This is a genomic window from Serinibacter arcticus, assembly GCF_004786095.1.
Lineage (GTDB): Bacteria > Actinomycetota > Actinomycetes > Actinomycetales > Beutenbergiaceae > Litorihabitans > Litorihabitans arcticus.
This window is the reverse complement of sequence record NZ_RHPJ01000002.1, coordinates 517922-633264: the sequence shown is the minus strand read 5'-3', so window position 1 is coordinate 633264 and position 115343 is coordinate 517922. Positions and strand designations below refer to the sequence as shown.

Genomic DNA, 115343 nt, shown 5'->3' with positions numbered 1-115343 from the left:
GCCACTGACCCAGCGCCGCCGCGGCCTCGCGGATCGCGAGCACCTCCGCGTGGGCGGTCGGATCGCCGTCGGCCTCGCGGCGGTTGCGGCCCCGGCCGATGACGGCACCGGAAGAGTCCAGCACGACGGCGCCGACCGGGACGTCCTGCGTCTCCAGGGCCGCCCGCGCCTCGACGAGGGCCAGGCCGATCAGCGCGGCGGGGTCCACGGACGGTCCCACGCTCAGGCGTCGACCTGCCAGCGGGCCTCGATCTCGGCCCGCCACTGCCGCCAGCCCCGGAAGTTGCCCGTCCCCGGCTCGTCCGGCGTCGCCACGTGCTCGAACGGCGACATGTGCGGTGCAGTGCCCGGGCTGGGCTCGATCAGCCGGACGCTCAGGGCGAGGTCGGCCTCGAGCGAGGGACCGGCGCCGACGACCCGGTCGCCGGTCGCGGTGAAGTAGGAGACGCGGGCGCACCGGGCGGCCGCGACGGCGCGGGCGTCCTCGGCCGAGATCAGCTCGCGCTCGGCGTCGGTGACGAACGGGGTGTGCCAGCCGCCCTCGGCCACCTCGCGCGGGGTCGAGGCGGTCAGCGCGTCACGCATGGCGAGCGCGCCGTCGTAGATCGGAAGATAGGCCAGCGGCTGACCCTGCTCGTCCGTGGCGAGGCGCTGCTCGAAGAAGTTCTCCCACGTCGTGCTCGACACGACGATCGTGTGCATCAGGTACGGCTCGAGGATGCGGTTCACGTCCTGCTTGTGCAGCCCGAGCGCGATACCGGCCCGCGCGCTGTCGAGGGCCTGGTTGGCCGAGGCCAGCCACCACTGCAGCACCTCTCCCCAGCGTGGCGAGGTCACGTCGACGAACTCGTGCGCGTTCATGCCCGGCTTGTGCAGCGAGAAGGCCCGCGGCACGTACGGCGTGGTGGAGACGTAGTCGATCATCCGCTGGATCGGCACGGCGCGGGAGGAGGAGGAGTTGCGCGAGAAGACGCGGTGCGTGTTCAGCTCGGCCAGCGCGGAGCGCGGCACCGTCACGACCATCGTGGTCAGGCGGGCGCCGGCGGGAGAGACGGAGTCGGCCACGACCTCGGCCGTGATGGCCGACGGCGCGACATCCGTCGGGGTGATGTCTGACGGGGTGGGCGCGGCGACCAACGTGATCTCCCTGCGTTCGGCTGGATCGTTCTCAGCAGTGACGGGTCCGCCCGATCCTACGGCCAGGCCGGGAGGCTGCGGCGGGCTCGTCCCAACCGGCAGGATGTCCCCGTGACCGTGACTCTCATGTGCGGCCCGTCCGGTTCGGGAAAGACCACCTGGGCGGCCGATCTCGAGGGTGCCGGCGCGGTCCGGCTGTCCTTCGACGTCGAGCTGTGGCGGCGCGGCTCGCGGCCGTTGACGGCGACGCCGGAGCTGATGCAGGAGGTCGACGCCGAGCTCCGCACGAGGCTGGTCTACCTCGTGCGCGCGGGCCGCGACGTCGTCCTCGACCTGACGTTCTCCACGCGCGCGATGCGGCAGGAGTGGCGCGCGCTGGTGCTGCCGCTCGGTGTCGTGCCCGAGACGGTGCACCTGGACGTGCCGCACGACGAGCTGCGACGGCGGCTGACCGCGCGCTCCGACACCGCCGCCGACGACGTCGCGCTCACGCCGGAGCAGATCGAGCGCCACCTCGCGGAGTTCGAACCACCGACGGCCGAGGAGGGTCCGCTGCGGGTGGTCAGGGTCGATCCACTAGCCTGAACGTCATGCGCGTCCACGTGGCCAACCACCCCCTCGTCGCCCACAAGCTCACGGTGCTCCGGGAGACCACCACGCCGTCGCCGACCTTCCGGCAGCTCACCGAGGAGCTCGTGACGCTCCTGGCCTACGAGGCCACACGGGAGATCGCGGTCGAGGAGGTCGAGATCACGACGCCGGTGGCCACCGCGATCGGCACGCACCTCGCGAGCCCGAACGCCCTCGTGGTCCCGATCCTGCGCGCCGGCCTCGGCATGCTCGAGGGCATGACCCGGCTGCTCCCGACGGCCGAGGTCGGCTTCCTGGGGCTGCAGCGCAACGAGGAGACCTTCGAGGCGGTCACCTACGCCAACCGGCTCCCGGACGACCTCTCGGGCCGCCAGTGCTACGTGCTCGACCCGATGCTCGCCACGGGCGGCACGCTCGTCGCGGCCATCGAGTACCTGTTCGAGCGCGGCGCACGCCACGTCACCTGCATCACGCTGCTCTGCGCCCCCGAGGGCCTCAAGGCCGTCGAGGACGCGATCGGCGACCGCGCCGACGTCACCATCGTCACGGCGTCGATCGACGAGCGCCTGAACGAGAAGGGCTACATCGTGCCCGGGCTCGGCGACGCGGGCGACCGGCTGTACGGCGTCGTCTGACGAAACCCTGGCCAAGCCAGGGACGGCGTGCCTTCAATGGAGCATGAGCACACACGAGAACGCTGACGCCCGCCGCACCGTCAAGGAGATCGCCGAGGACGTCGACATCACGATGGTCACCACGCACGCGCCCGACGGGTCGCTGCGCTCCCGCCCCCTGTCGCTGCAGGAGGCCACCGACGAGGGCGACCTCTGGTACGTCGCCTCGGGCGACGCCGACATCGTCTCCGAGCTCGAGGCCGACCCCCGGGTCAACGCCTCGTTCTCCGGCAAGGGCTCCTGGCTCTCGGTGACCGGGGCCGCCACGGTCTCGCGCGAGCGCGCCGACCTCGAGCGCGTCTGGACGCCGTCGGCCGAGGCGTGGTTCCCGGAGGGCATCGACACCCCCGGGGTCGTCGCGATCTCGATCACGGGCGAGAGCGCCGAGTTCTGGGACTCCCCCGGCAAGGTCGCCACGCTGCTGCAGCTCGCCACCGCGCGCCTGCGCCACCAGGAGCCGCACCCCGGCACGAACGAGACCGTCGAGCTGTAGGTCTCGCTCTCCCGCGGCGCTACCGCCGCTCGACCCCGGCGCTCGTCCGGCCCCTCGCGGGCCGGACGAGCGCCGTCGTCGTCCCGGCCAGCAGCAGGCTCACGATGACGACGGCGAGCCACGGTCCGAGCGGATCGGTCAGCACGTGGGCCGCGACGAAGCAGACGGCACCGACCAGGAGCACCAGCACGATGCGCCACCACGCCGTGCGCCGACGCTCGCGCAGCACGCACCACACGGCTCCGGCGACGACGACGGCGGCGGCGCCCGCCCAGCGCAGCCCCGTCACCTGGGCGGCGGTGAAGCCGAGCAGGAGCGAGCCGCCCGCGATCGCGGCGGTGACGAGCGTGGGACGGTCGAGGGTGAGGCGGTCGAGGGCCATCCCGCCAACGTACCCGGGGCCCTCCCGGCGCCGCCCACGCGCGAGGATGGAGCCATGCGCGGTCTTCTCCGGTTCGTCCTCAACGTCATCTGGCTGGTTCTCGCCGGCCTCCCCCTCGCCCTGGCGTACGCCGTGGCAGGGGTGATCTGCTGCATCCTCGTCATCACGATCCCGTGGGGGATCGCCTCGTTCCGGATCGCGAACTACGTGCTCTGGCCCTTCGGCCGCACCGTGGTGGACCGCCCGACGGCGGGGGCAGCCTCGGCCGTCGGGAACGTGATCTGGATCCTGGTGGCCGGGATCTGGCTCGTGATCGGGCACGTGGCCAGCGCCGTCGCGCTCGCCGTGACGATCGTGGGGATCCCGCTCGCGATCGCCGAGCTCAAGATCATCCCCGTGACCCTGACTCCGCTGGGCAAGCAGATCGTGCCGAGCGAGCGGATGTTCGCGTCCTACGGGAGCGCCGTCCAGCTCTGAGGCCGGCGCACCCGCAGGACGCGGTCGGACGCGGTCGGACGAGCGACTCAGCCCACGTGGGCGACGACGGGCTCGTCCGAGCCCGGCAGCAGCTGCTCCTTCGACCCGCGCACCAGCACGGCTGCCACGACGGAGGCGAGCACCATGCCGACGGCGGCGGCCACGAACACCGCGGAGTAGCCGTTGACCAGCGCGACGAGGCCGTCGGCCTCGGACGCCACGGGGGTGCCGCGCACCGCCGTCGCGTAGAACGACGTGAACAGCGCGAGGCCGATCGAGCCGCCGATCTGCATGGCGGCGTTGACGGTCGCGCTGGCGGCACCGGCGTCGTGCGGCGCGACGCCGACGAGCGCGAGGTTCTGCATCGTGACGAACAGCAGCGCCATCCCGACCCCGAGCACGATCAGGCCGGGCAGCACCTGGACGGCGTAGCTCCCGTCCGCCGTGATGCGGCTCAGCCAGACGAGCGCGAGCGCACCGACCAGCGGGCCGGTGATCAGGAGCGGGCGAGGCCCCACGCGGGGCAGCAGAACCTTGGTCGCGAACGGCACCGTGACCATGATCGTGGCGGTCATCGGCAGCGACGCGAGTCCGGCCTCGAGCGGTCCGAAGCCGAGCACGATCTGCAGGTGCAGCGTGAGGTAGAGCATCGCGCCGATCATCACGGTGCCGACGAGCGCCTGGATGAGGAAGACCCCGCCCCGCACGCGATCGGTCACGATGCGCAGGGGCAGCAGCGGCTGCGCGACGCGCGACTCGATCCGCACGAACAGCACCAGCAGCACCACGCCGGCGACGAGGAAGGCCCACGTCGGCACGGAGGCCCACCCCTCCTCGGCGAGCGTGAAGCCGTAGACCAGCGCGCCGAGACCGGCCACGACGGTGACGGCGCCGAGCACGTCGTAGCGGTTCTCGCCGTCGGCGCGGCTCTCGGTCATCAGCCGGGCCCCGGCGACCAGGGCCACGACGGCGACGGGCACGTTCACCCACAGGCACCAGCGCCAGTCGGCGAACTCGGTCAGCACGCCGCCGAGCAGGAGGCCCACCGCGGCGCCGACGCCCGCGACGGTGCCGAAGATCGCGAACGCGGTGTTGCGCTCGCGGCCGCTCGGGAACGTGACGGTCAGCAGCGCGAGCGCGGCCGGGGCCATCAGCGCGGCGAACACGCCCTGGAGACCGCGGGCCGCGATGAGGACCTCGGCGGAGCCGGCGAAACCGCCCAGCGCCGAGGCGACGCCGAAGCCGACCATCCCGAGCAGGAACGTCCGCTTGCGGCCCCAGTAGTCGGCGATGCGCCCGCCGAGCAGCAGGAGCGCGCCGAACGCGAGCGCGTACGCGGTCACGACCCACTGCCGCTGCACGTCGCTCAGCCCGAGCTCGGTCTGCGCCTGCGGGAGTGCGATGTTGACGATGGTTCCGTCCAGGACGATCACCAGCTGCGTCAGGGCCAGGATGATCAGGACCCACCAGCGGCGGGAGGACGCGACCTCGCCGGGGGCGGGGGCGGGGGCGGGGGCCGGCACCGCGTCGGGGGCGGGGGCATGGGTCGAGGAAAGAGGGGCGGCGGGGCCGTCGGGGCGCGCGGTGGTCATGGGTGTGCCTTCGTGAAGGTGAGGTCCCAGGGGTTTCCAGCCCGGATCGCCGGTGCCGCGCTTCGCGGACCCTCGGCGACCTCCCCGACGACGCGTCGGACAAGTGGCTCGAGTCTAGGGCCGCGGGGTCGGCGAGGGTGGTGCAGCGGGCTCGGAACAAGCCTGCGATCGACGCGTGGTGACGTCACCATCTATGCTCGTGCCTATGAGCACCGCCGCTGACGTGAGTCCCGCCACCCGCCCGACCACGACGCCGTCGGCCCCGCACTGGCCCCTCGGGCTCGACGCCCTCGGCTACGGCGGTGACTACAACCCCGAGCAGTGGCCCGACGAGATCCGCCTCGAGGACATCGCCCTGATGCGCGAGGCCGGGGTCAACCTCATCAGCCTCGCGATCTTCTCCTGGGCCCGCATCGAGCCGACCGAGGGCACGTTCGACTGGGAGTGGCTCGACGTCACGATGGACCGCCTGCACGAGGCAGGCATCCGCGTCGACCTCGCGACGGCGACCGCCAGCCCGCCGCCGTGGCTCACGCACCGGTACCCCGAGATCCTCCCCGTGACGTTCGACGGCACGGTGCTGGCGCCCGGCTCACGCCAGCACTACCGGATCTCCTCCCCGATCTTCCGGCGCTACGCCGTCGCCATGACGCGCCGCATCGCGGAGCGCTACGCCGACCACCCGGGCCTCGCGATGTGGCACATCGACAACGAGATCGGCTGCCACGCGCCGCACGAGTTCTCCGACGACGGCGCCGCCGCCTTCCGCACCTGGCTCGAGGCGCGCTACGGCACGATCGCGGCGCTCAACGACGCCTGGGGCACGGCGTTCTGGTCGCAGCTGTACAGCTCGTTCGACGAGATCCAGCCGCCGCGTGCCGCGACCGCGCAGATCAACCCGACGCAGCAGCTCGACTTCGCGCGGTACTCCTCCGACGAGCTGCTGTCCTACTACCGCGACCTGCGCGCGGTGCTCGCCGAGGTCACACCCGGCATCCCGTGCACGACCAACTTCATGGTCATGCGCGGCCCCAACCCGATGGACTACTACTCCTGGGCGCCGGAGATGGACATCGTCTCCAACGACCACTACCTGTGGGGGTCCGACCCCCACCCCGAGCGCGAGATCGCGTTCTCGGCGGACATGGTGCGCTCGATGTCCGGCGGTGCGCCGTGGATCCTCATGGAGCACTCCACCTCTGCGGTGAACTGGCAGCCCGTCAACCGCTCGCGTGCACCGCACGAGTCGCTGCGCAACTCCCTCAGCCACCTCGCGCACGGCGCCGACGCGCTGCTGTTCTTCCAGTGGCGCGCGTCCCGGGCGGGTGCCGAGAAGTACCACTCCGCGATGTACCCGCACGCGGGCCGCGACTCCGACGTCTGGCGCACCACCGTGGCGCTCGGTGACGTGCTGCGGCGCGTGGGCGAGATCCGCGGGTCGCGCGTTCGCGCCAGGGCAGCCGTGCTGTACGACTACGCCTCGCGCTGGGCGACCGTGACGGGGTCGCAGCCGAACCAGGGGCTCGACGTGCGCCAGCTCGCCGTCGACGTCCACGCGGGCCTCGCACGGCGCGGCGTCGAGACCGACGTCGTGGAGCCGTCGGCCGACCTGTCCGGCTACGACCTGATCGTCGTCCCGGCGCTCTACCTGATCAGCGACGCCGACGCCGCCGCGGTCGTCGCGGCGGCCGAGCGCGGGGCGACCGTGCTGGTGACGTTCTACTCCGGCATCGTGGACGAGCACGACCACGTCCGGCTCGGCGGCTACCCGGGCGCGTTCCGCGACCTGCTCGGCGTGCACTCCGAGGAGTTCTGGGCGCTGCAGCCCGGCCAGACCCTGGCGCTCGACGACGGTTCGCTCGCCCACACCTGGGCCGAGAAGCTGCGGGCGCTGGCGGGAACCGACGTCGTGCGCACGATCGCGGGCGGCGACCTCGACGGCGTCCCCGCCCTCACGCGGCGCGAGGTCGGCGACGGCGGCTCCGCCTGGTACCTGCCGGTGCTGCCCGACGCCGACGGCCTGCAGCAGGTCCTCGACGCCGTGGTGGCGCGCTCCGGCGTCGCCCCGGTCGTGGCCGACCTGCCCGACGGCGTCGAGGTGACCCGCCGGCACGCCGACGACGGCCGCACCTGGCTGTTCGCTCTCAACCACACGCGAGAGGCGGCCACGCTGGCGGTGACCGGGCACGACCTGGTCGGTGAGATCGACGTCGACGGCTCGCTCGAGCTCGCGCCCGGCGCCTGCGCGGTGGTGCGCGAGCGCTGAGGCGCCCGGGCGGTACGTCGGAGGCCGGTGACAGACTGGCCGCATGACCGACCGCGTCCACGCCGGGGCGACCACGCAGACCTCTGCTCCGTGGCCCCGGCGCGACGGCGCCGAGGCGCCGGAGCCAGCGCTCGACACCTACCGCGCGCTGCGCGTCGGCCTCGTCGCCGCCGGGCTGCTGCTGCTGGTCGCCGTGGGAATCGAGATCGCGCGGGTGGGCGTCATCCCCGGGTCGATCAGCGCCACGTTCTACTCCCCCGTCCGGAACGTGCTGGTCGGATCGCTGATCGCCGTCGGGCTCGCACTGCTGGCCATCAAGGGGCGCCCGGGGTGGGAGAACGGGCTGCTGGACCTGGCCGGGATGCTCGTGCCGCTGGTCGGCCTGGTCCCGACCCCGGTCGTCCTGGCGACGGTGGCCGGCAGCGACGAGCTGCCCTACCGGTGCCCCGACGTCGAGGTGTCGTGCGTGCCGGAGCAGGTGGCTCCCGACGTCGGCAACAACGTCGCCGCCTACCTCCTCGTCGGGCTCGCCGCCCTGCTGTTCGTCGGTCTCCGCGCCCTCCGCGCGCGTGTCCGACGACGGCCGTGGCCGGCCGCGTCGGAGCGCGCCGTCGTCGTCGCCCTCGCGCTGTGGGTGGCGACGGGAGCGTGGTTCGCGCTCGGACGCGCCAGCTTCCTCGGGTACGCGCACTACGCGAGCGCGATCGCGTTCTTCGCGCTGCTGGTGGCGGTGGTGTGGATCAACGCGCGGCACACCTCTCCCCCGCCGCGGCCCCGGCGCATGACGCAGCGCGGGTACCGCCGGTGCTACGTCGCCGTGGGCGTGGCGATGGGGGCAGCGGTCGCGGCCGGTGCGGTCGTGTGGCTGGTCGCGCCGGAGGACCACGCCTTCCCACTCGTGTTCTGGATCGAGGTCGTCCTGCTCCTGCTGTACACGGTGTTCTGGGTGCTCCAGACGGTCGAGCACTGGGAGGACGGGATCGCGCCGGAGGCCGTGCGGCCGGAGGCGCTGCCGGGAGCATGACCGCTCTGTGGACGACGGATGCCGTGTCCACAGATGTCACTCGAACCCTTCTCCTACCATGTCCACGCTGGTAAGGTGAACACATGTTCGAACGTGATGCGGCCGCGTGGGACCTCGGGGTGGAGGTCGAGGATCCCGCACTGGTGCGCAGGCGGCTCGGACTCGTCGACGCCGAGGGCGGTGGAGTGTCTGACGCGCTCCTGCGGTGCCTGCTGCAGCTCTCGGAGTACGCACGCCTGCGGTCCCTCGACGACCACGAGCTCGTCGAGACGGTTGCGGCGCTGGCTGCCGTCCAAGGATGGGCCGCAGCGGCCCAACGGGACGCAGCCGCGGCTCTGGACGCCCGGCAGAGCCGGCTCGGTCCGCGCTCGCGCCGTCCGGGCAGCGTCGAGGTCACGGGTTCGGCGGCCGACTCCCTCGCGATGCGGCTCGGCATCTCGCGGCGGCGCGCGAGCCGCCTGGTCGGTGAGGGGCAGCTCTACCAGGACGTGCTGCACCCCGTCGGGACGGCGCTGGCCGAGGGCCGGATCGACGCGGGCAAGGCCACCGTGTTCGCCGATCTGCTCGTGGAGCAGCCGCCCGAGGTGTGCTTCGCCGTGTGCGAGCAGGTCCTGCCCGACGCCCCGGGTCTCGCGCACCAGGCACTGCGCGCGAGGGTCCAGGCCGTCATCGTGCAGGTCGACCCGCGTCAGGCGAGCGAGCGAGCGGAGGCCGCTGCGCGGACGAGGCGCCTGGAGCCGGTTCGACTGCTGCCCGACGGCCTGGCCTCGTTGAGGCTGGTCGCGCCGCTGATGGACGTGGTGACGGTGCACTCGATGGCCGAGGCCGCAGCGCGTGCGGCCCGAGCATCCGGGGACGCTCGCACGCTCGACCAGCTCCGCGCCGACGCCGTCGTATCGGTGGCGGCCGGGGCGCTCGTCGCCGGTCGCATCGACGTCGGGGGTGACGCGCCGGCACGGCGCACCGAGGTCACGGCACCGAGTCCGGTACCGAAGCCGCCGACGGTCGTCGCCGGGTCTCCTGCGACGGTGTCGCCGCTGACGGTGGTCCGGCGAGAGATGAACGACCTGCTCCGCCGACGTCGTCGGGGACCACGCTCGTCCGTCGCACCACCCGGCGGCCCGTCGCTGGCGCGAACGGTGCTCGACCCGACAGCCGGCCCGCCACCACGGTTTGCCCCGTTCTCCGGCACCACCGCCCGGCTCACGCTCGCGATCCGCCCCGACGACGTCCCGACCGACGACGATCAGCCGTGCGCCGCCGACGTCTACGCGTGGGAGTTCTCCGCCTCGGTGCTGCGCGACGGGTTCGAGAACCCCTACGCAGCGTTCGAACCCCCGGACCGGTGCCGCCTCGGCGTCGACGTGCCCGCCCTCCTCGGATTCGGCCCCCTCGCCCCTGGGACGGCCCGCGTGCTCGCCGCCGCTCCGCCGCCGTACCTGAGCGTGGTCGTCGGGGAGGTCGAGCGAGCCACCGAGCGCGGATCACGATCAGCTCCGGGAGCAGCGGGGACGGCGAACGCGGGACCGTCTCACGCCCACCCGGCGGGTGCGCACCGGGAACGCATCAGCGGGTACGTTCCCGGTGCGCGACTGGCTCGCGAGGTGCGCCGGGCGCACCCGACGTGCGTGGCGCCGTCGTGCAGCGTGCCCGCATCGGCGTGCGACCTCGACCACGTCGTCCCCTGGCCGGCCGGACCGACGAGCGCCGACAACCTCCGCCCGCTCTGCCGTCACCACCACCTGATCAAGACCCACCTCGACCACGACCTGTGGCTCGCGCCCGACGGGACGGCGGTGTGGCGCACCCCGGAGGGGCACGTGTACCGCCGTCCGGTCGGTGGTGAGAGCCGGCTCGACCAGCAGGTGCACGTCCGCTCGGGAGCCGCCTGACGCGGGTCGAGCAGATGCCATGACCCGCCCCGCGTCAGGTCGATGAGACAGGAGCGGGTGGCGGAGGCCGTGCAGGTCCGCGCGGGACGGGCGACAGAGTCAGAAGCCCGCGCCGAAGCCCCGTCGGAGATCGTCGAGCAGGTCGAGCGGATCCTCGAGCCCGATGGACAACCGGATGGTCGTCTCCGAGATCCCCACCCGCTGACGCCCCTCGTAGCCGGTCTTCATGTGGGTCGTGGTCGCCGGGTGGGTGACCAGGGACTTGGCGTCGCCGAGGTTGTTGGAGATGTCGATGACCTGGAGCGCGTCGAGGAACGCGAACGACCGGTGCTTGCCGCCCTCGGGGTCCGCGGGCCCGTCGAGCGTGAACGCGACGACCGTGCCACCGGCGGTCTGCTGGGACTTCGCGAGCTCGTGCTGGGGGTGCGACGGCAGGTACGGGTAGCGCACCTGCGTCACCTGCGGCTGGTCCTCGAGCCATTGCGCGATGCGCAAGGCCGTCTCGCACTGGCGGCCGACGCGCAGATCCATCGTCTCGAGGCTCTTCAGCAGGGTCCATGCGTTGAACGGACTCATCGACGGACCCGTGTTGCGGATGAACGTCTGCAGCGGACCCGTCACGTAGTCGCGCGGCCCGAGCACCGCCCCGCCCATCACACGCCCCTGGCCGTCGATGTGCTTCGTCGCGGAGTAGACGACCACATCGGCACCGAGCTCGAGCGGGCGCTGGAGCACCGGCGTCGCGAACACGTTGTCGACGATCACGACGGCGCCCGCGGCGTGAGCCAGGCGGCTCACCTCGGGCACATCCACGATGTCCTGCATGGGATTCGAAGGCGTCTCGAAGAAGACCACGTCCGCCGGGGTCGCCAGCGCTGCGGCCCACTGGGCGTTGTCGTGCGCGTCGACGTAGACCGTCTCGATGCCCCAGCCGGTGAACAGCTCGTCGAGCACCAGCAGGGTGGAGCCGAACATCGCTCGGCCGGCGACGATCCGCGACCCCTGCTGCACGAGGCACGCCATGGAGGCGAAGACGGCGGCCATGCCGGTCGCCGTCGCGAAGCACGCCTCGGCGCCCTCGATCAGCCGGAGCCGTTCCTCGAAGGCCGAGGTGGTCGGGTTGGAGTAGCGCGTGTAGGTGAACCGGTCGAGCTCGCCGAGGAAGGCGGCCTCGGCGTCGGCCGCACGGGGGTAGGAGTAGCCCTGCGTGAGGAAGATCGGCTCGGCGATCTCCATGAACCCGGTGCGCTCGTGCCCGCCGCGGACGGCGAGCGTCGCGGGCCGCAGCCCCTCGGGCAGGGACGAACGGGGCTGCGGATCGGTCACCGCTCCCCCTCGTACGCCGTGACGGGCAGTCCCTGCGCGGCCCATCCGGGTCCGGCGTGGCCCTCGACGCCCTCGAGCACGTTGTAGGCGGGACCGAAGCCCGCCGAGGTGGCGAGCTGTGCCGCGGCGATCGAGCGGCCGCCGGACTTGCAGACGAAGACCACCGTGCGGCCGTCACCGGGGGCGAGCCCGGCTTCGGTCAACGCGGTCAGGAAGTCGGGGTTGGGTCCGAGGAAGCCCTGGAGCGGGTCCAGCACGACGTCGCGGTTGAGCGAGGTCAGGTCGGGTACGCCGGTGTGCTGCCACTCCTGGGGGGTGCGGACGTCGACCAGGACAGCCTCGGCGTCGCCCTCCAGCACCTCCCACGCCTGATCGGCGGTCAGATCTCCGGCATAGCCGTGGACGTCGTCGACCGGGGTCGTCATCGCGGGTCACCGCCGAACGGGCAACAGTCGGACAGGGTGGAACCAGTCATGCTCACTCCTCCATCGGGCCTGGCGGTAGCACCCGCACCCGAGGAGGGGGGTTGCTGCAGCGTCGTCGAGCCAGGTCTCTCAGCTGCTCTGGATGGTCCTGGCGATCGTAGCGAACGACGACCGCGTGGCCCACACCCGTCCGCATGGCGACGCCCCACCCAGGCAGCACGACGTCTCCCGGGACGGGATCCGTCGCGGGAGACGTCGTGCTGTGGTTCAGGTGTCAGGCGGTCCGACGGGAGAGTCGGACGGCCGCGATGCCCAGGAGCAGCATCAGCACGGCGAGGGCGCCCGCGAACGGGCTGGCGCCGGTGCTGGCGAGCGTGCTGTCCTGAGCGACCTGCTGGGTGGACGCCTGGTCGACGGAACCGCCGGCCGGGGTGATGACGCGACCGTCGTCACCGATGAAGCCGCCCGTGCTCGTGGTCGGCGTCGTGGTGTCGACCGGGGTGACCGGGGTGACCGGGGTGGTCGGGTCCGTCGGGTCGACGGGGTTCGTCGGGTCCGTCGGGTCGAGCGGGTCGGTCGGGTCCGTCGGGTCGACCGGGTCGGTCGGGTCCGTCGGGTCGACCGGGTCGGTCGGGTCCGTCGGGTCGACCGGGTCGGTCGGGTCCGTCGGGTCGACCGGGTCGACCGGGTCGGTCGGGTCCGTCGGGTCCGTCGGGTCGGTCGGCACGATGACGGTGGTCGTGGTGCAGCTGACCGAGGTGTCGCCGATCAGACCGAGACCGATGCAGCCGACGTCGACCGGGACGGTGATCGGCAGGTCGAGGCCGATGTCACCGATCAGGCCGGTGGAGCCACCGCCGGGGTTGGTGCCGCCGGTGCCGGCAGCCGGCACCGTGGTGGAGGAGCTGCAGGTGACGGAGGTGTCACCGATCAGACCGAGACCGATGCAGCTGACGTCGATGGGCACGGTGATCGGAGCCGTCACGTCGACGTCACCGATCAGACCCTCGTCCGAGCCACCAGTGACGGGGTTCGTGCCGGTGCCCGTGCCGGGAGCCGGAACTGTCGTGGAGGAGTTGCAGGTGACCGAGGCGTCGCCGATCAGACCGAGACCGATGCAACCCACGTTGACCGGAACGGAGATCGGCAGGTCGAGCCCGATGTCACCGATCAGGTCGGTGGAGCCGACGCCGGGGTTGGCGCCTCCGGTGCCGGTACCGGCGCCGGGAGTCGACCCCGTGGTGGTGGAGCTGCAGGTGACGGAGGTGTCACCGATCAGACCGAGACCGATGCAGCTGACGTCGACGGGAACGGTGATCGGAGCCGTCACGTCGACGTCACCGATCAGACCCTCGTCCGAGCCACCGGCGCCCTGGCCGCCACCGTTGTTGCCGGCAGCCGGCGCCGGAGCCGGGGTGGTCCCGGTCGTGGTCTCCTCCGAGACCACCGTGGTGTCACCGATCAGACCCACCCCGATGTTGGAGACATCCACCGGGATCGTCACGGGCGCCTCGATCGAGACGTCACCGATCAGACCCTCGTCCGAGCCACCGTTGTTACCGGCAGCCGGAGCCGGTGCGGGAGCCGGGGCGGTCCCCGTCGTGGTCTCCTCCGAGACCACCGTGGTGTCACCGATCAGACCCACCCCGAGGTTGGAGACATCCACCGGGATCGTCACGGGCGCCTCGATCGAGACGTCACCGATCAGACCCTCGTCCGAGCCACCATTGCTGCCTGCAGCCGGCGCCGGAGCCGGGGTGGTCGCCGTCGTGGCCTCCTCCGAAACGACCGTGGTGTCACCGATCAGACCCACCCCGATGGTGGACACATCCACCGGGATCGTCACCGGAGCCGTCACATCGACGTCCCCGACCAGACCCTCGTCCGAGCTGTGCTGCTCCGGAGCGGGCGCCGCCGGCTGGGCCGGTGCGGGCGCCGGCGTCGTCGTGGTCTCCTCGGAGACCACCGTGGTGTCACCCATCAGACCGACACCGATGGTGGACACATCCACCGGAATCGTCACGGGCGCCTCGATCGAGACGTCACCGACCAGGTTCTCGGTCGTGCCCGAACCCTGCGGCTCGACGACCGGGCGCCCGACCTCGGACCCTCCTGTGTGCTGCACCTGCGGTACGGCGGGCGCCGGCGGTTGAGCCTGCCCCGCGACCGTCGCGTCTCCCACGAGGCCGGCGGCGACGTCACTGACCTCGATCGGGACGTCGACCGGCAGGTCGATCCCGACCTGTCCGAGCAGACCGTCCGAGGCGAATGCCGCCCCGGTTCCTGCGGCCACGAGGCCGCCTGTCACGAGCACTGTCTGGAGCGCTCGACGCATGATGACGTGCATGACAACTTCTCCTTGACTGAGGGGTGGTGCGCCCCGCGGGGCGCGATGTCGTGTGCCGGCACGTGGCCGGCGGCGACACCCTCAGGCGGGAGAGACGGGGATGCGGAGAACGGGACCGGTCGGGAGCCGGTCGTTGCTCAGGCGCGCGAGTCCGAGGAGGACCGCGGCCGCCAGCGCGACGCCGCCGAGGAGGGCGGCATCACGGGCGAGGAGAGGGGAGATCGTGGAGGCGACGGCGGTGCCCGAGCCGGAGGAGACGACGCCGAGGCCGGCGACTCCCGCGAACGCGTCCGTCGCGTCAGCGGCGGGTACCGGGCTCGTCACGCCGGCAGGGTCAGCCAGGGCCGGCGCAACGTCAGGCAGGGCGACGGCGAGCGGCGGCACCGCCTGCGCGACACCGACCTGGCGGTCACGGAAGGCCGCAGCGCCGTCGGAGTCGAACGGCTCGGACGCCCGCAGCTCAGGAGCTCCCGGCGAGAGAGGAAGGCCCGCAACAGCAGCGTCGTCGTCCGCGACACCGGGACGTTGCGGCATCGACGCGACGGGCCGGTCCGTGGCGGGGTCTGCTCCGGGCACCGGGGACGCGGGCACCGGCGTCGGGATTCCGGGCACCGGCTCCACCACACCGCCGACCACGGGGATCAGCGGATCGATCACGCCGCCCACGACACCCGGGATCTGCTCGATGACGGGCTGGAACGGCGTGAAGATCGGCGTCAGAGGCGCGAGCACCGGTGCCACGGGCTCGAGCAGGCCCCCGAGGGAGTCCGTCACCGGAGCGGCGGCGCCGGTGATCGGAACGATCAGGGGGTCCGTCACCGGAGCGAGAGCGCCGAGAACCGGAGCCGTCACCGGCTCGACGGCGTCGAGCACCTCCCCCACCACCGGGGCAACGGTCTCGGTGACAGGCGCTGCGATCTCGGCGACCGGCGCGAGCACGGGATCGGTCACCGGAGCGACGACCTCGGCCACGACGGGGGTGACGACCGCGCTCACGACCGGAGCGACGACGTCGTCGACCACGCCCGTGACGAGGCCGGTGACAGGACCGGCCGGAGGGGCGGGAACGGGAGCAGGTGCGGGAGCCGGAGCCGGCGCAGGAGCGAGAGCCGGCGCAGGAGCGGGAGCGGGAGCAGGAGCGGGAGCCGGCGCAGGAGCGGGAGCCGGCGCAGGAGCGGGAGCCGGCGCAGGAGCGGGAGCCGGCGCAGGAGCGGGAGCCGGCGCAGGAGCAGGTGCGGGAGCCGGAGCCAGCACGACCTCGACCACGTCGACGACCGGCGTCACGACCTCGGACACGAGGCCACCGAGCCCCCCGAGCACCTCGACCCGACCTTCACCACCCGCGGGAGCGACGGCCTCGACGGACGACCCGGTCAGCGCCGAGAGATCCACGGCCGACGCGGCAGCGGTGGAGAGCCCGAGCCCGACGGCGGCACCGGCGCCGGCGAGAACGCCGCGCAGGAGCCAGCGTCGGACGGTCGTCGACCGCCTCGCTGTCTCGCGCTCGTTCTCCATGACCGGCTCCGCCTGCAGATGTCGGTTCGGCCTGCGCCTCACCCTTGCTGCCCCCGAGGTACGCGGGACATCTCGCTCTACTACCGTATCCGTGACTCAGGTCACACGCAAGGATCGAGTTCGGATCGTGCGAGGTCCGGGTGCCTCGGCGGTACGCGCGTCGGCACGTGACCGGAGCCACCCGGGCCGCGACCCCGCCGGGACCACCGCCGAACTAGGCTGGCCGCATGGCTTCCCACTTTGATGTCGTCGTCCTCGGTGCGGGCCCTGGTGGCTACGTCGCCGCCATCCGCGCCGCCCAGCTCGGCAAGTCCGTCGCCGTCGTCGAGAAGAAGTACTGGGGCGGTGTCTGCCTGAACGTCGGCTGCATCCCGTCCAAGGCTCTCCTCCGCAACGCGGAGCTCGCCCACACCCTCACGCACGACAAGGCCCTGTTCGGCATCGAGGGTGACGCCACGATGTCCTACGGCCCGACGCACAGCCGCAGCCGCAAGGTCTCGGCCGGCATCGTCAAGGGTGTCCACTTCCTGATGAAGAAGAACAAGATCACCGAGATCGACGGCTGGGGCACCCTCACCGGCGCGACCTCGATGGACGTCGCCAAGGACGGCGGCGAGAGCGAGCAGCTCACGTTCGACAACCTGATCCTCGCGACCGGTTCGGTCACGCGCATGCTCCCGGGCGTCAAGGTCAGCAAGAACGTCGTCACCTACGAGGAGCAGATCCTCGACCCCGAGCTCCCCGGCTCGCTCATCATCGCGGGCTCGGGCGCCATCGGCGTCGAGTTCGCCTACGTCATGACGAACTTCGGCGTGGACGTCACGATCGTCGAGTTCCTCGACCGCATGGTCCCCACCGAGGACGCCGACGTCTCCAAGGAGATCGCCAAGGCCTACAAGAAGCTCGGCGTGAAGGTCCTCACGAGCACCAAGGTCGAGTCGGTCGAGGACACCGGCAGCGGCGTCCGCGTCACCGTCTCGAGCAACGGCGAGGAGCGCGTGCTCGAGGCCGACCGCCTGCTGTCTGCCATCGGCTTCGCACCGCGCACCGAGGGCTTCGGCCTCGAGGCCGCCGGCGTCCAGCTCACCGACCGCGGCGCCATCGCGATCGACGACTACATGCGCACCAACGTCCCCAACGTCTACGCGATCGGGGACGTCACGGCGAAGCTCATGCTGGCGCACGTCGCCGAGGCGCAGGGCATCGTCGCGGCCGAGACGCTCGCGGGCGCCGAGACGCAGTCGATCGACTACGGCTTCATCCCGCGCGCCACCTACTGCCACCCGCAGATCGCCTCGATGGGTCAGAGCGAGCAGCAGGCCAAGGACGCCGGCCACGACATCAAGGTCGCGACCTTCCCGTTCAGCGCGAACGGCAAGGCGCAGGGCCTCGGCGAGACCGTCGGCTTCGTCAAGATCGTCGCCGACGCCGAGCGCAACGAGATCCTCGGCGCACACATGGTCGGCCCGAACGTCACCGAGCTCCTCCCGATCCTGAACGCCGCTCAGACCTGGGACCTCACGTCGGACGAGCTCTCCCGCGTCGTGTTCGCCCACCCGACGCTGGGCGAGGCCGTCAAGGAGGCCCTGCACGGCATCTCGGGTCACATGATCAACTTCTGATCCACCCGGCGCCCACGCCCACGCTGCACGACGACGGCGCCGCTCCCTCCCGGGGGCGGCGCCGTTCGCGTCGCCCACGGGGCGCCCGTCTAGCATCGCTCCTGTGAACCCACCGCGACGGAGCAAGCCGCCCGTCATCGCCGACGTCGCGCAGCTCGCGGGCGTGTCGGTGCCGACCGTCTCGCGCGTGCTCACCGGCGCCGTCCCCGTCAGCCCCGAGCGGCGCGCCCGGGTCCTCGCCGCGATCGCCGAGCTCGGCTTCCGGCCCAACGGCGCGGCGAGGGCGCTCGCGAGCGGACGCCAGCCGATGGTCGCCGTGATCGCGGGCAACACGACGCGCTACGGGTACGCCACCACGATCCAGGGCATCGAGGAGGCCGCACGCGCGGCCGGTCACATGGTGACGATCACCGTGGTCGAGTCCGACGACCCGCACACGGTCGCGGCCGCCGTCGACCACGTGCTCGGACAGCCCCTCGCGGGCGCCGTCGTGCTGGAGTACGACCCGCCGGGACAGGCCGCGACACGCGCCATCCCGGCGTGGCTCCCGTGCGTCGCGACGGCCGCCGGCCGCCAGACCGGGCCGGCGAACCTTGCGCACGCGTACATGGACGACCGGGCCGCCGCCGAGCAGGCCACGCGCTACCTCCTCGACCTCGGGCACCGCACCGTGCACCACATCGCCATCCCGTCCGCCGGCGGCGAGAGCTCGCGCCTGCAGGGGTGGCGCGACGCGCTGGTCAAGAGCGGCGCGGAGGTCCCCGAGGTCGAGCACGCCGACTGGGCACCCATGACGGCCTACGCCGCCGGGCAGCGCCTCGTCGAGGACGAGAGCGTCACCGCGGTGCTGTGCGGGAACGACGAGCTGGCGATGGCCGTGGCCCGCGCCGTGGTCGACGCCGGCAAGCGGGTCCCGCAGGACATCAGCGTCGTCGGGTTCGACGACCAGCCGCTCACCCAGCTGTGGTCCCCCGCGCTGACCACGGTCCGCCAGGACTTCGTGCAGCTCGGGCACGCCGTCTTCGGACTGCTGCAGCGGCAGCTCGAGCACGGGACGGTCCCCGCGTCGATCCGCATCGTGCCGGAGCTCATCGTGCGTGGATCCACCGGCCCCGCGCCGGCGCTGACACGCTGACGCGCCGCCGCCACCGACCGCCCGTTCGACACCGGTCCGCATCGGCTCCGCGCCGCTTCGACCGCACCCTCAAGGGTGAGAGCGCTCTCCCACGCTGGCCCTTCTGAAAGCGATTGCACCAATCACGGCAACCCTCTTGCGTTCTCGAATGATTCACGCTTTCATAGCGGAGTCGAACGAAGGAGTTCCCGTGACGTCACCACTCGTCGCCACCCGCAGCCTCACCCTGTGGGCGGGTCGCGACCTCGAGCTGCACCTCGGCTGGACCGATTCCGCACCGGTCTCGGCCACCCTGCGTCGCCGTGGCGAGACCGCCGACGGCGCACCCTCCGCCTCTCCCGAGCTCCGCACGCAGCCCCTCGTGGAGCTCCTCGTGGTCGGTCACGGTCGGCGCAGCGCCAACCTGCGCAACACCGCCACCACGGTGGGGGCGCGCCTGCGGTACCGCTCGCACGTCGAGCGGACCGACGGCGAGTGGCGCGTCGTAGAGGTCGAGCAGATCGACGAGGTCACCGGCCTGGCCACGACGTCCCTCCTGCGCACCGTGGAGTCCTCCGGGATCCTGGAGTCGTGGACCACCGTGCGCAACGAGGGCGGCGCCGTCCAGCAGCTGCACGCGATCTCCTCGCTGATGCTCGCGCGGCCGGTCGGGGACACCCCGATCAGCCGGACCGACTCGATCGAGGGCACCAGCGAGTGGCTCGGTGAGTGCCGGTGGGAGACGCGTCCCGTCCGCGACCAGGCCGGCCTGCCCCGTCTGGACCTCGCGGCGCACCAGCGCCAGGACTCGCGCGGCGCGATCGCCATCACGAGCCAGGGCGCGTGGTCCTCGGGCCGCCGCGTCCCGGCCGGCGTCCTCGCCACGCGCGACGGCGGGCCCGCCCTCGCGTGGCAGGTGCGGCACAACGGCGCCTGGCGGGTGGAGCTCGACGAACGACTCGGCGACGCCGACACCGGCTTCCTCGTGCTCGGCATGTTCGGTCCGACCGACGCCGACCACGCCTGGTCCCTCGCTCTCGCACCCGGCACCGAGTTCACGACGATCCCGGTCGGGATCGCCGTGAGCGAGCACGGGTGGGCCGACGCGCTCGCCGGCATGACGGCGCTGCGCCGTCGTCTGGCCCCGCGGGGCAAGCGACCCACGGTCGTCTTCAACGACTACATGAACACCCTCATGGGCGACCCCACCACCGCCAAGCTCCTCCCCCTCATCGACGCCGCCGCCACCACCGGCGCGGAGATCTTCGCCGTCGACGCAGGGTGGTACGACGACGGCGGCGACTGGTGGGACTCGGTCGGCCTGTGGGAGCCGAGCACCACGCGCTTCCCGAACGGGCTGGGCGAGGTCCTGACCCGGATCGTCGAGCGCGGCATGGTCCCCGGGCTCTGGCTCGAGCCGGAGGTCATCGGAGTGAACAGCCCGGTCGCCGATCAGCTGCCGGACGAGGCCTTCATGCAGCGCGGGGGCGTCCGCATCGTCGAGCACGACCGGTACCTGCTGGACCTGCGCCACCCGGCGGCGCGAGCCCACCTGGACGGCGTCGTCGACCGCCTCGTCCTCGATCTCGGGGTCGGCTTCTTCAAGCTGGACTACAACGTCACGCCCGGTACGGGCACCGACCTGGACGCCGACAGCCCCGGTGACGGGCTCCTGCAGCACAACCGGGCGCTCCTGGACTGGATCGACGGGGTCGTCACCCGACACCCGCAGCTGGTCATCGAGAACTGCGCCTCGGGCGGGATGCGCGCCGACTACGCGATGCTCTCGCGACTGCACGTGCAGTCGACGTCGGACCAGCAGAACCCGCTGCTCTACCCACCGGTGGCCGCAGGCTCGCTGGTCTCGATCCTGCCCGAGCAGGCGGGCAACTGGGCCTACCCCCAGCCGTCGATGACACCGGAGGAGATCGTCTTCACGATGTGCACCGGTCTGGCAGGACGGATGATCCTGTCGGGCAAGGTCGACGAGATGGACACCGACCAGCTCGCGCTCGTCCGCGAGGGCGTCACGCTCGCCCGCCGGTTCGAGAGCCACCTCACCAGCTCCGTCCCCACCTGGCCCCTCGGTCTCGTCCAGTGGGAGCAGCCGTGGGTCGCCGTCGGCCACCGCACACCCCAGGAGTCCTACGTCGTGATCTGGTCCCGCGGGGACGGTCGCGACGGCGTCGAGCTCGACATCCCCGCCGGGGACGTCGAGGTCATCTACCCGAGCGGTGACGCCTTCACCTCGTGGGAGGTGAACCGGCCCTCACCCGACCGCCTCGCGGTCAGCACCACCTCCCCGCAGCCGCAGGCACGCGTCCTGCGGATCGTCCACCAGGCCTAGCGCCACCCCGGGGCACCGTCGCCCCCAGCACCAAGGAGTCGATATGAAGAGGTATCTGGCTATCACGGCCACCGCGCTGTCCGTGGGTCTGCTCGCCACGGCGTGCAGCGACCCCGGCGCCGGAGGCGGCACGCAGCCGTCCGGCGGCAGCGGCACCGAGGCCGCCTGGCCCGCCCAGGACGCCGACCTGGACGGCACCACCCTGACGATCTGGGCCGCCCAGAACTCGGCCACCGTGCCGGACTCGGTCATCGCCGCGTTCGAGGAGTCCACCGGTGCGACCGTCGAGGTCGTGACCATCCCGGACCCCTACGAGCAGGGGGTGCAGACCAAGGTCGCCACGGGCGACAAGCCCGACCTGGCGTTCTGGCAGCCGACGGAGTCCTCCCTCAGCGCGCTCAACGCCACGACGAACCTGCAGCCGCTCGAGGACGCCCCCTGGATCGAGGGCACCACCCCCGCGCTCCAGGACATCACGGGTCTCCTCGACGACACGCGCTACGCGGCGCTGGTCTCGAGCCCCGCCGTCGAGGGCGTCTACTACAACAAGGAGGTGTTCGAGGCGAACGGGATCACCGACCTCCCCACCGACTGGGACTCCTTCCTCGCCACGGCGCGGGAGCTCGACTCCGCCGGCGTGACCCCGTTCTACGAGATGGGCGGAGACCGCTGGGCCACGCAGTGGTGGATCCACGTCCAGCTCGCCGACGCGGCCGAGGACGGCCTGTGGGACCGCATCAACACCGGTGAGGAGAAGTTCACCGACGAGACCGTGCTCGGGACGATCGAGACCTACCAGGGCCTCATCGACGAGGGGCTCTTCAACGACGACATCGCCACGGCGACGTTCGAGGACCAGGGCGATGCGCTCCTGGCCGGCGACGCCGCGATGGTGGTCCAGGTGAACTCCTTCTTCGGCCAGCTCCAGGCCAAGGCCGACACCGCCGAGCTCGACGAGAAGATCGGGTTCTTCCCGATCTCGCCCACGGGCAACGTCGGCACCTTCATCCCCGACCAGTCCAACGCGCTGGTGGCCTTCAAGACCGGTGACGCCGGCCGCGAGGCCGCGTCGCGCCAGCTGCTCTCCTTCTGGCTCGGCGACGGATACCCGGCGTTCCTCGAGGAGCAGAACACGGTCTCCCTCCAGGACGGCGTCGACTCCCCGAGCACCGTTCCGCAGGCGCTGCTGTCCGTGCACGACTCCCTCGGCGACTCGGTGGGCTCGATGCAGGTCTCGGCGGTCGCCAATCCTGACCTGTACATCTTCCTCGCGGACATGATCCAGGGCACCACCACCCCGGAGCAGGTCGCGCAGCAGACCCAGGACCAGTTCGTCCAGCTCGCCCGAGCCCAGGGCGTCGAGGGCTTCTGACCACCAGGGTGCCGGGACCACCTCCGGTCCCGGCACCCGCCAGCACCCGCCAGAAGGAGCAGCGATGAGTGCGAGCGTCCAGGAACGACCCGTGATCCCTCCGTCCGCGACGGCGCGGCCGACGCGGCGACCCGGAGCGGGAGGATCCCGCCGCGCCCGGGGCAACCACCCCCTGTGGTTCCTCGTCCCGGCGTTCGCGGTGCTCGCCGTCTTCTTCTTCCTCCCGACGCTGTTCAACTTCATCTACGCGCTCACGGACTGGTCGAGCTTCAAGAGCGAGATCGCCTTCGTCGGCACGCAGAACTTCGCCGACCTGATCTCCTCGGGAACGCTGCTCGCCTCGCTCCGCATCACGATCGTCTACGCCGTTCTCGTGGCCGTGTTCCAGAACGTCTTCGGGCTCCTGCTCGCGCTCCTCCTCGAGCGCGACACCCGCGTCAACCGGTTCGCCCGCGTGATGTTCTTCGTCCCGGTCGTCATGTCCGCACTCGCCGTGGGTTACATCTTCCAGGCGTTCCTCAAGCCCGACGGCGCCCTCAACGGCGTCCTGTCCGCCGTGTTCGGCACGACGATCTCGATCCCGTGGCTCGGTTCGACGACCTGGACGCTCGTCGTCGTCGCCGTCATCCACGCGTGGAAGTGGATGGGCCTGTCGATGCTGATCTACCTGGCCGGTCTGAAGACGATCAGCGAGGACGTGCTCGAGGCGGCCCGGCTCGACGGCTCCTCCGCCTGGCGCACCTTCCGGGACATCCGGTTCCCGCTCCTGGCTCCGGCCGTGACGTTCAACGTCGCGACGGCGCTCCTCGGCTCGATGAACGGTTTCGACATCGTCCAGGCCACCACCGGCGGCGGCCCCGCCCGCACCACCGAGCTCCTCAACATCTTCATCTTCCGGACCTTCGGGCAGGGCCTCTTCGCCCAGGCCACGACCATGAGCCTGGTGCTCTTCCTGGTCGTCATGGTCCTGGCCTTCCCCGTCATCCGGACCCTGCGCAAGAGGGAGGACGTGCTGTGACCACGACCGCTCGCACCCCCGCCCCGACCGGTGGCACGCCGACCACGCGCCGCGGGCTCAACGACCACCACGGACCGTGGCGCCGGCTGCAGCCGTTCGTGGCGATCCTCGCCGTCGTGCTCGTCATCGCGCCGCCGCTGTGGATCGCCGTCGTCACGGCAGGCAAGACCCAGGCCGAGGCGCTGAACCCCGACCTCACGCTGCCGTCGCGATGGCAGCTGTGGGAGAACGTCGCAGCCGTGTGGGAGCAGGGCCGCCTGCCCTCGGCGTTCCTCGGCAGCCTCCTGATCATGGTCCCGGCGGTCCTGGCCGTCCTGACCCTGGGGTCCCTGGCGTCCTGGGTCCTGGCCCGTCGCTCCGGGCGCGCGGTCGCCGTGCTGTACGCGCTCGCGATCTCGGGGATCGTGCTCCCGCCCGCGGTCGTCACCATCGTGCTGCTCCTGCGGCAGCTCGGCCTGGCCGGTACCGCGATCGGCATGATCGGCGTCTACACCGGGATGTACCTCTCGACCGTCATCTTCTTCGTGACCGGCTTCGTGCGGACGATCCCCCACGAGCTGGAGGAGGCGGCGCGGGTCGACGGCGCCTCGCCCGTCCGCGTCTTCGGGACGATCATCCTGCCGCTGCTCGTCCCGACCATCGCGACCGCGACCATCCTCATCTGCCTGTACATCTGGAACGACGTGTTCTACGCGTTCTTCGTGGTCGGCGGTCGGTTGGACACGCTGCCGCTCAACCTCTTCCAGGTCGCCAGCGCCGGTCTCTACCTCAACAACTGGCACCTGATCTTCACCTACGTCGTGCTGATGAGCCTGCCGCTGCTGGTCGTCTTCATCGTGGCCCAGCGCAAGATCATCTCCGGCATCACCTCGGGCGCCGTGAAGTAGTCGCGTCCGCACCCACCCGTCAAGCCCGAGGAGGCTCGCCGACCCCTGCCCCGTTGTGCCCTCGCCCCATCGACACCACCTCAACGGAGAGACACCGATGACCGCACGACCAGCACCCGTCCGACGATCACTGACGCTCCTCCTGGCGTCCCTCACCGCCGCACCTCTCGCCCTCACCGCGACCGCGGCCTCGGCCGCGCCCGCCGTCGAGCCCGTCCCCGCGCCGGCGATCCTCTACACGTTCGACGACGCCCCCGGCGCCGCCACCGTCGCCAACGAGGGCACGCTCGGCAACGCGTTCGACGCCAGGGTGCGCGGCGGCTCGACGCTGCCGCGCGGCACCAGCCCGTTCGGCGACGACGGCGCGACCGGCCTCTTCCCCGGCGGCCCCCAGGGCCAGTCGGTCAGCACCACACCCCACCTGGACATCCCGCCCGGCCTCTTCGAGGACGTCGACGCGATGACGGTCTCGACCTGGGTGAAGTGGGACGGCCGGAACGCGGGCCAGCTGCCGTGGACCTACATCGTCGGCAGCGATGCGCTGCCGGCCGACAACTGGGGCCTCTACCACGTGCCCGACGAGGGCGGTCAGTCCAAGGCTGCCGCGAACTCCGGCAGCGAGGTGAAGGCCGTCAACCAGGCCCCGCTCTCGGCGAACACCTGGACGCACATCGCCTCCGTCGCCGACGGCGACTCGCTCTGGTACTACATCAACGGCGAGCTCGTCAGCCGGCAGTCGGTGGACCTCGACTTCGAGAAGCTCGCCGCCTCCGGCAGCACCCGGTCCGGTCTCATCGGTCGCGTGCCGTGGGCCAGCCAGTGGGCCGCGCTCTTCGGCGGCGAGCTCGACGACTTCGCGATCCACACCTCCGCGCTCAGCGGTGAGCAGGTCGGCCAGCTCTTCCTCGACGAGGTCGGTCCGATCGTCTCGGTCGCACGGACGCAGTGGGACGTCTCGACGCCGGCGGGGGTCGCCCCTGCGCTGCCCGCGACGGTCGAGGTCACCCGCGAGAGCGGGCTGACCAGCGAGGTCGCCATCACCTGGGAGTTCGTGCCGCCGAGCAACTACGCCACCGGCGGACGGACGTTCACCGCGACCGGCAGCATCGCCGGTCGCGACGAGGCCCTCACCACCACCGTCACGGTCACCGACCGCGCTACCGAGGAGGTCGTCGCCGACTTCGGTCAGGTCACCGGGGACTTCCGCGGCGGCGCCACGGGCACCCTGTACGGCCTGGGCGACGAGGCCTCACCGACGCAGGCGCTCGTCAACGGCTCCGGCATGACCAACGTGTCGCAGAAGCCGCCGTTCGGCACGCAGCACCCGGGCGGCGACGCCTTCCAGATCGAGGACACCTTCTTCGACAAGTACGGCGAGGACCTGTACGTCTACACGCAGGACTACTACCCCGACTGGCCGTACAACCGCGGCATCCGCCCCGGTGACGACTGGACCTACGAGCGCGACGGCGACGGCCTCCTCACGGGTGAGCGCGCCGCCGGCGGCAACGGCGTCTGGGACTACCTCGAGGTCCTCGAGATCGTGACCGAGGAGATCGCCTCCACCTCCGAGCGCGCCGAGGACTACGTCTACATCCCGTTCAACGAGGTCGACCTGCAGTGGCTCAGCCGCGGCAACGACTACGACCTGTTCATGCACCAGGGCGGCCAGCCCGGCAGCTTCACGCCCGACGGCGCGACGGACTGGGTCGCTGCGTGGAACGTCATCACCGACGTCTACGCCCGGAACGGTCTCGAGCGGCCGCGCATCGCGGGACCCGGTGACGCCGGGTGGCGGGGCGAGGGCAACATCAAGGCGTTCCTCGAGATGGCCATCGAGACCGACACGGTGCCCGACGTCTACGTCTGGCACGAGCTCGGCGGCTACCAGTGGATGCCCACGAGGGTCGGGCTCTTCCAGCAGTACGCCCGCGACCTCGGCCTCACCCAGGAGGAGATCCCGGAGATCAACATCACCGAGTGGGGCGCGAGCACCGACATGAGCTCGCCCGCGAACCTCCTGCGCTGGTTCGCCAGCATGGAGGCCGCCAAGATCGACGCCCAGACCGCCTACTGGACCGCGTCCGGCACCATGTCGGACAACCAGGCCAAGGTGAACGCCGCGAACGGTGGCTGGTGGCTCTTCAAGTGGTACGCCGACCTCACCGGTTCGCAGACGGTCCGCGTGACGACGAACCAGGAGAAGGCGATCGCCGCCGTCGACACCGACAACGCCCGCGCCCAGGTCGTCGTCGCCGGGATCGCCGCCGACCGCGACGGCTCGCTCGTGCTGCGCAACCTGCCCGCCGACGTGTTCGGCACGGCGGTCGACGTCGAGATCCGCGAGAACCTCGTCAACGGGACCGACGGCGTGGCGGACACCCCGCCGCTCGTCGCGGCCTACGACGCCCTCGCGGTCACCGGCGGTTCCGCCACGGTCCGCATCCCGTCCACCAACGCCTCGAGCGCGTACCAGGTCATCGTCACCCCGGCGACCGACCGGGTCGTCGGCGACGAGCTCCCGGCGCACCCGCGCGTGGTGGCCGAGGTCGAGAACCTCGACCTCACCGACGCCCGCGTCCGTCAGCCGGGTGGCTACCGCGCCTCGGGCGAACGTGACGTCGAGGGCTTCGACGCAGCGACCTCGCGTGCCGACTGGGACGTCACGGTCGAGGAGGCCGGGCTGTACCGGTTCACGATCCTGGGTGCCACCCCGGGCCGCCAGGCGCAGCACGCCGTGTTCGTGGACGACGCGTTCGCCGACGTCGTGCAGTACGGCGCCAACGCCGTCCGACCGAGCAACGTCCGCTCGGTCGCCCGGGGCACCACCTCGGTCGAGCTGTCGCTGGCGGCCGGTGAGCACACCCTCAGCCTCCGCACGAGCCAGGACGGGACGACGGCACTGCCCGGGGCCGCCCTCGAGGGCGGGGTCACCCTCGACCGGTTCGAGCTCGTCCGCCTCGGCGACGACGTGAACGGTCAGACCGCGCTCCACCCGGCCACGACGTTCCGCCTGTTCGACGGGGCCGCCCTGACGGGCGCGGCGGCGACGCTGGTCGCCGGCGAGCGCGCCGACCTCTACGTCTCCGCGTTCGAGTCGGGCTACCACGACCTCGACCTCGGGTGGACGGGGACGGACGTCGAGATCACCGTGGACGGGCGCGTCGCCACGACGCTGACCGGCGAGGAGACCCGCGTGCGAGTTCACCTGCCGGAGGGCATCTCGGAGATCGAGCTGCGCAGCACCGGTGGCGCGACCGTCTCCTCGGTCCGCAGCACGCGGGCCGTCGAGGGTGACGCAGCGATCGTCCGGGTCCAGGCCGAGGACCTCGCGCTGGACGGGACGGCCGCGGTCACCGGGTTCGGTGACCAGCTCACCAACGGCAGCGGCTCCGGCTACGTCACCGGTCTCGGCATCACCGACGCGGTCGCCGCGAACGAGGGCACCATGACCCTGCCGCGCGGCGACGGCTTCGACCGTGCGGGCTCCTACAACGTCGTCGTGCACTTCTCCAACGACGACATCGAGGGCACGCACGACTACAACCCGCAGGTCGTCGACCTCGGGCTGCAGGCCACCGAGGAGGGCAGCGACGGGCTGGCGGGGCGTTCGACGTTCCGCTACACCTACACCGCCACGAACTTCTGGGAGGCCGTGATGCCGCTCGACCTGGCCACCGACGCCGGTGCGGTCACGTTCGGCAACACGCGCGAGACGCTCGTCATCGACGAGCGCACGGGACAGCAGGACCAGATCGTCCTCGAGGGCTACGCCGTGGCCCCCGACGTCGACTGGATCGGCATCGCCCCGTTCGTGCTCGACGTCACCGACACCCCCGGCCCGGAGCCGATCTCGTTCGTGGACGTGACGGTGGGAGACCTGTTCTACGACGAGATCAGCTGGCTCGCGAGCGCCGGGATCTCCACGGGCTGGGTGAATGCCGACGGGACCCGCGAGTTCCGGCCGGTGCAGCCGATCGCGCGCGATGCGATGGCGGCGTTCCTCTATCGTCAGCAGGGTTCCCCGGACTTCCAGGCGCCCGCGGTCTCGCCGTTCACCGACGTCGACCCGAGCAACCAGTTCTACAAGGAGATCACCTGGCTCGCCGAGCAGAAGGTCACCACCGGCTGGGTGCAGGCCGACGGCACGGCGCAGTTCCGTCCGCTCGAGCCGATCGCGCGTGACGCCATGGCGGCGTTCCTCTACCGCCTCGACGGCTCACCGACGCACACGGCGCCCACCACCTCCCCGTTCAGCGACCTGACCCCCGCCACCCAGTTCTACGCGGAGATCACCTGGTTGTTCGAGGAGGGCATCACGACCGGCTGGACCGGGAACGACGGCACGTCCCTCTACCGTCCGCTGAATCCGGTCAACCGCGACGCGATGGCCGCGTTCCTCTTCCGGTACCACCACGGGGAGGCCTGAGCAGCCTGACCACCTGACGCGCTGATCGACGGCGACGTCCAGCACCCACGTGACGCCGAACCGGTCCACGGCCATGCCGTACAGCGGTGACCACGGCGACGGCGCGAGGTCCACCAGCACCGTCCCGCCCTCGACCAGCGTCGACCACGCGGTGGTGAGCTCGTCGGCGTCGTCGGCCCGGACCGAGACGAAGAACGACTGCTCGCCGCGAGCGAACGGGCGTGCCGCGGGCACGTCGAAGGCCATGACCCGGAAACCGCTCGGCGCGGTGACCTGGCCCCAGATCACGAGGTCGGCGTCGCCCGGGTCGGCGACGGGGCCGGCCTCACCGTGGGTCGAGACGACGAGGTCGCCGCCGAACGCGTCGCGGTAGTGCTCGAGCGCAGCGCGGGCGTCGCCGCGGAAGTTCAGGTGGGGGGTGACGTTCAGGCTCATGGGATCTCCTCGTGGTGCGCCCCGGGAGGGGCGGTGCGGTGCGGTGCTGACGTGACTACCGTGTCGGCAGTAGCGGTCAGTTCCTGTCCTGCACCCCGAGCACTGTGAGCCTCATGTCGGCACCCTCCTCCCGCACGCTCCTGCTGCTGTCGCTGCTCCAGACCCGACGCGACTGGGCGGGGCCGGAGCTGGCCCGGCGGCTCGCGGTCAGCGACCGGACGGTGCGCCGCGACGTCGACCGGCTCCGCACCCTGGGCTACCGCGTCACACCGCTCATGGGGCCCGACGGCGGCTACCGCCTCGAGGCCGGGGCCGACCTCCCACCCCTGCTGTTCGACGACGAGCAGGCGGTCGCCGTCGCCGTCGCGCTGCGGATGGCCGCGGTGAGCGGTGTCGAGATCGGCGACGACGCCGCGCGCGCCATGCGCGCCGTCCGCCAGTTGATGCCGGCCCGGCTGCGCCACCGGATCGACGCCGTCGAGGTGACGCCGCTCCCCCGCCGCGACGGCGCCCCCGCCGTCGACCCCGACGCGCTGACCGCGGTGAGCGCCGCCGTGCGGGCGCGCGAAGTGCTGCGGCTGGACTACGACTCGCCCGAAGGCGACCGGGCCGGCAGCGGCGACCCGGGCGCCGCGCCACCACCGCCCCGGCGGGTGGAGCCCCACCACGTCGTCACCCACGAGGGCCGCTGGTACCTGGTGGCGTGGGACCTGGACCGCCGGGACTGGCACACGCTCCGTCTCGACCGTCTCACCCCGAGGTCCCCGACCGGACCACGCTTCGGCCCTCGCGAGATCCCCGGCGGTGACGTCGGCGCGTGGGTCGGCGCCCGGTTCCGGGGCGCACCGAGCGAGGGCGGGCAGGTGACGGACTCGTGGCCGTGCTGGGGCGAGGTGGTCCTGGACCTTCCGCTGCGGCGCGTGCTGCCGTTCGTCGCGGACGGCGCAGCGCGCGAGATGACCCCGGAGCGGACGCACCTGCGCTCCGGCTCGTGGTCCTGGATCGCGCTCGCCGCGGAGCTGGGGCGTTTCGACGCCGCCCTGGAGGTGCTCGGTCCGCCCGAGCTCGCCGACGCGCTCGTCACCCTCTCCGAGCGGTTCGCGCGCGCCGCACCGCGCCGCCCCTGACGGGACGGGAGAAGGACCGGAGAGGCGACGCGCGCGATCGGCCCCCTCGGAGCAGGGCGTGCATGCGCCCCCGGCTCGATCGCGCGCCGTCCACCTCTCCGGCCTCACTCGTACCCGAGCGGCCCCCGCGGCCGTCGAATATGGTCAGAAACATAAAAGGGGCTGACGCGGTCGGGCAATCTCGCGCTTGATCGCGATGGACCCGCGCTGAGCAGAACTTAACCCAGGTTAACTCTTCATCAAGGCGCTCCTGCGGCGTCGCCCGCGCGCCGGTGCGATGCTGGAGCCCCGCTCACCCGTCACCACCCGGAGGTCGTCATGGTCCAGATCGCCGTCACCGGGGACGCCTCAGCGCGCGTCCCCGCCGAGCGGGGCACCGCCGCCGTCCGCGTCGAGGCCAGCGGAGCCGAGCGGACCGACGTCGTCGGCCGCGCTGTCGCACGCCACGCCGAGCTCGTGGCCGAGGCCAAGGAGGCGGTCGCCTCGGGCGCCGCGACCGCGTGGGAGGCGGCCGACGTCACCACCGGCACCTACGACGAGTGGGTCGACGGCGGTCGCTCGGGCGGCCAGAAGCGGATCCGTCGGTTCCGCGCCCAGGCCAGGGTGCAGGTGCGGTTCCGCGACTTCGCCGCGCTGGGCGCGTGGTGCCTGGACGTCGCCGGGCGCGAGGACGTCACCCTCGACCGCATCTCCTGGAGCCTGACCGAGGCGACGCGGGCCACGGTCGTCGACGACCTGCGGGCCCGTGCGGCGCGCGACGCCGTCGCACGTGCCGCGGCCTACACCGCCGCGCTCGGACTGCCGACCCCGCGCCTGACCTCCCTCTGGGAGGACGGGCTGCGACCCGGACCCGGCGCACCGATCGGGGGCGGCGAACCGCGCCTCCGGGCGATGCGGGCCAGCGCGTTCGACGACGGCGGCGCCACCCTCGAGCTGCAGCCGCAGGACATCGAGCTCGCCGTCGCGCTGTCGGCCGACTTCGAGGCGTGAGGCGCCTCGCTCAGGTGCCGAAGCCGGTGGGCGTCCCGGTCGCCACGGCCCTGCCGGGGCCGAACCGGAACGGGAGGGCGGCCCGGGCGGAGGCGACGCCGTCGCCCGTCGCGAGAGCCGCGAGCGCCTCCCCCACGGCGGGCGCGAACTTGTAGCCGTGCCCCGAGAACCCGGCCCCGACCACGACGTCGCCGTGCCGGTCGAGGACGAAGTCGGTGCTCGCCGTGGAGGTGTAGGTGCAGCTGATCGGGACCGCGGCGTCGGCGTCGACGCCGGGCAGCCACTCCCGCGCGTACCGGCGCAGGTCGGCGAGCTGGTCCGGTTCGGGCCGGTAGGTCCGCGCATCGGGGTCGGCCACCGGGCCGACGCCGTGCCACCCCGCCTTGATGCCCTCGCCGGGCGTGGCCATGCCGTAGACGTCCGACCTGAAGTAGCGGTCCAGCGGGCGCTCGGGGTCGGGCGCGTGGTTGAAGCCGGGCATCGCGTCGACGCGCGCGACGTCGCCCGCGCCCGTCGTGGCCAGGGCGAAGTGGGCGGGCTGCTCCTGCGTCACCACGAGCTCGGGCAGCGGCACGACGGCGCCGACCAGCGAGGTCGTCCACGCGCCGGCCGTGACGACCACGGTGCGGGCGAGGATCGTGGCGTCCGTGCCGCCGTCGGACGTCTCGCCGTCGAGCTCCAGCCGGACACCCCCGCCGTCGAGCGGGACGACGGCGCGCACCCGCACGCCGTGCCGCACCCGCCCGCCGTGGCGCTCGACGCCGTCGAGCATCGCGCGCCAGGCGACGGCGGCCCGGACGCGTGCGCCGGAGGGCACCCACAGGACGTCGCGTCCGGTGGACGTGCCGCCGGCGAACCGCAGCGCCGGCCACCGGTCGTGCGCCGCCCGCGCGCTCAGCCACTCGGCCGCGAGCCCGCGGGCACGGAGCGCGTCGTGCGTGGCGCCCCAGCGGCGCTCGCCGCCACCGTGGTTGACGAGGCCGACGTCGTCGAGCAGCACCTGACCGCTCTCGCGCGCGAGCTCGTCCCACAGCGCGCGGGCGCGCTGCACGAGGTCGAGGTAGTGCGTCGAGGCGTAGGCGGTGTTGAAGTTGCGGGTCTCGCCGTGCGAGGCCCCCTCGTGGTGACCGGGTGCGAACCGCTCCAGGAGCAGCACGTCGTGCCCGTCGCGGGCGAGCCGCCACGCCGTCGCCGCGCCCATCACGCCGCCGCCGACGACGACCGCCACCGCGTCCTGACCCACCCGTGCCCGTGTCACCGGGCCAGACTAGGGTGACGAGCATGCCAGCGTCGGATGCGCTCCAGCTCGATGTCCGCGGGCGCCAGGTGCGCCTGAGCTCCCCCACCAGGGAGGTCTTCGCCTCCGGGATCACGAAGCTCGAGGTGGCGGAGTACGTGATCGCGGTCGGGGACGGGATCCTCGGCGCACTCGCGGAGCGCCCGACCGCGCTCGAACGGTGGCCCGGCGGCTTCCGCGAGGGCATGGCGCTGACGACGCGGACCGGCGTCCAGGGCGACGGCTTCTACTCCAAGCGCGTGCCGAAGGGTGCGCCCGCGTGGGTCGAGAGCGTGCGCATCGCGTTCCCGAGCGGCCGCTGGGCGGACGAGGTCTGCCCCACGGAGCTCGCGGTGGTCGTGTGGGCGGTGCAGCAGAACACGCTGACGTTCCACCCGTGGCCGGTGCGGCGTGGTGAGGAGACGGTGGACGGCGCGGGCGGACCGGTGACTCGCGGTGGGGTGGACCGCCCCGACCAGCTGCGCGTCGACCTCGATCCCCAGCCCGGGACCGACTACTCCGACGCCGCCGCGATCGCACCGCTCGTGCGCGAGGTCGCGGCCGAGGCCGGGCTGACGCTCTTCCCCAAGACGTCGGGCGGCCGCGGCCTGCACCTGTTCGCGCCGATCCGGGCGGAGTGGGAGTTCATCCCCGCACGCCGGGCGACGATCGCGCTCGCCCGCGAGATCGAGCGGCGGGCACCCGGCGCTGTCACCACGAAGTGGTGGAAGGAGGAGCGCGGGGAGAAGGTCTTCATCGACTACAACCAGATGGCGCGCGACCGCACCATCGCATCGGCATACTCGATCCGGGCGAACGCCCGCGCGACGGTCTCGGCACCGCTGCGCTGGGAGGAGGTCGCCGAGGTGACCCCCGACGACTTCACCGTGCGGACCATGCCGGCCAGGTTCGCCGAGGTCGGTGACCTGTTCGCCGGTGCCAACACCTCGGCCGCGGGCATCGCGGACGGCACCGTGGGCGGTCTGGAGACGCTGCTGGAGTGGGCCGACCGCGACGAGCGCGACCACGGTCTGGGCGAGGCGCCCTACCCGCCCGAGTACCCGAAGATGCCGGGCGAGCCGCTGCGGGTGCAGCCGAGCCGCGCGAAGAAGGACTGACCGGCCGGGCCCGGCGGCCGGCGGTTCGCGGTTGGCCGGCAGGGCCCGGCGCCCGGCAGCCGACGCCCGCTGTGCAGCGATGGCCACGGCCCCGCCGCCGAGGCGACCACCGGTGCACAGCGAAGGATGATCTCGACCATCCGTGCACACCGAGGGTGGCGGGCGACCCGGCGGTCGTCCGCGCCAACCCCCTCCAGGGGCCATCCCCTTCTGCGGACGTCTGGGCGCACGTTCCGTCGCTTCGGCCGCAAGGAGGCGACAGAACGCGCGCACAACCGGACGACCCCGGGCACCACCGGGGACCTCCCGGAGCGTCACGGGGGCGTTCCCGCCCGCGTCACCCTCCGGGTGGACCCCGACCCCGGAAGACCAGGGTCGGGTCGGGGGGAATCCGGATACCCACGGCCGGACCCGCGGGCGCAGGATGGAACCCAGATCGGCGCGGGGGTCGCGTCGAGGAGACGGAGATCAGAGATGACGCACGAGTACGGCACCGACCACCACACGTCCGAGCCCCACGCCGAGCAGCCTGCCCAGCCGAACGCCGAGCAGCCCGCCGCCGAGGGCCGCACCCGGACCGAGGAGTTCAAGGTCTCGGGCGAGAACCTCCTCGCCAAGGTCCGCGAGCTCATCAACGAGGGCAACGTCCGCCGCATCACCATCACCAACGACGACGGCCGCACCCTCCTCGAGCTCCCTCTGAACGCCGGCCTGGCCGTCACGGCCGTCGCCGCCGTGTTCGCGCCCGTGCTCGTCGCCGTCGGCGCGATCGCCGCGCTCGTCACCTCGGTGACGGTCGGCGTCGTCCGCGGCCCCGAGAAGCCGACCGAGGCTGCTGCCACGTCGGCCGAGCCCGTCGTGGCCGTCGACCCGATCGACCCCGCCGCCACGGACAGCAACCACGGCACCAGCCAGAGCGGCTACAGCATCTGACGCACCGCGTCAGCCGCATGCACCACCGACGGCGCCCGGCCCGAGCCCCGCTCGGACGGGCGCCGTCGCGCTGCCCGCTCGCGCTCGATCAGCCGCGCTCGGTCAGCCGCGCTCGATCAGCCGCGACAGCACGATGGTCGACTCCGTCCGCTCGATCGCGGCCGACTCGCGAATCCGCTCCAGCGTCTCCTCCAGGTGGGCGACGTCGCGCGCCCGCACCCGCAGCACCGCGTCGGCGCCCCCCGCCACGGTGCTCGCCTGCACCACCTCGGGGATCGGCTCCCACGCGGCGCGCAGGTCCCCCGGCGCGATCCGGCCCTGGCAGTAGACGTCGATCAGCGCCTCGATCCCCCACCCGAGGGCCGTCGGATCCACGACGGCGGTGAAGTGGCCGATCACGCCGTCGTCGAGCAGACGGTCCACGCGCCGCTTCACGGCCGGGGCCGACAGCCCGACGACGCCGCCGATCGTCGCATAGGTCGCGCGCCCGTCGACGGTCAGCTCGGCGAGGATCTGCTGGTCGAGGGAGTCCATCCCGCCACCCTAGCCGGGACCGCACAACGGATCACCGTCGACAACCGCTCGCGCGTCGATCCGTTGCGCCGACACGCAAGCCACGACGATTGCCGCACCGACCACGAGGTGCGACCGTAGAGGCGAACCAGCGACCGCCCCGAGGAGACACATGACCACCGACGTCGCAGCCACGCCCGCACGCCCGCAGGCGCCCGCACGCACCGCCGTGAAGCGCCGCTACCTGATGTGCCGGCCGACCTACTTCGACGTCGTCTACACGATCAACCCCTGGATGCACCCCGAGGTCCCGGTGGACCACGCGCTCGTGACCTCGCAGTGGGAGAACCTGCGGGCCACCTACCTCGGTCTCGGGCACGACGTCGAGGTCATCGAGGGCGCCCCCGGCCTGCCCGACATGGTGTTCGCCGCCAACGGCGCCACGGTCGTGGACGGCAAGGCCCTCGCGGTCAGCTTCCACTACGAGCAGCGCCGCGCCGAGGCCCAGCTGTACGCCGACTGGCTGCGGGCCGACGGGATCGCCGTGACCGACGCCGTCGCGATCAACGAGGGCGAGGGCGACTTCCTGACCGTGGGACGCCGGATGATCGCCGGCACGGGCTTCCGGTCCGACCTCGCCTCCCACGCCGAGCTCGCCGAGGTCACGGGCCTCGAGGTCGTCACGGTCGAGCTGGTGGACCCGCGGTTCTACCACATCGACACCGCCCTGGCCGTGCTCGACGACGACAACGTCGCCTACCTGCCGCAGGCCTTCTCGCCCGCGAGCCAGGCCCGCCTGCAGGAGCTCTACCCCGGTGCGATCCACGTCAGCCTCGAGGACGCCAAGGTGTTCGGGCTGAACGCCGTGTCCGACGGCCACAACGTCGTCGTCGCCTCGCAGGCGAGCGACTTCATCGCGGCGCTCGAGGCGGCCGGCTACCACCCGGTGCCGGTCGACCTGTCCGAGCTCCTCAAGGGCGGCGGCGGCATCAAGTGCTGCACGCTCGAGCTGCGCCCCGCACCCACCACGAGCTAGGAGGACGACGATGACCGTCGACACCCCGACCGACACGCCCACCGAGACCCCCGCCGTCTCCGCCGGCTCCCCCGCGGCCGAGCAGATCGCCGCGATCGACGCCCACGCCGCGCACAACTACCACCCGCTCGACGTCGTCATCGCGCGCGGCGACGGCGCCTGGGTCACGGACGTCGACGGCCGCCGCTACCTCGACTGTCTCGCCGCCTACTCCGCCGTGAACTTCGGGCACGGCCACCCCGACCTCCTCGAGGCCGCGCACGCGCAGCTCGACCGGCTCACGCTCACCTCCCGGGCCTTCCACCACGACCGGATGGCCGAGTTCGTCACGGAGCTCGCTGCGCTCGCCGGCAAGGACATGGTCGTGCCGATGAACACCGGCGCCGAGGCCGTCGAGACCGCGATCAAGGTGGCGCGCAAGCACGCGCACGAGGTGCGGGGCATCTCCACGCCGGAGATCGTCGTCGCGAGCGGCAACTTCCACGGCCGCACGACGACGATCGTCAGCTTCTCCGACGACCCCGTCGCCCGCGACGGCTACGGCCCCTTCACCCCCGGCTTCGTCACGGTCCCCTACGGCGATGCCGACGCCCTCGCCGCGGCGCTCACCGACTCCACGGCCGCGGTGCTGCTGGAGTCGATCCAGGGCGAGGCCGGCGTCGTCGTGCCGCCGCCGGACTACTTCACGCGCGTCCGCGCCCTCACCGCCGAGCGCGGCGTGCTGCTGATCGCCGACGAGATCCAGTCCGGCCTCGGCCGCACGGGCGACACCTTCGCGATCGATCACGACGGCGTCGAACCCGACCTCTACCTGCTCGGCAAGGCGCTCGGCGGCGGGATCGTGCCCGTCTCGGCCGTGGTCGGCAACGCCGACGTCCTGGGCGTGCTGACACCCGGCACGCACGGGTCGACGTTCGGGGGGAACCCGCTGGCCGCGGCGGTCGCGACGGCGGTCGTCCGCCTCCTGCGCACGGGCGAGTACCAGGAGCGCTCGCGCGTGCTCGGCGCGCGGCTGCACGCGGGCCTGCGCGGGCTCGTAGGCTCGGGCGTGACGGCGGTGCGCGGCCGCGGGCTGTGGGCCGGCGTCGACATCGATCCGGCGGTCGGCACGGCGCGCGACGTCGCGCTGCGCCTGATGGAGCGGGGCGTGCTGGCCAAGGACACGCACACCCGGACGCTCCGGCTAGCGCCGCCGCTGGTCATCACGCACGACGAGGTGGAGTGGCTGCTGACGCAGCTCAAGGCGTCGCTGCACGCCTGAGCGCGGTCGCCCGAGCGACCTCGGGCGACCTCAGGCAGGCGCGCCCCCGCCGTCGAGCCGATGCTGCTCGCGCGCGTTGTTCGTCACCAGGTTGTCGAAGAACCGCAGACCACGCGGCGACAGCACGGGCACGAGCGCGCGGACGTCCTGCGGCACCGTGACGGTGGCGATGCGCAGGCCGTCCGGGTAGGCGTTCTCACCCGTGAGGCCGTACGTGGCGTTCATCAGCGCGCCCGGCACGATCACCACCTCCGCCTCACGCAGCTCGGGCTTCTCCAGCATCCCGGCGAGCGCGCCGAGGAACGAGGCCTCCTCGCCCTCCGGCAGTCCCTCCCAGCAGAGCGCGAGACCCGACTCGTCGAGCTCCGCCAGCTCGGCGGCCGACGTCGCGACCCGCGTCACGAGTCCAACGATCCGGTGAACGACTCCGGCGCGGCGGGCGCCCCCGGCAGCAGCTCCGACAGGTCGTAGCCGACCGGCTCCTCGAGCTGCTCGTAGGTGCACGAGAGCGGTTCGCGGTCCGGGCGCCACCGCTTGAGCTGCGTGGTGTGCCTGAACCGGCTGCCCTCCATGTGGTCGTACCCGACCTCGAGCACGCGCTCGGGGCGCAGCGGCGTGAAGCTCAGGTCCTTGCCGGCCGACCAGCGCGACTGCGCCCCCGGCTGCCGCTTGCCGGCGTCGGCGGGGTCGGACCACGTCGCCCACGGATGAGTCTCGGCGGCCTCCCGGTCGGCGGTGTCGACGACGAGCGGGGCCAGCTCCGCGACGAGCTCGGCGCGGCGGGCCATCGGGAACGACGCCGAGACGCCGACGAACTGGAGCGCCCCGCCGTCGTCGTACAGACCAAGCAGGAGCGAGCCGACCAGTGGCTCCTCGGGCGTGGAGGCCTTGTGCTCGCGGTAGCCGGCGAGCACGACGTCGGCCGTGCGGGCGTGCTTGATCTTCAGCATCGTGCGCTTGCCGGGGGCGTACGGGGCGCCCAGCGGCTTCGCCATCACGCCGTCGAGCCCCGCGCCCTCGAACACCCCGAGCCACTCGCGGGCGAGGGCGGCGTCCAGCGTGCGCGGCGTGGCGTGGACGCGCGGGCCGACGAGGCCGAGGCCGTCGAGCACCTCGATCCGCTCGGCGAGCGAACGGTCCATCACGACGTCGTCGCCCAGCGCCAGCACGTCGAACACCACGAGGTTGGCGGGGGCGTGCTCGGCCAGCATCCGGACGCGGGAGTCCGCGGGGTGGATGCGCTGCCCGAGCAGCTCGAAGTCGAGGCGCGATCCGCGCGCGAGGACGATCTCGCCGTCGACCACCACGCGGGCGGGCAGCTCGGCGCGGGCGGCCTCGACGACGTCGGGGAAGTAGCGCGTCATCGACTTGCCGCTGCGCGAGAGGATCTCCACCTCGCCGTCGTCCACCAGGACGATCGCTCGGAAACCGTCCCACTTCGGCTCGTACGCGAACGGGCCGCCGGCGACGTCCGGGCCCGGCACGGTCGGGACGCTCTTCGCGAGCATCGGGGCCAGCGGTGCGGCCAGGGGCAGGGTCATCGGTGGGCCTTCGTGAGCGGGTCGATCGGGTCGACCGGCTCGTCGCGGAGCGCGACGCCGAGCTGGTCGGCCGCGTCCTGCAGCACGCGCTGCACCACCAGCGTGTCCGCCAGCGACATCACGGCGGACTCGGTCCGGTTCCCCTCGATGCAGTCCGCCACCTCGTCGAACTCGTGCGCGTAGCCGGCGCCGCGGGGCGGGTGGACCTCCGTGACGGGGTCGTGGCCGGCGCGGTGCAGCACGAAGCGGTCGGGGTGGTGAAAGCGCGGCGGGACGTCGATCCAGCCGTCGGTGCCGTAGATGCGGGCGTTGCCGGGCGACGGCGAGCGGAACGAGGTCTGCAGCGTGGCGGTCCGGCCGTGGCCGAAGTCGACGAGCAGCCCCGCCTCCGCATCGACCCCGCTCGGCGCGAGCGACCCGAGCGCCGAGACCGACCGGGGGTGGCCGAGGACCATCTGCGCGAACGAGACGACGTAGACGCCGAGGTCGAGCAGCGCCCCACCGCCCAGCGCCAGGTCGAACAGCCGGTCGGCTGGGTCGTACGGGCGGCGCACGCCCAGGTCGGCGGTGACGGCCCTGACCTCGCCGATCGCGCCGTCGGCGATCACCTCGCGCAGGCGGACGACGGCGGGCTGGAACCTCGTCCACATGGCCTCCATCGCGAACGTGCCGGCCTCGCGCGCGGCGTTCACGACCAGCTCGGCCGCGTCGTAGGTGGCGGTGAAGGACTTCTCCACCAGCACCGCCTTGCCGGCGGCGATCGCCGCGCTCGCGTGCCGGGCGTGCTGCGCGTGCGGGGTGGCGATGTAGACGGCGTCGACGCCGTCGTCGGCCAGGAGCTCGGCGTAGGAGCCGTGGGCGCGGGCGGCGGGCGCGTGCTCGGCGGCGAACGCGGCGGCCCGATCCAGATCGCGCGATCCGACGGCGACGATCTCGCCCCGCGCGACGTTCCCGAAGTCTTTGGCCACGTTCGCCGCGATGCGGCCGGGGCCGAGGACGCCCCACCGGAGGCTGCGCTGCTCGCTCATGCCCCCATGATGCCGCTCCCCGACTCCTCCGTGGCCCCCGAGCATGCAGGTGACTGCTCCCTTCGCGGGGTAGGCAGTCGCCCGCATCCTCGGCGCACCGGTAGGGGTTCTCGGCGCACCGATGGCGTGCGGGGGCGAGGGCGGTCAGGCGGCGGCTGTCCGCAGGGCAGCTCGCTCGTCGGTGACGATCACGACGCCGTCGGCGTGCGGCCAGGCGGCGAGCCGCTGCCCGGCGGGGACCGCGACGTGCACGGCGACCTCCGGCCACCCCTCCCCCGCGGCGCGGGCGCGCCGGACGAGCACGTGCGCGTCGACGCCGGCGGGTGCGACCACCCGCACGGTGCGCGCCACGGGCAGCGCGTCGACCAGGTCGCCCTGGTGCGTGACGACGGCCGTCACCCTGACCTCCTGGTGGCCCGACGGCGGAAGGACGGCCGCGAACGCGTCGCCGCCGAAGCGGGTGACCCGGGCGCGCGGACGGAGACCGAGCTCGCGGGCGAGCTCGCGCAGGTGCCTGGCCTGCCGGACGAGGACGTGGGCGCGGTCGCCGCCGATCTGGGCCAGCGCGACGGCGTCGAGCGCCGCACCGTGCGCGCCCTGGGCGAGGTCGAGCTCGGCGCCGATCGCCAGCGCGCGGGTCAGGCGCAGCAGGCGCGAGGCGACGGCGGCCGCGTCCGGGCCCGTGAGCCACAGCACGGCGCGGCCCGCCCGCTCGGCGCGCTGCGCCTGCGTCACGAGGACGTGCAGGGGAAGGTCGGCGGACAGCTCGAGGTCCGGCGCGGTACCGGGAACGGGATCGGCGGCGGCGGTCGCTGAAGGGCGATGCAGCGCGACGGGGGCGGGCGCCGCGTCGCCGCGCCGGGCGTCATCGCTGGGCGACAGGCGGACGGTGCCGACCGGACGGGCGGGGCGAGCGAGGAGGGTGGTGGTCACGGGGAGCTCCGGTCGAGAGTCTGCAGGGGCGGGGAAGCCCGACTCTCGCGACGCTCGTCAGTCAGCGACGGCGGAGTCGGGCCTGTGCATACAGGTCGACCGACACCCGCGAGCGGGGAGGAGGTGCGGCTGGTGCGACGTGATCGTCATCGCCTGCTCCTCTCCGCTGACCGGCGGCGACGGGGTGTCGCCGCTCGGGTGTGACCACCGTAGGACCCGCGCAGCGGCCGGTCCCGGGCCCTCGCAATCGTCTCACCCGTCGAGACGCATCCCTCGGGGGATCTGGGCGGGACCCGTCCGAAGACGCAGCAGCGCCCGCCGGCGATACCGGCGGGCGCTGGGTGCTGCAGGGTGCCGCTGCGCGCTCAGGCCTCGACGAAGGTGAGGCAGTTCGCCGTGCCGTCGCCACCCGGGCCGATGCGGACGGCCGTGGCGGTGCACTCGAGGTTGGCGTTGAACTGGCACGTGCTGCGCTGGCAGGCGCCGACCTGGGCGACGACGCGATCGAGGCCGCCCCGCGTGCCGATGTCGATGAAGGTGGCGCAGTCGGCGTCGTTGTCGACGGTGACGGCGAAGGCGTGGCAGCCGTCGTGGTTGTAGGAGCAGCCGGCGACGGCGCACTCCACGACCTGGGGCATCTCGGCGAGAGTCGACATGGTTCCTCCTGGGGACGAATTGATGTCTCCACAATATCGTCGACAACGTGAATGCGCCACTTTCCAGGACAATTCAGGGAATGCTTACCAAGGCACGCCTTGCCTGTATTCAGGCCCGCCTCACCTTGCATTCTTTTACGCACGTGCGCGTACCGTAAACCGCGCAGCCGCAGCGGTGAGCGGCTACGGTGCACCCGTGATCAGGTGTGGGCGAACGGGCGAGGCGCGCCTCGCCGTCGCGACCCCCGCGGACCTCGACGGAATTCGGCGCGACGCCGCCCGCGATCTGTCGGACGAAGAGCGCGAGCGGTGGCGGGGACTCCCGGACCTCGCCGCCGACGAGCTGCTCCTCGGCCGCCACCTGCTCCGCACGCTGGTCCGCCGGGAGCGGGGGCTCCCGGCCCGGGAGCCGGTCGTCGTCCTCGCGCGGTGCGGCACCTGCGGCGGGCCGCACGGCCGACCCGAGCTGCCGCCGGGCGATCTGCACGCGAGCATCGCGCACGCGGGCGGGCTGGTGATCGCGGCGGTCCTGCCGTCGTCGGCGGGCTGCGGGGTCGGGGTCGACGTCGAGCCGCTCGGGCCCACGGACCCCGCGGCGACCCGAGCCTGGACCCGCTACGAGGCCGCGCTGAAGGCCGACGGCACCGGCGTCGGCGCCAACCGTGGGGAGACCTCCCCCGCTGCGCTGGCGGCCCTGGTCGACGCCCTGCCCCGCCAGGTCGACGTCACGGACGTCGATCTCACCGAGCTCGACCCCGCCGAGCCCGACGTCACCGGCCACGCCGTCGCGCTGGCCGTCCTGCGTGCGATCGCCGGCTAGAGCGACGCGGGCGGCAGCAGCGGCAGCGCCGTGGCCACCAGCCAGTCGTCGAACAGCGCCCCCAGGTCGCGCTCGGTGCAGGCCTCGAGGTGCGCGAGAAGGTGCTCCGTCGTCGCGACGCCGTGCCGCTTCGACGCCGTCCACGCCCGCAGTGCGCGAAAGAACGTCTCGTCCCCCAGCGTGAGGCGCAGCGCGTGCACGAGCAGCGCGCCGCGCTTGTAGACCCGGTCGTCGAACATGTCGGCGGGACCGGGGTCACCGAGCTCGAGGTCCTGCGGCAGCGCGAGCAGCGCCGCGTGGTGGTAGCGCGCCATCGCGTCGGCGGTCTCGTGCCCCGACGCCTCCGACCACAGCCACTCGGAGTAGCAGGCGAAGCCCTCGTTCAGCCAGATGTGCTGCCACGAGGCGACGCCCACGCTGTTGCCGAACCACTGGTGCGCGAGCTCGTGCGCGATGAGCCGCTCGGATCCGCCCACGCCGTCGACGTGGTTGCTCCCGAAGGTCGCCATGCCCTGCGCCTCGATCGGGATCTCCAGCACGTCGGGGGTCACGACGACGTCGTAGCGCTCGAGCGGGTACGGGCCGAAGGACTCGTTGAACAGCGTCAGCATCGCCTCGAGACCGGCGAAGTCGTGCTGGACGCGGCGGTGCAGCGCACGCGGGTGGTGCAGCGCGACCGGGACGCCCGCCAGGGTCCGCTCGTGCGCGGAGTAGCGCCCCACCTGCACCGCGGCGAGGTAGGTCGCGGTCGGCGTCTCCTGCAGGAACCGCCACGTGCGCAGCGCACCGCGCGTGGTCTGGCCCGCCGGCGAACCGGTGGCCACGACGTGGTAGTCCTTCTCGGTCGTGACGGCGATGCGCATCCGCGCCTTGCGACCGGGGTGGTCGTTGCACGGGAACCACGTGGGCGCGCCGGTGGGCTGCGAGGCGACGATCGCGCCGTCGGCCAGCTCCTCCCAGCCGATCCGGCCCCAGCGGGAGCGGCGCGGGACCGGTGAGCCCGCGTACTCCACCTCGACCGTGACGTGCGTGCCGGCGGGCACCGGGTGCGGGAGCGTGACGCGCAGCTTGGGGTCGCGCTGCGCGAAGACGGCGCGGTGACCGTCCACGCGCACCGCCGAGACCCGGAGGTGGACGAGGTCGAACGCGAGCACGGACACGTCGTGCGCGGTCACGAGCGCGATGGTCGCGACGCCGGAGAGCCGGTTCGTGCGCACGCGGTAGTCGAGCTCGAGGTCGTAGAGCTCGACGTCGTAGCCGTCGTCGCCGCTCGTGGGCGCGTAGGCGTCACCGACACCGGGCGTGGCTCGCAGTCTCAACCGTGCTCCCTCACATCCACCGGAATCCTTCTCGGACGCTGCCGGGAACTCGTCGCTCGTGGGGCCGCCTCCGGTGCGCTCAGTGCTCGGCGCGGGCGTCCCTGGTATCAGCGTAGGCACGGACGCGGACGGATCGCCACGGTCCGATCGGGTTGCCGCTCCAGCGGCTGCCGACGGGGACGGTCTCGCCGCGCATCACGAGCGACGCCGGTCCCACCGTGGCGTTGTCGCCGATGGTCGCTGCGGGCAGGATCACGCTGTGCGGCCCGAGGGTCGCCCCCTCCCCGAGCGTGACCGTGTCGATGCTCATCACGCGGTCGTGGAACAGGTGCGTCTGCACCACGCAGCCGCGGTTGACCACGGCGCCGTCCCCCAGCCGGACGAGGTCCGGCTCCGGCAGCCAGTAGGAGTCGCACCACACGCCCCGGCCGATGCGCGCGCCGAGCGAGCGCAGCCACAGCGCGAGCGCCGGCGTGCCGGCGGCGGCCTGCGCGAACCACGGCGCCGCGAGCATCTCCACGAACGTGTCCGACACCTCGGTGCGCCACACGAACGAGGACCACAGCGGGTGCTCCCCCGCGCGGATCGGGCCGACGATGAGCCACTTCGCGACGGTGCTGACCACGGCGGCGACCACGGCCGCCGTCACGAGCACGACGCCGGACAGCAGCAGGGCCGCGCCCAGGCCGATCTCGGTGGTGAGCCACGCGAGCACGAGCATGACCGTCACGCCGAGCCCGTAGGTCAGGATCACGGGCACGATCCGGCACAGCTCCCAGAACGCGCGCGCCACGCGCAGGCGCGTGTCCGGGTGGTAGGTCAGCCGGTCGTCGCCCGTGTTCGGGACGCGGCGCAGCCGCACCGGCGGCGACCCCAGCCACGAGCTGCCCGCCTTGGCCTTGGCGGGCGCGATCGAGAGCACAGCGACGAGCGAGTCCTTCGGCACCTTGTGACCGGCGCTCGCCATGCCGGAGTTGCCGAGGAACGCGCGCGCACCGATGCGGGCGCGCGCGATCCGCATCCAGCCCTGCCGCAGCTCGTAGGACGCGACCATCGTGTCGTCGGCAAGGAACGCGCCGTCGTCAATCGTCGTCATGGACGGCAGGAGCAGGACGGTGGAGGCCTCGACGTCGCGACCCACGCGCGCCCCCAGCAGCCGCAGCCAGACCGGCGTGATCAGGCTCGCGTAGAGCGGGAACAGCAGCGTGCGAGCGGTGTCGAGCATCCGCTCGACCGTCCACGCCTGCCACGCGACGCGCGAGAGCACGGGGTGGTCGCCCTCCGTCAGCCCGATCGACAGCAGCCGCACCGCGACGACCACGCCGACGGCGTACGTCACGAAGGTCAGCAGGCTCACGGGTGCGATCCACGCCAGCGCCGCGAGCGCCGCCTCGCCGTAGGTGGAGGCGTCGCGCAGCCCGACGGCGAGGAGCAGCCCCCCGACGACGAACGCCAGCACGGGCAGCAGGGACAGCCCGGTCGAGGCCAGGCCGTAGGCCAGGAGCCAGCGGCGGTCGGAGGCCGGCGGGTCCTGCGGCCAGTCGCCGGTCGCGTTCGGCACGCGCACGGCGGGCGATCCGCTCCAGGTGCGTCCCGCGCCGACCTTGCCGAACACCGCACTGCCGGGCGTCACCGTGGCCCCCGCCCCGATGCGGGTGCCGGGCGCCAGGGTGCTGCGGGCACCGACGGTCGCGTGCTCCCCGATCTCGATGCCACCGATGCGCACGAGGTCGCCGTCGAGCCAGTACCCGGCGAGGTCGACCTCCGGCTCGATCGCGGCGCCGTCGCCGATCACGAGCATCCCGGTGACGGGCGGCAGCGTGTGGAGGTCGACGTCGCGCCCGATCCGCGCGCCGAGCGCCCGCGCGTAGACGACGATCCACGGGGCGCCGGCGAGGCTGACGGCGTCGATCTGGTGCGCGATCGCCTCCGCGAGCCAGAGCCGCAGGTGGACGGCGCCGCCGCGCCGGTAGTCACCGGGACGGACGCCCGCGAGCAGGATCCGCGCCGCGAGCGCCGCGATCGCCATCCGCCCCCAGGGCGCCACCAGCAGCGCGAGCCCGACGGCGATCGCCCACCAGGACGTCCGCGGCAGGAACGCGAACGCGTCGCTCGGGAACGCGCCGGTCCCGGCCGCCAGGTGCAGCAGGTTGCCCGCCGTGAGCACGTACACGAGCCAGCGCGCGCCGGTGAGGATGTAGAGCGGGACCGCCGTCAGCGTCTGCCACACCTGCGTGCTGCGGGGCGTGGGCGAGGGGCGCGAGAACGTCGCGTCGGCGTCGGGATCGACGCCGCTGCCGTCGCCGAGGTCGCCGAGCAGGTCGGCCATCGCCGCGAGCCGGGGCCGGTCGTAGAGGTCGGCGACCGTGACCTCCGGGCGGCGCACGCGGATGCGGGAGACGAGCTGGGCGGCCGCGAGCGAGCCCCCGCCGAGGTCGAAGAAGTCGTCGTCGGCACCCGTGACGGCGATGCCCAGGACCGCGCGCCACTGCTCGGCGAGCCACGCCTGGGCGGGCGGGAGATCGAGAGGTGCACCGCCGTCGCCCGCACCACCGACGCCACCGACGCCGCCCGCACCCGGGAGCGGCCAGGGCAGCGCGTCGCGGTCGACCTTGCCGGACGTGCGCGTGGGGAGGTCGTCCACGACGGCGAGCAGCGGGACGAGCGCGGCGGGCAGGCTCTCGGCCAGGGCCGCGCGCGCCTCCTGCCGCTGGAACTCGGGCGTCACCGTCAGGTAGCCGACGAGCAGGGGCGTGCCGGCCTCCGTGCGGCGCACGGCCGCGGCCGCGGCCGTCACCCCCGCGAGCGCCTGGAGCGCGGTGTCGACCTCGCCGAGCTCGATGCGGCGGCCGCCGACCTTGACCTGGTCGTCGGCGCGCCCGAGGAAGATCAGGCCCTCGCGCTCGAACCGCACGAGGTCGCCCGAGCGGTAGGCGCGGTCCCAGCCGAGCGTCGGCATCGGGGCGTACTTCTCGGCGTCCTTGGCCGCGTCGAGGTAGCGCGCGAGCCCGACGCCGCCGATCACCAGCTCGCCCTGGCCGCCCTCCGGCACGAGCCGGCCCTCGGCGTCCACGACGGCGAGCGCCCAGCCGGCCAGCGGCAGTCCGATCCGCACCGGACCGTCCCCACCGAGCGGGGCGCCGCACGCCACGACGGTCGCCTCGGTGGGCCCGTAGGTGTTCCAGACCTCGCGGTCGGGACCGGCGAGCCGGCGGCCAAGCTCCGGCGGACAGGCCTCGCCGCCGAAGATCAGCAGGCGGACGGACTCCAGCGCCTGCGCCGGCCAGAGCGACGCGAGCGTCGGCACGGTGGAGACGGCGGTGACGCCGCGGCGCTGCAGCCACGGTCCGAGGTCCTCACCGGAGCGGACCAGGGCCCGCGGCGCCGGCACCAGGCAGGCGCCGTGGCGCCAGGCGAGCCACATCTCCTCGCAGCTCGCGTCGAACGCGACCGAGAGCCCCGCCAGCACGCGGTCGCCCGGCGCGAGCGGGGCGCCCCGGAGGAAGAGGTCCGCCTCGGCGTCGACGAACGCGGCGGCGCTGCGGTGGGTGACGGCCACGCCCTTGGGGGTGCCGGTCGAACCTGACGTGAAGATGATCCAGGCGTCGTGGTCGGGGGTGGGGCGGTCCCGGGCGGGTCCGGGTGCACCGCCGTCGCGGTCGTCGTCGCGGTCGCCGTCGCGGTCGCCGTCGCCCAGCAGGCCCGCGAGCTCGACCACCTCCTCGCCGCCGCGCAGCCGCCGGTAGGTGCCGACGCCGTCGAGCACGCCGTGGACGTCCGCCTCACCCAGCACGAGCGTCGCGCGCTCGGGCGGGTCGTCCGCGTCGACCGGGACGTAGGCGGCCCCCGCAGCGAGGATCGCCAGGATCGCGACGTACAGCTCCCGGCCGCCCGACGGCAGCCGGACCCCGACCCTGTCGCCCGTCACCACGCCGGCCGAGCGCAGGGCCGACGCGAGATCGTCCACGGTGGCCAGGAGCTCGGTGTAGGTGAGGTGACCCGACTCGTCCTCGATCGCCGGGGCGTCGGGGTGCGCGGCAGCCGTGGCGTCCAGCACGTCCAGGAGGGTGCGGGGGGCGGGCGCCTCGGCGGTGCGGTCGAGCAGGCCGAGCTCGCCGAGCGCGCCGAGCGGGTCCGGTGCGCCGGTCGGGTCGGGCGCGTCGGGGAGGGGGGCGGTCACGCCCGCATTGTGCCGCAGCGTGGTGAACGGGAGTCGACCGGCCGATGGCCGCCGGGCGCCGACGACCCCGCCCGGCCCCGTCCCGTGCCGCACGGACGCGCGGGTTACGCTTCGCGGCATGCATGAGGTGACGACGGCGTGGGGGCCGGACGTGCTGGGCGGCGACTTCGTCTCCCGGACCATCGAGCTCGACGACGACGGCGACGGCGCCGTCGCCACCCTGGTCCGGCTCGGCGAGCCGACCCGCCAGCGCGCGATCCTGTACCTCCACGGGTTCTCCGACTACTTCTTCCAGGCCGAGCACGCCCGCACGCTCGCGGCCGGCGGCGTCGACCTCTACGCGCTCGACCTGCGCCGCTACGGGCGCTCCCTGCGCGAGGGTCAGGTCCCCGGCCTCGTGCGCGACCTCGCCGAGTACGACGAGGAGATCCTCGCGGCGCTCGCGATCGTGCGCGCGGAGGGTCACCGCGAGGTCGTGCTGCTGGGCCACTCCACCGGCGGCCTCGTCGCCACCCTGTTCGCGCACCACCACCCCCGCGCGCTGCAGGCCGTGGTGCTCAACAGCCCCTGGTACGACATCAACGACACCCCGCTGCGCCGCACGTTCAGCGGCACGGTCGCCGCGGTCGCCGCGTGGCGCGACCCCGGGGCCGTGATCTCCCGCCTCTCGGGCGCCTACGGCACCTCGATCCACGCCAGCACCGGTGGGTCGTGGGACTTCGATCTCGGGTGGAAGCCGATCGAGGGGTTCCCCGTGCGGGCGTCCTGGCTCAGCGCCATCCGGCGCGCGCAGCGCCGCGTGGCCACCGGCCTCGACGTGCGGGTGCCCGTGCTGATGTGCACCTCGAGCCGGTCCGGCGGCGCGGGGGGCACCGCCGTCGCACCCTCCCAGGTCCGCACGAGCGACATCCTGCTCGACGTGCGGCACATGTGGGACGCCGTCGCGCGGATCGGCGACGACGTCACGCTCCACACCGTGCCCGGCGGTCTGCACGACCTGGCGCTGTCCGCCGACCGGCCGCGGGCCGACTACGAGGCGGCCGTCACCGACTGGATCCAGCGACGGCTCGGACCTCCCGCGTGATCGTCCCGCCGCGGCCGGAGGCACCCGTCGCCGCACCCGCGCCCCCGATCACGGCGGCCGTGGCCGTCCGCGCGATCGGGCGCGAGGCGCGCGACCTCCTCGTGCTCACGGCCCGCCTCCTGGGCCGGTACTGGCTCGTGCTCATCGGGATCGCCTCGGTCGGGGCCGCGGCCGCGTACTGGATCCAGTCGCTGGCCGTGATCGTCTCCCGCACGAGCGCGATCGGCGGGGTGCTCGTCTTCGCCCTCATCCCGGGCGCGGCGTTCGTGACCGCGGTGGGGATGCTCGTGCTGATGGGTCGCCTGACCGACTCCACGCGCCGCAGCGCCGCCGCGGCCCTGTCCACGTTCGCAAGCGCCCTGCTGCTGTTCCTGGTGCTCTACGAGCAGAACGGGCAGCTCACGGAGGACACGCGCAGCTACTACTACGAGACGACCATGGAGGCGATCTTCGCCGAGGAGGACTCGAGCGCCCGCATCCCGCTGACGATCTCGTTCTCCATCGCCGCGATCATCGTCACGGCGCTCATCGTGCGCAGCATCGGCGCGAGCGTGCTGGAGCGGCGCGAGCGGCGCGAGGATGAGGGCACCCACGCCCCCGGACGCGGCCGCGGGCTCGGCATCGGCGTGCTGCGCGTCCTGGTCTCCTACTCCGAGCTCGTGTGGGTGGCGCTGTCCATCACGCTCGTCGTGGCCGTCGGGAACGCGCTGGGCGACTGGTGGGACAGCAGACTCGCGGTGCACGCCGTGAGCGACGCCTGGGCCTCGCTCCGCTGGCCCGACGTGACCGGACTCGTCGGGGCGGGCGGCCGCTTCCTCGGCGTCGCCGGCAGCATCGTGATCGCCGGCATCGTGGTCCCGACGGCGTGGCTCGCCCTCGGCACCATCCTCTACGGCACGCGCCGCGGCGCGTCCTCCGTCGTGGCGCTGCGCGCCGCGGAGACCACCGCGTCGCTCGGGAGCCGCGTGAAGATCGCGCGCGCCTCCGACCAGCTCACCGACGTCGCGCGGCTGCAGCGGTCGTGGTCCTCGCTCGTGCGCCCGACGAGCCGGTGGGGTCCGCTCGGCGGCGCCGTCGGCCTGGTGCTCGTGCGCGGCTGGCTGCCCATCGGGGTGTTCTGCGTGCTGTTCACGATCCTGGCACAGGCCGACTACGCCGTCTGGTGGCTGGCGGACCTCGTGCTGCCCACCGTCGCCGCGACCGACTGGACGGCGATCTACCCGCTGGTCGCCGCCGTCGGGCTCATCGCGGTGCAGGTGCTCACCCTGGCGCTGGTCGCGGCGGGGACCGAGGTGACCATGCGGCGACTCGGCATGCCGAGCGTGCTCCGCCCGACTCAGGCGTCGAAGGACCAGTAGTCCCGCTGGACGTCGGTGGGGACGACGCGGACGCGCTCGGGCTCGACGCCCTCGGGCAGGAGGACGGCGTCGATCCGCGGGCCGCTCTCGTCCAGGAACAGGCCGCCCAACCAGCCGGCCTCGGGTTCGCCGTCGTAGCCGATGACGTCCGAGCGGGTGTAGATCGCGCCGTCGGAGGCGACGACGCTCGTCTCCACGCCGAACATCGTGTCCTCGTCGGCGCCCGTGACGTCGAAGGACGCCACCCAGATCGTCCAGCCCTCCGGCGCGATCGCGGGGTCGCCGTAGCTGCCCGTCAGCCGCTCGACCGGCTCGATGCCTCGATAGGTGAGCGTGACGCCCCGGACGGTGGCGGCGCCGTCGTCCCGGACGGGGGCGGCGTCGACGGGATGGGTGCTGGCCCAGGTGTCCGCCGAGCGCCAGCCGACGGACACGAACATGCCGGCGATCGCCAGCACCGAGACGGCTCCGGCGGCCACAGCGCGGGTGGTCGGGATGCGGGCGAACGGGGTGCGTGCGGGCACGGTCAGCCCCTCCCGGGTTCGGTCGGCAGGAGCACGACCTCGTCGACGGCGACGACGTCGGGCACCGTGATCTCGCCGACCTCCATCGGCAGGGCCCAGTCGCGCCCCTCGGGCAGCAGCCGCAGCGTGCCGGCCGTGGCCGCGGCGACCGGCACCTCGAACAGGACGTCCTCGTGCCACCACTCGCCCGGCTGGGCCTCCTGGTAGCGGAAGCCGTAGCGGTCGCTCGGGGAGTACTCCACGCCGTCGGCGTCGCGCCACGCGTACTGCGGGACGGCCGAGGGCTCGCGCTGCCCCGACCACGAGACCCGCACGACGAGCCAGCTGACGGGGGTCTCCGCGCGCTCGACCTCGTCGGTGATGTCGTCGGTCTGCTCCACGACCGTGGTCGACCACGCCTCGCCCACCTCCACGACCGTGCCGCCCGCGGTCACCTCCTCGCCCGCGGTGCCGCGGATCGTCGTCGCCACGGTCGGGATCACCTCGCGGTTCGCCTCCTGCACCCCGGCGAGGAGAACCACCCCGAGCAGCGCGACGCCGGTCCCGACGGCGCCGGGCGTGTAGCGGCGGCGGCTCACGCGTCGTCCTCGACGGCGGGCACGACGGTGTCGTCGCGCGGCACCTGGACCGTGGCGCGCGCCTGCGGGCGCAGCCAGGTCTCCTCGCCGGACAGGACGTGCCGCGTGTAGGTGTACGACGTCAGCAGCGCCGGGAGCGTGGTCAGGGCGTCGAGCGTGGCGGCGTCGGCCTTGGCGACCGGGAGCAGGATCAGGACCGAGGTGGTGACGCCCGGGTGGAGGTAGCCGACGTAGTCGCCGCTCACCGGATCGACGATCCGGGGGTAGGCCGTCGTCTCCAGGCTGCTCACCGTCACGGAGTCGGACTTGTACGTGGTGGACCGGGGCGGGGCGCCCGTGAGGTCCGCCGCGACGACGACCCACGCGTCCGCGTCGACGATCTCCAGCATGTCGGCGTCGTACTCGCGGGAGATCGACCAGCCCTGGATGGCGACGTCGTAGGGGCCGAGCGCGATCCGGGCGTCCGCCGGGACCTGCGGCAACCCCTCCTCGGGGACCTCCTCGAGACCGCCCCCGGCCCAGGTGCCCAGCACGATCGCGAGCAGCGCCGCCACCACCCCCCAGGTCCACCAGGAGCGCGCCGCGCGGGCGAGCAGCACCGCGAGGTCGGGGCCGACCTCGTCGCTCCCCGACGCGGGTGTCCTGGGGAGATCCGGGACGGCTCCGGGCGCGGCCGGATCGCGGCCGGGGGCGAGTGGTGGCTGGGACATGGTGCCCTGATGGTAACGATTCGATGCGCGGTGTGGGACCGGTCACACGGGCGGGGCTCGACCTGCCGATCCCTCCGCCCTGGCGGTAGGCTCGAACTCAGCTGGCCCGTCGACCGCCCCCTGCCGACGGGCCAGCCCTTTTCTCCCCGGAGAGGCCGGACGCCGCCGTCCGCAGGCCAGGGACCGTCGCTCCACCATCGTCACCGGCAGTCCGCGGTCACCCCGCGCCGAACCGCGTGCGCGCGGCTACCGTGACCGGTGTGACCCCTCGCCCCACCCCTGCCCCGGTGCCCTCGCGCACGGCGCTCGCCCTCCCCGCCGTGCTGGTGCTGCTCGCGGCGCTCGCCGCGTGCTCACCCGGCTCCGACACGGAGACCCCTCCCGCCTCCTCGCCGGCCGCCACCGACGCAGCGCCGAGCACCACGAGCACCCCGGCACCGGCCCCGACCGGCGAGCCGCTCGTGCTGCTCGCCGTCGGCGACTCCCTCACGACCGGCTTCGCGTCCTGCGCCACGGTCGTCGGCTGCCAGGCCGTCTCGTGGGCCGTGGGCACCGACCCCGAGGTCGACTCGATCGGCACCAGGCTCGGCGGGGCCGGCTACGCCGTCACGACGGTCGAGGCGGCCGTCGAGGGTGCCCGGATGGCCGAGGGCGTCGAGCTCGTCGACGCGGCGTTCGCCGAGCCGGGCGCCCCGGGGGCGGCCGACGTCGACGTCGTCACCGTGCTGCTGGGGGCCAACGACGTCTGCGAGGACAGCCCCGCGAGCATGACGACCGCGGCCGACTACGGCGTCGCGCTCGGGGCGCTGCTGGACCACGTCGCCTCGATCGCGCCCGACGCCGGCGTCGTCGTCGCGAGCATCCCGCACGTCACGTCCGTCTGGGACGTCGCGAGCGGCGACCCCGAGGCCGCGCAGGTCTGGGGCACGGGCCTGTGCAGCACCGTGCTGGGCGGGGACGCGGCCGCCCGGGCGGCCGCCGACGAACGACTCACCGAGCTCCAGGCCGTCGCGGTCGCCACGTGCGCCGAGCACCCCGGCTGCCGGACCGACGACGGCGCCGTCGCGGCCGTCCCCGTGACCACCGCCTGGCTGTCGACGTTCGACCACTTCCACCCCTCGGTGCTGGGTCAGGCCGCGCTCGCCGAGGCCGTGTGGCCCGCCGTCGAGTCCGCGCTGCCCGCCGGCACCGCCGGTTGAGGGGCGGGGGCGTGGGCTGGCTGCGACGCGGGTCGCGCACCGTCGAGGTCGCCGAGGGCTTCGTCGCGCTCGAGGCGCTCGCGCACCAGGCCGCGCTCGAGACGTCCGCCGGGACGGGACGGGCTCCCGGCGCGGCGCAGCGGCTGCCCGCTGAGCTGACGGTGCACGCCGAGGGCAGCGGCGTCGTCGTCCTCGCGTGGCACAACCGCAACGTCGGGATCGTCCCGCCCGGCCCGGCGGTGTCGCTGGCGGCGCAGGCGGCCGCCGCCGGCCGGGCGCGGCTCCTGGTGAACGGGGAGGTCTTCCGGGACGACGGCGTGTGGCGCGTCTGGGTGGGGCCGCTCCCCCGCCCGCGGGACGTCGACGTCCCGCGCGACACGGTGGCGGCCAAACCGCCGACGATCGTCGGCATCCCGCTCCAGCGCCCCGACGGCGCACGCGACTGACATCGTGCTCTCGGGTCGGGCCGGTCTGTTCCTGGACGGACGATCCTGGTCTTTCCTCGCGCGTCGTGCCTACCGTGGGAGGACCCGATCGAAGGAGGACCACCATGGGACTCGACGACAAGTTCGACGCCAAGACCACCGAGGCCGGCGGCAAGATCAAGAAGGCCACCGGCGAGGCCACCGGCAACGACCGCCTCGAGGCCGAGGGTCGCGCGGACGAGACGAAGGGGGGCGCCCAGGGCGCCGCCGAGAAGCTCAAGGACGCGGCCGGCAACGCCAAGGACAGCGTCAAGGACGCGTTCAAGTAGTCCGCCAGCCCCCCGCACCGCGGGGTCGGGCACCGCTCGACCCCGTGGCTGCGCACCGCCTCGGCCAACGCCATCGCGTCACCACCACGACGGGCGCGAGCAGCGCCACGGAGGACACCATGTCCCAGGACCCCCAGCAGCCGACCACGACCGACACGTCCGGCACCACCGGTCGCCCCGAGCACGTGCCGGGACAGACGCAGGACTGGCCGGGTTCGTTCCTCGACCTGACGCCCGCTCCCGACCACGGCGAGCTCGGCTGGACGGGCCGCGACCGCCTGACCGGCAAGCGCGCGCTGATCACCGGCGGCGACTCCGGCATCGGCCGCGCCGTCGCGCTGGTGTTCGCCCACGAGGGCGCCGACGTCGCCATCGCCTACCTGCCGCAGGAGCAGGGCGACGCCGAGGCGACGCGTGCCGCCGTGGAGAAGATCGGTCGCACGTGCGTCCTGGTCCCCACCGACCAGCGCACGGAGCAGGCGAACGTCGACCTCGTCGCCGCGACCGTCGAGGCCCTCGGCGGGATCGACGTCCTCGTCTCCAACGCGGCCTACCAGATGGCGCAGCCCGGAGGCATCGAGGAGTTCGCCGACGAGCAGCTGCGCCAGGTCTTCGAGACCAACGTCTTCGCGACGTTCTGGCTCATCAAGGCGGCCTCACCACACCTGGCCCCGGGCTCGAACGTCATCGTGACGACCTCGATCCAGGCCTATCAGCCGTCCGGTCCGCTCCTGGACTACGCCGCCACCAAGGCGGCGCTGAACAACCTCGTGGTGAACCTGGCGGCCGAGCTCGGCCCGCGCGGCATCCGCGTCAACGCCGTGGCTCCCGGCCCCATCTGGACGCCGCTCATCGCGGCGACGTTCGACGAGGACAAGGTCGACGGCTTCGGCTCCGACACCCCGCTCGGCCGCCCGGGTCAGCCCGTCGAGGTCGCCTCCGCCTTCGTCTACCTCGCCAGCGACGAGGCCTCCTACGTCAGCGGCACCGTGCTCGGTGTCACCGGGGGCAAGGCCGTCTTCTAGACCCCGCCCTCCCCTGCCACCCCTCGCATCCGAAGGAGAACCACCATGTCCCACCTCACCGGCAAGCGCGTCGCCTTCGTCGCCACGAACGGCTTCGAGGACTCGGAGCTGTTCGAGCCCTGGAAGGCCGTCACCGACCACGGCGCGACCGCCGTCCTCGTCTCGACCGAGTCCGGCACGATCACGGGCAAGAACGGCGGCGAGGCCACCGTCGACCTCACGACGGCCGAGGCGAGGGCCGACGACTACGACGCCCTGGTGCTCCCGGGCGGTGTCGTCAACGGCGACAAGATCCGCATGGACACCTCCGCCGTCGACCTGGTGCGCGCGCTGGTCACGGCGGCCAAGCCGGTCGGCGTCATCTGCCACGGCGGCTGGATCCTCACGGACGCCGACGTGGTGAAGGGCCGCACGATGACCTCGTACCCCAGCCTGCGCACCGACCTCGTCAACGCGGGCGCGACCTGGGTGGACGAGGAGGTCGTGTGCGACCAGGGCCTCGTGTCCAGCCGGACGCCGAAGGACCTTCCCGCGTTCAACGACAAGCTCGTGGAGGAGATCGGCGAGGGCCTCCACCCGCAGCGCGAGTCCTGACGCCCCCGGCTCCGGCCGGGTGGGACGGACGAGCCGGGCGGCCGTGGCGCGGTCATCCAGGACCGCCGCCGTCGATTTCGCCTTTGGGTCGGCTGCGGGTTATGCTCTTTCCCGGCCTCAGGGCCACGCGCCCGTAGCTCAATGGATAGAGCATCTGACTACGGATCAGAAGGTTGGGGGTTCGAGTCCCTCCGGGCGCGCTCGTTGAGACAGCGACGCGGAAGCCCCGTCGGCCCCAGGCCGGCGGGGCTTCTGCGTTCCCGGACGCGCACCGGAACCGTGCGGCGCCACCGGGTGACCCGAGGACCGGGTGTCACGGCGCCGTCGTGCCGGCACGTCCGTAGGAGTCGGCCAGCCGGGTGATGTCCTCGCGCCACCCGGGTGCCGCCGTCGAGGTCTCCACGAGCACGAGCGGGGTGACGGCCGTGCAGCGGTGGACCGTACCGGGAGCGAGGTGCACGGTGTCGCCCGGAGCGAGCAGGAGCACGGCGAGGTGGTCGGCGTCCGGTCCGTGCTCGAGCCTGCCGCTGCCGTGCAGGACGTGCATGGTCTCGTCCTTGGCCGCGTGCACCTGGAGGCTCAGCGACTGCCCACCGTCCACGGTGATGATCTTGCCGACGTAACCGTGGGCGCCGTCGGCGAAGATGCGCTCGTTCCCCCAGGGCTTGAGCTGCACCTCGTCCGCGGTGACGTCGGCCCCGCCGTCGGCAGCGGTGGCGTCGCCGGTCATCGGGTCTCACCGCCGATGGGCGACGGGTGCCCCGCGAGCGCGTCGAGCAGGGAGTCGAGGTCGACCGTGGCGATCCTCGTGCTGGTGTCGCTGCAGCCGTAGGGCAGCACGAGCGTGCGTCCGTGCAGCAGGGAGCCGCACGAGTAGACGACGTTGGGCACGTAGCCGGAGCGCTCGGACGCGGCCGGCGTCAGGAGCGGGTACGGCAGGCTTCCGAGGACTCGGGTCGGATCGTCCCGATCCAGCAGCAGGGCCCCGATCCCGTACGTCCGCATCGGGCCCACCCCGTGGGTGAGCACCAGCCAGCCACGCTCGGTCTCCAGCGGCGAGCCGCAGTTGCCGAGCTGCACGAGGTCCCAGCGCCGACCGGGGTGCTGCAGCGCGATCGGTTCGGTCCAGTGGATGAGGTCGGTGGACCAGGTGAGCGAGTTCGTCTCCCGGTCCGCTCGCGAGAGCGCGGCGTACCGACCGCCGATCGGTCGCGGGAAGAGCGCGAGCCCCTTGTCGCGCGCCCCCGGCCCCACGAGCGGGGCGGAGCTGAAGGTGCGGAAGTCCTTCGTGCGCAGGAGCTGTCCGCGCGCGCTCCGTCCGTCGAACGCCGTGTACGTGCCGGCGAAGGTCCGCTCACCGGCGAGCGTGCGGAGCGGGGTCAGCCGCAGGTCCTCGAGCCCCTGCCGCTCGAAGTCGTGCTCCGCGACCAGGACCCGCTGGTCCAGGGTGCTCGCAGCCGCGAACGAGGAGGTGTAGCAGCGCGCGGCCACGTCCTCCAGGATCGCGATCTCCCGCACCGACTCGCCCCGGGTCAGCAGCTGACGGCGCAGCCGGACCAGCGCGGCGTCGAGGTCGGCCCTGGAGAAGGTGAGGCCCAGCTGGGAGAGCACGAAGTCGGCGCTCGCGCGCGCTCCTCCGACGTCGGCGAGGTGGTGCTCGAACGCGGTGCGCTCGTAGGGCCCGTGGCGGGTGAGGGCCCGCACGGGAGCGCCCTCCACCGGGTCGATGACGAGGTCGTCGGCCGCGTCGATCGTGGCCGTGCGCAGCTCGATGCTCGAGCGGTGCCCCTCCCCCACGGCGCGCAGCGAGAGCACCAGCCGCAGCGAACCGGGCGGAAGGCCGCCCTGGTCGGGGTGCGCCACGATCGAGGGGTTGCACAGCGCCGCCCCCTCGAGGGAGACCTCCTGGGTGAAGGTGGCCCCGATCAGGAGCCGACGCTGCTCGTCGCTCACGCGCGACCGCGGCAGGCGGTGCTCGACGAGCGCGAAGCTCGCCAGCCAGATCCGCTCGAGATCGGCGTGCCGATGGGCGAACCTCTCCCTCAGGTCGACCAGGGCCGCGTCGACCTCGGCGGGCTCCAGCGCGCACACCCGCTCGAGCACCCCGGACGACCGCGAGGCCCCCGACCTCAGCTCCTGTCCCGGGAGGAAGACCGCGGTGGTCACCCGCGCGGGGTCGGGCACCAGGTGGTGGGCGGTCCGTCTCACCCACGGGGGGTCGGCGGTGGTCACGGCGAGGGTGCCTGCACCGTGCCGGACGCGTCGAGCCACAGCTGGACCGTGGCGAGCCAGGCCAGGGTGGACTCGGCTCCCTGGTTCTCGTTCGCGCCGTGCCGTTCCAGGCCGTCCCGGCCACCGCCGGTACCGACCTCGCGCAGCGGGGTCGCGCTGTCGTTCTCCCCCTCGAACCAGGCGACGGCGATCTCCAGCACGCCGAGCCACTCGCGCCCGTGCGTGGCGCGCCACGCCGTGGCGGCCGCCTCGGCCAGGGCCGCGACCTCGATGGGCTGCTGGTCGAACGCGGGCAGGGTCTCGCCGGGTCCGTGACCGCCGACGGGAACCACGGAGAGGTGGCCGCGCGCCGTCTGCAGATCCACGAGCCACCGGAGCAGGACGAGCCCGCGTCCCACCAGCTCGGGATCACCGAGCACGCGACCGAGCGCGATCATCGCCTCGGGCACGACGGGGTTGGCGTAGGAGAGCCGGGGCTCCGGCCACGGCCACGAGCCCGTCGAGCGGGCCGGGAGCACGGGGCGGGAGGCGGTGAGGAACACCCGCGCCGCGACGTCCCCCTCGTCCGCGCTCAGCACCGCCGCCGCGCCCAGCACGGCGTAGGCCGTGGCCCGCAGGTGCACCGAACGGGCCGCGAGCGCCACCGTGGCGCCGCGCAGGGCCGCGCCGGCGACGGCGGGATCGGTGACGTGCGTGGCCGCGGTCGCGAGCGCCCACAGCGAGCGGCCCCAGTGGTCCTGCGTGCCGGGCTCGTCCAGCCACGCCCCCGCGGGGTCGCGTCGGTTGTGCGAGCGGCCGTCGGGCACCTGGGCGCCCAGCAGGAAGTCGAGGTAGACCGCGGTCAGCTCGCTCGTGCGGGCGTCGGGCGCCACGATGCGCGAGGTCACCACGAGGGCCCGCGCGACGTCGTCCACGCACATCCCGTGCTCGATCCGCGGGCTGGTGAGCAGGGCGTGCTCGTAGAGTCCGATCGGCGTGCTGAGCGCGGCGAGGTGGTCGAGCACCACCGCCCGGCTCACGGCACCCACTCCAGCCGGGGGTCGCGGGCGGACACGGGGCCGCCACGGCTCGACCCGGCCGCCACGGATCGTGCGAGCGCCAGGTGCTGGGTGGCCACCACCGGCCACAGCAGCGAGGCGGACAGCTCGCGCGCGCTCGCCGCCATCGAACCCGCGACCTCGTGCTCGGACAGGACGCGCTGCAGTGCGTCGGCCGCCGCGGCCGGGTTCCGCCGCGGGACGAGACCACCGACCCCGCCCTCGAGCAGCTCCACCGCGTGCGGGAAGCGCGTGGCGACCACCGGCTTGCCCGCGGCGACCGCCTCCACGAGCACCCCGGAGGTGACCTGCTCCAGGGAGTCGTAGGGCAGCAGCACGACGTCGGCCGCCGCCACGACGGCGCCCAGCTCCTCGGCGTCCAGGTAGCGCGGATCGAACTCGACCACGTCGGGGAGGCCGAGGTCGTGCACCAGCTGCTCGAGCGAGTGCCGGTAGACGTCGCCGTGGTGCTCCAGGACCCGCGGGTGGGTCTGACCCACGACGCGGTAGCGCGCCCGGACACCCCGCTCCCGCAGGTCGGCCATCGCCATGATGGCCCACTCGATGCCCTTGCCCGGCGACAGCAGGCCCCAGGTCAGGATCGTCGGCTCACCGCCCGCGGGCTCCGACCTCGGGGCGGCGAAGCTCGCCGGGGCGCCGTGGGCGATCACGTGCACCTTCTCGGGCGGCACGCCCCAGTCCCGCACGAGACGGTCGTGCGCCGTGCGAGTCATCGTCACCACCGCGTCGGAGGCGGCCACGACGGCGTCGAGCACCTTGCGCTGGTGGGGCGTCGGTGCGGACAGCACGGTGTGGGCCACGGTCACCAGCGGCAGGCGCAGCCGCCGGACGAGCTGGAGCACGTCCTCGCCGTCGTCCCCGCCGAAGATGCCGTACTCGTGCTGCAGCAGCACGACGTCGTAGGGGTCCAGCGCCCGGGCCGCGCGCTCGGCCTGCCGCGCGACGTCGGAGGGGGGCCCCTCGGTCTCCCAGGCGTGGATCACGGGCCGCTCGAGACGGGTGGGGCGCTCGACGAGGCGCACGACCCCGACCTCGACCCCGAGCGCCTCGAGGTGCTCGCTCAGCGAGCGGGAGTACGTGGCGATCCCGCACGGGGTGTCGGGGTAGGTGGAGACGAAGCCGAAGCTGGTGCTCACGCGGGCCGCTCTCGTCGTGACGTGACGCAGCTGACGTGCTGCCGTTCACGGTGGGGGCCGCATCCCGAGTCACCCGACCGGAGGGGCGTAGCTGGCGTGGGCGGTGGAGCTGCCCGAAGTCGCAACATAGCACCCGCGCCGCGGCGGGGGCGTAGGGTCGGGCCGACCGAGGAGGTCGCCGTGAGGATCGCCGTCATCGCCTCGATCGCGCACCGGGTGCCACCGCGCGGCTACGGCCCGTGGGAGCAGGTGGCCGCCACGTTGACCGAGGGTCTGGTGGCGCGGGGGCACGAGGTGACCCTGTTCGCCACGGCCGACTCGCTGACGACCGCCCGGCTGCACGCGACCGCCGCCGCAGGGTACGAGGAGGACCCGAGCCGGGACGCGAAGGTGGACGAGGCGCTGCACCTCGCCTCCGTGTTCGAGCGCGCCGACCGGTTCGACGTCATCTCCAACCAGTTCGACTTCCTGCCGCTCGCCTTCAGCCGCCTCGTCGCGACGCCGGTGGTCACCACGGTGCACGGCTTCTCCTCCGAGAAGATCCTGCCGGTCTACCGCGCCTACGACGACGTCACGCACTACGTCTCGATCAGCGACGCCTCGCGCCACCCCGACCTCACCTACGCCGCGACCATCCACCACGGGATCGATCCCGGGACGATCTCGCTCGGCGGGGGCGACGGCGGCCACCTGCTGTTCCTCGGCCGGATCCATCCGGACAAGGGGACGGCGCTGGCCGTCGAGGTGGCGCGGCGGGCCGGACGTCCGCTGGTGATCGCCGGCGTGATCCACGACCGGGACTACTTCCGCTCGAGCGTGGAGCCCCACCTCGACGGGGAGCACGTCACCTACGTCGGGCCGGTCGGGCCGGCCGAGCGTGACCACCTGCTGGGAGGCGCCGTCGCCATGCTGCACCTGATCGACTTCGAGGAGCCGTTCGGGCTCTCCGTGGCCGAGTCGATGATGGCGGGCACACCCGTCGTGGCTCACCCGCGCGGGTCGATGCCCGAGCTCGTCCGGCCGGGGGTCAACGGCTTCCTGGTCGACGACGTCGACCAGGCGGTCGCCGCCGTGGAGCAGGCGGCGCTGCTGGACCGCGCCCGGTGCCGGGCCGACGCCGTCGACCGGTTCTCCCACGACCGGATGGTCGAGGCGTACGAGGCGCTGTTCGAGCGCGTCGTCGGCTCAGCGGACGCCGGCCCCGGCCGCGCCCGCTGACACGGCGAGCCCGCCGACCTGCTCCTCGAGCGTCGCGGGCCGGCAGGCGATCCAGCCGGCCACCAGCATCACCGCGAGGCTCGCGAACAGGACGATGAACGAGCCGGTCCAGGCGCCGGTGGCGGCGTACAGGGCGCCCGTGCCGAACGGACCGAGGCACGCGATCGCGTAGCCCACGCCCTGCATCGCTCCCGAGAGGACGGTGGACCCCGCCGTCGTGCTGGTGCGTGCGTTGACCAGGGTGAGGCACAGCGGGAAGGTGCTCACGCCGAGCCCCAGCAGCACCACCCACACCACCGCGCCCGCCCCGGGCGAGAGCAGCAGGCCGGCGTAGCCACCGACCATCAGCACGGTGCAGACCGCGACGATCACGAACGGGTTCCGCAGCCGGATCGCGAGCGGGGGCACCACGAACGCCGCCGGCAGGCCGAGCACCGAGAACAGCGCGAGCAGCGCGCCGCCGGAGGCGGGGTCGGCGCCTGCGTCGACCAGGATCGCGGGGAGCCACGTGAACACGGCGTGCACGTTCAGGCTCGTGATCCCCATCATCAGGACGAGCGACCACAGCAGCGGGGTGCGCCAGGCGCCGACGAGTCGGGCGGGGGCGGGCGGGGGTGCGAACGGCGACGTGAACGGGCTGCCGTCCACCGGGGCGTCCAGGGTGGCGGAAGCGTCGGCGACGAGGGAGCGGCGCTCGGCCCTTCGTGCCCGGGCGGCGAGCGCGATCCACAGCACGACGGCGACGGCGGTCAGCACCGCCCACATCCCGATCGCCCACCGCCAGCCCACCGCGAGCGCGACCGGCAGGGCCAGCAGGGGTGCCACGAACTGGCCGACCTGCAGCAGCGCGATGTAGAGCGAGCTGACCGCCTTGAGGTGCGCGGAGAAGTACTTCTTCACCAGCGGGATCACCAGGACGTTCGAAGCCCCGACCCCGGTGAAGGCGATGACCGTGGAGATCACGAGCATCGCCGTCGACGGGGAGAGCGCCCGGAGCACGATGCCGGCGGTCGTGAGGGCGACGGCGATCGCGATCGTCCGCTCGAGACCGACTCGTCGCGCGACGGACGCCGCAAGCAGCCCGAACACGGCGAAGCTGGCCGTCACGATCGTGCCCAGGACGCCGTACAGCGACGGGCCGAAGCCGAGATCGGCGCCGATCAGCTCCAGCAACGGGGTGAAGCCCGTCACCGCGGTGCGGAGGTTGAGAGCCGTCAGGACGACGGCGAGGAGGGGAAGCGCTCCGGCGCGCACTCGCACGTTCACATGAGATCCAAGAGATAGGATGATGGGATGAATCGCGCCGAGCCTAACCCCCCGGGCGCCGTCGTGCCCAGGGGACGGAACGTGACGGACGCGGTCACGGCACGCTTCCACGAGGCCATCGCCGACGGCGCGTGGCCGGTCGGCGCGCGGATCCCCGTCGAGGCCGACCTCATGGCGTGGGTCGGCGCGGGGCGCAACACCGTCCGCGAGGCCATCCAGTCCCTGGTCCAGGCCGGTCTCGTCCGCCGCGAGCAGGGCCGCGGCACGTTCGTCATCGCCAGGTCCGAGCTGGCGACGTCGCTCGCCCGGCGGGCGACCAGGGTCGACCGACGCGACGGCCTCGAGCTGCGCAACGCGATCGACGGCGCCGCCTCCGCGATCGCGGCGCGTCGCCGGGACGAGGACGACGTCGCCGCGCTGCGCGCCGCGCTCGAGGTGCGGACGCACACGTGGGACGCCCCCGACCGGGCCGCGCGGATCGCCGCGGACGTCGCGCTGCACCGTGCCGTCGTCGCGGCGACGCACAACGCGCTGCTGGTCGACCTGTACGACGGCCTCGTCCCGCTCTACGAGGACGTGCTGGTGGACGACGTCGACGCCGACGCCGATCCGCACGCGGCGGACCACGCCGAGCTGGTCGCCGCGATCGCCGACGGGAGTCCCGAGCGAGCCGCGGCGGCCATCGCCACGATGCTGGCACCACTCATCGACGCCCAGGTGGAATCGCTTCCACTGCGCTCTCCCAGATCCGTCGACTAAACTTCGGTCTGCTCGACGATCCGTTCGTTCCCCCGCGACGAGACCGATCGGGAACTCGGGAGCACCCCGGGCACCTCGCACGCGGATCCTCGACCGCCGGCGGGGCTCCCTACCATCTGAGGCCCGGAGACCAACGTGGCGCAGAAGACCGTGACCGACCTGGTGGACGACATCAGCGGCAGCACCGAGAACGTGACGACGGTGCAGTTCAACTACCGCGGCGTGGCCTACACCGTGGACCTGGACGACACGAACGCCGAGGCGTTCGACGAAGCCATGACGCCGTTCATCGAGGCGGCCCGCCGGGTCGGCGGCATCCGCCAGGAGGTGGCGCGCAGCAGCCAGCCCTCCGACACGCAGGCGATCCGCGCGTGGGCGGCGGAGAACGGCATCGAGGTGCAGCCGCGGGGCCGGATCTCGGCCGAGGTGCGGCGCCGGTACGAGGCGGCGCAGCGCCGCAGCCGCCGGTAGCCCGGGCCGGGTCCCGCCACGCCGTCCTGGACTTCGGCCCCGGCCGACCCGAGGCTGGAGGGAAGCACCCCAGCGACGAAGGAGCCGACGATGTCCGCACGGATCGGATACACCCTCATGACCGAGCAGAGCGGCCCGCGCGAGCTGGTCCGCTACGCGGCCGCGGCCGAGCAGGTCGGCTTCGACTTCGAGGTGTCCAGCGACCACTACTCCCCGTGGCTCACGAGCCAGGGCCACGCGCCGTACGCCTGGAGCGTCCTCGGGGCCGTGTCGCAGGTGACCTCGCGCGTCGAGCTCATGACCTACGTGACGTGCCCGACCATCCGGTACCACCCCGCCGTCGTCGCCCAGAAGGCCGCGACGCTGCAGCTCCTGAGCGACGGGCGCTTCACCCTCGGGCTCGGTTCGGGCGAGAGCCTCAACGAGCACGTCGTCGGCGAGGGCTGGCCCTCGGTCCACGTCCGGCAGGACATGCTCGAGGAGGCCGTCGAGATCATCCGCGAGCTCCACACGGGTGAGCTCGTCACCTACGAGGGCGAGTACTTCCGGGTCGACTCGGCCCGCATCTGGGACGCGCCCGAGGGCGGGGTGCCGATCGCCCTGGCGGTGTCGGGGGACGCGTCGATCGAACGGTTCGCCCCGCTCGGCGACCACCTGGTGGCCACCGACCCGGACGCCGACCTCCTCGCGAGCTGGGACGCCCACCACACCGACGGCACCTCGCGAAAGATCGGCCAGGTGCCGATCAGCTGGGACCCCGACCGCACCGTCGCGATCGAGCGCGCCCACGAGCAGTTCCGGTGGTTCGCGGGCGGGTGGAGCGTCAACGCCGATCTCCCCACACCGGCGGGCTTCGCCGGGGCGACGCAGTTCGTCCGCCCGGAGGACGTCGCGGGGACGATCGCGTGCGGCCCCGACCTCGACGAGCTCGCCGAGAGCGTGCGCCCGTTCCTCGAGGCAGGGTTCACCGACGTCGCGCTCGTCCAGATCGGTGACGCCGCGCAGCAGCGCTTCCTCGACGAGGCCGCCGGTCCGCTCCTCGAGAAGGTTCGCGCGCTCGCGTGAGCGGCGGTGCGACCAGCCGGTGAGACGTCCGCGCGGCGCGCGATACCCAGGCTGTACCGCTACCCTACGGTGGCGTAGGTTCGGGGTTGACCCGAGCCTCACGGTCGCCGCACGGTGACCGTCCCTAACCGCCGAAGGAGGGTGCATGTCCACGCACCACGACGCCGAGCCCCCTCTGACACCGGCGACCCCCGCCCCTGCGGGCTCTCCCACGCGTGCGCCGGCTCCCGGCTCCGCACCCTCCTCACCTGCGGCGACGTCCCGCCCCACGAGCGCTCCGCCGTCGCCCGCGACGAAGGGCCGCCCGCCCGGCGGATCGGCGACGACGGCCACCAAGCCTCCGCAGACGCCGGCGCAGACGCGTGAGCAGCAGTCGATCCGCACCCGCACGGCGTCGCTGTGGGTCGGGATCGGCGTCAGCTTCCTCCTCCTGATCGCCCTGGTGATCTTCCTCATCCAGAACACCGAGATGGTCGAGGTCACCTTCCTGGGTGCGACCGGCTCGGCCCCGCTCGCGGTCGTCTGCCTGATCTCGGGTCTCGGCGTCGGGATCGTGGTCCTCCTGGTCGGCGCCCTGCGCATCGGCCAGCTCCGCCGTCGCGTCAAGCGCGACCGCCGCCCGTAGCCCGTCCGCACCACCGCCCGGTCCGGTACGACCCCCCGAAGGAAAGCTCCCCGATGACGACTGTTCAGCCGCCCGTCGGCACCACCACCGCGCTCGACGACTCCGCAACGCCGCGATCACCGCGGCAGCGTCAGGTGAACGACTTCACCGACCTCAGCCGGAGCGTGCAGGAGACCGGTCTGCTGGAGCGGCGCTACGGGTACTACTGGACCCGGTTCGGGGTCCTGACGGTGCTGCTGGCCGGCACCGTCGCGGCCATGGTCGCGATCGGCGACTCGTGGTGGCAGCTCGCGATCGCCGCGGTGCTCGCCGTCATCCTCGGTCAGGTGATGTTCCTGGGCCACGACGCGGCGCACCGCCAGATCTTCAAGTCCGGCAAGTGGAACGACTGGGCGAGCCTGGTGGTCGCCAACCTGTACGCCGGCATGAGCTACGGCTGGTGGCAGCACAAGCACTCGCGCCACCACGCCAAGCCCAACCAGGTGGCCGCCGACCCCGACATCAAGACCGGCGTGCTGGTCTTCCACACCGAGGACCTCCCCGCGCCCCGCACGGGCCTGCAGGGCTGGTTCGCCCAGCGTCAGGGCTGGCTGTTCTTCCCGCTCCTGCTGCTCGAGGGCATCAACCTGCACATCTCGGGCATCAAGACGATCTTCGGGCGCGCGCCCGTGAAGCGTCGCCCGGTCGAGATCGCCTTCGTCGTGGTGCGTCTGGGCGCCTATCTCGGCTTCGTGTTCTGGCTGCTCCCGGTGGGGATGGCTTTCGCGTTCCTGGGCGTGCAGCTCGGGCTGTTCGGCCTGTACATGGGCGCGGTGTTCGCCCCCAACCACAAGGGCATGCCGATCGTCCCGCCGGACTCCCGCATCGACTTCCTGCGCCGCCAGGTCCTGATGAGCCGCAACGTCACCGGCGGCCGACTCGTCAACTTCTTCATGGGCGGTCTGAACTACCAGGTCGAGCACCACCTCTTCCCGAGCATGCCGCGCCCCAACCTCCGCAAGATCCAGCCGATGGTCAAGGAGTTCTGCGAGTCGCGGAAGGTCCCGTACACCGAGGCCACGCTGCTGGGGTCCTACGGCATCGTCATCCGGTACCTCAACCAGATGGGCCTCGCCGCGCGCGACCCGTTCCAGTGCCCGCTGACGGCGGAGTTCCGCTCCGCCCGCTAGGGACTGCCGGTCACCCTCCTCCTCCCGCCGTCTCGCGGCGAACAAGCCTCAGGGGTCGTTATCGCTTCGATAACGACCCCTGAGGCTTGCTCGGCGCAGCGCTCGGCACGGCCGCTCGGCGCAGCGCTCGGCGCCGGGCGGAGGGGCTACTTGATGCCGCTGCGGGCGAAGCCAGCGATGAAGTACCGCTGGAACAGCAGGAAGACCACCGCGATCGGCACGATGTTGATGAGTGCGAAGGCCATCGTGGCGCCGTAGTCGCTGCCCGACTGGCCCTGCAGGTACAGCAGCCCGATCGGCAGCGTGAACAGCCGGTTCTCCTTCAGCGCGATGAGCGGCCACGCGAAGTCGTTCCAGGACGACAGCAGGCTCATGAACGCCAGGACCGCGATGAGCGGCCTCGACAGCGGGAGCACGATCCGCAGGAACGTCGCGAGGTGCCCGGCGCCGTCCAGGCGGGCGGCCTCGATCAGCTCGCGCGGGATGCCGAGCATGAACTGCCGTGCGAGGAAGAGCCCGAAGGCGGAGGCCGTTGTCGGCAGGATCACGGCCCAGTAGGTGCCGTACAGACCCATTCCCGTCACGATCCGGAACAGCGCCACCATAATGACCTGCACGGGCAGCACGAGCGTGGCCAGCGCCACGAAGAACAGCGCCGTCGATCCGGGGAAGCGCAGCTGCGAGAAGGCGTAGCCCGCGAGCAGGCTCGTGGTGACGGACACGATCATCACCACGAGCGAGATCGCCACCGAGTTGCTGAACCAGGTCGCCACGGGGAACGAGGCGAAGACCCGGTCGAAGTTCCCCAGCGTCACCTCGCGCGGCCACAGCCGCAGCTCGCGCCCGCCGAGCAGCTCGGCGCGCGTGGAGAACGCGACCGCCACCATCCAGTACAGCGGCGAGATGGTCACCAGGCCCACGACCGCGATGACGGCGGCGCGCGCGAGGATCCCGCGTCGCGCCCTCACTCGACCACGTCCCTGGTCCGGCTCGCGCGCCACTGCGCGGCGGCGAAGAGGAGGGCGAACAGGAACAGGATCATCCCGATCGCGGCGGCGTAGCCCTGGTCGCGCGTCACGAAGCCCGTCTCGTAGGCGTAGGTCACGAGGACCGAGGTCGCGCCCGCGGGACCTCCCCCGGTCAGCACGAACACGATGTCGAACACCTGGAAGGAGTAGATGACGTTGAGGACGGTCAGGAAGAACGTCGTGGGACCGAGCAGCGGCACGGTCACGTGACGGAACCGCTGCAGCGTGTTCGCCCCGTCCAGCCGCGCCGCCTCGTGCAGGTCGGGACCGATGCCCTGCAGCCCCGCCAGGTAGATGAGCATGTTGAACCCGGTGCGCCACCAGACCGTCACGAGCACGATCGAGAGGAACGCCGGGCCGGCGTCGGACTGCCACGTGACGGCCGGCAGGCCGAACGCTCCGAGCAGCTTGTTGAGCACGCCGGAGTTCTGGTCGAAGACCAGGACGCCGATCAACGCCGTCGCGACGCCGGAGACGGCCATCGGGAGGATGAGGATCGAGCGGAAGAGCGGCCGGGCCGGGAGGGCCGTGTTCAGGAGCGTGGCCGCGACGAGCCCGAACGCCATCGACACCGGCGTCACGATGAGCGTGAACAGCACGGTGTTGCCGAGCGCCCGCCAGAACAGCGGGTCCGACCACAGGCGCGCGTAGTTCTGCAGCCCCGCGAACTCCCCCGCCCCGAAGCCGTCGGTCCGCTGCAGGCTCACCACGAGGGCGCCTGCCAGCGGGATCAGCACGAAGACCAGCAGCAGCACGTAGTTCGGGGCGATGAAGCCGTAGGCCGCGAGGGCCTCGCGGCGGCTGCCGGGCCGCCGGGGACGGGCGCCGGCGCGACCGCGCGCGGCACCCGATCGCCCGTCCTCGCGCCGCACGTCGCCCGCGGGCCGCGACGCGAACTCCGGCGTCGGGCTAGGCACCGGTGGCGGCCGCGATGCCGCTCTGCAGGTTCGCGACGGTGGTGGCCGCGTCCTGGCTGCCGGCGAAGGCGAGGTCGAGCTGCTCCTTGAGCACCGGGATGATCGCCGACATGGAGGGGCTGGCGACCTGCGCCACGTCCTGCGGCTGCACGACACCCGCCTGCGCGGCGAAGATCGGAGCGAGCTCGCTGCGCACGTCGAACTCGAGGTCGTCGTTGAGCAGGTCCGCCCGCGTGGGCAGCAGGGAGGCGCCGCGGCAGAAGTCGCGCATCGGATCGGCGTCCGTGACGAACTCCAGGAACGCCGCGGCCAGCTCCGGCTGCTGCGTCTGCGCCGTCGCCACGAGCGCGTTGCCGCCGAAGTCGCCGCCCCCGCGCACGTTGCGGGGTGCGTAGGTGGCGGTCCAGTCGAAGCTCGCGGTGGTCTCGGCGTCGGGGATCTGGAACGCGCCGGACCACACCATCGCCACCGACTGGGAGAACCACGACTCGGCCGCGTAGCTCGCCGAGGCGATGGTGTTGTTGGCCGGCACGTAGCCCTGCGAGAAGAACGACGCAGCGAACTCGACGGCCTCGCGTCCGGCGTCGGAGTCGATCAGCGGCGTGACCTGGTCGGTGTCGAGGAACGCGCCGTCGGACTGGAACAGCAGGCTGAGCCACCGCGTGACGCCGTTGCCCTGCCAGTTGTAGGCCCACGGGCTCGTGCCGGCGGGCAGACCCGCCTTGAGCCGGTCGCCGATCTCGGCGAGCTCCTCCCACGTCCAGGCGTCCTCGATCGACTCGGGGATCTCGGTGATGCCCGCCGCCGCGAACAGGTCGCGGTTGATCAGGATCGCCGAGGTGTCGGTGTGGTGCGGGAGGCCGTAGGTGCTCCCGGCGCTCTGCACGGCAGCCCACGCCTGCGGCGTGAACTGCTCCTGGCGCTCGGCCGACAGGAGCGGGCCGAGGTCGAGCAGCTGCTCCCGGCCGGCGTAGGCACCGAACGTGTAGTACGGCACGCGGAAGACGTCGGGCGGGTTGCCCGCCTGGAGCTGGGCGTCGATGTTCGTGAACATCTGCTCGTAGGGCACCGCGTTCAGCTCGATCGTGCTGCCCTCGTTGGCGGCCTCGAACGCGGTGATGGCCGAGCGGAACCCGGCGAGCTCGGCGTCGGTGCCCCACGTGGTGAACGTCAGGGTGCCCTGCCGCCCCTCGGGGCTGGACTGCTGCGTGAACCCGCAGCCGGCCAGCACCACCGGCACGGCCACGACACCGGTGCCGATGAGGAAGCTGCGGCGCGAGAAGGACGGGAAGGACATGGGGCGCTCCGTTCGACGTGCGGGCGAGGCACTCTGCGCAAGAGCGGGACGCCAGGGGTGCGTCGGGTCTCTCCTCACGAAGCCTAGGACGGGAGCGGCGCGATGTGAATGATCTTGTCAGGGACCGATGCCGCACGTCACGACCGTTGCTGCGACTCCCGTTCGACGGCGGTGGCTGCGGTCCTGCGACGACGGGGCGCCCGTGGCCCGCCCTCCGCCGTCCTCACCCTGGTGCCGGGGCCTCGCGAGGTCCATCATTCGGACATGGACCCCGACGAGGAGGCCGCGCTGGAGCGGGCCCGCGCGTGGGTGTCGTCCGTGTCGCACGACGGCGACCGGTACTCCCCCGGCGCCGCGTCCCGTCTGTTCACACCCGAGCAGCTCACCCACCTGCGCGACACGGGCGACCTCGCCATCCTCCTCGACGCGGCTCGCGCGTCGGAGTCCGACGCGCGGCTTGTCCGGCGCTGGTTGCAGGAGCTCAGCGAGGCCGCGGTCCCGGGCGGTCGGACGTGTCCTGTGTGCGGGTGCGCGGTGGCGGGTCGTCGCGATCGTGTCTACTGCTCCACGAACTGCCGCGTGAAGGCGCACCGCGCCCACGGCCCGCGTGGGGGCGAGCACGGGGGCTGAGCCCGTGCGACGGACGTCCGGAGTCCCGCTGCAGGAGGTAGGCCGCCACCAGCGCCGCGACGGCGAGCGCCGCCGTCGCCGCGACCGTGACGGTCAGCAGGACGCTGCCGCTCACGGGAGGGAGGGGTGGTCGGGGCCGACGATGGTCACTCCCCGGATGTGTCGACGGCGGGGGCCACCTTGCACGGCGGCGCGTCAGGTCGCGCGACGAGCCGACCCGGTCTCGTCCGTCGCGTCCGTGGGGGCCACCGCGTCGGTGACGTCCTCGTCGGCGACAGGCTCGGCGGCGTCGTCGCCGTCGTGCTCGTCCTCGTCGTCGTGGTGACCCACGTGGACGCGCTCCTCACGCTTCTGCCGCGCGAACCTGGCAGGGGTCGAGGGCCCGTCCCACACCGTGACGGCGCCCCAGATCGCCGCGGCGATCGGCACCGCGAGCACGGCGCCGGTGATGCCCGCGGTCACGGTGCCCGCCGTCAGCGCCACGAGGATGACCAGCGGGTGCAGACGCAGCGAGCGCGCCATGATGACGGGCTGGAGCAGGTTGCCCTCGAGCTGGTTCACGCCGACCACGATGATGATCACGATGACCGCCGAGCCGAGGCCGTCGGTCACCAGCGCGACGAGGGCCGCGAGCGTGCCGGCCAGCGTGGCGCCGACCAGCGGGATGAACGCCAGCAGGAACGTCAGCACCGCGAGCGGGAGGGCGAGCGGCACGCCGAGGATCGCGAGACCGATGCCGATGCCGATCGCGTCGACCGCGGCCACGATCGCCGTCCCGCGCACGTAGCCGCCGAGCGTCTGGACCGTCTTGCCGCCGACGCGGCGTCCGCGCTCGTACGACTCGCCCTCGAACGGGCGCAGCAGGAACTCCCAGATGCGGGGGCCGTCCTTCAGGAAGAAGAACAGCACCACGATCACGAGCACGAGGCCGGTGACGAAGTTCGCGGTGGCGGAGACGCCCGCCACGACGCCCGAGGAGAACCCGTCGGAGGACAGCAGGCCCGTCAGCGTGGACTGGACCTCGTCGATCTGCGCGTCCGAGATCTCGAACGGCAGCCCCGCGAGCTGGTCCTGCAGCGCCTGGACCCCGTCGACGGCGGAGTCCACGAGGTCGCCCCACTGGCGCGCGACGGTCTCCACGACGCCCCACACGATCGCGGACAGCAGCGCGAGCAGACCCAGCAGCGAGGTCCAGGTGGCCAGTATCGAGGGCCAGCCCTTGTCGCGCAGCCACCGCACGAGCGGGGAGATCGCCGAGGCGAGCACCAGCGCGATGAGCACCGGGATGACCACCAGGGTCAGCTGCGTCACCAGCAGACCGAACCCGGCCACCAGCGCGAGGATCGCGAGCCACTGCACGGCGCGCGTGCCGACCGTGCCCACGCCGTCGGACCACAGACGGCCGACGCCGGAGCGCGGCCCGTCCGCGGAGGTGGGGCGGCGGCGGCGAGCAGGCGTGGTCACGATCAGTTCCTCCGTCGGGGCGCCGCCCGGACGGCGACGGTGCGGGACGCGCGCGATCGCGCGACGTCCCGGGCCTCCATTGAACGTCATGCGGCGACTGACGTGGCACTCGGGCGTCGCCCCGGCGGGGTGACCCCACCCCGGCGATCCTCCCGGTCGGGGCCGGGGAGGATCGCTCTGGCCGGTCCTACTCGGAGATCGTGACCGACGCCCGGTCGAACGCCACGTAGCCGCTGTAGTCGGTACCCACGCGCTCGAACGAGGACGGGATCGGCTGCGGGTAGGACCAGCCGCCGTCCTTGACGACGTCGTCCCCCACCCCGACGTCGAAGTACTGCGCGTCGCCCTTCCACGGGCAGTGGTAGGCCGTGGGGCTCTCGTGGAACGCGCCCTCGGTGAGGCTGGCGGGCGGGAAGTACCAGTTGCCCTCGATCTTCACGAGGTCCTCGGTCGCCGCCTCGGCGACGACGGTGCCTGCGATGACTGCCTTCATGCGGATGACTCCTTGTCCCGGCGCGGTGCGCCGCGGGTGCGGACCCCCATCGTCACCCCTGACGACCGCCGGGGCCAGGGTCCGCCCGCGGCCGGACCCCGTCACACCTGTCGAGCAAGCCTCACGGGTCGTTCCGGGCCTCAGAACGACCCGTGAGGCTTGCTCGGCGGTCGCGGGGTGGCTCCGGCTACCGCCCGACCAGGCCCATGCCGGCCGCGTCGTAGCGGTTGCCCGCCACCCCGACCTCCGTCGCCAGCGCGTCCAGCGCCGCGAGGTCGTCGGCGCTCAGCGCGACGGCGGTCGCGCCCGCGTTCTCGCGGACGCGCTCGAGGCGCCGGGTCCCCGGGATGGGCACGACCCACGGCTGCTGCGCCAGCAACCAGGCGAGCGCGATCTGTCCGGGGCTCGCTCGGCGAGCGTCGGCGAGCTCGCGCACCCGTGTCAGCAGCGCCTCGTTCGCGGCGAGGTTCTCCGCCTCGAACCGCGGGACGCGACGGCGGATGTCGCCCTCGGCGAACTCCGTCGCCGTCGAGACGGTCCCGGTGAGGAACCCCTTCCCGAGCGGACTGAACGGGACGAACCCGATCCCCAGCTCGGCGCACACGGGCAGCACCTCGGCCTCGGGGTCCCGCGTCCACAGCGAGTACTCCGACTGCACGGCGGTGACGGGGTGCACGGCGTGCGCCCGGCGGATCGTCGCGGCGCCCGCCTCCGAGAGCCCGAACGCTCGCACCTTGCCCGCGGCGACCAGCTCGCCCACGGTCCCCGCGACGTCCTCGATCGGCACGTCGGGGTCGACCCGGTGCTGGTAGAAGAGGTCGATGACGTCGGTGCGCAGGCGCGTGAGGGAGGCGTCGGCGACGCGACGGATCTGGTCGGGCCTGCTGTTCGTGCCGGGGAAGCTGCCGTCGGGCTGGATGTCCCAGCCGAACTTGGTCGCGATGACGACCCGGTCGCGCACGGGCGCGAGCGCCTCGCCCACGAGCTCCTCGTTCAGGTACGGGCCGTAGACCTCCGCCGTGTCGACGAGCGTGACGCCGAGGTCGATGGCGCCGCGGAGCACCCCGATCATCTCCTCGCGGGAGCCGGGGTTGGGGCCGTAGCTCATGGACATGCCCATGGCGCCGAGACCGACGGCGCCGACCTCCAGCGAAGCGGTGCCGGTACCGAGGATGCGGGTGTGCACGGGACTCTCCTTGTGACGGGGACGGGGACTGGCCGAGGACGTGGACCCCAGTCTGACCACGCCCGCCCGTCCGCGGGAGTGCCCCCTCGTCCCTGGTACCGCCAGTACCTCCCTCGCCGTCGGCCGCGGTCGTAGGTTGGGAGCATGGCCGCCGACAACCGCTCCGAGGTGCGGGACTTCCTCGCCACGCGCCGCGCGCGGATCACGCCGGAGCAGGCGGGCCTGACCCTCTACGGCGGGAACCGCCGGGTCGCGGGCCTGCGGCGCGAGGAGGTCGCGATGCTGGCCGGCGTCAGCAACGACTACTACGTCCGCATGGAGCGGGGGAACCTCGCGGGCGTCTCCGAGCAGGTGCTCGACGCCGTCGCCGTCGCCCTCCAGCTCGACGACGCCGAGCGCGGACACCTGCGCGACCTCGCCCGGACGGCCACGGGTCGACCGATGCGACGACGTCGACCCCGGGCCGTCGCCGTCCCCGCGAGCGTCCAGCTGGTGCTCGACGCGATGACGGGGGCGCCGGCGATCGTGCGCGACGACCGGTTCGACGTCCTCGCCGCCAACGCGCTCGGCCGCGCGCTCTACGCCCCGGCGTACGAGGCCGGCGACGGGCGCGTCAACAACGCCAGGTTCACCTTCCTCGATCCGGCCGCGCGGAAGTTCTGGGCCGACTGGGAGCGGATCGCGGACGACACGGTCGGTGTGCTGCGCTCGCTCGCGGGTCGCAACCCCTACGACGCGGCGCTGACCGCCCTCGTCGGGGAGCTCGCGACGCGCAGCGTCGAGTTCCGCACGCGGTGGGCGCACCACGACGTCCACCTGCACACCGGCGGGACCAAGCGCATCAACCACCCCGAGGTCGGCCTGCTCGAGCTGTCCTACGACACCATCACCGTCGCCCAGGCCCCCGACCTCACCATGGCGGTCTACACCGCCGCCCCCGGTACCGCGACCGCGGAGAAGCTGCGGATGCTCGCCTCGCTCGTGGCGACGGCGGAGTCCTCGTCGGAGGCGTCGACGACGACGAACGCGCCGTCCGAGGGGTAGAGCCCCCGCCCCGCGACTCAGGCGGTCTGATCCACCAGCTCGGCCAGCAGATCCCGCACGCGGGCGTCGATGTCGTCGCGAATCAGGACGAGGCGGTCAAGACCCTCGATGCCGCGCTCGGACGGCTCGTCCACGTCCCACTGCGCGACGGCGCCGCTCGCGGCGGCCGCGGCGAGCAGGTCGTCCGCCATCGCCTCCGATCCGAGCACCACGACGCGGTCGGCCTCGGCGAGGTCGGCGCCCAGCAGCGCCTTGGGGTACTCCCCGCGGAAGGTCGCGCCGACCTGCTCGACGACGGCGGCGGCCTGCGCGTTGACGTCGGCGCCCGGATCGGTCCCGGCCGAGCGGACCTCGACGCGGTCGCCCGCGTGCTGCCGCATCAGAGCGGCCGCCATCTGGGACTTGCCGGCGTTGCGCACGCAGACGAAAAGGACGGTGGGGACAGGGCGGTCCCGGGTCAGCTCGGTCATGACACTCCTGGGTCAGGCGATGGTCGTCACGTCGATCATGCCTGCTCGCGACCGTGGAGCGCGGCGCGGGACGCCATCCTTCCCCGACGACCCGAGATCGCGCAGACTCGAGGGACGGTTCGATCGGGCAGCAGCGCGTCGGTCACCCCCGACGTCGGCAGGAGCCCGCCCCGTGAGCAGACCAGCACCCCCTCGCGTGCACCTCGGACCGTCGTGGTCCGGCCCGGTGGAGCGCCCGACTCTCGCCCTTCCGCCCCTGGACGTGGCGGGTGCGCTCGAGGCAACCCGGACCTGGACGGGTCCGGAGCACCGGGTCGGCGGGGGCGCGACGCTCGCGCTGTGGGAGCTGCTGGCGACCGTCGCGGCGGCCGATCTCGCCGTCGCGCGCGCCCTCGAACCGGTGCTGGACGCCCGCTCGATCCTCGCGCAGGCCGGAGCCGGCAGCGCCGCCGCTCGGCCGGCCCTCCCCGGCGACCTCACGCCGTCGAGCACCTGGGGCGTGTTCGCCGCCGAGGCGCCGGACGTCACACTTCTCGCCGCGCCGTCGGACGCCGACGGCGCGTGGCACCTGACGGGCACCAAGCCCTGGTGCTCGCTCGCGGCCGTCCTCGAGGGCGCGCTCGTCACCGCGCACCTGCCCGACGGCGAGCGGGGCCTGTTCGCCGTCGACCTCCGCGGGCCGGGCGTGGCCGTCGAGGCCGGCGGCTGGGTCTCGCGCGGCCTCGCCGAGATCCCCTCCACGCCCGTGACGTTCTCGGGTGCGCGGGCCGTCGCCGTCGGCGCACCCGGCTGGTACTTGGCGCGTCCCGGCTTCTGGTGGGGCGGCATCGGCGTCGCGGCCTGCTGGTACGGCGGCGCCGTCGGCCTGGCGCGGCGGCTGCACGAGGCCGCGCGCTCCGCCCCCGACCCGAGCACGCACCGCGACCGGCTCGCCGAGGCCCTCGGCACGCTCGACGTGCGGCTGGCCGAGGCGAGGCGCACGCTGCGCGAGGGCGCCGAGGCCGTCGACCACGACGCCGCCGGTTCCCCCGCCCTCGCCCCCGGTGCGGGTCGGCTGCTCGCCAAGCGTGTGCGCGCCGGCGTGGCCGCCGTCGCCGAGGACGCGCTGCGACTGACCGCGCACGCGCTCGGACCCGCGCCGCTGACCCGGGAGGAGTCCCACGCCAAGCGCGTGGCCGACCTCGGCGTCTACCTGCGCCAGCACCACCCCGTGCGCGAGGCGGCCTCGCTGGGCTCGGCCCTCGTCGCCGCGGAGGTGGACCCGTGGTGACGTTCGACGCCCGTGAACCCGGCACACCGGCCGGCACCTGGCTGGCGAACCCCCGTCTCGCCGCCCTCCCGACCCTCGGCCTGCCGGGTCGCGGCGTGCTCGTGCTCGCGGCCCACCCCGACGACGAGACGCTGGGCGCCGGTGGCCTGCTCGCCGAGCTCGACCTGCGCGGGCGGGCGGCCACGGTCCTGGTCGCGACCGACGGCGGCGCCGGTGCCGCCTCGGTGGCGGCGCGGGCGGCGGAGCTGCGCGGCGCGCTCGGCGAGCTCACCCCGGCGGCCGAGCTGCACACCCTGGACGTGGCCGACGGCGGGCTGCGCGAGGCGCGCGCCGAGGTCGCGGCGCGGCTGGCGGACCTCGTGCGCGAACGGGCCGACGGCGATGATCCCGTGCGGCTGGTCGTCGCGCCGTGGCGCGGTGACGGCCACCGCGACCACCGCGTGCTCGGCGAGATCGCCGCCGACCTCGCCCGCAGCCACGGCCTGCCGCTCTGGGAGTACCCGATCTGGCTGTGGCACTGGGCGGACCCGACGACGCCGGAGGTCCCGTGGCCGTCGATGCGTCGACTCACCGTGAGCGGTGAGTCGGCCGCGCGACGGGCCCGCGCGCTGGACGCCTACCCGTCGCAGGTCGCCGGCCCGTCCGCCGTCGTGCCGCACGACCTGCGACGCGTGACCGGGCGGGGCGCGGACACCTACGTGGTGACGGAGCCCGAGCGGGGCGGCGACGAGAGCGCCGACCCCACCGACGTCACGGCCGAGTTCTTCGACGCCACCTACGAGCGGCGCGAGGACCCGTGGGGCTTCACCAGCCGCTGGTACGAGGAGCGCAAGCGCGCGCTCACCCTCGCCGTCCTGCCCGAGCGGCGGTTCGCCCGCGCGTTCGAGGTCGGGTGCTCGATCGGGGTGCTGACGGCCGACCTGTCGGAGCGCTGCGACGACCTGCTCGCCGTCGACGTCGCCGCCGAGGCGATCGCCCGCGCCCGCACCCGGGTGGGCGAGCGGCCGGGGCTGCGGCTCGAGGTCGCCGACGTCACGCGCGACGTGCCGCCCGGCCCGTTCGACCTCGTGGTGCTGTCGGAGGTGCTGTACTACTTCTCCGCGCCGACCCTGCGGACGTTCCTCGCGCGGATCGCCCCGACGCTGGCCGAGGGCGCCGTCGTCGTCGGCTGCCACTGGCGGCACCCGGTCGACGGCTACGCGGCGAGCGGTGACGACGTCCAGCGCGAGCTGGTCTCCGCGCTGGTGGCGTCGCGCGGCGCCGTGGAGATCGCGACCTACCGCGACGAGGACGTCTCGCTCGTCGTGCTCTCGCTCGACGGCCGGTCGGTGGCCGGCCGGACGGGGCTGCTGTGAGCACGGCTGCCGCTCTCGGGTCCGATCAGGCGGATCGCGTCACGTTCGTCGCCGTCGTCGTCCCGGCCCGGGACGAGGAACGCCTGCTCCCCGCCTGCCTCGACGCGCTGGATGCGGCACGCTCCGCCCTGGCCGCCGCGCGGCCCGACGTGCGCTGCGTCGTCGTGCTGGTGCTCGACGACTGCCGGGACGACTCGTCGTCGGTGGTCGACGGCCGCGCGGACGCCGTGCTCGTCACCGGTGTCGGCAACGTCGGGGCGGCGCGCGCCAGGGGCGTGGTCCGCGCCGCGACCCTCGCGGGGCCGGAGTGGGGCGCGGACGCGTGGATCGCGCACACCGACGCCGACAGCCAGGTGCCGCCCGACTGGCTCCTCGAGCACGTGCGCGCCGCGGAGGCGGGTGCCGACGTCGTCGTCGGGACCGTGCGTCCCGACCCCGGCGACCTCGATCCCGGGCGCCTGCTCGCCTGGCGACGCACCCGGACGGCCGTCCCGAACGGGCACGTGCACGGCGCCAACCTCGGCCTCCGGGCCAGCATCGACGCCGCCGTCGGCGGCGTGGCCCCCCTCGGTCTCCACGAGGACGTCGATCTGGTGGAGCGGGCGCGGCGGGCCGGCGCTCGCGTCGTCGCCTCCGCCCTGTGCGACGTCCTCACCTCCGGTCGGCTCGTGGGTCGAACCACCGGCGGGTACGCGGAGTACCTCCGCGAGGACCTGCTCGCGACGGGACCCGCTCCCGTCGAGACCGGATCGTGACTTTTCGTCGGGCGAGGGTCACACTGGACAGACGTCCGGCTCGAGACCGAGGCCGCCGCGGACAGCAGGACCGGTAGGGAACGAGCCGAGATGACCAGCACGGAGAAGGACGACGACGTCACTCCGGTCCCGGTCGGGACCCAGCCCGCCGAGCCCACCGTTCGACTGAAGGGTGCACCGGCCGAGGAGTCCCCGGCGTCCGACGCCACGACGGACGAGGACAGGAACCCGCCGCCGCCGCCCGGCACCTAGCGACGACGGCACCCACCAGCTCCCAGGTCGGCATCGCTGCCCGCACCTGGCGGAGGGCCGGGAGGATGGTCGACCGCGGGGCGAGAGCCCCCGGCGAACGACGGAACGAGACGCCCTGTGCGGGCGAGTCGGACGTTCGACCATCGTCTCGGCATCATGAGCCCCACCTCCCGCTCCGATCCGAGGAGGCCAACGCCCCATGACGATCGCCCCCCGCGCCGTCATGCCCCCGCCCGCGTCCGCCGAGGTCAGCGCCGCACGCCAGGGCGAGCTCGACACGGTCCACCACGCCGGCGATGCGCTGTGCCACCTGATCGGGATGACGAGCACCTGGGGTGCAACTCGGTGGGAGGCCGGTTCGACCGGCGAGACGCCCGTACCGACCTACCGGATCGCCGTGACGGGACACGTCCCGGACGAGGCGACGATCGATCTGCTGGTCCAGCGGCTGACGCGTCAGGGGTGGTGCGGAGCCGTGCTGTCGCACGAACCGATCCTGCGCCTCGACGCCCATCGCACCGTGTTCGCCATGCGCCTGACGGCCGAGGCGAGCACGATCCGCCTGACCGTGACGTCGCTGCCCGTCGCACTCGCGACGGCCTTCCGGAGCTGACCGCCGCTCCGGGGTCGAGTCAGGCGGGCGGTCCGTCCAGGAGCGACCTGACGCTCGCGGCGAACGGCGCGACCTCGCCGGCCTCCGCTCCGTCGGCCAGCAGGTCCATGGCCGTTCTCGCGTCGTCGGAGGCGGCGTCGTACCCGAACGTGCCGGCCGAACCCGCGATCTGGTGAGCGAGCGTCACGGCCTCGTCGCGGGCGGTCGCACGGGTGGCGGGCGTCGGTGCGCCGGTGTCCGGCGCGGCGGCGTCGAGATCCTCCTCGAGCAGCACCAGCAGTCGGGCGGCGCGCTCACGGTTCCGGTCGAGCGCGCGGGCGGCAATCATCGCCATCACGGCATCGCCTTCGGGCCCGAGCGCGCTCACCCGACCACGGTAGTGCAGCTCACGCCTGCGCGGCCTGCCCGTCGAGCAGCTCGCGCACGCGGGTGGTCAACGACATCGGGTCGAAGGGCTTCGCGATCACGCCGGCGATGTCGAGCCCCTGCCACTCCGGCTCCTCGCCGGTCGCGGCCTTCGCCGTCATGAGGATGACCGGGATCGCGGCGGTCGCCGGGTCCTCGCGCAGGTGCGCCAGGGTGGTGAGACCGTCCATCCCGGGCATCATGACGTCCAGCAGGACGGCGTCGGGCTGCGCTTCCCTGGCGACGGCGAGGGCCTCCTTCCCGCTGCCGGCCGAGGAGACCTTCCAGCCACCGACCAACTCGAGCGCGAGCGTCGCGACCTCGCGGATCGAGTCGTCGTCGTCGACGACGAGGACGTGTCCCTGGGGGACGGTCATGGCTTCCTCCACGAAGCTGCGCGCGCGGGTGCCCGGGGAGACCCCCACGCGCTCTGGTGTGAAGCCCCACGCTAGTGCGTCCCCCCTGTCAAGACGAGGATGCGGGCGGGGGTCCGGAACGGCAGCGGGGACACTACGCTCAATCGGGTGAGAACCACACAGACTCTGAAGGGTCCGCTGACAGTCGCGACCACGATCACCGTCGTGTGGGTGCTCGCGCTCGCCCTGCTCTTCGCCTTCGGTTCCGACGCCGACTTCAACGCGCTCGCATCGCCCGTCGCGATCATGGTCACAGCGCTGACGACGGCGGTGCTGTGCTTCCGGCGGTCGAGCCGGAGCAGGGGTCGTCGCCGTCGCGCCTGGCTGCTGCTCGGAGTCGCCGGGCTCATCGGACTGAGCGCGAACGTCCTCTCCGCCCTCATCGGAAACGACAGCCTGTCGGAGATCGGTCTCCTGCTCGCCCTCGTCGTCGGCGTTGCCGCCATGGTGTCGTTCCCCAACCAGGCGCTCGACCGCCCGCAGCTGGTGCGAACCCTGCTCGACGGCATCGTGGTGGGCGGCTCCGTCCTCTTCGTGTCGGCCCTCATCGTCTTCCCCGACATCACGAACGAGGAGTCCGCCTGGGACGTGGCCCGGCTCGTCTCGATCGCGCTCCCCGTCATGGACGCCGTTCTCGCGACGTTCGCGGTGCTCCTCATCATGAGGAGCGTCGGGCCCGATCGCATCCCCCTCGTACTCGTGGGGATGAGCTTCGTCATCTACGCCGTCGCCGACATCTCCTACGCCGTCGGCGAGTCGTCCGGCGGCTTTCAGTTCGGCTCCGTCGTCGACCTCGGTTGGGTGCTCGGATACGCGCTCATCGGCGTTGCGGCCTGCCACCCCGCCGGATCGGGCACAGCGGTCACCGGGCGGGGAGACGCGACGGAGGAGCGCGAGGGGTCGCCGGTGGCGGGGACGGTCGTGACCTTCTGCCTCTTCATCGCCGCCGCCGTCGTGCAGATCCAGGGCAGCCTCGCCGTCATCTCGGGCCTGGCCATCGCGCTGTGGTTCATGGTGATCACGGCCGTCGCCGTCCGACAGATCTCCCTCGTCGTGGCCAACGAGCGGCTTCGTCGGGACCTGGAGGTGCGCGTCGAGGAGCGCACCGAGGAGCTGGCCGACCTCACCCGGACCACGCAGCTCACGCTGACCTCGGTCGGTGAGGGCATCTACGGCGTGGATCGCGAGGGCGTCATCACGTTCGTCAACCCCGCGGGCGCGCGCTCGCTCGGACTTCGCCCGGAGAACCTCGTCGGGCTCCACGCGCACGACCAGCTGCACGCCGTGCAGGACGACGGCACGCCCTTCCCCTACGCGGGCTGCTACATCCACGAGGCGATCGACCAGGGCGTCACGGTGAACTCCGAGGAGGACCTCTACCGCCGGGCCGACGGGGCACTCATCCCCGTCGAGGTGACGGCGAGCCCCGTGGTGGACGACGGGCGCGTGACCGGCGCCGTGGTCGTCTTCCGCGACGTCACGCAGCGCCGCGAGATCGACCGCATGAAGAGCGAGTTCATCTCCGTGATCAGCCACGAGCTCCGCACCCCGCTCACGTCCATCAAGGGCGCGATCGGCCTCGTCGCGGGCGGCGCCACCGGGGACATCGCCCCCGAGGCCCGGCGTCTGCTCGGCATCGCGGGCGACAGCGTGGACCGCCTCACCCGGCTGATCAACGACATCCTCGAGGTCGAGCGGCTCGGATCGGGCGCCGACCCGCTGGAGCTGATCGACGTGCCGCTGGAGAAGGTGGTGCGCTCCGCCGTCGAGCAGACCGAGGCCCTGGCCACCCAGGCCGACATCACCATCGAGGTCGAGGACGTCCCCGGGATCGTCACGGCCGACGTCGACCGCATCGTGCAGACGCTGGTCAACCTCATCGGCAACGCGGTGAAGTTCACCGAGCGCGGCGGCCGCGTCACGGTCGGCGCCCGCCCGACGGGGGTCTTCCTCGAGGTCGCGGTCCGCGACACGGGCCGCGGCATCCCGCTCGACCGGCTCGAGTCGATCTTCGGTCGGTTCGAGCAGGTGGACTCCTCCGACGCCCGCGAGAAGGGCGGCACCGGCCTCGGGCTGGCGATCTCCCGCAACATCGTCTCGCGGCACGGTGGCCGCATCTGGGCGGAGTCGACCCCCGGCGTGGGGTCGACGTTCCTGTTCACGCTCCCGAGCGCCGAGATCCCGGTGTCACCACAGCTCGATTGACGCTGCTGCGCCCGATATGTGGGTTTCTTGTGCGTTTGGGGTGAAAAAAGTCACGACTTACCCCTAAAATCGTTGCGTGACGAACCACCTGCCCTCATCTGGCTCGCCCACCCCCCACATCCGTGTCAGCGCCGGTGCGGGATCCGGCCGAACGCCGCTGTCCGCGTTCGACGCTGCCCTGCGTGGCGCAGGGGTGGCCGACTTCAACCTGGTCCGCCTGAGCTCGGTCATCCCGCCGGGCGCGAAGGTCCAGACCGTGACGGGTGACGAGCAGCTCGTCGGCGGGCACGGGGACCTCCTGTACTGCGTCTACGCCGAGGCGCACGCCGAGCTCCCGCTGCACGAGGCGTGGGCCGGGGTCGCCTGGGCCCTGGCCGACGACGGGTCCGGAGCAGGCCTCTTCGTCGAGCACGAGGGTCCGGCCCGCGAGCAGGTCGAGCGTGATCTGCACGCCAGCCTGGACGACCTGATCGCCGGGCGCGGGGGCGGCTACCACCCGGCCGGCCGCCTCGTGACGAGCGCCGTGTGCGAGACCGAGCCCGTCTGCGCCCTCGTGGTGGCGACCTACACGTCGCAGGGTTGGGCGTGACCGCCCCGACCCGCGTGACGATCGAGCGCGAGCTCGACGACGTCGGCGTCGCCGCGTGGTGGCCCGTCTACGAGGCGGCGTTCACTCCTCTGGCGACGCGTGCAGCCGCAAGGCACCTGCTCTCTCCCGACGAGTTCGCCGAGGAGATGACCGACCCCCGGATCATGAAGCTCCTCGCGTGGGACGCCGATGGGAACGCGGTGGCGATGACGACCATCGCGACCGACCTCGACGCCGTCGCCTGGATCAGTCCCGACTTCTATCGCAGTCGCTACACGGACGCTCACGATCGCGGTGCGCTCTGGTACGTGGGCTACACCCTCGCCCATCCGACGGTGCGTGGGACGAGCGCCTTCGCGGACATGATCGACGTGATGTTCGATCTCCTCACCAGCAACGGCGTCACGGTCGGCTACGACGTCTCGCGTTTCAACGACCTGTCGCTCAAGTTCGCCGAGCACATGGTCGGGCGAGCCCGCCTCGTCGCCGAGGTCGACTCGGCCGAGGTCGACGTCCAGACCTACTACACCGCGACCTTCGCCGCGAAGGGCTGACGCGACCTCGACTCGCGCCGATCAGGCGTCGGTGCCGGGGTCCGGCTTGCGGCGCAGGTGCTCGAACACGTCGTCGTGCGCCGGGTCGTTGATCCTGCTGACGACGTCGACCTCCGCCTCGATCTCCTCGGCGGCCGAGGCCCGCGCGCCGTCGTCGGGGATGGCAGGCGGGGGAACGGGGGGTGTGCTGGACACGGTGGACCTCCTCGATGGGGTCGGACGTCTGAAACTTCCACGGTACGCACCCCCTGCACCGGCGTGAAGGTTCGACTCCGTCCCACCCCGGGATGACCCGGCCGCCCCACCGCGGGTCCACGTGTGGGCTCCCGGGGGCGTCCGCGGCCCGACGCGCCGCCGACCGGGGCGGACGAGGCTCGAACCATGACCCCCTCCCGCACCCTCGAAGCCGTCGCGCTGACCAAGACCTACGGCAGCCCGACCACCGCCACGCACGCCCTCGCCGGCGTCGACCTGACCGTCGGTCCCGGCGAGTCCGTCGCCATCATGGGCCCGTCCGGCTCCGGCAAGACCACGCTCCTGCACCTCCTCGCGGGCGTGCTCGCCCCGACGGCGGGCGTCGTCCGGTGGGACGGCCGCTCGCTGACCGACCTGAGCGATCGCGAGCGCACCGCGCTGCGCCGCCGCGACTTCGGATTCGTCTTCCAGTCCGGCCAGCTCCTCCCCGAGCTTCCCGCGCAGGAGAACGCCGCCCTCCCGCTCCTGCTCGACGGCGTCGGCCGCGCCGAGGCGACGGCTCGCGCCCGGCAGTGGCTGGGGCACCTGGGCCTGGCCGGCACGGAGGAGCGCCGCCCCGGCGAGCTCTCCGGCGGTCAGGCGCAGCGCGTCGCCATCGCCCGGGCCCTGGTCGGCAGCCCCGGCGTCATCTTCGCCGACGAGCCCACCGGCGCCCTGGACCGCACCACCGGCTGGGAGGTCATGAAGGCGCTGACCACGGCGGCGCGCGCCCAGGGCGCCGCGCTCGTCGTCGTCACGCACGACACGGAGGTCGCCCGCTGGTGCGGTCGCATCGTCGAGATGCGCGACGGCCGCATCGTGCGCGAGCTCCAGCAGGCGGGGGCGACGTCGTGACCACGCTGCGCCTGTGGTTCCTGCTCCGCCGCCGCAGCAGCGGACGCTCCGACCCGGCCGGCCTGACCGGCGTGCTGGCCGTGATCGCGTTCGCCGTGACGACGGCGATCGCGCTCGTCGTCGTCGGCGGCCTCGCGGCGTTCGTGCAGCGCGCGCTCGCCCCCGGCGCGAGCGACGACGACGGCACGTACGTCTTCCTCGCCGGCTTCGCGACGCTGCTCCTGCTCGTGCCCCTCTCCACGCTCGGCGGCGCGGCCGCCCGGCTCGCCGTCGCGCGCCGCGACGCCAGGCTCGCCGCGCTCCGCCTCGCCGGCGCCACCACCGGTCAGGTCGCCGCGCTGACCGTGCTCGACGCCGGCGTGCAGGCCGTGCTGGGCGCCGTCGTCGGCGTCGCGGGCTACGGCGCGCTGCTGCCGCTGGTGGCTCGGCTGTCCTTCCAGGACCGGACCTTCGACGTGGCCGAGCTGTGGGTCGGCCTGCCGGGCCTGCTCGCGGCGATCGGCGCCGTCGTCGTCATCGCGCTCGCCTCCGCCGTCTCGAGCCTGGGCCGCGTGGCCATCACCCCGCTCGGAGTGGCTGCACGCACCACCCCGCCCGGGCTGCGGGTGATCCGGCTGGCGGCGCTCGTGGTCGCGGTCGTCGGCGTCGTCGTCGCGAACGCCGCGCTCAGCGGCGGCGCGGGGACGATCATGCTGGTCGTCCTCATGGCGATGGTGGCGGCGGGAATGGCGACGCTCAACGTCGTCGGACCGTTCGTGCTCGGCCTGGTCGGACGACTCACCGCGCGCGGTGCCAGGCGACCCGCCACGCTGCTCGCCGGCCGGCGCATCGTCGATGATCCGCGCGGAGCGTGGCGCAGCGTCGGCGGCGTCGCCCTGGCGACGTTCATCGCCGGGATCACGGCCGTCGCCAGCCTGTTCGGCGCCGACGGCGGGGGCGGCGAGCAGGAGGTCCTCGTGCGCGACATCGGCACGGGCGGGCTGCTGACCCTGGCGATCGCCGGCATCGTGGCCGGCGTCTCCACGGGCGTGATGCAGGCGGGTCGGGTGATCGACCAGCGGCAGGCGTACCGCAACCTCGTGCTGGCCGGCACCGACACCCGTGTGCTCGACGCCGCGCGGTTCCGCGAGACGCTCATCCCCCTGCTCGCCGCGGCCGGGACGGCGGCCGTCTCCATGCTCGTCATCATCGCCCCGCTCCTCGGGCTGAGCACGTTCGCCCAGCCCCAGGTCCTCGTGCAGTACGTGCTCAGCGTGCTGGCCGCGGGCGGGCTCGTGCTGCTCGGCGCGGCCGCGAGCACACCGGTCGCGCGCCGGATGGTCGCGCAGGAGGCGTGACCCTCCGACGGGCCGGGTCGATCCCCCGCCGGGCGGGTGGCGACCGATAACCTCGGAGCCACACTTCTGACCAGGGACGAGACATGAGCAACGACGGCACGACGCCGAACGGCAAGAACCCCGACGGCGACCCGTGGGGCGGCCCCAGCGCCTCGCAGCAGCCGCCCGCCCCGCAGGGGCAGCCCCAGCAGCCCCAGCAGCCCGGTGCCGCCTACGACGGCTGGGGCGCGACGTCCGCCGGCCAGGGTCAGCAGGCCGGCCAGCAGGGTGAGCAGGGCCAGCAGTGGGGCGGTGAGCACGCCGGTGAGCAGTGGGCGGGTCAGCAGGGCCAGCCGGCCCAGCAGGGCCAGCCCTGGGGCGGTCAGCAGAATCCGCAGGCCACGCAGCAGTACGCCGCCCAGCCAGGCTACGGCGGTCAGCAGCACGGCGGCCAGCAGTACGGCGGCCCGACGGGTCAGCCCCCCTACGGCCCCGGTGGCCCCACCCCGCCGAAGAAGAAGACGCCCGTCGGCCTGATCATCGGCATCGTCGTCGCCGCCGTCGCCGTCATCGTCCTGGTCGTCTTCCTCGCCACGCGCGGCGGCGGTGACTCCGCCGAGGACCCGACCACGGGCACCGACGGCTCGGGCACCGAGTCCGCCACCGCCGACGCTCTCGCACCGGAGGCCGTCGTCGAGGGCTTCCTCACGGCGATCGCCGAGGGCGACGCCGCGGCCGCGCTCGCCTTCGTCGACCCGGTCGAGCCCATCGACGAGACCCTGCTGACCGACGAGGTGCTCGCCGCGTCGAACGCGATCGCCCCGATCACCGACATCGTCGTGACCGCGCCCACCGAGGACATGGCCTACGGCGGCGACGTCGAGGCCAGCTACTCGATCGGCGGTACGCCCGTCTCGGAGTCCTTCAGCGTCTCCGGTGACGGCGACGGCAACTACGCGATGTACGCCCCCGGCGGCAGCGTCTACGTGCCGAGCACCGTCTCCGGGCTCGACGTCACGGTCAACGGGGTCGCGGTCGAGCCCGACGGCAGCTACGACGCCTTCATCGGGAGCTACCAGCTCGCGACGACGACGCCGAACTTCGTCGTCGCGGGCACCGTCGACACCGTCGTGACCGCGCCGTACGAGTCCGGTTCGTTCTCGGGCCTGGAGGTCGACCTGACCGACGAGGCCAAGCAGGTCTTCCACGACACGGTGCGCGCCGCCGTCGACGCCTGCCTGGCGACCACCACGCTCGACGCCGGGTGCGGCCTCGCCATCCCCGGCACGCTGAGCGACGGCTCGGTCGTGGTCGACGGGTCGGTCACCCGCACCCTCACGGGCGACGCGGAGCTCCGCATCGGCGGCCTCAACCCCGAGCCGAACTACGACAACCCGTTCTTCGTCCGCGGCGACTTCATCGGTGGGGTCACCATGTCCGCCGACTTCTCCGTGGACGGCCAGACCGCGCGCGGCGACGTGCTGTTCGGCCCGAGCCTCGGCGCTCCGACGGTCGACTTCTCGGTCGAGCCGAAGACGGTCGTCTGGAACTGATCGACCGCCTCACCGAACGCCCCGTCGCGCACCAGCGCGGCGGGGCGTTCGTCTGCCCGCCGGAGCGGAATCGACTCGATCGGGTGGACAATGGGATCCCGTGACCTCCCTCGTGACCACCCTGGACGCCGCCGCGCGGCGCAACCCGTGGGTGGTCTGGCTGACCGGCTGCCTGGTCTACTTCCTCGCCGTGCTGCACCGCTCCTCGCTCGGCGTCGCCGGACCCGACGCCGTCGCTCGTCTCGGGATCTCCTCGGCCCAGCTCGGCGCCTTCGTCATGGTCCAGCTCGCGATCTACGCCGCGATGCAGGTCCCCGCCGGGCTCGCGATCGACCGGCTCGGCCCGCGTCGCGTGCTGCTCGTGGCCACGCTGATCATGGGGACGGCGCAGGTCACCTTCGCGTTCGCGACCAGCTACCCGGTCGCGCTCGGGGCGCGAGCCCTGCTGGGGCTGGGCGACTCCGCCGTCTACCTCTCGTGCCTGCGGCTCGCGGCCGAGTGGTTCCCGCGCCGGCGCTACGCCGTCCTGACGATGTTCTCCGGGCTGTTCGGGATGGCCGGCAACCTCGCCGCGACCGTGCCGCTGGTCTGGGCGCTCGGCGAGTTCGGCTGGACCCGCACGTTCCTCGTCACGGGAGCGACCTCGCTCGTCTACGCAGTGCTGCTGCTGCGTCCGGCCGTGGCCGCGCCGTACAAGAGCGCCGCCGCGCACGAGGCCGAGGTCGCCGACCGCGAGGAGGTCCAGCCGCGGCGGGGCTGGGGCGGGGTCCTGGACGACGTGCGTGCGTCCTGGCGCGGCACGGCGCTGGGCAAGGGCACGCAGGTGGGCTTCTGGACGCACCAGGCCACGATGGCCAGCGGCACCGTCCTGGCCATGGTGTGGGGCTTCCCGTTCCTCACCGAGGGTCTCGGCTACACGCCCGACCGGGCCGCGGCGATGCTGTCGCTGTTCGTGATCGGGACGCTCGGCTTCAGCTTCCTCGTCGGACCGCTGGCCGGCCGCCGACCCGGGTGGCGGATGCCGCTGGCGATCGTCATCTGCCTGCTCGGACTGCTCGCGCTGACGTCGCTCGCCGTCTGGCCGGGCGAGGGGCCGCCGACGTGGGCCGTGACCCTCGCGTTCCTCGTGCTCTCGGCCGGTGGACCAGCGTCCCAGGTCGGCTTCCACCTCGCCCGCGACTACAACCCGCCGCACCGCATCTCGACGGCGACCGGACTGGTCAACATCGGCGGTTTCGCCGCGGCCATGGTCGGCGCCGTGGTGTTCGGTGTCATTCTCGACACGCTCTCCCACCACGGCACCCCCGTGCTGGCCGACTATCGCTGGGCACTGGGGTCGCTCGTGCTGATATCGACGTTCTCCACGTGCGCCATGCTGCTGTCGCTGCTCGGCCTGCGTCGGCTCGCCCTCGGTCGCATCGCCGCAGGTCAGGACGTCGCACTGCCGGTCGTGGCGCACTGGTGGGACGGGACGACGGCGCGGCCGCGGCGCCGTCGTCGACCCTCGTCCCGCGCACCGCAGGACGATCCGGAGTAAGGCCAGGCTCCCTTTCCTGAGGAATTCCTGCCTCGGGGGAAGGGCATTCTTGCCTTGCTGGCGAAATGTCCGGAACGGGTGTGTCGTTGGCCCATGGCCACGCTCCCGCTCCCCTCCCCGCGCCTCACGCGCCCCTCCCCCACGACCCCGGCCGCGCCGACCACCCCGGCGGCGCCCACCGCCGCGCACCTGAACTGGCTGCGGGCCGGTGTGCTCGGCGCCAACGACGGGATCGTCTCGGTCGCCGCCGTCGTCGTCGGTGTCGCCGGAGCCACGACGTCGACGGTGGCCGTCGTGACCGCCGGTCTCGCCGCCCTGGTGGGCGGGACGCTGTCGATGGCGCTCGGCGAGTACGTCTCGGTCTCCTCGGCGCGCGACTCCCAGCTGGCCAGCCGGGCCGAGCTGCAGGACGACGAGATCGTCAACCCCTGGCACGCCGGCGGCGCCTCGGCCGTGGCGTTCGTGATCGGTGCGCTGCTGCCGTTCCTCACCGTCGCGCTGGTGGCCGGACCCGCCCGCGTCCCGGCGACGGTTGCCGCCACGCTGCTCGCGCTCGCGCTGACCGGTGGGATCGGCGCGCGGCTCGGTCGCGCGCCGGTCCGTCGCGCCGTCGTGCGCGTGGTGCTCGGCGGCGGGCTGGCCCTGGGGCTGACGTTCGCCGTCGGGACCCTGCTCGGGACGCAGCTCCTCTAGGAGGCGGGTCCCGTTCCCCCGGTCGCGGTCCCGGTCGCGGACCCGGTCGGATGGCGCGGGGTGGCGGCGGGCGCCGTCGCGCCGGAGCCCGAGGCCGCCGAGCCCGCCGACGAGGCCTCCTCGGTGCGCTGCTCGACGAGCCGCCGCGCGATCTCGATGACCTTGACGTTCGTCGTCTGCGACATCCTCCGCAGCACCGCGAACGCCGCGGACGGGTCCATCGAGAACCGCTCCATCAGCAGTCCCTGCGCCTGACCGACCAGGCGTGCGCTCGGGATCGCCTCGGCGAGGTCGTGCTCGAGCAGCGCGGTGCGCACGGCGATGCCCGCGTGCACGCCGAGGGCCGCGGCGATCTCGACGGCGCGGCGGTCGAACGCGTGCGGCGCCGTCGCATACAGGTTGAGCGCGCCGCGGACGTTGCGGGTGCTCAGCAGCGGCACGCTGAGCACGGAGGCGACGCCGATCTCCGCCCGCACCCTCGGGACCCACCGCGGCCAGCGGGTCTCCTCGGCGAGGTCGGGCACCTCGAGGATCGTGACGGCGCCACCCTCGGCGAGGTCGACGGACGGACCCTGCTCGAGCTCGTGCTGCAGCCGATCAGCCCCGGCGGCCAGGTCCGACGAGGCCGCGAACGACTCCTGCCGACCGGACGGACGGAGCACAGTGATGCTCGCGGCGTCGCAGCCGGGGAGCAGCTCGACGGCGGCCCGCACCACGAGGGTGACGGTCTCGTCGAGCGTGGCGAGGTCGTCCAGCTGCGCGGCGAGCTGGGCCATCGGGTCGCCGAACCGGCCCGGACGCACGGGAGCGGGGGATGGCGTCGCCATCAGGTCTTCCTCCATGACTGAACTCGACGGTGTCGTCGGGTGCACGTCGCGCTACGCCGCGCGCGGTCCGGTGGGCGGGGCCGGGAGGGCGACCGAGCGGGGCTCGGCAGGGAGGAGGCGGGGGTGCCGGGCGCAGCCGCGGCCGACGTCGGGGATCGCGGGGGATGCCTGGGGGGAGAGACGGGACACGAGAGCCCTCTTCCGTTGAGGGCGACCGAGGTGCCCTGACGTGCCGACGCCACAGGTCACGAGCGCGGAAGTAGAGACAACTCTGCCCCACGGGAGACAGAAGTGACAACTTCGGATCGCTCCCACCTCGTGCATCCGCCACACCGCCACGATCGTCGTGACACCGCAGGTCGCGACGGCGTTCTCCCGGTCGGTCGTCGGCGCCTCGACGGCCCGCTAGCGTCGGTAGGCGAGCCGTCGGAGAGCTCGCTCGGCGGGACCTCGTCGACCCGCGGACTCGAGCCAGCAGGCGAGGCCGACGGTCAGCAGCCACACGCCGACCGCCACCAGCGCCGCGGTGGCCGAGGACAGCTCGGCCCCGAGTCCGAACCCCCACGCGGCCAGCAGCGGTGCCATCAGCACCGACTGGGCGAGGTAGCTCGTGAGCGATCGCTTCCCGACCGCCTGGAGCGCCCACGCCACGCGGCCCGGACCGCGCTCCCGGCGCCGCAGCCGCGCGGCGAGCAGTCCGAACAGCGCGACGTAGCCGAGCCCGCCGAGCAGGCCCGTCGAGGTCTGGAGGAACAGGAAGCCCCAGTCCAGCGCGGCGGGGATCCCCCACAGATCGAGGTGCTGCGCGGCCGTGACGGCGCCCCCGAGCCAGCCGACGGCGATGCCGACGACCGCCGTGCGGCGCAGCAGCGGCAGGTGTCGCTCGGGCTCCTCGAGCAGGCGATGGCGCGCAGCGAGGATGCCGACGAGCACCGCCGTCGGGATCGTGCCCGTGAGGAACGCCTGCGCCGGCGCACCGACCGCCCAGGTCACGACCCGATCGAGCACCGAGGCGAGGTAGCTCGGCTCTGCGACCCCGGTGTCGACGCCCACCTGGCCCGACGCTCCGAGGTCAGCGCCGGCAGCGGCCAGGAGGGCCGCGCTGATCAGCGCCAGGACGCCCGCGGCGAGCAGCACGGAGGTCAGCACGATCGCCCACGTCCGCAGCGTCCGGTCGGCCCGGTCGATGAACAGCGCCACGAGGACCAGCCCGACGAGTCCGTACGCGCCGACGATGTCGCCCGCCCACAGCAGCAGCGCGTGCACACCGCCGAACGCCACCATCCACCAGTGCCGACGGCGCAGCAGCGCCCGCGCCTCCCGGTGCGGCGTCCCAGCGGCGGCCTGGCGCGAGTACAGCTGCCAGATGCCGTACCCGAACAGGGCCGCGAACATCGGGTAGGAGCGCGCGTCGACGGCGATCAGCATCACCGTCTGCACCGCGCGGTCGAGCGTCGAGCCGTCGACCGGGTGCTGCGACAGGTCGCGCTGCTCGGCGCCCCAGAGGTACCAGGGGATGTTCGCGAGGGCGATGAGCAGCAGCATCGCGCCGCGGGCGAGGTCGGGCGCGAGGCTGCGGGTGGTCAGGCTCGTCGGTTCGGCGGTGGTCCGGGGCGAGATCTGCGCGCTGGTCACGCGAACCACCCTAGGGAGGTCCGACGGCGCGCGGTGGACCGCTTCTTCACCACCGTGAGCGACCTGGCAGGCTCGTGCGCATGGCCAACCGCAGCTACCTGTACGTCGTCGACGAGGTTCCCGGCGAGGGCACGACCGTGCGACCCCGCGCCCTGGCGGAGTGGAAGTGGGCGGTCCCCGACGCCTACCGGGTGCTGCTGTCGCCGGCGCCGCGCGCGGTCCCCTCGACCATCTGGGACCCGCCGGTCCAGGCCGTCCTCGGCGACTACGACGCCGGCGTCGCAGCCCTCGAGCGCTACCTCGACGCGCTGCCGCAGACCGAGGAGGTGCGCGAGTGGTCGCGCGCGGCGCTGGTCGCGCTGCACGACCCGCAGCGCCGCGGTCGCCACCTGCTGCTCGAGGTCGGCGAGATCCTCGAGATCGCCGCGCTGCCCGGCGCCGACGGCGAGGTCGGCGACGCCGAGCTCGCGCAGGCGTTCGAGCGCGAGCTCGCGGAGGTCGCCCGCACCGAGTGGTGGATCGAGACGGCGCCCGGCACCACGTCCAAGGACCTCGCCCAGGCGACCGGCGCCGGCGCCTGGCCGTCGGTGCTGTACTTCCAGCCCGGCCCCGTCGACGCCGCGCCCGCACCTGCGGCCGCGCCTCCTGCACCTCCCGCACCTCCCGCACCGACGCCGGCCCCGCAGCCGGCCCCGATGCCGCCGACGCCGCAGCCCTCCGGCGCCCACCCCCAGCCCTACCCCGCTCTCCCCCAGACCTACGGCGCTCTCCCCCAGACCTACGGCGCTCCCCCGCAGCCCGGGTACGCCGTGCCGCCACCCGCGCCGACGGGCACCCCGTGGCTGATCGGTCTGCTCGCGCTCGTCCCTATCCCGTTCCTCTCGGCGCTGGTCTCGGGCATCGTGATGGCGTCGGTGGGTCGCGGACAGCGCCGTCGCGGTGGACCGAACGCCGAGAACGGGCGGAACGCGGCGAACTGGGGTCTGACCTACGCGCTGCTGACCGTCCTGCTGGTCGTGGGGCACTTCGTGCTGCTGTTCACGCTCGCGCGCGACTCCGGGGTCCAGGGCTTCTTCCCGCTCGGCACGGTCATCACGCTCTGGTTCGCGCTCAGCCTGGTCCACGTCGTGGTCAGCATCGTGGGCGGACTGCGGGCGGGCGCGGGGCGGGTGTTCCGGGTCCCCGCGATCCCGTTCTTCCGGGACTGAGCCTCCCCGACTGGCGGGTGTCAGCGGTCACTGGTCCTCGCTAGCATCGTGACCGCTCCGTTACCGTCGGCAGGTTGCCCGTGGAATCGAGGACCCCCATGACCGTGCCGTCCAGACCCCGCCGCGCCGTCAAGGCCGTCGCCGGCGTCGGCGTGCTCGCCGTCCTCGTGACCGCCACCGGGGCCGTCGTGGTGCACGAGCTGACCGGCAGCGAGGCGGTCGCGGCCGACGCCGACGTCGCGCGCGTCCGGAGCGCCGACATCCCGCTCCTGAACGCCGCGCTCGAACCCGGCGACCTCGTCCACGTCACCCCCGCGTCCCGCGGCGACGCCCGTGCGGCGCTGAGCGACACGCTCGGGGTGAGCTTCGCCGTCGTCGTGGACGGGAAGAGCCTCGAGGTCCCGACGACGGCGAGCACCCTGGCCGACGCACTGGCCGAGGCCGGGATCGTGCTGGGGTGGGACGACGTCGTCTCGGCCGATCTGGCGGCCGCGCCGCAGGCCGACGCCGAGGTCACGATCGGTCGCGGGGCGATCGAGTACCGCACCGAGGACGTCACCTCGCCCTACCCGACCGAGCGGCGCGAGACCGACGAGCTGCCGCTCGGCGAGACCCGCGTGGTGCAGGAGGGCGCCGAGGGCACGGCCCGCACCACGAGCGAGGTCACGCTGCTGGACGGGGCCGAGGTGGCCCGCACGACCGTGCTGACCACGGAGCTCACCGCGGCCGTGACGGAGATCGTCGAGGTCGGCACGAGCGAGGCCCCGACGTCGGCCAGGCTGTTCACGCTGCGCGAGCTCATGAGTGCCGGCGCCGTGAGCTGGGGCGGCTACCGCTTCACCTACTACTCGCAGAGCGTGCTGCCGGGCGGCGGCCTCGCGATCCCCGGCCGGCACATCAACGCCGACGGCTACGTCGCCGACGCTGACGGCTACATCGTTCTCGCCAACAGCTCCCCGAAGGGCACGATCATCGACACGCCCTTCGGCTTCCAGGGCAAGGTCTACGACCGCGGCACCGTCGGCAACCACTACGACGTCTACACGCAGTAGCCGGCCGGGCCGCCGTCGTCCTGGCCGCGTCCGCCCCGACCGCCCTCACCGCAGGGTGTCGAGCAGCAGCTCGCCGGCGAGCGCGCGCCAGCGCGGTCGCAGCGCGTAGACGCCCGCCAGGCGCAGGCGCGCGACGGTGAGGTGCGCGGGGGTGCGCGCGAGCGTCCTCGGCCCCGGCGCGGCGCCCGCCAGCAGGGCCTCCTCCGCGCGACGGCGCCGCTCGGGCGTCAGCAGACCCTGGCGCTGGCGCAGGTCCAGGTGCGCGAGCAGGTTCGCCAGGTCCAGCGCGCTCTCGCCCCGGGCGACCGTGTCGAGGTCGAGCAGACCCAGCGAGCCGTCCGGCGCCACGAGCACCTGCTGGTCGTGCAGATCGCGGTGCAGCAGCGTGCCAGGTTCGGCCGCCCCGTCGCGGGCCCCCTCCACGAGCGGCGCGAGCGCGTCGCGCACCTCCCCGGGGTCGACGGCGGGCAGCAGCCCCCAGGCCAGGGCCGGGTCCAGCCACGCGAGCGTCGTGGCGGCCTCGGCCTCGGCGTCGTGGGTCGCGACGGCCGCGAGGTCGGCGCTCTCCTCGACGTCGCGCGCGCGCAGGGTCCGCAGCACGCGCCCGACGCCGGACCACGCCGCCGCGAGCGCCGCCGTCGGGACGTCCGCGTCCTGCCCGAGGTCCAGGAGCGTGACCCCGGGCAGCGGCGCGGTCGCCAGCGCGTCCTCGCTCGACCACAGCACCTCGGCCGTGCGAGCGCTCTCCCCGAGGACCCCGGCGAGGGCGCGGTGGCGTCGGGCGGCGACGGCGGCCCGCCCGCGCCGCGTGACCTTGACGTAGGGCGCCCCGGGACCCTCGGCGCGCAGCACCGCGCGCCGACCCGGCCGGTGCACGACGACGCTCTCGCCGCGCGCCAGGCGGTCCGCGAACGCGGGCAGTCGCGGATCGGCGCCGCGCGGGTGCACGAGCACCCGAGCGTCCCCGCCGTCGGCGCCGCCGAGGGCGGCCTCGGCGCCGCGCCGGGACCCGTCGGGGGCACCGAGCTCGAGCAGCGCACGGTCCAGCCCGCGCGGCCAGCCGCGCAGCACCGTGTGCTCGACGCCGTCGACGACCACCCGGTCGGGCGGGGCCGACGGGCGTCGCGCGACGGGGGCCGAGCCGCTCCGCCCGGACCTGCGGGGCGCGGCGAGGAGGGTCGGGAGCAACCGCGCGAGGTCTCGACGGCGTCGCACCTGGCCCGCGGCGTCGTGCTCGCGGCGGCGCCACGGCTCGGCCGCACGGCCGCGCAGCGAGAGGGCACCGGCCGCGACGACGTCCTCGTCCGCCACCACGCCGCCCGCGGCGCGGTACCCCTCCAGCACCGGGAGCAGGAGGGTCCACGCGCGGTGCGCGACGGCGTCGGCCTCGGTGCCGGGGGCGGCGACGGTGCTCAGCCGGGCCAGCACGTCGCCGAGCACGCTGCCGAGGTCGGCCGCGGGCGGTGCGCACGTGACGCGGTCGAGGTCGAGGAGGGCGAGGGCGCCGTCGGGCTGAAGCAGCACCTGGTCGGGCGAGAGGTCGCCGTGCGACGTCACCCGGTCGGGCCCCGCGGCCGTCGGCGACGGCACCGCGTGCAGGGCCGCGACGAGGTGACCGAACGCGACCAGGACGTCCGAGGACGGTGCACCCCCGCCGTCGATCGTCGTCTCCAGCGTGCGACCGGCCCGGTACTCCAGCCGCAGCAGCCCGTCCCCGTGCTGGAGCACGCGCGGTGTGGGGACGCCGTGCTCGGCCAGCAGCGCGGCGGCGCGCACCGCCGTCGCCTCGCGCCCCGGCGCGCTGACCTTCAGCAGCTCGCCCGAGGCGGCCCGGCCGACCCAGCGCCGGCCGGGGTTGTGCCGCAGCGTCGTGGCGCCCTCGCGCAGCAGCGGTGCGAGGGCGAGGAGCGGCCGGTCGGCGGCGTGCCCGACCGCGACGGTCCCCGCGGTGCCGCTCCCGTCCCCGACCGACCAGGTGTCGCGACGCGACGCCGTGCGGGCGAGCTTGGCCCGCTTGGGCTCGCCGTGCGCGGCGGTGCCGAGGACGACGGCGTGGCTCATCTCGCGAGCACCTGCGCCGTCGTCGCCCCTCGCGATCTCGACCCACGCCTGGACCGACGTGCCCGGCTTGTGTCGCAGGTACCGGACACGCGCCGTCGCGCCGCTCATCGCGGCCCCGCCGTGCTCGCGGAGCCACTGCGTGGTGGCCGCGTCGTCGAGCAGCATCGCCAGGGTCGGGACCCGCGCATCATCCGTCGGGAGACCGAGGGCGATCATGCTCCACCCCCGCCCGCCGGCGCGGCGTGCCGCGCCAGGATCTCCTCGGGCGTGCCGCGGTCGGCGATCCGCCCGTCCTCGATCCACAGCACGAGGTCGCACGTGCGCACGTCGTCGGGGTCGTGCGTGATGACGAACGTGGTCCGCCCGGCGGTGAGGCGCAGCAGCGCCTCGCGCACACCGTCGGCGGTGGCGCGGTCCAGGCCGGTGGTCGCCTCGTCGAGCACGACCACGGGGGCGTCGCGCAGCATGGCGCGGGCGACGGCGATGCGCTGCCGCTGCCCGCCGGACAGCGTGCCGCCGCGCTCGCCCACGACCGTCTCGTAGCCCTGCGGCATCGCGACGACGAAGTCGTGCGCGCCGGCGTCGCGTGCCGCCCGCTCGATCTCCTCGCGCGTGGCGTCCGGGCGCCCGTAGGAGATGTTCTCGGCGACGGTCGTGGCGAACAGGACGGAGTCCTGCAGCACGATGGCGACCTGCTCGCGCACGCCGTCCAGAGTGAGGTCGCGCAGGTCGATGCCGTCCAGCCGCACGCAGCCCGACACGGGGTCCTGCAGCCGGGGCAGGAGCGAGACGAGCGTGGACTTGCCGGCACCGGACGGCCCGAGCAGCCCGACGCGCCGCCCCGCGGGCACGTGCACGCTGACGTCGCGCAGCGCGTACCGGCCGTCGCCGTAGGAGGTCGAGACGCCCTCGAGCGTGACGGCGCCCCGCACGCGGCGCGGCTCGCGCGCCCACGAGGAGTCGCGCACGTCGATCTCGGTGTCGAGCAGGTCGCTGATGCGCTCCCCCGAGGCCGCGGCCTTCGCGATCCGGCCCGTGTACTTCGCCAGGTCGCGCATGGGCTTGAACGCGCTCTTGAGGTAGGACACGAACACGGTCAGCTCACCCGGCGTGAGGGAGCCGGCGATCACCTGGCGCGCGCCGATGAGGAGCACGGCGCCGGCCGCGAGGCCGACGAGCACATCGGTCCCGCGCTCGAGCGCCGCCGACATCCTGGAGGCCTTGACGCCGTCGCGCAGCGCGCCGTCGTTGGACGAGGCGAACCGGCTCGACAGCACGTCGCGCAGCCCGTACGCCTGCACGAGCACCATCGCGCCGAGCGTCTCGTTCGCGGCGCCGGCGAGGTCGCCCTCGCGGCTGCGCTGGCGGCGGGCGGCGCGCGTGATGCGCGGCCCCTGCCGTGTGACGCCGACGGCGAACAGCGCCAGCGCGACGACGACCACGAGCGCGAGGGTCGCGTCCAGCACGAGCATCACCACGAGCATCCCGACCAGCGTCACGACGTTGCCGAGCAGCGGCAGCCCGGCGGTGACGGCGACCTCCTGGACGCGACCGACGTCGCCCACCAGGCGGTTGAGCAGGTCGCCCGAGCGCGAGCCCCGGTGGAACCGGAGCGAGAGGCGCTGCAGGTGGTCGAACAGCGTGGCGCGCACGCCGGTCATGGCGCGACTGCCCGCGAGCGAGAAGCAGACGGTCATCGCGTACGCCGCGAGCGCGCGCAGCCCCGCGAGCGCGACGACGGCCAGCGACGCGAGCAGCACCACGCGCAGCACATCGGCGGTCGAGTCGCCCGACGGCGCCACGTTCGTGACCGCCGCGACGGCGCCGGCCGCGATCACGGCGTCGAGCACGATCTTCAGCGGCCACGGCTCCAGGAGCCGGAACGCGACCTCCGCGAACAGCGCCGCGAAGCCGCCGACGACGAGGCGGCGCTGCGGGCGCAGGTGCGGCCTGACGTGACCGAGCGTCCGGCGCAGGCCGGGCAGCGCGCCGGCGAGCTGACCGGTGGGTGACGCGCTCACGCGGGGACCGCCGTCGGACGGGAGGGGGTCGCGCGAGCGGTGAGGGCCGGCGTGGCGGGTGTGGTGGGCAGCGCGGCGATCGCCGTCGCCACGGTCCTGTCCCACCCGTGCCGGGCGACGGCGTCGGCCCGCGCGGCCCGGCCCATCCGTGCGCGGGTGGGGGCGTGCGCGCACAGCAGCTCGAGCGCGTCCCGCAGCGCGTCGACGTCGGAGGGCGCCACCAGGACGCCCGTCACGCCGTCGCGCACCACGGCCGGGATCTGGCCGACGGCGCTCGCCACGACCGGGAGGCCCGCCGCGAGGTACTCGTAGACCTTGAGCGGCGAGAAGTACTCCTCGGCGCCCGCCGGGTAGGGCGCCACGGCGACGTCGGTGCGGCGCAGCAGCGCCGGCACGTCGCCCGGATCGGTCGCGCCCGTGCGCTCGACGCCGTCGGACAGGCCCAGCGCGGTGATCCGCGCATCGAGCGCGGCCGCCTGCGGGCCGTCACCGACGATCAGGAGGCGCGCGACGCCGTCGCGCACCAGGGGCGCCGCGGCCTCGAGCAGGATCTCGACGCCGTGCCACGGCTTGAGCGTGCCGACGAAGCCGATGGTGGGGATCGCCCCGGGCGCGACGTCGCCCTCTGCCCCCTCTGCCCCGCCGTCCTCGCGCGGCCGGATGCGGTCCGTGTTGACGCCGTTCGCGGCGACGACGGTGCGCGCGCCCGGCACGTGCTCGCGCACCCAGCGCGCGACGGGCTCGGAGACGCACGTGACGACGTCGGCCGCCGCGACCGCGCGCCGCAGGACGTCCCACGCCTCGCGCTCGTGCACGAGCCCGCGGTGGGCGGCCTGCTCGTCGACCAGCGGCGCGTTGACCTCCAGCACCGTGGCGACCCCCGCGGCGCGGGCGCGCTCGAGGGCGGCGGCGGAGAAGAGCGAGTAGCGCTCGTAGAGCAGGTCGGTCGTGGCGAGGTCGGCGGCCTCGACCGCGTCGGCGATCACGTCGTCCTGCGCGACCAGCCAGGCCTCGCGCTCGGCCGTGGCGTCGCGCTCGGCCGTGGCGTCGCGCTCGGCGGTGGCGGCGCGGGGGCGCGTCGGGAGGGCGTGCACGGGGACGTCGGCCAGGTCGGCGGGGGCGTCGCCGCCGGTGCGGGCGGCGTGCAGCCGGACGTCGGCGCCGGCCGCGCGCAGCACGCGCACCACCTCCTGCACGTGGACCGAGGCGCCCTTGGTGCCGAAGACGCCGATGCCGGGGTCGGCGCAGACGTAGGCGACGCGGGCGCCGTCCAACCGGGCGGTGAGCTCGGCCGTGACGTCGGCGGAGTCGGTGAGATCTGCGACGGCGGTGGTGGATCCGGTGGCGCTCATGCGACGGCCTCTTCCAGGAGCGGGGCGGACGGGAGGTGGGACTGCAGCTGCGCCGCCTGGTGGCGGGCGTCGAAGCGCTCCTCGACCAGGCGGCGGGCCGCGCGGGCCAGGGATCGCGCGAGGGCCGGGTCGGCGCGCAGCCGGTCGAGCGCGGCGGCCAGCCCGGCCGCGTCGCGCTCGGCCACGACGAGGCCGGTGCGCTCGTGCACGACCGCCTCCCCCAGCCCGGTGACGGCGGTGGTGACGCACGGCGTGCCGAGCGCCATGGCCTCGAGCACCACGGTGGGCAGGCCGTCGGCGTTGCCGTCGGCGCCGACCACGCACGGCGCGGCCAGCACGTCGGCGGCGGCGACGACCTCGCGCACGCGCGGCTGCGGCAGCGGGCCGGTGAAGGTGACCACGTCGGTCAGGCCGAGCTCGGCTGCCCTGGCCCGCAGCGCGACGTCGAGCTCGCCACCGCCCACGAGCGTCAGCCGCGCGGCCACGCCGTGGCCGCGGCGCAGGAGCGCGACGGCGTCGAGCAGGTGCGCGAAGCCCTTCTTCTCCACCAGCCGGCCCACGCCGACGACGTGGAGCTCGCGATCGCCGTCGCGCGCCTCCGTGGCGGCCGGCGGCAGGTCGGGCCGCGGCCGGAACGCGTCCAGGTCGAGCCCGTTGTAGACGAGGCGGATGCGGTCCTGCTCGACGCCGATCGCGCGGAGGTGGCGCGCGTTGTACTCGCTGATGGTGACCACGTGGTGGGCGTCGGCGGCCTTGCGCGCGACGTCGCCGTCGTCGACCTGCTCGTGGAAGAGGTCCTTGGCGTGCGCGGTGAAGGAGTAGGTGAGGCCGGCGGCGAGGGCGGCCAGCCGGGCCACCGTGGTGGCGAGCGACGCGAAGTGCGCGTGCAGGTGGGTCACGCCGCTGCGGCGGGCGGCGACGGCGACCGCCAGCGCCTGCGCGGCGTCCTCGGCGTGGACCGCCAGCAGCTGCCGCACGAGGGCGTCGGGGAGCGGGCCGAGCTCCGCGCGGGCAGCGGCGAGCGCGGACCACAGGTCCTCGGCCCGGCGGACGCGCGGCACGTAGCGCACCGGCGCCTGCACGCGGGCGAGGGAGTCGTGGAACCGGGGGTCGACCGGGGCGCGCAGCGAGAAGATCTCGATGTCGGCACCGAGCGCCTCGCGCGCCAGGATCTCGGTCACCACGAACGTCTCGGAGAACCGCGGGTACATCTTCAGGACGTAGCCGATGCGGGTCGGGGTGGACGCGTGCGGGGTCGTCGCCGGGTTCGCGGTCGCGTCACGCACTGAGGGCCTCCGGCATCGCGAGGGTCGTCGGCGCCACGGTGACCACGGAGGTCGCGGGCGTCGCGGAGTGCAGCAGCGTGGCGACGAGGTCGGGGATCCGGGCGAGCCCGTCGAGGTCGATGCCGCGGCGGCGCGGCGGCGGTCCGGCGACGATGCGGTGCAGGTCCGCCGCCAGGACGGTCGGGGTGAGGTCCTCGGGTCGGCGCACCTCGAGCGCGCCGAGCGCCGCCATGGCCTCGGCACGCACGAGCTGCTCCGCGCGGGGGGTGGTGCGGGGCACGACGAGCAGCGGCCGGTCGGTCGCGAGCACCTCGCACACGGTGTTGTAACCACCCATCGCGACGACGGCCGCGGCCCCCGCGTACCAGCGCACGAGGTCCTCGCGCCAGGTGTGCACGCGCAGGTCGCTGCGCCGGGCGGCGCGGGACTTCGCGGCCCGGCGCAGGTGCTCGGGCAGGTGGGGGCCGGTGATGAGGACGCCGGTGTGGCCGGCGGGCATCGACGCGCGGGTGAAGGCCTCGGCGAGCTCGGCACCGTCGGACCCGCCGCCGAGCACGCACAGCACGTACGGCGTGGCCGGTGCGCCGCTCGGCGGGACACCGTGCCCGAGCGCCGGCACGCGGCCGTGGGCCAGGTAGCCGGTCGCACGCACGGTGCCGGTCAGCCCGAGGACCTCGGCGACGTCGTGCACGCGCCGGTCGCCGTAGACCCAGGTCTCGTCGTAGTGCTCGGCGAGCGCGGCGTCGCCGTCGTCGCGCCGCCACTCCCGGCGCGCGACGTCGGGCGTGTCCAGCACGTCACGCAGGCCGAGCACGGTGCGGGCGCCGTGGGCGCGCGCCTCGCGCAGCGCGGGCTCCATCTCACGGCGGAACCCGCGGGGGTGCTTGTCGACGATCAGCAGGTCGGGCCGGAAGGAGGCGACGGCGGCCCGCAGCACCTCGGCGCGGATCCGCAGCGTGTCCTCGAGCCCCATGCCGAGGTGGCGCGCGGCGTAGTCGCCCTCGGCGTCCTTCGCGAGCGCCGGGACGGCGACGAGGTCGACGCCGGCCGGCCGGCGCGCCGAGGCGGCCTCGGGCGCCCCCGTCAGAAGCAGGACGTCGACCCCGAGCGGCGCCAGGCTCTCGGCGATCGCCAGGTTGCGGCGGATGTGCCCGAGCCCCTGCGCGTCGTGGGAGTACAGCGCGACGCGGGGACGGTGGGACGGGTCCGCGGTGGCGATGGCGGCGATGGCGGGGGCGCGTCTGGTGGACATGACGTGAACGGTGCCGAACATTCAGGAGAAGACTATGAGGAGTCTGTGAGAGCCCTCTCATCAAGGCGTCGGGCGTCACGGCGCGGGCCCCCGGCGCGCTCGCTGTGCACCCGTGGCCGCCACCCCCGCTCGCTGTGCACCCGTGGCCGCCCGGACAGCCGGGAACCGGCCGACCCTGCACAGCGACATCGCCGGCTCAGGCCTCGGCGACCTCGACCACGACGTCTCCCTCGTACGTGGACAGCGTCACGGCGACGTCGCCGACGCGGGCCGTGCGGGTCGTCGCCGTCACCTCGCACGCGGTGCCGTCGTCGGCGTGCCCGGCTGCGAGGGAGTCGGACCGCCGCGCGAGAACGCGGACGGCGCGATCGTGCGCGCAGATCGTCCGCTCGGCGCAGACCTCGCACACCGTGCGGCCCCACGGACCCTCGCCGAGCGCCGGATACCCGCACGACCCGCACGCGTGGATCGCGAGCGCGGTCCGGTGGCCGCGCCTCGCCTGACCCTCGAGCGCCCGGACGGCGTCGAGCGCCGTGCGCGCACCGGAGTGGAAGCGGAGGTAGGCGAGGCACGAGTCGACGGCGATCCGCTCGTCCTCCGTGAGGGAGGTGCCCCGGCGGACACCCGAGGACGGGTCGGCCGGCAGCTCCAGCACGGTGCGAACGCCGGCGGCGCGGCAGGCGACGGCGAGGCGCGACGTCTCGTCGAGGGCAGCGAGCCGGGCGGGGAGCGAGGCCGCCTGCGCCGCCTCCCAGTGCTCCTGGACGACGGCGAGCCGCGTCTCGCGGGTCCCCGGATCGGCGACGACCGTGACGGCGCCGGTGGCGTCGAGGATCAGCAGCCGGTCGTCGTAGGTGCACGCGTGCCCGCCGGAGACCGCGTCGGCGGCGAACCCGTGGTGCCACACGCGCGCCACCGTGGCGGGGTCGGCGGCACGGCGCTCGGCCAGATCGCGGGCGAGCTCGGCGGAGACGGGCCGGTCGGAGACGGGCCGGTCGGAGACGAACCGCTCGACGGCGGGCGCCTCGGCGCGGGGTTCTTCCACGGCCCTACTGTGCCGCCTTCCCTCGACGGACGCGCCCGGGGGATCCGGACCGCGGCGACGGAGGTCAGCCCGCTGCGGCCGACGGCCCCACCACCGGCACGTACTCCAGGGAATCGACCCTCACCACCGACGAGCTGTCGCGTCCGTGGCTCGTGGCGAGCGCACCGAGCCACAGCCCCAGGAAGCCGCCCGCGCTCACGCTGTCGAGCGTGCGGACGTCGACCGTGCCGATCTCGACGGCGGACCGGTCACCGACCGCCGCGGTGAACGCCAGGTCGAGACCGCGAGCCCGGAGGCGGAGCACGACGTCGTCACCCCCACCCTCGAGCACCACGGATGCCGTGGCGTGCTCGACGCCGGAGCGGCGGTGCACGACACGGGCGACCCACGGCCCGGAGACCGCGCCGCGACCCACCGCGAGCACCGCGTGATCGTTCTCCGACTGCCGCACCGCGAGCCCGACCTCCTCCCCCGCGGCGAGGTCGGCGCGCAGCCGCAGGATCAGGTCGAGGTCGCGGTGCTGCTGGCGCACCCCGAGGAACGACGGCACGGCCACGTCGGCGAGCGTCGCCGGCCGCACCGGCAGCACCCAGGACGCACCGACGACGCGCCCCACCTCCGTCGGCAGCGCCCGCACCCCGTTCCACCGCGGATCGCCCGGAGGCACCGGTCCGCGGGCGAAGCCCTGCGTCACCCCCGGTGCCGCACCGGTCGCGAACGGCACGTCGACGACGTCGGGCACCCGCCCCGTTCCCGGCGCGAACAGCGGCCACCCGTCCTCCCACGCCACGGGCACGAGGAAGGTCTCCCGCCCGAGCGGGTAGTGGTAGCCGCCGTAGGGACGCATGGCCAGCAGCACCGCCCACCACGAACCGTCCACGGCCTGCACGAGGTCGGCGTGACCGACCCCGACGACCGCCGCGCCCCGACCCAGGTGGCGGTGCGTCAGCACCGGATTGGCGCGATGGCCGACGTAGGGCCCGCGGACGTCGTCGGCCCGCGCGACGCAGACGGCGTGGTGCAGGTCCGTGCCGCCCTCGGCGGCCAGCAGCAGGAAGGTCCCGTCGATCTCGTACAGGTGAGGCCCCTCGGCCCAGACCGCGCCGAGAAGGGCACCGGTCCAGATCACCGACTCCGGTCCGACGAGCCGCCGCGCCTCCGGGTCCAGCTCCCGCAGCCAGACCTCCGTCTGCTCCTCCCACGCGGGGTCGGGGGCGAGGCGGGTGCCGTGCGCCCACAACCGGCCGTCGCTCGCCACGAGGATCGAGGGGTCGATGCCGTCGACGTCGAGCCAGGACGGCTCCGACCAGGGTCCCGCCGGGTCGGTGGCGGTCACGACGAACGTGCCACCACGACCGGGCGCCCCCCGGGTCACGAGCGTGCACACCACCCAGAACACGCCGTCGCGGTGGCGGATCGTGGGTGCGTACAGCCCGCCGGACGACGGGATGCCGGCGTAGTCCAGCATCCCGGGCCGGTCCACCACGTGGCCGATCGGCTCCCACGCCAGGAGGTCGCGGCTGCGGTGCACCGGCAGCCCCGGCAGGTGCTCGAACGTGGAGGACACCAGGTAGAACCACTCCCCGACCCGGCAGATCGACGGGTCGGGGTAGGTGCCGGGCAGGATCGGGTTGCTCGCCCTCACGTCGCGGGGACCGCCACCTCGGCCGCGTCCCCGATCCGGACGGTCACGACCCGGGCGTCCTGCGCCGAGACCTCGTGGACCTCGCCGGTCAGGAGCAGCCGGTGCCGCGGCGTCGCCGTGCCCGGGACCTCCGAGCGCGCGCTGGTCCGCGTGTTGGTGATGACACCACCGGTGGTGTCCGCGACGTCGGCCGGGCGGGCGGAGGCGCTCGCGTGCGACCCGACCCACAGCTCGGTCTCCCCCGGTTCGACCACGCGCCGCAGGCGCGCGTCGCTGAACGCGAACCGCGCCGTCGGGACGGTCATCACCACGCGGCGCGCCTCGCCGGGCTCGAGCGTCACGCGCGCGTACCCGAGCAGCTGCGCCACGGGTCGGGCGATCGAGCCGACGACGTCTCGCCCGTACAGCTGCACGACGTCGGTCCCCGCCACCTCCCCCGTGTTGCGCACCGTGACGCCGACCTCGACGACCGCCCCCGCAGCCGCCTCGGCGGGGGCGGTGAGGTCGGCGTAGTCGAAGGTCGTGTACCCGAGGCCGAACCCGAACGGGCGCACCGGCGTCGGGTCGGCCGAGGTGACGTCGGAGTGGCCGCCGAGGGTCGGCTGGAGGTAGCGGTAGGGCTGCGCCCCCGCGGCGCGCGGCAGCGACACGGGCAGTCGCCCGGAGGGGGCGACGACGCCGGTGAGCACGTCCGCGATCGCCTCGCCCCCGGCCTCGCCCGGGAAGAACGCCTGGAGGACGGCGCCGGGCCGCGGATCCGACGCCTCGCCGTCGAGCGCCCACCCGATCGCGTACGGGCGACCGGTGAGCAGCACGAGCACGGTCGGGGTGCCGGTCGCGACGACGGCCTCCACGAGTGCGCGCTGCACCCCCGGCAGCTCGAGCGACTCGACGTCGTTGCCCTCACCCACCGTGCCCCGCCCGAACAGTCCCGCCTGGTCGCCCACGACCACGACGGCCACGTCGGCGCCCCGCGCCGCCTGGACCGCTGCCGCGATCCCGGACGTGTCGGCGCCCTCGACGTCGCACCCCTGCTCGTGCACGACCTCGGCCCGGTCCACCAGGGCGGAGCGGAGCGAGGCGAGCACGCTGGGCGCCTCGAACCCGAGCTCGACGCCCGGGTGGTGCGCGAGCACGTGGTTGGCGAAGGAGTAGCAGCCCATCAGGGCCTCGGTGCGGTCGGCGTTCGGCCCGAGGACCGCCACGCGGGGGCCGGGACCGCCGGGCAGCGCGAGCGGCAGCACGCCGTCGTTGCTCAGCAGCACCAGCGAGGACTGCGCGAGCCGTCGCGCGATCGCCCGGTGACCGGGCGGGTCGAGGTCGACGTCGGTGGGCGGCTCGTCGTCGAACGCCCCGGGCTCGAGCAGCCCGAGCTCCTCCTTCTGCGACAGCGCGCGCAGCACGGCGCGGTCCACGAGCGCCTCGTCCAGGAGGCCGGCCCTGACGCGCTCGGCCAGCGGCGCGAGGTAGGCGTCGCCGGTCGGGAGCTCGACGTCGATGCCCGCCGCGAGCGCCAGCGCCGCGGCCTCGCCCCGGTCGGCCGCGACGCCGTGCATCACCTCCAGGAAGGCGACGGCGAAGTAGTCGGCCACCACGACGCCGTCGAACCCCCACGCCTCCCGCAGAACGCCCGTGAGGTAGGTCGGGTCGGCGGCGAGCGGGACGCCGTCGAGCGCGACGTAGGCGTTCATGACGGACCTGGCGCCGCCGTCGCGCACCGCCATCTCGAACGGCGGCAGGTAGACGTCCGCGATCTCGCGCGGCCCGGCACTGACGGGCGCGTGGTTGCGCCCGGCGGCCGAGGCGGAGTAGCCGACGAAGTGCTTGAGCGTGGCGTGCACCCCCGCCTCCTGCAGGCCGCGGACGTAGGCGGTGCCGACCGTGCCGACGAGGTAGGGGTCCTCGCCGATGCACTCGTCCACGCGGCCCCACCGGGGATCGCCGACGACGTCGAGCACGGGCGCGAGCCCCTGGTGGATGCCGAGCGCGCGCATGGAGTCGCCGATCGCCCGCGCCATCTCGGCCACGAGCTCGGGGTCGAACGACGCACCCCAGGCCAGCGGCGTCGGGAACGTGGCGGCGCGCCACGCGGCCAGGCCGGTGAGGCACTCCTCGTGCACGAGGGCGGGGATGCCGAGGCGGGTGCTGCGCACGAGACGTCGCTGCTCGGCCCACAGCCACGCGGCACGTTCGGCGGGGTCGACCGGACGCGTGCCGTAGACGCGCGTGTAGTGCCCGATGCCGTCGCGCGTGAGGGTCGGCAGCTCCTCGCTCGGCGCCTGGCCCGCCGCCATCTCGGACTGCATCGGGGCGACGGTGCCGCTCTGGTCGATCCAGTAGCCGACGAGCTGCGCGAGCTTCTCCTCCAGCGTCATGCGCGCCAGGAGGTCGCGCACGCGCGGGGAGGTCTGGGTGGTGCTGAGGTCCTCGGGCACGGGGACGGACTCCTTCGAGGTGGGGGTGACGACGGCCATCAGCCCTTCACGGCTCCCGTCAGACCACCGACGATGCGCTTCTCGAAGAGCGAGAAGAAGATCAGCGCCGGGATCATCGACAGGGACGTGAAGGCGAGCACGCGGGCGGTGTCGACCGAGTACTGCGAGGCGAAGGACTGCACGCCCAGGGGCAGGGTGTACGAGCTCTCGTCGTTGAGCACGAACAGCGGCAGCATGTAGGAGTTCCAGCTCGCCACGAACGCGAGGATGCCGACGGTCACGACGCCGGGCACCGACAGCGGCACCACCATCCGGATGAAGAACCCGAGCCGGCTCGCGCCGTCGATCGCCGCGGCCTCCTCCAGCTCCTTGGGGATCGCCCGCAGGAACGGGACCAGGATGATGATCGTGGTCGGCAGCGCGAACGCGATCTGCGGCAGCACGATGCCGGGCACGCTGTTCATCAGGCCGAGGCCCCTGATCATGATGTAGAGCGGTGTGATGGCCACCGTCATCGGGAACATCAGGCCGGCGGCGAACAGCGAGTACATCGCCGCCCTGCCGGAGAACTCGTAGCGCGCGAGCACGAAGCTCGCCATCACCCCGAGGACCACGACGCCCAGCGTGGTCGCCAGCCCGATGACCAGCGAGTTGCCGAACTGCTGCCAGAAGAGCGAGCTCGTCAGGACCTCGACGTAGTTGCCGAACTCCCACGTGGTCGGCAGCCCCGAGGGGTCGGCCGTGATCTGGGAGTTGGTGCGCAGCCCGCCGAGCACGATGTAGGCGACGGGCGCGATGCACAGGCCCACGAGCAGCCACGCGACCACGTAGACCATCGGGTTGACGCGCTCGAAGGCGAGGTTGCGTCGTCGCCTCGGGCCGTCCGGACGGACGGGTCGCGCGGCGGTGGGAGCGGTCTGGACGGCGGAGGCCGACATCACTTCTTCCTCTCGGTCAGCGCGCCCTCGGTGTCGCGGCGGAGCACGAACCGCTGGTACGTCAGGGCGATCACGAGCGAGATCAGGAAGAGCACGACGGCGACGGCGTTGCCGAAGCCGTGGTTCCCGGCGTTGCGCCCGTTGACCACCATGTAGGTCGCCATGGTGGAGGTCCCCGCCGTCGCGGCGACGTACTGGCCCCACACGATGTACACGAGGTCGAACAGCTGCAGCGCGCCGATGATCGACAGGAAGGCCCAGATGCGGATGGTCGGGCCGAGCAGCGGCAGCGTGATGCTGCGCTGGATCTGCCAGTAGGACGCGCCGTCGATGGCGGCCGCCTCGTGCAGCTCCTCGGGGATGGACTGCAGCCCGGCGAGGAACAGGATCACCGCGAACCCGACGTACTTCCACGTGATGATGAGCATGAGCGACCAGATCGCGATCGACGGGTCCGACAGCCAGTCCACGGCCCAGCCCTCGAGCCCGATCTTGCCCAGCAGGTCGTTGACCGCGCCGCTGGTCTGCAGCAGCAGGCTCCAGCCGGTGCCGACGATCACCTCGGAGATCACGTACGGCACGAAGATCAGCACGCGGATGGCGGAGCGGCCGCGGATGCGCCGGTTGAGCAGCAGCGCGAGCGCGATGGCGGCCGGACCCTGGAGCAGCAGCGACATCACGACGATGACGCCGTTGTGGCGCAGCGCGTCGTGGAACGTCGCGTCCCGCCAGATCGCGAGGTAGTTCCCGAGGCCGACGACGTCGCTCGGGGCCCCGAACCCCTTCCAGCTGAAGAACCCGTAGTAGGCCGCCATCAGGACGGGCACGATCACGAACGCGAGGAAGACCACGATCGCCGGGCCTGCCAGCAGTCCGATCTCCGCGCGCGTGCGCCAGGTGGTGGGCCGCCGGCCGGACCGGGTCCGGCCGGAGCCGGGCCGGCCGGGCGGGCCGGCACGGCCCGGACCGGACCCGGGTCGGGGAGCGGGGGGTGCCGTCGCGACGGCGCCGGCGCTCGTGGACTCCGACATGGCGGCCGCTACTCCCGGGAGGCGGCGGTCGCGACGGCGGCGACGATGTCGTCGGCGCTGCCGCCACCGGCGAGCAGGTTGACGACGCCGGTGTTGAGAGCGTTGCCGACGTTCGCGCCGTACATCGTGTCGAGCCAGAGGCTCACGTACGGCGCCTCGTTGTAGGCCGCGAGCACCTCGAGGAGGGCGGGGTCGGTGACGACGCCCTGGGCCTCCTGGTTGGCCGGGAGCGTCTGGAACGCCTCGGCGTAGCCCTCCTGGTAGGTCTTGCCCGCCACGAAGTTGAGGAAGTCGCCGCACGCGGCCGGGGCCTGCGCGGAGCACGAGAACCCGTCGACGCCGCCCATCATCGCGCCGGCCTCGCCCTCACCGCCGTCGACGGCGGGGAAGGGGAACCAGCCGAGGTCGTCGAGCGGCTCGCCCTCGGGCGTCAGGTCCGCCACGACGCCGGGCTGCCACGCGCCCATGAGCTCCATGGCCGCCTGGTGGTTGGCGAGCAGACCGGCCGACGAGCCGGCGCCCTGCTGCGCGGAGGTGGTGAGGAACCCGTTGTTGAACGGCTCCTCGGCGGAGAACTCGGCGAGGTCGTCGCCCGCGGCGGTCCAGCAGTCCGCCGAGAAGTCCTTGCTCGTGGCGGCCTCGGCCATCGTCTCGGGCGAGCACTCCCGCAGCGCGAAGAAGTAGTACCAGTGCGCGGCGGGCCACGCGTCCTTGGCACCGAGCGCGATCGGCTCGATGTCGGCCGCCCTGAGCTTGGCGACGGCGTCGGTGAGCTCCGCCATCGTCGTCGGCGTCCCGGTGATGCCGGCCTGCTCGAAGAGGTCCTTGCTGTAGTAGATCCCGCCGGGCAGCACCGACAGCGGCATGCCGTAGACCTTGTCCTCGAGCGTGAAGGCGTTGAACGCCGCCTCGCCCAGGGCCGCGCGGGTCTCGTCGGTCACGACGTCGGTGAGGTCGAGCGCCTGGCCGGCGTCGACGACGTCGGCCAGCTTGCCGCCGCCGCGCGCCATGAAGATGTCCGGCGCGTCGCCGGAGTTGAGCGCCGTCTGGAGCTTGCCGTCCATGTCCTCGTTCTGGATGGACTGGATCGAGATCGTGACGCCGGGGTTCTCCTCCTCGAAGGCCGCGACCGTGGCCTCCCAGTAGGCCTTGCCGTCACCCGTGGTCGAGTTGTGCCAGAAGGTCATGGCGGTGTCGCCACCCTCGCTGCCGGTTCCGCTCCCGCTGTCGCCACCGCACGCGGTGAGACCCGCGAGCACCATCAGCGCCGCGGCCGCGACCGCCGTCGTCCTGCTCGTCTTCGTCGCCATCATCGATCAGTCCTCTTCGTCGAGTGCTTCGGATGTCCGCCGCCCTCGCCCGAGGGTGGCGGTGCGCCCGGGTTCGTTCCCCGGGCCGGTCGTGCCACGGCGTCGGTGCGCTCCTGTGCTCACCGCCGGCCCCCTCCGATCGACGTCGACCGGACCTGCTGATTGAGGACTCTGGCACCGGTCCCACCGTCGTGTCAATCGTTATCGATAACGTTTTCGACACGTGTACCGTGAGCCCATGGCACGAAGGGTCACGATCACCGACGTCGCGCAGCAGGCGGGTGTGTCGGTGGCGACCGTCTCGAAGGTGATCAACGGTCGCGACGGCATCGCCGTGCGCACCGTGGCCCGCGTGCAGGAGGTCGTGCAGCGGCTCGGCTACGAGCAGAGCATCGTGGCGCGCAGCCTGCGCTCGCACCGCACCTACGTGATCGGCGTCCTCGTGGCCGAGTTCGAGCCGTTCAGCACCGAGATCCTCAAGGGTGCCGGCGCCGCCGTCGCGGGGACCGAGTACGCGCTTCTCGCCTACACCGGCGGGGCGGGCGGGCCGGGCTGGGAGCGGCGCTACCTCTCACGTCTGAGCGGCACGCTGATCGACGGCGCGGTGCTCGTCACCCCCACCGTCTCGCTCGCCGACGAGGACATCCCCGTCGCGGCCGTCGACCCCCACACCGGGCCGGCCGACCTGCCCACCGTCGACTCCGACAACCTCGGCGGGGCGCTGGTGGCCACGAGGCACCTGCTCGAGCTCGGTCACACCCGCATCGGGTTCCTCGCCGGCCGCCCGGACCTGGAGTCCTCGCGGCTGCGCGAGGCCGGGTACCGGCAGGCGCTGGCGGAGGCGGGTGTCGTCGTCGACCCCTCGCTCGTGCGCGTGGCCGAGTACCAGCGCGACGGCGCCGACGCCCCCACGCGCTCGATGCTCGCGCTGCCGGAGCCGCCCACGGCGATCTTCGCGGCCAACGACCTCTCGGCCATGGGCATCCTCGACACCGCGCGACGCCTCGGCGTGCGGGTTCCCGAGGACCTCTCCGTGGTCGGGTTCGACGACGTGCCCGAGGCCGGCGCGACGACGCCGCCGCTCACCACCGTGCGCCAGGAGATCCAGCAGATGGGGTCGACGGCGGTCGAGCTGCTGCTGGCCCGGTTGGCGGCGGGGAGCCGCGGCGGCGCGGACGCACCCGGGGAGCCCGAGCCCCCGACGCACGTCCGCCTCCCGACGACGCTCGTGGTCCGCGGGAGCACGGCCCCGCCGCCGCGCTGACCGCCGCAGGCCGGTCGCGCTAGTTCTTGGACCGCAGCGGGTAGTTGATGACGGAGAAGATGCCCGAGATGCCCTGGTAGGTGGTGTTCGCGCAGAGCCCGTAGGAGCCGGGGTAGGACTGCGCCTGGATGGCGAGCCAGTTCCGACAGTTCGCGAACGAGTCCCAGGGGCCGCCGACGGCGGTCCGGTAGCTGGTGGCGGCCGCGGCCGGTGCCGCGGTGGAGAGGCCGACACCCCCGAGGGTGGCGACGGCGATGAGGGCGGTGGCGATCCTGCGTCGTGTCGTGGTCATCCCTCGAGGCTGCCGCGGCCGTGCGACGGCGTCGATGGGCACCGCTCCCCGGTCGCGGGGAGCCGGTCGGAGGTCACGCAGGAAGCAGCCGACACGGCCGACCGCTCAGCACGGCCCACCGCTCAGGACGGCTCCGCGCGGGCGGCGCGGGCGGCGCGGGCCGCGCGCCGCACCTTGGCCACGTCCCGCTCGCTGGTCGTGGCCGCGACCGCACGCTCCTCGGCGTCGAGGGAGAGGTCGCGGAGCGCCTGCGCGTCCGGCCCCTGCGCCAGGCGCAGGAGCATCTCGATGACGTGCTGCAACCACACCATCACCTCCACCAGCGCGGCGCCGTCGCGTCCGATCGGCACGAACGCGTCGTCCAGCAGCTGGTCGAGCGTCACCACGGGCACGTGCACCCGGTCGTGCTCGACGGCGGCCGCCCGCATCTCGGCGTCGGTCGCCTCGCCGAGATAGCTCTCCAGCACCCGGTGCAGGCTCGCGAGCGCGTCGATCGCGCTGCCCGGATCGTTCGTGGCGGGCGACAGCGCCCGGCTGGCGACCTCCCCGAGGGCGACGACGCCGAGGCGCGGGTCCTGCTCGTAGGTGCGGTGGCGCTCGACGGCGAAGGCCGCCCGGACGGCGCGCGCGACGTCCTCGGATCCGTCGCCCGGCTCGTCGGTCACCACGTGGGCGATGACGCTCGCGGAACCGATCAGAGCGCCGGGAAGGGACCGGACGTGCACGCGGTGGCCCCCGTCCCCGGCCCACCTCTGCAGGCGTCCGACGTCGACGTGCGTGACGAAGCCCGCCGACCCGGCCGTCACGGCGACGGCGCCGGCCGGGACGGGCACCTCGGCGGCGCCACCGGAGCGGGGCTGACGCCGATACTGCGTCACGACGGCGCAGGCCCGCTCCTCGACGCGGTCGAGCACGTCGGAGTGACGGCCGAAGCGCACGAGGTGCGCGATCCAGCGCAGGAGCGTGACCACCACGACGACGATCACCACCAGCGTCCCGACGAACAGCACGATGCGCGCCGTCTCGTCGTAGTACTGCGTGGCGAGCGCGACGATGCCGACGATCGCGAAGGCGAAGGCACCCAGGAACGTGGCCAGCGCGGTCTGCGTCGTCCGGTCCTCGGCCAGCAGCGTGACCGCGCGCGGCGTGGTCGTGCCGGCCGCCCCGGTCAGCGAGGAGACCATCGCGGTGACCGAGAACGTCGTGACCGTGAGCATCGCGGTGGCGATGATCTGCAGGATCGTCGCGACGGCGTCCTGGCCGAGGTCGAGCGTCGCGGACGCGGGGGCGTACCGGCCGACCACCGGGGCGAGGAGCGCGAGCACCACACCGGCCAGCGTGAACAGGCCGGCCCTGACCCAGATGGCTCGAGAGAAGCGGACCACCCGGAGCAGCCATCCCGGCATCAGCAGCTCGCCGTCGGTGCCGAGGGGCGGGCGGGGGCCGGTCCGGGCGTTCGGTGCATGCGCCTACTCTGCCCGGTGCTGGCCGGTCAGCAGCCCTCGCTGTCGTAGGCGCACAGCCGCTCCCACGCGCCGGCGAGCAGCGCCGTGGTGTCGGCCCGCGACGTTCCGACCTGCGCCTCCCCGCCCTGGAACCCCGTGAGCGTGACGGCGGTGCCGCGGCGCGTCTCGGCGAGGTAGCTGCCCAGCGCGGTGTCGAGGTCGCCGCCGGCGGAGACGCCGTTGTAGTCCGTCGCGAGGCCGGTGCCCTGCGCGCCGATGTCGAGCGGCTCGACGGCGTAGATCGTCGGTGCCCCTTCGGACGGTGCGCAGCTGGCGAACGCCGCGACCAGGGCGTCGGCCCCGGCGACGGCGGCATCGGCGTCGAGGAACACCGCGACCTGGTGGACGCCGACGGGCTCCTCGGCCTCACCGCTCCCCTGCGTCACGGTCCACATGTCGACGGCGTCCGGCGTGACCTGCTCGCACGTCTCGGGCAGCAGCCAGGGCGCCACGCCCTGGGCCTCCTCGCGCGGCTGGTCCGGCGTGCCGAGGAGGTCGGCGGGCAGGAGGGTCTCCGGCAGGGCCTCGGTGGGGATGGCGGTGACCTCGCCGTCGTCCGTCCCCTCGGTCTCCGACTCCGTCGGCTGCGTCGCCGGCTCGGAGCTGGTGGACGTCTCGGGGGCGGGCTCGGAGCTGGCGGGCGGGGCGGTCTCACCCCCGGGCGAGCAGGCGGCGAGCGCGGTGACGAGCAGGGCGGCGGCGAGGGCGGCTCCGGTGCGTCTCATGCCCCAGCCTCACCGCACCTCGTCGCGCGGCGCAAGGGGCCGCGACCTCCGCCGTCGTGCCGCGCGGGTGGTCGAGGTGTCGCACGCGCCGCTGCGACAATCACCCGATGACCGACTCCCCCACCGCCGCCGACATCCTCGCCGACCTCGTCTCGGGCGACGCGAGCCGCGCGCTGAGCGGTTCGCACGCGGTGATCCGGGCCGAGCGCGCGACCGTCGAGGAGCTGGCGCCGCACGCCGTGCGGATCGACCGTGCGACCGACGACCTCGACTACGGCGGCGCGCTGCACTCGAACGCGAACCACGTCGTGCAGGCCGTCCGGGTGCTCCAGGCCGCCGCGGCGGGCGAGTGCGAGTGCACGACCTGGCACGGCTGGCTGTTCTACGAGCCCACGAAGCTGGTGGCG

The 115343-nt window shown here is 73.6% G+C and carries 104 protein-coding genes, 1 tRNA gene, 1 pseudogene and 1 riboswitch (2 of these 107 running past the window's edge); of the genes and pseudogenes, 54 read left to right on the top strand and 52 right to left on the bottom strand.

Annotation, left to right across the window (positions count from 1 at the left end):
* Positions 1-220 carry the start of a tRNA adenosine(34) deaminase TadA gene (tadA, locus tag SERN_RS07530; protein WP_233251533.1) on the bottom strand. It extends 296 nt beyond the left edge of the window, so the window shows 220 of its 516 coding nt (coding positions 1-220); the start codon lies at positions 218-220; its stop codon lies off the left edge, out of view.
* A gap of 2 nt (positions 221-222) precedes the next feature.
* Entirely contained in the window at positions 223-1137 is a 915-nt protein-coding gene (locus tag SERN_RS07525; RefSeq protein WP_135849484.1) for a hypothetical protein, read from the bottom strand.
* 111 nt (positions 1138-1248) lie between these two features.
* Between SERN_RS07525 and SERN_RS07520 the strand changes: the two genes are divergently transcribed.
* The 3 genes from SERN_RS07520 to SERN_RS07510 are packed head-to-tail and all read left to right on the top strand — an operon-like array spanning position 1249 to position 2895.
* A complete protein-coding gene (locus SERN_RS07520) occupies positions 1249-1722 on the top strand; it encodes an AAA family ATPase (RefSeq protein ID WP_135849483.1) in 474 nt (157 codons plus the stop codon).
* Between the two features lie 5 nt (positions 1723-1727).
* Positions 1728-2363 (top strand): uracil phosphoribosyltransferase, encoded by a 636-nt coding sequence (gene upp, locus SERN_RS07515; protein WP_135849482.1) that lies wholly within the window; start codon positions 1728-1730, stop codon positions 2361-2363.
* A gap of 43 nt (positions 2364-2406) precedes the next feature.
* Complete coding sequence (locus SERN_RS07510) at positions 2407-2895, top strand: pyridoxamine 5'-phosphate oxidase family protein (protein WP_135849481.1); 489 nt, start codon at positions 2407-2409, stop codon at positions 2893-2895.
* A gap of 19 nt (positions 2896-2914) precedes the next feature.
* On the opposite strand, the gene SERN_RS07505 is transcribed toward SERN_RS07510, so the two are convergent.
* Entirely contained in the window at positions 2915-3277 is a 363-nt protein-coding gene (locus SERN_RS07505) for a hypothetical protein (RefSeq protein WP_135849480.1), read from the bottom strand.
* 54 nt (positions 3278-3331) lie between these two features.
* Here SERN_RS07505 and SERN_RS07500 point away from each other — a divergent pair, with 54 nt between their 5' ends.
* Positions 3332-3754: a YccF domain-containing protein gene (locus SERN_RS07500; RefSeq protein WP_135849479.1), complete on the top strand. Its 423-nt coding sequence runs from the start codon at positions 3332-3334 to the stop codon at positions 3752-3754.
* 47 nt (positions 3755-3801) lie between these two features.
* Here SERN_RS07500 and SERN_RS07495 read toward each other — a convergent pair whose 3' ends face one another.
* Positions 3802-5346: an MFS transporter gene (locus SERN_RS07495; protein ID WP_135849478.1), complete on the bottom strand. Its 1545-nt coding sequence runs from the start codon at positions 5344-5346 to the stop codon at positions 3802-3804.
* Positions 5347-5551: 205 nt separating this feature from the next.
* On the opposite strand from SERN_RS07495, the gene SERN_RS07490 reads away from it, so the two are divergent.
* The 3 genes from SERN_RS07490 to SERN_RS07480 all read left to right on the top strand — a co-directional run bounded on the left by SERN_RS07490 (position 5552) and on the right by SERN_RS07480 (position 10528).
* A complete protein-coding gene (locus SERN_RS07490) occupies positions 5552-7612 on the top strand; it encodes a beta-galactosidase (protein WP_135849477.1) in 2061 nt (686 codons plus the stop codon).
* A 43-nt stretch (positions 7613-7655) separates the two neighbouring features.
* Positions 7656-8636, top strand: coding sequence for a hypothetical protein (locus SERN_RS07485; protein WP_135849476.1), 981 nt, complete (start codon positions 7656-7658; stop codon positions 8634-8636).
* Between the two features lie 83 nt (positions 8637-8719).
* Complete coding sequence (locus SERN_RS07480) at positions 8720-10528, top strand: HNH endonuclease signature motif containing protein (RefSeq protein ID WP_135849475.1); 1809 nt, start codon at positions 8720-8722, stop codon at positions 10526-10528.
* A gap of 99 nt (positions 10529-10627) precedes the next feature.
* On the opposite strand, the gene SERN_RS07475 is transcribed toward SERN_RS07480, so the two are convergent.
* The 4 genes from SERN_RS07475 to SERN_RS15770 all read right to left on the bottom strand — a co-directional run bounded on the left by SERN_RS07475 (position 10628) and on the right by SERN_RS15770 (position 16141).
* Entirely contained in the window at positions 10628-11854 is a 1227-nt protein-coding gene (locus SERN_RS07475) for an O-succinylhomoserine sulfhydrylase (protein WP_233251532.1), read from the bottom strand.
* Entirely contained in the window at positions 11851-12279 is a 429-nt protein-coding gene (locus tag SERN_RS07470) for a rhodanese-like domain-containing protein (RefSeq protein ID WP_135849473.1), read from the bottom strand. The genes SERN_RS07475 and SERN_RS07470 overlap by 4 nt, the downstream gene beginning before the upstream one ends.
* Before the next feature lie 57 nt (positions 12280-12336).
* A riboswitch (SAM riboswitch) is annotated at positions 12337-12428 on the bottom strand.
* 125 nt (positions 12429-12553) lie between these two features.
* Positions 12554-14626, bottom strand: a complete 2073-nt coding sequence (locus tag SERN_RS15775; RefSeq protein ID WP_233251531.1) for a hypothetical protein — start codon at positions 14624-14626, stop codon at positions 12554-12556.
* Positions 14627-14707: 81 nt separating this feature from the next.
* Complete coding sequence (locus SERN_RS15770; protein ID WP_233251530.1) at positions 14708-16141, bottom strand: hypothetical protein; 1434 nt, start codon at positions 16139-16141, stop codon at positions 14708-14710.
* A 227-nt stretch (positions 16142-16368) separates the two neighbouring features.
* Here SERN_RS15770 and lpdA point away from each other — a divergent pair, with 227 nt between their 5' ends.
* The 7 genes from lpdA to SERN_RS07425 all read left to right on the top strand — a co-directional run bounded on the left by lpdA (position 16369) and on the right by SERN_RS07425 (position 28930).
* Positions 16369-17763, top strand: coding sequence for a dihydrolipoyl dehydrogenase (gene lpdA, locus SERN_RS07455; protein ID WP_135849472.1), 1395 nt, complete (start codon positions 16369-16371; stop codon positions 17761-17763).
* A gap of 103 nt (positions 17764-17866) precedes the next feature.
* Positions 17867-18898 (top strand): LacI family DNA-binding transcriptional regulator, encoded by a 1032-nt coding sequence (locus SERN_RS07450; protein ID WP_135849471.1) that lies wholly within the window; start codon positions 17867-17869, stop codon positions 18896-18898.
* A gap of 190 nt (positions 18899-19088) precedes the next feature.
* Positions 19089-21224 carry a glycoside hydrolase family 36 protein gene (locus tag SERN_RS07445; RefSeq protein WP_158292605.1) on the top strand — a complete coding sequence of 712 codons (2136 nt, stop codon included), beginning with the start codon at positions 19089-19091 and terminating at the stop codon, positions 21222-21224.
* A 43-nt stretch (positions 21225-21267) separates the two neighbouring features.
* On the top strand, positions 21268-22596 hold the full coding sequence (locus SERN_RS07440) for an ABC transporter substrate-binding protein (protein WP_135849469.1): 1329 nt from the start codon (positions 21268-21270) through the stop codon (positions 22594-22596).
* Between the two features lie 91 nt (positions 22597-22687).
* On the top strand, positions 22688-23614 hold the full coding sequence (locus tag SERN_RS07435) for a carbohydrate ABC transporter permease (RefSeq protein ID WP_233251529.1): 927 nt from the start codon (positions 22688-22690) through the stop codon (positions 23612-23614).
* Positions 23611-24501 (top strand): carbohydrate ABC transporter permease, encoded by an 891-nt coding sequence (locus SERN_RS07430; RefSeq protein WP_135849467.1) that lies wholly within the window; start codon positions 23611-23613, stop codon positions 24499-24501. Before SERN_RS07435 ends, SERN_RS07430 begins: the two co-directional genes overlap by 4 nt.
* A gap of 97 nt (positions 24502-24598) precedes the next feature.
* The gene (locus SERN_RS07425) at positions 24599-28930 is read left to right on the top strand and encodes a LamG-like jellyroll fold domain-containing protein (RefSeq protein ID WP_135849466.1); all 4332 of its coding nucleotides are present in this window, start codon (positions 24599-24601) and stop codon (positions 28928-28930) included.
* Between the two features lie 54 nt (positions 28931-28984).
* On the opposite strand, the pseudogene SERN_RS07420 reads toward SERN_RS07425, so the two are convergent.
* Positions 28985-29365: pseudogene (locus tag SERN_RS07420) on the bottom strand (VOC family protein); the annotation flags it as partial.
* 113 nt (positions 29366-29478) lie between these two features.
* Here SERN_RS07420 and SERN_RS07415 point away from each other — a divergent pair.
* Entirely contained in the window at positions 29479-30492 is a 1014-nt protein-coding gene (locus SERN_RS07415; protein WP_135849465.1) for a helix-turn-helix transcriptional regulator, read from the top strand.
* Positions 30493-30810: 318 nt separating this feature from the next.
* Entirely contained in the window at positions 30811-31482 is a 672-nt protein-coding gene (locus tag SERN_RS07410) for an SIMPL domain-containing protein (protein WP_135849464.1), read from the top strand.
* Between the two features lie 10 nt (positions 31483-31492).
* Here the strand turns inward: SERN_RS07410 and SERN_RS07405 are convergent, their stop codons facing one another.
* Entirely contained in the window at positions 31493-32740 is a 1248-nt protein-coding gene (locus tag SERN_RS07405) for an FAD-dependent oxidoreductase (protein ID WP_233251528.1), read from the bottom strand.
* A 23-nt stretch (positions 32741-32763) separates the two neighbouring features.
* On the opposite strand from SERN_RS07405, the gene SERN_RS07400 reads away from it, so the two are divergent.
* Positions 32764-33876 (top strand): DNA polymerase domain-containing protein, encoded by a 1113-nt coding sequence (locus SERN_RS07400; RefSeq protein WP_135849463.1) that lies wholly within the window; start codon positions 32764-32766, stop codon positions 33874-33876.
* A 474-nt stretch (positions 33877-34350) separates the two neighbouring features.
* Entirely contained in the window at positions 34351-34809 is a 459-nt protein-coding gene (locus SERN_RS07395) for a DUF4342 domain-containing protein (protein ID WP_135849462.1), read from the top strand.
* Positions 34810-34911: 102 nt separating this feature from the next.
* Here the strand turns inward: SERN_RS07395 and SERN_RS07390 are convergent, their stop codons facing one another.
* Positions 34912-35343, bottom strand: coding sequence for an Lrp/AsnC family transcriptional regulator (locus SERN_RS07390; protein WP_135849461.1), 432 nt, complete (start codon positions 35341-35343; stop codon positions 34912-34914).
* A 151-nt stretch (positions 35344-35494) separates the two neighbouring features.
* On the opposite strand from SERN_RS07390, the gene ddaH reads away from it, so the two are divergent.
* Entirely contained in the window at positions 35495-36358 is an 864-nt protein-coding gene (gene ddaH, locus SERN_RS07385; protein WP_135849460.1) for a dimethylargininase, read from the top strand.
* Between the two features lie 10 nt (positions 36359-36368).
* On the top strand, positions 36369-37619 hold the full coding sequence (gene rocD / locus SERN_RS07380) for an ornithine--oxo-acid transaminase (protein ID WP_135849459.1): 1251 nt from the start codon (positions 36369-36371) through the stop codon (positions 37617-37619).
* A gap of 30 nt (positions 37620-37649) precedes the next feature.
* Here the strand turns inward: rocD and SERN_RS07375 are convergent, their stop codons facing one another.
* The 5 genes from SERN_RS07375 to SERN_RS07355 all read right to left on the bottom strand — a co-directional run bounded on the left by SERN_RS07375 (position 37650) and on the right by SERN_RS07355 (position 41777).
* On the bottom strand, positions 37650-38021 hold the full coding sequence (locus SERN_RS07375) for a hypothetical protein (protein WP_135849458.1): 372 nt from the start codon (positions 38019-38021) through the stop codon (positions 37650-37652).
* Positions 38018-39160 carry an ATP-dependent DNA ligase gene (locus SERN_RS07370; protein WP_135849457.1) on the bottom strand — a complete coding sequence of 381 codons (1143 nt, stop codon included), beginning with the start codon at positions 39158-39160 and terminating at the stop codon, positions 38018-38020. The genes SERN_RS07375 and SERN_RS07370 overlap by 4 nt, the downstream gene beginning before the upstream one ends.
* Positions 39157-40188, bottom strand: a complete 1032-nt coding sequence (locus SERN_RS07365; RefSeq protein ID WP_135849456.1) for a Gfo/Idh/MocA family protein — start codon at positions 40186-40188, stop codon at positions 39157-39159. The genes SERN_RS07370 and SERN_RS07365 overlap by 4 nt, the downstream gene beginning before the upstream one ends.
* 144 nt (positions 40189-40332) lie before the next feature.
* Positions 40333-41121: a hypothetical protein gene (locus SERN_RS07360; RefSeq protein ID WP_135849455.1), complete on the bottom strand. Its 789-nt coding sequence runs from the start codon at positions 41119-41121 to the stop codon at positions 40333-40335.
* 365 nt (positions 41122-41486) lie between these two features.
* Entirely contained in the window at positions 41487-41777 is a 291-nt protein-coding gene (locus tag SERN_RS07355; protein WP_135849454.1) for a DUF1540 domain-containing protein, read from the bottom strand.
* A 196-nt stretch (positions 41778-41973) separates the two neighbouring features.
* On the opposite strand from SERN_RS07355, the gene SERN_RS07350 reads away from it, so the two are divergent.
* The gene (locus tag SERN_RS07350; RefSeq protein WP_135849453.1) at positions 41974-42597 is read left to right on the top strand and encodes a 4'-phosphopantetheinyl transferase family protein; all 624 of its coding nucleotides are present in this window, start codon (positions 41974-41976) and stop codon (positions 42595-42597) included.
* Here SERN_RS07350 and SERN_RS07345 read toward each other — a convergent pair.
* Both SERN_RS07345 and SERN_RS07340 read right to left on the bottom strand, forming a co-directional pair.
* Positions 42594-43916: a M1 family metallopeptidase gene (locus SERN_RS07345; protein WP_233251527.1), complete on the bottom strand. Its 1323-nt coding sequence runs from the start codon at positions 43914-43916 to the stop codon at positions 42594-42596. The two genes, SERN_RS07350 and SERN_RS07345, sit on opposite strands and share 4 nt — an antisense overlap.
* A 79-nt stretch (positions 43917-43995) precedes the next feature.
* Positions 43996-48021 carry a Pls/PosA family non-ribosomal peptide synthetase gene (locus SERN_RS07340; protein WP_233251586.1) on the bottom strand — a complete coding sequence of 1342 codons (4026 nt, stop codon included), beginning with the start codon at positions 48019-48021 and terminating at the stop codon, positions 43996-43998.
* A gap of 193 nt (positions 48022-48214) precedes the next feature.
* Between SERN_RS07340 and SERN_RS07335 the strand changes: the two genes are divergently transcribed.
* Positions 48215-49180, top strand: coding sequence for an alpha/beta hydrolase (locus SERN_RS07335; protein WP_135849451.1), 966 nt, complete (start codon positions 48215-48217; stop codon positions 49178-49180).
* Positions 49177-50538 (top strand): hypothetical protein, encoded by a 1362-nt coding sequence (locus tag SERN_RS07330; protein WP_135849450.1) that lies wholly within the window; start codon positions 49177-49179, stop codon positions 50536-50538. Before SERN_RS07335 ends, SERN_RS07330 begins: the two co-directional genes overlap by 4 nt.
* On the opposite strand, the gene SERN_RS07325 is transcribed toward SERN_RS07330, so the two are convergent.
* From SERN_RS07325 to SERN_RS07315, 3 genes are read right to left on the bottom strand one after another with little or no spacing between them, the layout of a single operon-like run.
* Positions 50517-51062, bottom strand: a complete 546-nt coding sequence (locus SERN_RS07325) for a hypothetical protein (protein ID WP_135849449.1) — start codon at positions 51060-51062, stop codon at positions 50517-50519. The two genes, SERN_RS07330 and SERN_RS07325, sit on opposite strands and share 22 nt — an antisense overlap.
* Before the next feature lie 2 nt (positions 51063-51064).
* Positions 51065-51640, bottom strand: a complete 576-nt coding sequence (locus SERN_RS07320; RefSeq protein WP_135849448.1) for a hypothetical protein — start codon at positions 51638-51640, stop codon at positions 51065-51067.
* The gene (locus SERN_RS07315) at positions 51637-52350 is read right to left on the bottom strand and encodes a hypothetical protein (protein WP_135849447.1); all 714 of its coding nucleotides are present in this window, start codon (positions 52348-52350) and stop codon (positions 51637-51639) included. The genes SERN_RS07320 and SERN_RS07315 overlap by 4 nt, the downstream gene beginning before the upstream one ends.
* Positions 52351-52610: 260 nt before the next feature.
* On the opposite strand from SERN_RS07315, the gene SERN_RS07310 reads away from it, so the two are divergent.
* From SERN_RS07310 to SERN_RS07285, 6 genes are all read left to right on the top strand, one after another.
* Positions 52611-53549 (top strand): SGNH/GDSL hydrolase family protein, encoded by a 939-nt coding sequence (locus SERN_RS07310; RefSeq protein ID WP_158292604.1) that lies wholly within the window; start codon positions 52611-52613, stop codon positions 53547-53549.
* Positions 53550-53560: 11 nt separating this feature from the next.
* Positions 53561-53995 (top strand): hypothetical protein, encoded by a 435-nt coding sequence (locus SERN_RS07305; RefSeq protein WP_135849445.1) that lies wholly within the window; start codon positions 53561-53563, stop codon positions 53993-53995.
* Between the two features lie 104 nt (positions 53996-54099).
* Positions 54100-54303 carry a CsbD family protein gene (locus tag SERN_RS07300; protein WP_135849444.1) on the top strand — a complete coding sequence of 68 codons (204 nt, stop codon included), beginning with the start codon at positions 54100-54102 and terminating at the stop codon, positions 54301-54303.
* 119 nt (positions 54304-54422) lie between these two features.
* Entirely contained in the window at positions 54423-55328 is a 906-nt protein-coding gene (locus SERN_RS07295; protein ID WP_135849443.1) for an SDR family oxidoreductase, read from the top strand.
* Positions 55329-55373: 45 nt separating this feature from the next.
* A complete protein-coding gene (locus SERN_RS07290; RefSeq protein ID WP_135849442.1) occupies positions 55374-55922 on the top strand; it encodes a type 1 glutamine amidotransferase domain-containing protein in 549 nt (182 codons plus the stop codon).
* 127 nt (positions 55923-56049) lie between these two features.
* Positions 56050-56122, top strand: a tRNA-Arg gene (locus SERN_RS07285).
* 113 nt (positions 56123-56235) lie between these two features.
* Here the strand turns inward: SERN_RS07285 and SERN_RS07280 are convergent.
* From SERN_RS07280 to SERN_RS07265, 4 genes are read right to left on the bottom strand one after another with little or no spacing between them, the layout of a single operon-like run.
* A complete protein-coding gene (locus SERN_RS07280) occupies positions 56236-56652 on the bottom strand; it encodes a cupin domain-containing protein (RefSeq protein ID WP_135849441.1) in 417 nt (138 codons plus the stop codon).
* Positions 56649-58130 carry a glycoside hydrolase family 130 protein gene (locus SERN_RS07275; protein WP_199241538.1) on the bottom strand — a complete coding sequence of 494 codons (1482 nt, stop codon included), beginning with the start codon at positions 58128-58130 and terminating at the stop codon, positions 56649-56651. The genes SERN_RS07280 and SERN_RS07275 overlap by 4 nt, the downstream gene beginning before the upstream one ends.
* Before the next feature lie 20 nt (positions 58131-58150).
* Entirely contained in the window at positions 58151-59173 is a 1023-nt protein-coding gene (locus tag SERN_RS07270; protein ID WP_135849439.1) for a glycosyltransferase, read from the bottom strand.
* Positions 59170-60348, bottom strand: a complete 1179-nt coding sequence (locus SERN_RS07265) for a glycosyltransferase (RefSeq protein ID WP_135849438.1) — start codon at positions 60346-60348, stop codon at positions 59170-59172. Before SERN_RS07265 ends, SERN_RS07270 begins: the two co-directional genes overlap by 4 nt.
* A 180-nt stretch (positions 60349-60528) precedes the next feature.
* Between SERN_RS07265 and SERN_RS07260 the strand changes: the two genes are divergently transcribed.
* Entirely contained in the window at positions 60529-61566 is a 1038-nt protein-coding gene (locus SERN_RS07260) for a glycosyltransferase family 4 protein (protein ID WP_135849437.1), read from the top strand.
* Here the strand turns inward: SERN_RS07260 and SERN_RS07255 are convergent.
* The gene (locus SERN_RS07255) at positions 61534-62832 is read right to left on the bottom strand and encodes an MFS transporter (protein WP_158292603.1); all 1299 of its coding nucleotides are present in this window, start codon (positions 62830-62832) and stop codon (positions 61534-61536) included. The two genes, SERN_RS07260 and SERN_RS07255, sit on opposite strands and share 33 nt — an antisense overlap.
* Before the next feature lie 81 nt (positions 62833-62913).
* On the opposite strand from SERN_RS07255, the gene SERN_RS07250 reads away from it, so the two are divergent.
* The 5 genes from SERN_RS07250 (at position 62914) to SERN_RS07230 (ending at position 66921) form a co-directional block, all read left to right on the top strand.
* Positions 62914-63591 (top strand): FadR/GntR family transcriptional regulator, encoded by a 678-nt coding sequence (locus tag SERN_RS07250; RefSeq protein ID WP_158292602.1) that lies wholly within the window; start codon positions 62914-62916, stop codon positions 63589-63591.
* 135 nt (positions 63592-63726) lie between these two features.
* Complete coding sequence (locus tag SERN_RS07245; RefSeq protein ID WP_135849434.1) at positions 63727-64062, top strand: histone-like nucleoid-structuring protein Lsr2; 336 nt, start codon at positions 63727-63729, stop codon at positions 64060-64062.
* Between the two features lie 90 nt (positions 64063-64152).
* On the top strand, positions 64153-65127 hold the full coding sequence (locus tag SERN_RS07240) for an LLM class F420-dependent oxidoreductase (RefSeq protein WP_135849433.1): 975 nt from the start codon (positions 64153-64155) through the stop codon (positions 65125-65127).
* 145 nt (positions 65128-65272) lie between these two features.
* On the top strand, positions 65273-65752 hold the full coding sequence (locus SERN_RS07235; protein ID WP_135849432.1) for a lipopolysaccharide assembly protein LapA domain-containing protein: 480 nt from the start codon (positions 65273-65275) through the stop codon (positions 65750-65752).
* Between the two features lie 53 nt (positions 65753-65805).
* Positions 65806-66921, top strand: coding sequence for a fatty acid desaturase family protein (locus SERN_RS07230; protein WP_135849431.1), 1116 nt, complete (start codon positions 65806-65808; stop codon positions 66919-66921).
* Positions 66922-67067: 146 nt separating this feature from the next.
* On the opposite strand, the gene SERN_RS07225 is transcribed toward SERN_RS07230, so the two are convergent.
* From SERN_RS07225 to SERN_RS07215, 3 genes are read right to left on the bottom strand one after another with little or no spacing between them, the layout of a single operon-like run.
* A complete protein-coding gene (locus tag SERN_RS07225) occupies positions 67068-67889 on the bottom strand; it encodes a carbohydrate ABC transporter permease (protein WP_233251526.1) in 822 nt (273 codons plus the stop codon).
* Positions 67886-68866: a carbohydrate ABC transporter permease gene (locus SERN_RS07220; protein ID WP_233251525.1), complete on the bottom strand. Its 981-nt coding sequence runs from the start codon at positions 68864-68866 to the stop codon at positions 67886-67888. Before SERN_RS07220 ends, SERN_RS07225 begins: the two co-directional genes overlap by 4 nt.
* Positions 68859-70163 carry an ABC transporter substrate-binding protein gene (locus tag SERN_RS07215; protein ID WP_135849430.1) on the bottom strand — a complete coding sequence of 435 codons (1305 nt, stop codon included), beginning with the start codon at positions 70161-70163 and terminating at the stop codon, positions 68859-68861. Before SERN_RS07215 ends, SERN_RS07220 begins: the two co-directional genes overlap by 8 nt.
* A 264-nt stretch (positions 70164-70427) precedes the next feature.
* On the opposite strand from SERN_RS07215, the gene SERN_RS07210 reads away from it, so the two are divergent.
* Complete coding sequence (locus tag SERN_RS07210; RefSeq protein WP_135849429.1) at positions 70428-70793, top strand: hypothetical protein; 366 nt, start codon at positions 70428-70430, stop codon at positions 70791-70793.
* A gap of 195 nt (positions 70794-70988) precedes the next feature.
* Here SERN_RS07210 and SERN_RS07205 read toward each other — a convergent pair whose 3' ends face one another.
* From SERN_RS07205 to SERN_RS07195, 3 genes are all read right to left on the bottom strand, one after another.
* Positions 70989-72257: an AI-2E family transporter gene (locus SERN_RS07205; protein ID WP_233251524.1), complete on the bottom strand. Its 1269-nt coding sequence runs from the start codon at positions 72255-72257 to the stop codon at positions 70989-70991.
* A gap of 187 nt (positions 72258-72444) precedes the next feature.
* The gene (locus SERN_RS07200; RefSeq protein WP_135849427.1) at positions 72445-72750 is read right to left on the bottom strand and encodes a DUF427 domain-containing protein; all 306 of its coding nucleotides are present in this window, start codon (positions 72748-72750) and stop codon (positions 72445-72447) included.
* A 187-nt stretch (positions 72751-72937) separates the two neighbouring features.
* Positions 72938-73936 carry an aldo/keto reductase gene (locus SERN_RS07195; protein ID WP_135849426.1) on the bottom strand — a complete coding sequence of 333 codons (999 nt, stop codon included), beginning with the start codon at positions 73934-73936 and terminating at the stop codon, positions 72938-72940.
* Positions 73937-74080: 144 nt separating this feature from the next.
* Here SERN_RS07195 and SERN_RS07190 point away from each other — a divergent pair, with 144 nt between their 5' ends.
* Positions 74081-74980, top strand: coding sequence for a helix-turn-helix transcriptional regulator (locus tag SERN_RS07190; RefSeq protein ID WP_135849425.1), 900 nt, complete (start codon positions 74081-74083; stop codon positions 74978-74980).
* A gap of 17 nt (positions 74981-74997) precedes the next feature.
* Here the strand turns inward: SERN_RS07190 and SERN_RS07185 are convergent, their stop codons facing one another.
* Positions 74998-75450: an arsenate-mycothiol transferase ArsC gene (locus SERN_RS07185; protein ID WP_135849424.1), complete on the bottom strand. Its 453-nt coding sequence runs from the start codon at positions 75448-75450 to the stop codon at positions 74998-75000.
* Positions 75451-75622: 172 nt separating this feature from the next.
* Between SERN_RS07185 and SERN_RS07180 the strand changes: the two genes are divergently transcribed.
* From SERN_RS07180 to SERN_RS07165, 5 genes are all read left to right on the top strand, one after another.
* The gene (locus SERN_RS07180; RefSeq protein ID WP_135849423.1) at positions 75623-76720 is read left to right on the top strand and encodes an acyl-CoA dehydrogenase family protein; all 1098 of its coding nucleotides are present in this window, start codon (positions 75623-75625) and stop codon (positions 76718-76720) included.
* The gene (locus SERN_RS07175; protein WP_135849422.1) at positions 76714-78075 is read left to right on the top strand and encodes a PIG-L family deacetylase; all 1362 of its coding nucleotides are present in this window, start codon (positions 76714-76716) and stop codon (positions 78073-78075) included. The genes SERN_RS07180 and SERN_RS07175 overlap by 7 nt, the downstream gene beginning before the upstream one ends.
* Positions 78072-78830 (top strand): glycosyltransferase, encoded by a 759-nt coding sequence (locus tag SERN_RS07170; protein ID WP_135849421.1) that lies wholly within the window; start codon positions 78072-78074, stop codon positions 78828-78830. The genes SERN_RS07175 and SERN_RS07170 overlap by 4 nt, the downstream gene beginning before the upstream one ends.
* 90 nt (positions 78831-78920) lie before the next feature.
* Positions 78921-79082: a hypothetical protein gene (locus tag SERN_RS15290; protein ID WP_158292601.1), complete on the top strand. Its 162-nt coding sequence runs from the start codon at positions 78921-78923 to the stop codon at positions 79080-79082.
* A gap of 199 nt (positions 79083-79281) precedes the next feature.
* Positions 79282-79695 (top strand): hypothetical protein, encoded by a 414-nt coding sequence (locus SERN_RS07165; protein WP_135849420.1) that lies wholly within the window; start codon positions 79282-79284, stop codon positions 79693-79695.
* A 19-nt stretch (positions 79696-79714) separates the two neighbouring features.
* Here SERN_RS07165 and SERN_RS07160 read toward each other — a convergent pair whose 3' ends face one another.
* Together SERN_RS07160 and SERN_RS07155 are read right to left on the bottom strand one after the other, a co-directional pair.
* Positions 79715-80062: an Hpt domain-containing protein gene (locus tag SERN_RS07160; protein WP_135849419.1), complete on the bottom strand. Its 348-nt coding sequence runs from the start codon at positions 80060-80062 to the stop codon at positions 79715-79717.
* A gap of 19 nt (positions 80063-80081) precedes the next feature.
* The gene (locus SERN_RS07155; protein WP_135849418.1) at positions 80082-80477 is read right to left on the bottom strand and encodes a response regulator; all 396 of its coding nucleotides are present in this window, start codon (positions 80475-80477) and stop codon (positions 80082-80084) included.
* A 147-nt stretch (positions 80478-80624) separates the two neighbouring features.
* Here SERN_RS07155 and SERN_RS07150 point away from each other — a divergent pair, with 147 nt between their 5' ends.
* The 3 genes from SERN_RS07150 to SERN_RS07140 all read left to right on the top strand — a co-directional run bounded on the left by SERN_RS07150 (position 80625) and on the right by SERN_RS07140 (position 83864).
* Positions 80625-82721 carry a sensor histidine kinase gene (locus SERN_RS07150; protein ID WP_158292600.1) on the top strand — a complete coding sequence of 699 codons (2097 nt, stop codon included), beginning with the start codon at positions 80625-80627 and terminating at the stop codon, positions 82719-82721.
* 76 nt (positions 82722-82797) lie between these two features.
* Positions 82798-83310 carry a pyruvoyl-dependent arginine decarboxylase gene (locus SERN_RS07145; protein ID WP_233251523.1) on the top strand — a complete coding sequence of 171 codons (513 nt, stop codon included), beginning with the start codon at positions 82798-82800 and terminating at the stop codon, positions 83308-83310.
* Positions 83307-83864 (top strand): hypothetical protein, encoded by a 558-nt coding sequence (locus tag SERN_RS07140; RefSeq protein ID WP_135849416.1) that lies wholly within the window; start codon positions 83307-83309, stop codon positions 83862-83864. Before SERN_RS07145 ends, SERN_RS07140 begins: the two co-directional genes overlap by 4 nt.
* A 21-nt stretch (positions 83865-83885) precedes the next feature.
* Here SERN_RS07140 and SERN_RS15285 read toward each other — a convergent pair whose 3' ends face one another.
* Complete coding sequence (locus SERN_RS15285; protein WP_158292599.1) at positions 83886-84059, bottom strand: hypothetical protein; 174 nt, start codon at positions 84057-84059, stop codon at positions 83886-83888.
* Between the two features lie 186 nt (positions 84060-84245).
* Between SERN_RS15285 and SERN_RS07135 the strand changes: the two genes are divergently transcribed.
* From SERN_RS07135 to SERN_RS07120, 5 genes are all read left to right on the top strand, one after another.
* Complete coding sequence (locus SERN_RS07135; RefSeq protein WP_135849415.1) at positions 84246-84953, top strand: ABC transporter ATP-binding protein; 708 nt, start codon at positions 84246-84248, stop codon at positions 84951-84953.
* Positions 84950-86290: a hypothetical protein gene (locus tag SERN_RS07130; RefSeq protein WP_135849414.1), complete on the top strand. Its 1341-nt coding sequence runs from the start codon at positions 84950-84952 to the stop codon at positions 86288-86290. Before SERN_RS07135 ends, SERN_RS07130 begins: the two co-directional genes overlap by 4 nt.
* Before the next feature lie 83 nt (positions 86291-86373).
* Positions 86374-87822 carry a hypothetical protein gene (locus tag SERN_RS15280; RefSeq protein WP_158292598.1) on the top strand — a complete coding sequence of 483 codons (1449 nt, stop codon included), beginning with the start codon at positions 86374-86376 and terminating at the stop codon, positions 87820-87822.
* Between the two features lie 100 nt (positions 87823-87922).
* Complete coding sequence (locus SERN_RS07125) at positions 87923-89359, top strand: MFS transporter (RefSeq protein ID WP_158292597.1); 1437 nt, start codon at positions 87923-87925, stop codon at positions 89357-89359.
* 93 nt (positions 89360-89452) lie between these two features.
* Entirely contained in the window at positions 89453-90052 is a 600-nt protein-coding gene (locus SERN_RS07120; protein WP_135849412.1) for a VIT1/CCC1 transporter family protein, read from the top strand.
* On the opposite strand, the gene SERN_RS07115 is transcribed toward SERN_RS07120, so the two are convergent.
* Both SERN_RS07115 and SERN_RS07110 read right to left on the bottom strand, forming a co-directional pair.
* Positions 90049-90879: a GAF and ANTAR domain-containing protein gene (locus SERN_RS07115; protein WP_158292596.1), complete on the bottom strand. Its 831-nt coding sequence runs from the start codon at positions 90877-90879 to the stop codon at positions 90049-90051. The genes SERN_RS07120 and SERN_RS07115 overlap by 4 nt on opposite strands.
* Positions 90880-91284: 405 nt before the next feature.
* Positions 91285-92514 carry a DUF418 domain-containing protein gene (locus SERN_RS07110; protein WP_233251522.1) on the bottom strand — a complete coding sequence of 410 codons (1230 nt, stop codon included), beginning with the start codon at positions 92512-92514 and terminating at the stop codon, positions 91285-91287.
* Between the two features lie 80 nt (positions 92515-92594).
* Here SERN_RS07110 and SERN_RS07105 point away from each other — a divergent pair, with 80 nt between their 5' ends.
* Entirely contained in the window at positions 92595-93722 is a 1128-nt protein-coding gene (locus SERN_RS07105) for a DUF7822 domain-containing protein (protein WP_135849410.1), read from the top strand.
* A gap of 98 nt (positions 93723-93820) precedes the next feature.
* Positions 93821-94774 (top strand): G5 domain-containing protein, encoded by a 954-nt coding sequence (locus SERN_RS07100; RefSeq protein WP_135849409.1) that lies wholly within the window; start codon positions 93821-93823, stop codon positions 94772-94774.
* 45 nt (positions 94775-94819) lie between these two features.
* On the opposite strand, the gene SERN_RS07095 is transcribed toward SERN_RS07100, so the two are convergent.
* The 11 genes from SERN_RS07095 to SERN_RS07045 form a co-directional block, all read right to left on the bottom strand.
* Positions 94820-97051, bottom strand: a complete 2232-nt coding sequence (locus SERN_RS07095; RefSeq protein WP_135849408.1) for a protein kinase family protein — start codon at positions 97049-97051, stop codon at positions 94820-94822.
* A complete protein-coding gene (locus tag SERN_RS07090; RefSeq protein WP_135849407.1) occupies positions 97048-98856 on the bottom strand; it encodes an ABC transporter ATP-binding protein in 1809 nt (602 codons plus the stop codon). Before SERN_RS07090 ends, SERN_RS07095 begins: the two co-directional genes overlap by 4 nt.
* Complete coding sequence (locus tag SERN_RS07085; protein WP_135849406.1) at positions 98853-100208, bottom strand: glycosyltransferase family 4 protein; 1356 nt, start codon at positions 100206-100208, stop codon at positions 98853-98855. Before SERN_RS07085 ends, SERN_RS07090 begins: the two co-directional genes overlap by 4 nt.
* Positions 100205-101494, bottom strand: a complete 1290-nt coding sequence (locus SERN_RS07080; protein WP_233251521.1) for a glycosyltransferase — start codon at positions 101492-101494, stop codon at positions 100205-100207. Before SERN_RS07080 ends, SERN_RS07085 begins: the two co-directional genes overlap by 4 nt.
* Positions 101487-102746: a glycosyltransferase family protein gene (locus tag SERN_RS07075; RefSeq protein ID WP_135849405.1), complete on the bottom strand. Its 1260-nt coding sequence runs from the start codon at positions 102744-102746 to the stop codon at positions 101487-101489. The genes SERN_RS07080 and SERN_RS07075 overlap by 8 nt, the downstream gene beginning before the upstream one ends.
* Positions 102747-102942: 196 nt before the next feature.
* Entirely contained in the window at positions 102943-103791 is an 849-nt protein-coding gene (locus SERN_RS07070) for a hypothetical protein (protein ID WP_135849404.1), read from the bottom strand.
* A gap of 64 nt (positions 103792-103855) precedes the next feature.
* Positions 103856-105436 carry a glycoside hydrolase family 43 protein gene (locus SERN_RS07065; protein WP_135849403.1) on the bottom strand — a complete coding sequence of 527 codons (1581 nt, stop codon included), beginning with the start codon at positions 105434-105436 and terminating at the stop codon, positions 103856-103858.
* Positions 105433-107811: a beta-xylosidase/alpha-l-arabinosidase gene (locus tag SERN_RS07060; RefSeq protein ID WP_233251585.1), complete on the bottom strand. Its 2379-nt coding sequence runs from the start codon at positions 107809-107811 to the stop codon at positions 105433-105435. Before SERN_RS07060 ends, SERN_RS07065 begins: the two co-directional genes overlap by 4 nt.
* A 98-nt stretch (positions 107812-107909) precedes the next feature.
* Entirely contained in the window at positions 107910-108809 is a 900-nt protein-coding gene (locus tag SERN_RS07055) for a carbohydrate ABC transporter permease (protein WP_135849401.1), read from the bottom strand.
* The gene (locus SERN_RS07050) at positions 108809-109840 is read right to left on the bottom strand and encodes an ABC transporter permease subunit (protein WP_135849400.1); all 1032 of its coding nucleotides are present in this window, start codon (positions 109838-109840) and stop codon (positions 108809-108811) included. Before SERN_RS07050 ends, SERN_RS07055 begins: the two co-directional genes overlap by 1 nt.
* 8 nt (positions 109841-109848) lie before the next feature.
* Positions 109849-111150 (bottom strand): extracellular solute-binding protein, encoded by a 1302-nt coding sequence (locus tag SERN_RS07045; RefSeq protein WP_135849813.1) that lies wholly within the window; start codon positions 111148-111150, stop codon positions 109849-109851.
* A 238-nt stretch (positions 111151-111388) separates the two neighbouring features.
* Here SERN_RS07045 and SERN_RS07040 point away from each other — a divergent pair, with 238 nt between their 5' ends.
* Positions 111389-112414 (top strand): LacI family DNA-binding transcriptional regulator, encoded by a 1026-nt coding sequence (locus SERN_RS07040; protein ID WP_135849399.1) that lies wholly within the window; start codon positions 111389-111391, stop codon positions 112412-112414.
* A gap of 19 nt (positions 112415-112433) precedes the next feature.
* Here the strand turns inward: SERN_RS07040 and SERN_RS07035 are convergent, their stop codons facing one another.
* From SERN_RS07035 to SERN_RS07025, 3 genes are all read right to left on the bottom strand, one after another.
* Positions 112434-112706 carry a hypothetical protein gene (locus SERN_RS07035; RefSeq protein ID WP_135849398.1) on the bottom strand — a complete coding sequence of 91 codons (273 nt, stop codon included), beginning with the start codon at positions 112704-112706 and terminating at the stop codon, positions 112434-112436.
* 122 nt (positions 112707-112828) lie between these two features.
* The gene (locus SERN_RS07030; RefSeq protein ID WP_135849397.1) at positions 112829-114112 is read right to left on the bottom strand and encodes a DUF2254 domain-containing protein; all 1284 of its coding nucleotides are present in this window, start codon (positions 114110-114112) and stop codon (positions 112829-112831) included.
* Positions 114113-114198: 86 nt separating this feature from the next.
* On the bottom strand, positions 114199-114936 hold the full coding sequence (locus SERN_RS07025) for a hypothetical protein (RefSeq protein ID WP_135849396.1): 738 nt from the start codon (positions 114934-114936) through the stop codon (positions 114199-114201).
* 107 nt (positions 114937-115043) lie between these two features.
* On the opposite strand from SERN_RS07025, the gene SERN_RS07020 reads away from it, so the two are divergent.
* Positions 115044-115343: the 5' portion of a hypothetical protein gene (locus tag SERN_RS07020; protein ID WP_135849395.1), read on the top strand. 183 nt of this gene lie beyond the right edge of the window; the window shows 300 of its 483 coding nt (coding positions 1-300); the start codon lies at positions 115044-115046; its stop codon lies off the right edge, out of view.

Coding starts and splice junctions, on each gene's coding strand:
- upp (WP_135849482.1), top strand. CDS start 1,728: ATGCGCGTCCACGTGGCCAACCACCCCCTCGTCGCCCACAAGCTCACG.
- SERN_RS07510 (WP_135849481.1), top strand. CDS start 2,407: ATGAGCACACACGAGAACGCTGACGCCCGCCGCACCGTCAAGGAGATC.
- SERN_RS07505 (WP_135849480.1), bottom strand. CDS start 3,277: ATGGCCCTCGACCGCCTCACCCTCGACCGTCCCACGCTCGTCACCGCC.
- SERN_RS07500 (WP_135849479.1), top strand. CDS start 3,332: ATGCGCGGTCTTCTCCGGTTCGTCCTCAACGTCATCTGGCTGGTTCTC.
- SERN_RS07495 (WP_135849478.1), bottom strand. CDS start 5,346: ATGACCACCGCGCGCCCCGACGGCCCCGCCGCCCCTCTTTCCTCGACC.
- SERN_RS07490 (WP_135849477.1), top strand. CDS start 5,552: ATGAGCACCGCCGCTGACGTGAGTCCCGCCACCCGCCCGACCACGACG.
- SERN_RS07485 (WP_135849476.1), top strand. CDS start 7,656: ATGACCGACCGCGTCCACGCCGGGGCGACCACGCAGACCTCTGCTCCG.
- SERN_RS07480 (WP_135849475.1), top strand. CDS start 8,720: ATGTTCGAACGTGATGCGGCCGCGTGGGACCTCGGGGTGGAGGTCGAG.
- SERN_RS07470 (WP_135849473.1), bottom strand. CDS start 12,279: ATGACGACCCCGGTCGACGACGTCCACGGCTATGCCGGAGATCTGACC.
- SERN_RS15775 (WP_233251531.1), bottom strand. CDS start 14,626: ATGCACGTCATCATGCGTCGAGCGCTCCAGACAGTGCTCGTGACAGGC.
- SERN_RS15770 (WP_233251530.1), bottom strand. CDS start 16,141: ATGGAGAACGAGCGCGAGACAGCGAGGCGGTCGACGACCGTCCGACGC.
- lpdA (WP_135849472.1), top strand. CDS start 16,369: ATGGCTTCCCACTTTGATGTCGTCGTCCTCGGTGCGGGCCCTGGTGGC.
- SERN_RS07440 (WP_135849469.1), top strand. CDS start 21,268: ATGAAGAGGTATCTGGCTATCACGGCCACCGCGCTGTCCGTGGGTCTG.
- SERN_RS07425 (WP_135849466.1), top strand. CDS start 24,599: ATGACCGCACGACCAGCACCCGTCCGACGATCACTGACGCTCCTCCTG.
- SERN_RS07415 (WP_135849465.1), top strand. CDS start 29,479: ATGTCGGCACCCTCCTCCCGCACGCTCCTGCTGCTGTCGCTGCTCCAG.
- SERN_RS07410 (WP_135849464.1), top strand. CDS start 30,811: ATGGTCCAGATCGCCGTCACCGGGGACGCCTCAGCGCGCGTCCCCGCC.
- SERN_RS07400 (WP_135849463.1), top strand. CDS start 32,764: ATGCCAGCGTCGGATGCGCTCCAGCTCGATGTCCGCGGGCGCCAGGTG.
- SERN_RS07395 (WP_135849462.1), top strand. CDS start 34,351: ATGACGCACGAGTACGGCACCGACCACCACACGTCCGAGCCCCACGCC.
- SERN_RS07390 (WP_135849461.1), bottom strand. CDS start 35,343: ATGGACTCCCTCGACCAGCAGATCCTCGCCGAGCTGACCGTCGACGGG.
- ddaH (WP_135849460.1), top strand. CDS start 35,495: ATGACCACCGACGTCGCAGCCACGCCCGCACGCCCGCAGGCGCCCGCA.
- rocD (WP_135849459.1), top strand. CDS start 36,369: ATGACCGTCGACACCCCGACCGACACGCCCACCGAGACCCCCGCCGTC.
- SERN_RS07370 (WP_135849457.1), bottom strand. CDS start 39,160: ATGACCCTGCCCCTGGCCGCACCGCTGGCCCCGATGCTCGCGAAGAGC.
- SERN_RS07365 (WP_135849456.1), bottom strand. CDS start 40,188: ATGAGCGAGCAGCGCAGCCTCCGGTGGGGCGTCCTCGGCCCCGGCCGC.
- SERN_RS07355 (WP_135849454.1), bottom strand. CDS start 41,777: ATGTCGACTCTCGCCGAGATGCCCCAGGTCGTGGAGTGCGCCGTCGCC.
- SERN_RS07335 (WP_135849451.1), top strand. CDS start 48,215: ATGCATGAGGTGACGACGGCGTGGGGGCCGGACGTGCTGGGCGGCGAC.
- SERN_RS07315 (WP_135849447.1), bottom strand. CDS start 52,350: ATGTCCCAGCCACCACTCGCCCCCGGCCGCGATCCGGCCGCGCCCGGA.
- SERN_RS07300 (WP_135849444.1), top strand. CDS start 54,100: ATGGGACTCGACGACAAGTTCGACGCCAAGACCACCGAGGCCGGCGGC.
- SERN_RS07295 (WP_135849443.1), top strand. CDS start 54,423: ATGTCCCAGGACCCCCAGCAGCCGACCACGACCGACACGTCCGGCACC.
- SERN_RS07290 (WP_135849442.1), top strand. CDS start 55,374: ATGTCCCACCTCACCGGCAAGCGCGTCGCCTTCGTCGCCACGAACGGC.
- SERN_RS07280 (WP_135849441.1), bottom strand. CDS start 56,652: ATGACCGGCGACGCCACCGCTGCCGACGGCGGGGCCGACGTCACCGCG.
- SERN_RS07240 (WP_135849433.1), top strand. CDS start 64,153: ATGTCCGCACGGATCGGATACACCCTCATGACCGAGCAGAGCGGCCCG.
- SERN_RS07235 (WP_135849432.1), top strand. CDS start 65,273: ATGTCCACGCACCACGACGCCGAGCCCCCTCTGACACCGGCGACCCCC.
- SERN_RS07230 (WP_135849431.1), top strand. CDS start 65,806: ATGACGACTGTTCAGCCGCCCGTCGGCACCACCACCGCGCTCGACGAC.
- SERN_RS07215 (WP_135849430.1), bottom strand. CDS start 70,163: ATGTCCTTCCCGTCCTTCTCGCGCCGCAGCTTCCTCATCGGCACCGGT.
- SERN_RS07210 (WP_135849429.1), top strand. CDS start 70,428: ATGGACCCCGACGAGGAGGCCGCGCTGGAGCGGGCCCGCGCGTGGGTG.
- SERN_RS07200 (WP_135849427.1), bottom strand. CDS start 72,750: ATGAAGGCAGTCATCGCAGGCACCGTCGTCGCCGAGGCGGCGACCGAG.
- SERN_RS07190 (WP_135849425.1), top strand. CDS start 74,081: ATGGCCGCCGACAACCGCTCCGAGGTGCGGGACTTCCTCGCCACGCGC.
- SERN_RS07185 (WP_135849424.1), bottom strand. CDS start 75,450: ATGACCGAGCTGACCCGGGACCGCCCTGTCCCCACCGTCCTTTTCGTC.
- SERN_RS15290 (WP_158292601.1), top strand. CDS start 78,921: ATGACCAGCACGGAGAAGGACGACGACGTCACTCCGGTCCCGGTCGGG.
- SERN_RS07165 (WP_135849420.1), top strand. CDS start 79,282: ATGACGATCGCCCCCCGCGCCGTCATGCCCCCGCCCGCGTCCGCCGAG.
- SERN_RS07155 (WP_135849418.1), bottom strand. CDS start 80,477: ATGACCGTCCCCCAGGGACACGTCCTCGTCGTCGACGACGACGACTCG.
- SERN_RS07135 (WP_135849415.1), top strand. CDS start 84,246: ATGACCCCCTCCCGCACCCTCGAAGCCGTCGCGCTGACCAAGACCTAC.
- SERN_RS15280 (WP_158292598.1), top strand. CDS start 86,374: ATGAGCAACGACGGCACGACGCCGAACGGCAAGAACCCCGACGGCGAC.
- SERN_RS07120 (WP_135849412.1), top strand. CDS start 89,453: ATGGCCACGCTCCCGCTCCCCTCCCCGCGCCTCACGCGCCCCTCCCCC.
- SERN_RS07115 (WP_158292596.1), bottom strand. CDS start 90,879: ATGGCGACGCCATCCCCCGCTCCCGTGCGTCCGGGCCGGTTCGGCGAC.
- SERN_RS07105 (WP_135849410.1), top strand. CDS start 92,595: ATGGCCAACCGCAGCTACCTGTACGTCGTCGACGAGGTTCCCGGCGAG.
- SERN_RS07100 (WP_135849409.1), top strand. CDS start 93,821: ATGACCGTGCCGTCCAGACCCCGCCGCGCCGTCAAGGCCGTCGCCGGC.
- SERN_RS07095 (WP_135849408.1), bottom strand. CDS start 97,051: ATGATCGCCCTCGGTCTCCCGACGGATGATGCGCGGGTCCCGACCCTG.
- SERN_RS07085 (WP_135849406.1), bottom strand. CDS start 100,208: ATGAGCGCCACCGGATCCACCACCGCCGTCGCAGATCTCACCGACTCC.
- SERN_RS07075 (WP_135849405.1), bottom strand. CDS start 102,746: ATGTCCACCAGACGCGCCCCCGCCATCGCCGCCATCGCCACCGCGGAC.
- SERN_RS07060 (WP_233251585.1), bottom strand. CDS start 107,811: ATGACGCTGGAGGAGAAGCTCGCGCAGCTCGTCGGCTACTGGATCGAC.
- SERN_RS07055 (WP_135849401.1), bottom strand. CDS start 108,809: ATGTCGGCCTCCGCCGTCCAGACCGCTCCCACCGCCGCGCGACCCGTC.
- SERN_RS07050 (WP_135849400.1), bottom strand. CDS start 109,840: ATGTCGGAGTCCACGAGCGCCGGCGCCGTCGCGACGGCACCCCCCGCT.
- SERN_RS07045 (WP_135849813.1), bottom strand. CDS start 111,150: ATGGCGACGAAGACGAGCAGGACGACGGCGGTCGCGGCCGCGGCGCTG.
- SERN_RS07040 (WP_135849399.1), top strand. CDS start 111,389: ATGGCACGAAGGGTCACGATCACCGACGTCGCGCAGCAGGCGGGTGTG.
- SERN_RS07035 (WP_135849398.1), bottom strand. CDS start 112,706: ATGACCACGACACGACGCAGGATCGCCACCGCCCTCATCGCCGTCGCC.
- SERN_RS07030 (WP_135849397.1), bottom strand. CDS start 114,112: ATGCCGGGATGGCTGCTCCGGGTGGTCCGCTTCTCTCGAGCCATCTGG.
- SERN_RS07025 (WP_135849396.1), bottom strand. CDS start 114,936: ATGAGACGCACCGGAGCCGCCCTCGCCGCCGCCCTGCTCGTCACCGCG.